The sequence below is a fragment of the Roseateles sp. NT4 genome (genome assembly GCF_051857475.1).
Lineage (GTDB): Bacteria > Pseudomonadota > Gammaproteobacteria > Burkholderiales > Burkholderiaceae_C > Pelomonas.
This window is the reverse complement of the sequence record NZ_JBPZGZ010000006.1, coordinates 57,672-173,014: the sequence shown is the minus strand read 5'-3', so window position 1 is coordinate 173,014 and position 115,343 is coordinate 57,672. Positions and strand designations below refer to the sequence as shown.

Sequence of the window (115,343 nt, the reverse complement as noted above, 5' to 3'; positions counted from 1 at the left end):
GGTGGATCCCTTGATCAACGGTGTCGGGCTTAACCTGCAAACGCGTTACGAGTACGACGGTCAGGGCCGCAAGCTCAAGATCACCGATCCACGCGGCACGGTCACGACCCAGGTTTTCAACGTCAGGGGTGAGATCACCGACGTCATCGTCGACGACTCGGTGACGGGGCTCAAGCTCAAGACCAGCTACGCCTATGACGCCCAGCGCCGCGTGCTCACCGTCACCGAAGGCGTCGGCACGCCATCGGCCCGCAAGACGGCCTACACCTACGACATCCTGGGCCGCCGCCTCTCCGAGACCGTCGACCCCGATGGCATCAAGCTCAAGACCGGCTACGAATACGACGCGGCTGGCCGCCTGCTGGTCAAACGTGACACGCTGAACAACGTTGCGGCTCGCTACAGCTACGACGGCGCGGACCGGATTCGCTATGCCGTGGATGCGCTGGGAATTGTCACGCGGTACGACTACGACGGCGAGGGCCGCGTCAACACGGCCTGGAACTACAGCACCCGACTTTCGTCGGGTTGGGAGACCAAGACGGACGACGAGCTCCGCGCGGCGCTGGATGCGCTGGGCTCGGCGGCTGCCGATCGGTTCATCGTCAATGCTTACGATAAAGACGGGCGTTTGATCTATGCCGTCGACGCCCTCGGTCAGGTGACGGAGCGCGCCTACGACGGTGCCGGCCGTGTCGCGCTGGTGCGGCAATATGACCAGAGGATGGCCGACGTCGCCGCCGGCATGTCCACCGTGGCCATCGATGTCAAGGTGGCATCGCTCAGGGCCGACGCCAAGAACCACGTCACGCGCTATGCCTACGACAAGGCCGGAAACCAGCGCTTCGTCGTCGACGCCGAAGGCTACGTGAAGGAGTCGCGCTACGACGCCACCGGCCGAATCGTCGCGAGGGTGGAGCACGAGCAGGCGTGGGGGGCAAGCGTCGGCACCGTCCCGACCGAAGCCGAGCTGATCGCAGCCTATTCGCCGACCAAGACCGAGTTCAACGTCGATCTCGAAGGGGTCGGCGGCGCTGTCGGCGTCTGGGAGGCGGGGCGGTTTAAGTTGATCAGCGAGCCCGTCGGGGGCGGTGGTTCGGTCTACACGGCCAGCAAACGGACCATGCCGATCGGCTCGGTGCTCAAGCTCGAGTACCAACCGATGCAGGTCCAGCAGCAGTCCCAAATCATCCTCAAGGATGGGGCCGGTGGGCTGGGGCGTGTGGCGCTCGTTTTCAAGAAAGACGGGCACGTCTACACCCAGCGCCCCCAGCCAGGGACCAGCTCGATAGCTGAGGCCGATCTCGGTGCCTACACACCAGGCAAGACCTACTGCATCGAGATGGACTCGACGGACACCGGCGCGCGCGTCTTCGTCTACGAGAAGGGCACGTCCATCACCGGCGCCTTGAGCGCCACCGTGACCGAGCCGACGATGAACTGGCAGTCCGTCCAGCTGGAGTTGGGGGTGCAGCGCGACTCGACTCTGCCGGTGGGTCAGACGATCAGCTACGTCGACAACATCGAAGAAATACCTCCCGTCAAAGGCCGCGTCACCCAGTTCGCCTATGACGCCGCGGGCCGCCCGCGCTTCGCCCTGGATGCCGAGGGTTACGTCACCGAGACGCGTTACGGCGACGCCAACGGGCGTACCACCGTCTTGCGCTATCCCAACCGTGTGAGTGGTGGCAACGCCTACACGCCTTCCACCTATGCGCCATCGCTGAACACGTTCGTCGCGGCGCTGCCGGGTCTGGGGACGGCGACCAGCGTGACCCGTGAGCTCGACCGCGCCGGGCGACTGGCGCTGCAGACCGACGGCAACGACATACAGACCCAGTTCACCTATGACGCGGTCGGTCGGCTGCAAACCGAAATCCAGGCTAGCAATGTCGCGGGCCAGTCCAGCACGACGCGCTACGTCTACAACACCGCCGGCCAACGTACCGCCGTGATCCGTGGCGATGGGACGGCGCTGGCTAGCACCACCCGCTACGAATACGACAGCCTCGGGCGGCTGTGGCACCAGATCGATCCGCGTGGTGTGGCCTTGGCGGAAGGCGCGGGCACGTGGGAACAGTACGAACGTGCCAGGCTCGGTTTCTACTCCTACCCGGTCCCCGACGGTGACAAGGCCGCCCTGCTCAAGGTCTACACGACCGAGTACGCCTACGACGCCGACAACCGCGTCGTCAAGGTCACCGATCCGATGGGTGGCGTCGTTCAGACCGAGTACGACACTTTCGGCAACGCCACCGTCGTCACCGATGCGCGTGGCTACAAGCGCTATCAGGTCTATGACAAGGCCGGGCGCCTGGTGCAGAGCGTCGACGCCGAGCGCTACCTCACCGTGTATGGCTATGACGCCTACGGCAACCTGACCGGCACCACCCGTGTGGACGCGAAAGTGCAGGGCACGCTCACCGCAGGCCAGGCGGTGATCCTCGCCAGCACGGCGCCAGGCAGCGGCAGCTATGTCTTGACCAATGCGGCGAACGACCACACGGTCGGGCGCCAGTTCGACCGCAACAACCGCCTGCTCAAGGAAACCGACGCCGAAAACTACACCGAAGGCGCGGATTCGCTGGACGCTTTCGGGCAGCAGCTGACCGTCAAAAACAAGCGCGGTGCCACCACCACCTACACCTACGACCGCCTGGGTCACGTGTTGACCGAGACGCTGCCAGTGCAGGTCAAGGTCGGCAACACGCTGCGCAACGTCGTCAACGAATACCAGTACGACAGCCGAGGCAACCGCGTTCTCAGCATCGAAGCCAAGGGACTCACTGAAGAGCGCCGCACCGCGATGAGCTATGACGGTGCCAACCGTCTGATCCGGCGCACCGGCATGAGCTACACGGCGGTCGCGGCCGATAACACGAGCAGTACCGTGACGCCCGCGGATACCTGGCGCTACGACGCCCGGGGCAACGTCGTCGAACAGATCGTGAGCGGCCAGCTGCAGGCAAACGGATCGGTCACCGGGGTCAAGCGCGCCGTGAGCTACTACGACGCCCTGGACCGCAAGATCCTGGAAGTCAATCCGGACCGGGTGGTGACGAGCTCCCAGTACGACCCAGCGGGCAACGTGCTCGTGCAGACCGTCTACGCCACGCGGCTCGCGACCAATGTGACGGTCGATCCCGCGACGGCGCCCACCCCGCCGACGCAGGACTATCTCAACGACCGTACGCGGCGATACCGCTACGACGCGATGGGGCGCGTCGTCCAGGTCGTGCTCGACTACCTGTACGTGTGGGACAGCGGCGACGGCACCAACCTCGTCATTAGCGATCTGCCGCTGCAGCAGACCACGCTGCAGCAGTACTTCTACGACGCCGCTGGGAACCTGACCGAGAGCAAGAACGCGAGAGGCTATTCCAGCTACAGCTACTACGACGCTGACGGCCGCAAGGTGATGACGATCGACGAGGAAGGCGCCGTCACCAGCTGGGAGTACGGCCGCGCCGGCGGCGTGGCCACCAAGGAAACGCGCTACAGCGGCATGCTCCCGGGGGGCTATGGCCGCCAGGCCAGCACGGCGGCCAATACGGCGCCTCACAACGACCCGGTGCAGCTACGGGCGTTCGCGGCGAGCGTGGCCAACCATGTGGCCGCCGACGATCGCGTCACCGAATACACGCTGGACCGGCTGAATCGCGTCACCGAGAAGCGGATTCTCGGCGTCACCCAGGATCTCATTGATGCCGACGGCACTCGCAGCGTGAGTGTCGACAGGGTCGCCAAGACGGCCTACAGCTACGACGGCCTGGGCCACGTCACGCAAGTGCGGGAGCTGGCGGCCGTGCAAGGGCAGGGACAAGGTCAAGTCGAGACGTGGGAAACCACCGACATCGGCTACGACGGCCTGGGCCGCGAAATCAAACGCCAAGGCGTGAGCTTCAAGGATTGGGAAGATGAAACTGTTCGACCCACCGACGAAACCGAGTACGACGGCCTTAGCAATGTCGCGCGGCGCATCCAGCGGGGCAAGAAGGACACGGTCGAGACCGACGACCGCTTCACCTCCTACGGCTACGACGTCAACGGCCTGCTCATCAAGATGACGGACGCGGTGGGTGCCGTCACCGAGTACGCTTACAACGGCGCCGGCGACCTGTCTCGGCGTACCGCCAAAGACGTGCATCGCTCCGACAGCACCACCGCCACGACCAAGCGCGACATCGTCGTCCGATACGAGCGCGACGCGATGGGCCGCGTAGTCGCGGAGACCAGCTACGAGAGCGACAAGGCCATTGCCGCTGAAACCCGCAAGACCCGCTACAACGCCTTCGGCGAGGTCAGTGGCAAGGGCATCGGTGACGGCTGGGAAGAGTTCTTCGAGTACTCGACCCTCGGCAAGATCATCAAGACCAACACCGGCACCGGTGCGATCAAGTACTACGTTTACGACGCGGCGGGCAACCAGACGCGTGAGATCAGCATCATCGGGAACAACTACAACGCAACGTGGACACTCCGCGATGCGGCGACCTACACACAGTACTTCTCGCGGGTGTCGGTCTACAACCGACGCAACCAGCTCGTCAAGACGATCGATCCGACGTTCTATTCGATTCGCTCGGGCGACGTGATCCAAGACCTGTACACGCAGTCGTGGACGACCAGTTGGTCACCGCCCAGTACCGGATTGATTTCCGGAGGGGTGCTTCCGACGGGGACGGTGGTGGTCAACGGGTCGCAGATCACCTTCACGATGCCGGGGGCGAAATACGCCAGATTCCTGCCTCTTAACTATGAGATTTACGGCCAATCCGGACCCCCTTCGGATGATGGCAAGTTCACATTCAGCCTGGCGACGCCAGAGCTCAAGGGCAAGGTGGCCGCGCAGTTCAGCATTCGCTTCTACAGCTCCCTCGAGGATATCGGGTACTCCTCTTATGGCTGGACGCTCGGGGCGAACGGAGGCGCGCTGAACGTGGATGCCGACGGTAAAGGCACGCTCGTTGCGGCTACCGCGCCTCCCTACCCGATGACCGCGCCCGCCGGCATCACGATGCCCGCGCAAAGCGGCTACGACTCCACCTACTACTCGTTCCAGGTTACCGACACCACCAACGGCCGCTCGTTCTCCGATGGTGCCGTCGCCTACGGTCCGACGTCACCGGGCGGCAGCAAACCCGCCCGCATTCATTTCCCCGCCAGTTTCCAGCATGGCGACGCGACGCCGCACATCCTCGAAGTGCGCTACGTCTGCTACCCCAGCGGCAATGTGGCGACGATGCGGCTCTCGTACAGCAGCTCGGGGGAACTGCAGTACCTCAGCACGCAGGCTCAGGGAGTGCCGAGCCCCATCAAACTCTATATCCGCGGCCGCAACGTCCCCAAGGCCGAGGTGACCATCGGCAACAAGAAGGTCCTCGTGGCGGGCACCTACACCGCGCCCGCGGGCGACGTGCCCGGCTACACGATGTTCCAGGTCGACCCGACCTCCGTCGGCTTCACGGAGGGAGAAAGGTTCTACACGCTCAGGGCCCTGGACGCCAACTCGTTCGACATGATCGATGAGGTGGGGACGGCCATCCGGCAGGAAGGCAAGGTCGTCATGACCAACTACAACCTGCCCGCGCAGGTGTTGAGGCAGCAGACGTTGATCCAGGTGGGCACCACCACGGTCAGCCGGGTCCAGGCCTTCAACGCCTTTGGCGAAGTGTCGGAAGAGCGGGACGAGCGTGTCGAGCAGCGCATGCTCGCGGCACTCAATGAGGACCGGGTGCAAAACAAGCTGCCGGCCCTCACGGCCCTCACGGCGGACCAGAAGGACGCGGCACGCACCACCCTCAAGTACAACACCCTCGGTCAACTGATCGCCAAGATCGACCCGGAGACCTTCGTCACCGCCGAGAACGGATATCGCTATCGCGCGCGTCCCGAAACCGACTACGGCTACGATCTGCTCGGACGGCACACCACCATGACGGATGCCAACGGCAACCTGAGCCGGGTGCGCTATCTCGCAGGCAGCCGTGGCGCCGACGCGCAGGTCCTCAAGGAGTTCGACGCGGCCGGCGGGAATGGCAGCGTCTTCAGTTCGGCTGCCGGCGGCATGCGTGAGAACAAGTACGACGTCTTCGGCAACGCCGTCGTGGCGATCGACGCTCTTGGCGCGATCACGGAGCGCCGCTTTGACGCCCGTGACCGACTGGTCCAGGCGACCCGCAAGAACGTCCAGCGCCTGGCCTCCGGTGGCTCGGACGCGCTGGGTGTGGCTGCGGATCTCAGCGATTTCTACACCTACGACGAGTTGGGCCAGCGTCTCACTGCGACCAATGCGCTGAACATCAAGACCCGGACTGACTATGACGCCCAGGGGCACGTCGTGCAGACGGTGTCCGGCAACGGCTTCGTCACCAGCTACACCTACGCCTTGCTCGTCGTGGGCCAGAGTGACCCCAGCCTTGGCGGTATCGATTCAGGTGGCTATTTCGTCACCACGGTGCAGTCGGATGGCCGCACGCTGAAAGACAAATACAACTACTTCAACCGCCTGACCTCGCACAGCAACATCCTGGGTCAATGGACCGCGTACAGCTACAACCGCGCAGGGCAGTTGATGTCTGCGGCCGGTCAAAGCTTGGTGGAGTACACCTACTACGCCAACGGATACGTGAGCTCAGTGGCAAACAGGACGGCGGGAATCGGTGCGCAGTATGTCTATGACGACGCCGGCAACCGCATCACCGAGTCCAACTACTTGCTCAACATCTCCGGCCAGATGGATACCACCCAGACGGCCGAGGACACGTACACCAGCCAGATCACTTACGACGAACTCAACCGCATCACGCGCGTGAAGGACCTGACCGCGTCCGGTGCGATGGGGCGCTTCAACATCAGCTACGAATTCGACGCCAACGGCAACCGCCGCTTGGTCGACGCCATCTATTCGGACGGCTTAGGCGGCTTCGTGGACCGGCAGACCTACTGGTACGCCTACGACAAGCTGAACCGCTTCACCTTCTCCAAGGGGCAGCTCAACAGCACCGAGGCAGTCCGACAGGGCGACGACGAATTCAACCGCAGCCGTGTGGCCAAAGCCAGGCGGGCGACCAGCATTCTCGACACGAGCATCTCGGTCGTCGCCGGCTCAGAAGGCATTGCCCTGGGCTACGACAAGAACAGCCAGCGCACCGTCGCCGACTACACGGACACCAGCGGTGGCAGCGCCCGACTCGTCCACGAGGTCTACGGCTACAGCAAGGACGGCTACTTGCAGACGACGACGCAGACGATCGACGGAACCGCTCGGCTGATCGCCACGCGTGTACTGGATGTGCTGGGACGCACGCAAGTGATGGCCGATCTGGTCAATCACACCGCCACGACCACCGTCTACGACAAAGACAACCGACTCTCGAGCCAGAGCGTGGACGGTGACACGCTCAGCACGGACACGAGCAAGGATTACAACCTTGCCTACTCCTACTACGCCGCCATCCCGGTTGGCGGCAACCCCGTCGTCGATGTCGACGGAGGCGCCAGTGGCGCGGGGGCGCTGTCCAGCGTGACGCAGACGCCCGCGGTAATGGCGGGCAGCGCGTCGGTGACCACCACCACCTACGCCTACAAGTACTTCGACGAGGCGAAGCAGTCCGTCATCACGAGGACTCAGGGGAATCAGGTCACGAAGGCAACCCTCAACTACTACGGTGACGGCAGCATCCTGTCGCATGCCGACGAGACCACCGGCATCACCAAGACTTACCGCATCGACGCCGACGGGCAAGTCATCAAGCGCTCCTACAGCAGCAACGGCAATACCAACAGCAACACCAACCACTATTACTACTACGCTGACGGCCACCGCATCGGGGACGTGGGCAACAGCCCGGAAGACAAGGTCCGGATCAGCTATGCCGAGCAGCTGGCTCGCAACGGCAAGGCGGAAAGTCCGGATGCTCGTCGCGAGCGCTACATGCGGCCTGGCGTGCGCACGGCAGACTTCGATCAGAACTACGAGCCGATCAACGACAGCTATCCCGGCTCCGCCGCCAGCAGCTACACCGTGCGGCGAGACGGCGAGACGCTGCGCTCCATCGCCCAGGCGCTGTGGGGTGACAGTTCCATGTGGTATCTCATCGCAGAGGCCAACGGCCTGCTGACCGACAGCGCCTTGAAGGCGGGTCGTGTGCTGCTGATCCCGAACAAGGTCAGCAACATCCACAACAACAGCACGACCTGGAGGCCGTACAGCGCCGGTGAGGCGATCGGGCGTACCGATCCGAACATGCCCAAGATCTTCGATCCCGGGGCCTACTCGAAGGAGGAAATCGCCAAGAGCGGACGCGATTTCCCCTTGAGCAGTTGGACCGACTGGCGAAAGCTCAATCCGACGTCGCCGTGGGCCAATGCGCCCTTATGGGTCCAGTATTCCAACTACATGTCCCAGACTCGTCCTGGCTACAACGCCTGGCAGGATCGGTATGGCTATGTGGCCGACATCTCCAGTCAGTACACCGCATACGACACCAGGTACGAGGATCTGTCTCCGCGGGCGCAAACGGAATACACCCTCAAGCAGGAGGCTCGTCAGGCGTGGCGGGATGTGATGAAAGTACTGCAGGCGCAGGTCGACGACGCCAGCATCGGTCTCGGTACGACAATTGGCATTCTCCAAAACCTGGACTGGCGTGGTGTTGGAGCGAGTGGGTTTGGCAATGCAATTGGGGAGAGCCTTTCGGAGCCGAGCTACAAGACGCTGCAGGACACCGGCCCTGGTGTCGAGCGCATGGAGCGCATCGACATTGGAAAGCTACCTGACTTGGCTCCAATTGATATCGACCGGAACCTGCCACGCCTAGACCTGAGCGCAGCAGGCGGCGGCTTATCGTCAGACTACGGCTATGCGGGAGATGATGGCCAGGTGCCAACTGGCCTAGCCAACAAGCCAGGCGTGAGATTCAAGGACGGGGTCTACCCTGGGGGATGGCAGCGAAGTGATGGCTATGGCTTGAGCACGCCGGTGTTGTGGCGAGACAAGCCGGGCGGGAAAAGCTGGGAAGAAATCCCGCTTGAGCAGCTTCCACGGGTAGTCGTCACGGGCAAGTCGGAGGCGACTCGTGCGCGGGAGGCGTGGGCTCAGCAATCGGAGCCTGTGTGGAGCTTCCGAGAAGCCAGCGAGGCGCGAGTTGCCCAAGACATGGCGGAGTACCAGGCTCGCATCGACAGTGGGCCGCAGATGTCTGCCATCACGCCTGAAATGGACGCAGCGGCTCGTGCCGAAGCGGCTCAGACGGAAGGGTTGCAGAATTTCCTGAAGGCTCAGGGAGAGGGGTCCATTAGTGGCCCTGTGTCAGCAGCCATGTACCTGGCGACGAGGGATGTTGTTGCGGCATCGAGCGCCGCCGACGCCATGGCGCCGATTGAGGGCTTCTGGGCACCAAGTGGGAGGGCTACAGCGAACCGGTTGGCATCTCGAACGCGGACGCCCGCTGGAGGGCCGGATTTTGTTCCCTATCGAAATCAAACGGCGCCGTTGAGTTTCAGCGTCGAGACAGGAATGGCTGGCAGTAGACCTACCTATCGCATATTCTCGAACGAATTTATTCTAAATGGTCGCATCACGGTCCCTAGTCGAGCCAATTCAAATGGTGCCTATCAATTCATCCACGGAACGTTCGATACAATGAGCGGCGACCTTTATATCTCTAAGGTCTATGCCGAAAATCGAAGGAGCGGAATAGGAACGGAGTTAATTTCGCGGGCCGTCGAACATTATGGGCCGGAAAATGTCAAATCCATTACTGGAGAGTTGGGCTCGAGTAATCTCGATATTTATAATAAACTTGTCGCCCAAGGAGTGTCGCCCATGGATGCGGCTTTGAGGACTCCCGCGGCTGCAATTCGTGTAAAGCTCGGATACAGCAACATTTCTTTTGACCCTGTCAACAAAGTTATTGTGGGGGCGCGACCATGAGTCAAAACCAATCTGCGAGTATTGATTTGATTCGAAGAATAATTTCCTCCGGTCGATATTCTGACTTGTATGAGCTTGTTGTCAGGGTTTCGGAATTCAATATCCCGATTGTGTCGCTTCCAGACATGTCAGCGGAGGATGAAGAGGCGTGGCGATATGCGCGCATGCACCTCGATTTTTTGTCCAAATATGGCGCTGAGCAGAGTTTTGTTCAGGAAGGAAAATATCTTCATTTTTCGTATCCCGCCGAGTTCGAGGCTTGGCTCGGGCGTGGCGCACCGGGGATATCTCAGGAAGAGTTGGAACACTACTTGATAGCGCGTCCGCTATAGCGTCAATTTGGCTGTTTGACACAGTCGGTAGGCGTATCCCACTTGAATGCCTTTGGCAATGCATTCGGCGAGAGCTTTGCAGGCCAGACGCAGGGCCAGGGACCGTGGTCGTCGGCCGATTCGCAACGGCTCCGATATCGAGAGCGACAACTTCAACCCGGCGAGTGCCTACGGCTACCGCAACGGGTCGGACGTCGAGAGCGACGCCTTCAGGCCTGCGATGGCATACGGCTATCGCAATGCCTCTGACGTGGAGAGCGACAACCTCATGGCCGCCCGTGAGCTTGCGAACAACCGCACGATGCTCAACGCTGCTGAACGTGCGGCGCGCCCGGAGGCGTACATGAGCATTGAGCAGTTGCCTCGGGTGACGGTGTCCGGCGTGTCGCAAGCCACGAAACCGGCGACATCACGAAATCCAGACTGTCCGACTGAGTAGGCGTCCAAAGGAATCCGGACGTCACTATTTGGCAATGCGGAAACGCTGGGCGCCGAAATTGACGGGGCTGGGGTGACTACCAGCAATCGCCCGCAATACGTCGCGATTGGTACTCGACCAAAGGGTGGTATCGAATGTCGGCGAGGTCTGCGGAGCGAGCTTGACGACCTCAAGGGGTCTTTTTAAAAGGACGGGTGGACCGTCGCAGATAAAGCACCGAGGCGCTACGACATCGCCTCGGGCATCCTGGAGTTGGCAATGCTGGCGGTGCCGCGGCTTCTCTAAAGGAAATCGGCGCCGGTGTAGTTGGGGACAAGTCTGGGTGTGGGCTCGCGCTTTGTGTTCAAACGCATCCAGCTTATATCTCTGGCCCGCAAAGGATGGCCGAGCTGCGGTCCGCGAGTCGATCGCTCCGGCCCCTAGAGTGCCTTGAGCTCGTGCAAGCGTTGACGCAGGCGTCGGAGCGCTGTGTGGTGGATTTGAGAGATCCGGCCCTTGGTCAGGCCCATGCCGAGCGCGATGTCTTCGAAGGCTTGCTGTTGAAAATAGTGCCTGTGGATCACGTTGCGCTCCGCTTCCGGCAGGCGCTCGGTCAGTTCGGCGAGTTGCCGGCGCATCTGCTTGAGTTCGATACGTGCGTAGGCGTTGTCCGGTGCCGCCGGCTCCTCCGCGGTGTCGTTTCCCGCTTCTTCGAGGATGAAGCCGAGGGATAGTCCGATCGCGAGGTCGGCCAGGCGATCAAGTGACGAACTCTCCGGCTCGGATTCCAGCGTGAGCGACTCCGCTCGTTCGCTCTCTTGGCTGCGGCGGAAAGCCAGCAGGCGCTGCAGCTCGCTGTAGCTCGGTAGGCCATTGAGGATGGCGCCTTCGATGCGGATTGCCGCGTAGGCCTCGAAGCGGACGCCGCGCGCCGGCGTGTAGCGGTCGATCGCCTCAAGCAGGCCTACCATGCCGAGCTGGACCAGGTCGGCGAACTCCAGTTCGGTACCGACCCTGCGCGAGTAGACGCGCGCGGCCAGGCGCCGCACGAGCGGCGCATAGCTGTCCACCAAGCTGGCCCGCACCGTAGGCGACTGGCGGTTCGCCCATCTCGAGTGCGGGTCAGTGGATGGTGCCGAGGAGAGATCGGGTGACGATGTTCCAGCCATCGATCAGCACGAACAGCAACAGCTTGAGCGGCACGGAGACCGTGGACGGCGGCACCATCATCATCCCGAGCGCCATCAGCACGCTGGCGACGATTAGGTCGATCAGCAGGAAGGGCAGGAAGATGATGAAGCCGACCTGGAAGGCCGTGCGCAGCTCCGACAGCATGAAGGCCGGGATGAGGTGGAGCATGCTGACGTCGGCCAGGCTTTGCGGGCGCGGGGCGTTGGCCAGCTCAATCATCAGCCCCAGATCCTGTTCCCGGGTCTGGCGGATCATGAACTCCTTCAGAGGCTCGATGCCTTTCTCGGCAGCCACCGCCATCTTGGTTCGGCCGCTCAGATAGGGCTGTATCGCGTCGTCGTTGAGCTTCTGCAGCACGGGCTGCATCGAGAACAGCGTCAGGAAGAGCGCCAGCGTCACGATGACCACGTTGGGCGGCGATTCCATCAGGCCGATGGCATGACGCAGCATGGACAGCACGACGACGATGCGCACGAAGCAGGTCATGCAGATCAATGCCGCCGGGATGAAGCTGAGGGCGGTGAGTCCAAGGAAAATCCGCAGTGCCGACGCCATTTCGGGCGACTGTGCGCTCTGCTCGACCAGGCTCATGGGCGTGGCTGGGGCGGACCAGGCCGAGACTCCCAGCAGCAAGGCCAGCAGCGTCAACCAGCGAAGCAGCTTCACGCCCGCTCTCCTTCGGCGTCGTCGCGTAGACATTGGGTACCCGCTGGCCCGACGCTGAGCAGCAAGCGCCGGCCGTCGTACCGCGCTACCACCAACTGAGTCTGGGCGGTGAGCGCCTTGCGCTCCAGCACTTCGACCATGCCGGCCTCCTTGCGCCAGGGCGGGTTGCCGCCACGTCGCTTCAACACCAGCACCAGCACGGCGAGCAAGGCGATGCACAGCATCAGCGTGACACCCCACTGGGCACCGCTGGGCATCGCTTCGTCATCGACCTGCTTGAAGGGCAGGGCCGCGGCGCTGGCAGTCGTGGCAGGCGGGTTCATCAGGCCTCCCCGCCGGGCGTGTCGGCCGCCGCCACCTGGGTGATGCGAATGCCGAACTGGTCACCGACCGCGACGAGCTCGCCGCGTGCGATCAGGGTATCGCCGAGCATCACGTCGAAGGGCGCGTTCAGTGCCGCATCCAGCGTGAGGACGGCACCTTCCTTGAGCGCCAGGATGTCGCCGACCTGGCTGACGGCGCGGCCGGCGATGACGGTCAGCTCGGTCTTGACGCCAGCCAGCGCGGCCAAGCGCTGGGCGGGTGCGGCAGATCGCGAGCCCGGCTGGTCGTTCAGGGGAGGAAGTTCGACGGATTGGACGGACATGGCAAATGAATCAAGAAGGAGTCGCCCAGCGCACGGCACGCTGGGTCGAGTCGCGCGAAGCACCGAGATGGGCAGTCAACGCTAGGGCGCTGCCGGGTGACACGAGGCGTAGCGGTGCGGCCAGTTCTTCGTTCAGAACCAGCACGTCCCCCGGCGCGAGTTGCAGGAGATCGTTGACGTTCAGGCTGGTGTGACCCAGCTCGGCCACCAGGTGGACCGGAAGCGATGCCGTGACGGCCTCGAGATTCATGGTGGACAGCGGGGGCGACGCGGGACGGCGCAGCCGGCCGGTCTGGATCAATTGGTCGTTCGACAGGAAGACGCCGCAGTGCTTGCCAAGCATCTCGACAGTCACCGCGATGCCTCGATGGCCGGGGCATGGCTGTGAAGCGCCGTCCGCAATGGTGCTCTGCGGCGCGAAGGAATTCCGCAGCGGTTCCTGCAGGCGCTCACTCATCCTGCGTACGACGCCCTCGACCACAGGCGAGTCGATGCGGTTATTGAATACGGCCTGGGCCAGCGCGCCTCGCCAGGCAGCCGAAGGCGGCGCGAGGAGGTCGATCGCATCCGGCGACAGTGCCGACTCTCCCGCCGACACACGTCGCGCTCGCACTGGACCGGTCGCCGGCAAGCCCCAGGCCTGGGTCCAGGCGGTGAACAGCTCCTGCAGCTCGGCCGCCAACTGTTCGCACAGTGACTCCGGCAGCCACAGGATGCCTTGCACGGTGCTCAACGGTGGCCCTTCATGTCGAAGAGGTCCTGCAGCAGCTCGTTGGCCGTCGAGACGATGCGCGATGAGGCCTGATAGCCGCGCTGCGCCACGATGAGGTCGGAGAACTCCGTCGCGAGGTCGACGTTCGAACCTTCGATCTGGTTGGAGCCAATGCTGCCGTAGCCACCCTGGTTCGCGACGCCGACGTGGATGCCTTGGCGCGAGGCGTAGGTGAAGCTACCTGCGCTCTCGGGATGCAACTGGCTGTTGGCGTCGAAGCGGGCGAGGGCCACCTTGGGGCCGGTGGTCTTCTGGCCGTTCGAGTAGGACAGCGTCATGGTGCCGTCCGCCTCGAAGCTGACGTTGTTGAGCGATCCGACGCCGTATCCGTCCACCTTGCCGACGGCGAGGCTCGAGGTGGAGCCCATGTTGAAGTCGGTCACGTTATTGGAGAAGTCGAGCTTGATGTTGCTGGTGGATGCGCCCCGGGGGCCGTAGCTGAAATTGACGAAGTCGAACCCCGGCATGATCTGACCGCCAGCGCTGAACTTGATTTCGCCGCTGCCGACTTCCGTCGTCCCATCCAGTACTTTGACGACGAAGGTGTCGTTCGTGGCGGTCTTGGGCGTGAAAGTCAGCTTCAGGGCATGCTCACCGCCGAGCGAATCAATCACCTTGACGCTGGCGATGTCGAATTTGTTGGTAGTGGTGTTGGTGAAGAGATCCGACGATAGATTGCCGGACAAGGTCACCGTGGTCGTGACCTTTGAGGGGTTGATGCGAAGACCGTTCAGTCCAATGGGTACTTGGGCACCGCCGGTATCCAGTCCGACAACCTGGTTTTCCGTGCCGCGCACCACTAGGTCGCCGTCCTTGTTGAACTCGAACTGTCCTGCCCGCGTGTAGTGGGGTTCGCCGGTGCCCTTGTCCCTGACGATGAAAAAGCCCTCGCCGGCGATGTTGAGATCGAGCGGGTTGCCGGTTTGACGCAGCTCGCCGACGTGGAAGTTCACCGCGGTCTGGCCCAAGCTCACACCGCCGCCGAAGTGGGTGTTGCCGTCGGCGTTCTGACCACTGCCGTCGCCGGGATCGGCGTAGTACAGGTTCGCGAACACGGAGCTGCTGGACTTGAAGCCGGGTGTGTTGAGGTTGGCGATGTTGTTGCTGATGACCTTCAGGCCTTCGGAGAACGTCTGCAGGCCGCTGGTACCGATGAAGATGGAGTCGAGCATGGTGGTCCCTGTGAAGTCGTTTATTTGACGGCCGTGACGTTGGCCAGCGAGATGTCGGTGACGAAAGCCCCGGTGCTGGGAATCTTGATGGTCAGGCGAGGTTCACCGGAGGTGAACGAAAGCGCAGTCACCGTGCCGCTGGAATTGCCCGTTTCCGCTGAAACGTCGACAGTCTTGCCGAGCAATCCCACGGAGTGCATGGACGCCTGCGCCGTCAGCAGTGAGCCGAGCTTGTCGTTCATTTCCTGCGTTTGCTGCAGCGACGTGAACTGGGCCAGTTGACTCACGAATTCCTGGTTGTCCATGGGCTTGAGCGGATCCTGATTGCCCAACTGGGCGACGAGGATCTTCAGGAAGTCCTGAATGCCGATCTGGGCGGCTGCGGTGGCGGCATCAACGGCCATGGGGGCGCTCCTGCGAAGGTGTAGGGGTGGATTGGGTCTGGCCGTTTGGCGTCGAATGGGAGGTCGTCGCCGTGCCAGCCTCATTGCGTGCGTTGCGATGCTTCTGGCCGTTGACCACGACCTGCACGCGGGCGTAGCCCGCTTCCATCAAGGCGCGGGCCAGGCCGTCTGCGGCGAGGCGCGACTGCGAACTGCTCAGTTCCGCGTCGCGCACCGAGGCGAGCACGGATTGGTCGTCGGTTTCGCGGAGCATCAACCGGCGAGGGCCAGTATTCGCATCCTCCTGCGGCGCCTTGGCGTTTTGGCGCGAAGTCGATGCGGCGTTCTTTCTGTGCGTTTCGGAACCCGGTGCCGTCTGCGGCATACCGGGCATCAGACCCAGGGTCGGCGACTTGGCGCCGGTCGGCGCGGAGGCTGTGGCGGTCTGCATCGCGGCGATTCGGTCGTCGGAATCTGCTACTGCTTCGGCCGCGCCAGCCACTGGCGATTGAGGGAGGAAGCCATTCGCCATCTGGACAAGGGCAGCGCCGGCGACCTGCTGATAGGCCGCCAAGTCGCTGCCCGCCGTTGCCGCCCCGACCTCACCTCGAGAGCCGGCGAGGCCAGCGGGAACTGCACCTTCCATGGGTCTTGGTGACCCGGAGGGTGCCGCGACCTTGCCTTCAGGAGCGCGGACGGCTGCCATTTCATGCCCTGCCATGAGTGCGGCATTCATCCTCGCGCTCGAATCGCTGCGAGATGTCTCGGCAGCGTTTAATCGAGCCGGTTGGGTCGTCGCGCGCGCGCTCTGCGGGCCTACGGAATTCCCTGTCTGGTCGAGAGGAAGACTCTTCGTCAGGTCATGGGAATCGGTCTGCGGCTGTTCTTCAGGTGTGGGAGCAGCCTGCGCCTGCAGTTGGTCGGCGACTGTCCAGTTGTCGAGCCACTGCCGCTCCAGGTCCTGCATCAAGCGGCGCTGGAGCGCCGCACCTTCATCGGGCCGGCTAACCGCTGAAGGTTTACTGCTTTGCACGAATGTCATGTCCGTTCATCCTTTGCAAGTTGTCCTAGCAACCAGGCCTCAGCCATGGCCTGGTGTTCGCGGCCACGGGCCTCGTGGGCGTGGCGCGAAGCCGCGCGCTCCGTCACTCGCTTGAGCATGTGATGGGTGGAGTGGCTGGTTTTGAGCTGAGCCGTAGCGGCGTCAAACGCGTTTTGCGCTTGCTGCTGTGCTTGCGCCGTTGAGGTGGCGCGCTGCTCCAGATGCCCATGAAAGCGCTGGTAGGCCGAGTCGAGGTCTGGGTCCAGTCGGGCTGTGCTGCGCTGTTTCACCCAGGCGGCTGACAGACTGCTCAATGCATGGCTCGCGTGTTCCTGGTGTTCGGAGGCTTCTTCAAGTGCCTCACGCGCACGCGCAGTCCCCTGCTGATGCGTCAACTTCTGCGCTTCATAGGCACGCACCGCGGTGTGGAGCCAGGTCTTGCGTGGCTTCATGAGGTCCCGTCTCCTTTGGCAAGAGCCCGTTCCAGCGAGCTTCGGGTCTGGGCTCGCACCGAACGGTCATCCGGCCGCTGGCGCAGGAAACCCGAGATGCGCTCCCAGTTGGCCAGGGCATGGTCCAGCTTGGCATTGCTGCCGGCCTTGTAGAGGCCCATGTCGACCATTTCGTGCTGGCGCTTGTGTACCGCGAGTAGGCCACGCAGTTGCTGGGCGAGCGTCAGATCCTGCGGCGCCAGCAGGTCGCTATCCAGACGGCTCACGCTCTGCAGCACATCGATGGCGGGGTAGTGCGATTCGTTGGCAAGGTCGCGGCTGAGCACGATGTGGCCGTCCAGCGTCGCGCGCAGGGCGTCGGCCACCGGTTCGTTGACGTCGTCGCCTTCCACGAGCACGGTGTAGAGCGCGGTGATGGATCCCGTTCCGTCCAGCCCGCCGCAGCGCTCGCAAAGCGCGGGAATGGCCGAGAAAACGGATGGCGTGTAGCCGCGAGCCGTCGGCGGCTGGCCCGCGGCCAAGTCGATTTCTCGCCTCGCCATGGCAAATCGAGTGACCGAGTCCATCATCAAGAGCACCTGACGACCTTCATCGCGGAAGTACTCGGCGATGCTGGTGGCGGCGTAGGCAGCGCGGGCTCGCACCACGGCCGGTTGTTCCGCGGTCGCGACCACGACGATGGTGCGGGCGCGGGCTTCCGCGCTGAGGCGCTTTTCCAGGAACTCCTGAACCTCGCGGCCCCGCTCGCCGATCAAGGCGATGACGGCGACATCGGCGGTCATGTTGCGCGCCAGCATGCCCAGCAGCGAACTCTTGCCGACGCCGCTGCCTGCAAAGATGCCGAGTCGCTGCCCCCGACCGAGAGGAAGTAGCGCATCGATGGTGCGGATGCCCGTCTCCAGCGACTCGCGAATGGGCGTGCGGCTCATGGGGTTGATCGGGTCGGGATGCAGCGGCATGTCGCGCTGCGCTCCACGCAGCGCCGTGCCATCAAGTGGCCGCGCGAATGCATCAACCACTTGCCCCAGAAGGCCAGTACCGACGGTGACGCTGGGCTGCACGTCCAGCGCCAGCACCTCGGCGCCGACGGTCAGCCCCTTGCAATGGCCATAGGGCATCAGCATCACCCGCTCGTCATGGATGGCGACCACTTCAGCCTCGATGTGTTCGCCCTCCGGTGTGCGCAACTCGCACACCTCACCCAGGGCGACGGCTGGGCCGACCGACTCCACGCCGAGATCGGTCACGCGCGTGACCCGGCCGATGCGCCTGTACAGGCGCAGCTGGCTGAGAGATTGAGGCCACGACGACATGGTCAGTTCGCCTGGCCTGCGAGGCGCGCGGTGTCGAGCAACTCGCGCAGCAATTCGAGTTGGACCTCGAGGCGGGCGTCGAGGGTCTGGTGAGCCGACTGCACGAGGCAGCCGCCGAGCTGGATGCGCTCGTCCGCCGCCAGTTTTACGTGCGCCGGCCAGACGTCGTCATGAACGTCCAAGGCGGCCAGATCCTTGGCGTGAAGCAGGACGGTCAGTGGCTCGTGCAGCTTGGCGTCGGCGAGCACCTGCAACACGGCAGCGGTCACCAACTCGCGCGACTGCTGGCCCAGCAGTCGGCAGACTGCCACGAAGGTCCATTCCGTGAGTTCGGCCTGCAACTGATCGCGCAGACTCTGGGCCTGCTGCGCCAGGGCGACGGCTAAGCCACGCCATTTCTCGGAGTTCTCCCGGGCCTGTTTTTGCCGGAAGGCCTCGAGCTCGGTCTCCAGCTGTGCTTTGGCCTGACGCTGAGCGTCTTCCCGCGCGGTGGCTTCGGCCTTCTTTCGCTCGAGCGCCGCACCTTCTTCCCGGCCTTGGGCAAGGCAGCGTTCTGCCAGGGCTTGCAGCTCGGCCTCGCTGATCCAACGTCCGGGCTCGCGCGGCGCTTCGGGCGCCATCTGCACAGGCGCGCCCCCGAGCAGCACGCGAGGCTGGTCGGCGTTGGCGACGTGGGTGGCTTTGAGGATGTTCATGCAGCGTTTCCTGCGGCGACTTCCCGCCAGCTTTCAAGCAGCGCCTGTCGCAACGTCGGCGTCCAATCGGGTGCGGCGACGGCGCTGGGCAACGCCTGCAGCTGCGCCTGCCTGTGCGTGAGCACGTTGGCGCGCTCGGTGGCTCCCAACGAGGCCAACAGCAGGCTTTGCAGGGCAGGGGGCTCGCGCTCCAGCGCCAGGCAGAGCCCCCGAGCCTCTTCCTCAGAGAAAACCGACGATGCGGCCGGTTGACTGAGCGCGGCGCGGATGACGCCTTGATCGGGCGGAATGCCGAGCTCCTTCAACTCCACGAGCAGCGCGTCCAGCGCCTCTCGCTGAGCCGGGGACAGGCGCTGCAGCAACCACGCGCGATCCTCTGCACTCAGTGCATGGAGGGCGAGGGCTGCGCGACGCAGTCCGCTCGATGTGTCCAGATCAGGGCTCACGCCTGTGGCTCCAACCACTGCTGGACCTTGGCCAGCAAGGCCTCTCGCTCGCGAGGCTCCAGCGGCGCCGGCGTGGGTGTTGGCGGCTGCCGGCGCGTCCACCACAGAACCCCGATCACCAGGGCGGTGAGTGCCAACAGCACGGCGAGCACCTTGGCGACGACCGCCGAGGAGTGCTCTTCGACGGGCAAGGCGGTCGCTGCCGGCCTGATTGCCGGCGGGGTGACCGAGGGCATTGGCACGGAAGCCGACGGCGTGGGTGTCATGGCTGAGCCCAGGTCGGCCATGGAATGCACGGTCACCACGTCACCGCGCGACGGCTGCAGGCCGACTGCGGTGGCCACGAGCTGTCGCACGCGAGCCAGTTCGGCTTCGCCCAGCGGTCGTTTCACGACCACGGCAACGTTCAGGTGAGCGATTTGACCGCCCTGCGACACCGTCTGAGCGACGCGCTTGCCGGTCTGGTAGTCGGTTTCCTGTGTCAGGACCTGGGCGGCGGTGCTGGCACCGTTTGCGTCGCTGGGCGGCTCCTTGGTGATGGTGCGCTCGCGGGTGATGGTGCCTGCCGGGTGGCTGCCACGCTCAGCTTGCGGGGTGCCCAGCACTTCTTCCGTCGTGACGCGCGACTGGTCGTGGTTCAGTACGACGTCGATGGCGACCATGGCTTCGCCGGGTTTGAACATCTGGTCCAGCAGGCGGGTGGCCTTGCGAGTCAGATGACCCTCCAGGTTTTGCCGGGCATCGAGCTGGCCGCCTGCCAGGGCTGCATCCTCGCCGCCGGCGCGCGACAGCACCACGCCGTGCTGGTCGAGCACGGTGACGTCCTCGGCCTTGATCTCAGGCACCGAGGCAGCGAGCAGTCGCTGGATGCCGGCCACCTGCTCGGCGTTCAGCGACTGGCCGCCCTTGAGCGATACGGTGACCGAAGCCTTGGCCTTGGGGCCATCCTTGCGGAACAGCGTTTGGTCCGGCAGCGCCAGATGGACGCGCGCGTCCTGCACTTGGTCGATGGCGAGAATGGTGCGCGTCAGTTCGCCCTGCAGAGCACGCTGGTAATTGACCTTCTGCACGAAGTCACTGACGCCGAAGTCCGCGTTGTTGAACAGCTCGAACCCTACGGCCCCGTGCAAGGGCAACTGCTTGCCCATCAGGGCCATGCGGGTGCGATGCACGTTGTCGGCGCCAACCAGAATGGCACGGCCGTCCTCGCTGATGCTGTAGGGCTGCTTGAGCTTGTCGAGCTCGGCGGTGATCACGGCCGCGTCCCGCTCGGCGAGATCGCTGAAAAGCACGGCCTTGGGCGTGCGTTGAGCCCACCAGGCGAGCAGCAGCACGGCGGCGAGGATGGCCACGAGACCGACACCGAAGCCCGCCTTCTTTTGCATCGACCAACCGTCGAAGAAACCTTGTTTGTCTTCCATCACTTAAACCTGCATGCGCATCACATCCTGATACGCCTCCAACACTTTGGATCTCACTTGTGACGCCACCTGCATCGCCAACCGCGCCTGCTCCAGCTGCAGCATGACCTCGTGAAGGTTTTCGGCGGTACCGGTTGCCAGCTTCTGGATGCCTTGCTCGGCCGTCACCAATTGGGTGTTGAGGCTGGACACCTCCTGTTCCACCCAATTGGCGAAGCCCGGTGCGGCATTGCTTGCGGTGGGAGTGGCGGCTTGCAAGGTCAGCGGTTGCGCGGCACCCACAGCGCCGATGGCGTCAATCGAGAACGGATTCATCACTGGCCTCCCAGATCGAGGGCCTTGGCCGCCATCGCGCGAGCCGTGCTTGCCACGGCCACGTTCGCTTCATAGGCACGCAGCGCAGTGCTGACGCTGACCATTTCGGTGGCCTGATCGACGGCGGCATACGCGACGAAGCCCTGGGCGTTGGCGTGGGGATGACCTGGGTCATGCACGAGCCTCGGCGCCAGGTCGGCGGCCACTAGCTTGACTTCGCGGGGCAGCAGGGCGGGTTCGGCCAAACCCATGGCACGGCTGAAGTTCACTTGCAGGGGCTGTGCCACCACCTTTTGGGCGGCGTAGGGCGCTTGGCCGGCGGGAACGCTGGAGTGCATGTTGGCGAGGTTGAGCGCGGCGACGTCCACGCGGCGCTTCTCGAGGTCCATGCCGGCAGCGGCAATCTGAAAGACGGCGCGGTAGTCCATCAGCGACGACCTTCCTGCACGGCAACGGAGAGGATGCTCAGCTGCCGCCCCATGGCCTTCAGCAGAGCCTGGTACTGCAAGCTGTTGCTGGAGAGTGCGGCCATTTCCTCGTCGAGTGCGATCGGATGACTCGCCGACTCGGTCATGAGCTGGGGCGTGGGCACGTCTTCAGCCTTGAAGCCCTGGCCGGATGCCACTTCGGCGGGCAGGTTGCCCATCAGCTCCTCGAATTGCACGCGCAGTGCCTGCGCTCCCGCCACATTGGCGTTGGCGATGTTCTGCGCAATGGCTTGATGGCGCATGGCGCCTGCGTCGAGTGCGCGGCTGACGAGTTGCAGCGTGGCGGGGTCGATGAAGTTCATTTGTCGCTCTCCCTGGATTACTGGACGATCAGCTCGGCGTGCAGGGCACCTGCAGCCTTGATCGCCTGGAGGATGGAAATCATGTCGCGCGGGGGCGTCTTGCCCTTGGCGAGCAACTGCACGAGGTCGGTCACGCGGGTCGGACCTGCCGGCACGAACTTGGGCGTGGCCGGCTCTTGAACGCGCAGCTGGCTGTTGGTGTAGACCTCGGTGCGAACGCCGGAGCCGGGTGAGCGAAGCAGCACTGGCTGAGACACGGCGGTCTCGGCGGTCACCGTCACCTTGGTCTCGCCGACGACGACGGCTACAGGCGAGATGCGGACGTCGCCGCCCGCCACGAGCGTGCCGGTGCGCTCGTTGATCACGACTCGCGCCCGGTGGTCGGGTTCCACCGACAGCCCCTCGACCTGGCGCACGAAGGCAGGGACCTTGGTGCGATAGGCCCGCGGTACCTGCACATCAATGGCGCCGGCATCGCGCACCTCGGCCACTTCGGCACCGAAGCTTTCGTTGATGCGGTCCGCCATGCGGCCGGCAGTGCCGAAATCCGCCTGGTTCAGGACCAGCGAAAGCACTGGCTGGGCGTCGGCGACTTCGTCGAGTGCGGCCTCGACCGTGCCCCCGCCACTGACCAAGCCGGCCGTCGGATGGTTCTTCTGAACCTGGTTGCCCTGGGCATCGTGGCGGAAACCTCCGACGGTGAGCGCACCTTGGGCCAGCACGTAGACGCGACCGTCGGCGCCCTTGAGAGGGGCCATCAACAATGTCCCGCCTTCCAGGCTGCGCGCGTCACCGACCGAGCCGACGTTGACGTCCACATGGTCGCCGGGGCGCGCGTAGGCCGGTAGGCTGGCCGTGATCATCACGACGGCGACGTTGCGGCTGGTGATGTCGTCCGAGGCGATTGCCAGGTCGAATCGGTTGAGCAGGTTTGAAAGCGTGACTCGCGTGGCCTTGCTTCGGGCGCTGTCACCCGAACCGGACAGGCCGGTGACCACGCCGTAGCCGACCAGGGCGTTCTCGCGCTGGGAGCTGACGCGGGCCAGATCCTTGAGGCGCACGGACTGGGCCTGGGTCAGCAGGCTGCAGGTCAGTAGAAAGACGGTAAGCAGGACTCGCATCTCAGATCCCGAACAAGCTAAGCAGGCGCTGCCACCAGCGCGGGCGTTGCAGGTCGCCCAGGACGCCATCGCCCACGAAAGCCAGCTTGGCTTCGGCCATGCGGCTGGACAGCACCGCGTTCTGTTCAGTCACGTCGCGTGGCCGCACACGCCCTTCGGCGCGGATGGTCTGCTTCTCGCCATTGATCTCGAGCAGTTGCTCACCGGCCACGCGCAGGTCGCCGTTGGGCAGCACCTCGCGGACCAGCACGGTGATCTGCGCGAGCACACGGCCGGCTCGCTGCGTGCGGCCGGCGCCGTTGTAGTCGTTGTTGACGGCAATGGCGGCGTTCTTGGTGCGACTGGGGAGACTGAGGCCGACGCCCACGTTGGAGTCGCGGTTGGAGCCGGTATCCGCCGAAGTGCTCGCGGAGGCTTCCTCATAGACCATCACTGTCAGCACCTCGCCCACTTGGAAGCGGCGCTTGTCGGCGGTCAGCGACTGGAACTGCGCATCGGAGTAGAGGCTGCCGTGAGCGCGGGGGCGCGGGGCCGGGCCGGCAGGCGCGACGGGGCTGACCGGCGCTGAGGCCGCTTCGTGGACGGCAGTGGCCGTCGGCTGCGTACCGAAATCGATGTCGTCGGCTGCCCAGGCGTGGGAGCAGAGGAGCACCGACAGGGGCAGCAGGTTCTTCAGTCTTTTCATTCGCTGTCCACCCTGAACGTCTGAGGATCCATCAGTCGGCCATCCAGCGCCGCCGTACGGCTGTTCGCCTGCACGCGTGCGCGCTCACCGATGCGTGCCGGTGCCAGCAACTGGGCCGGCAGGCGGATCTCAACGGCACCCTCGGTCAGAACCGCCGTGACGTGATCGCCCCGCTGCAACATGTCGTTGGGCACCAGGGCCGCGACGCTGAGGATGTCGCCAGACCGCAAAGATTGGCGAAGGCGGCCGGTGGGTGGGTGTTCGATATCGCCGGGTTGCACGGCCAGGCCTTCCGGCCAGCGGCGAGATTGCAATTCCATATCTCCAGGCTGCAACTGAGCGCCCGATTGCAGCGCATGCGTGCCCACCCAGGCTGGTGCCGTCCAGACGGTGGTCAGAGGCACTTGACGCACATAAGGCCGAGCGTTTCCCGACACGACGCGGACGGGCCAGGTCAAGGCGCCGCCGCGTGGAACCTGATCTCGGGGCCAGGGTGCGGCTTGGAGGGTGGCTGCTGCCGGAGGCTGGTAGCCGCCGGGTGCGCGGCAGCGGACTTCCACCTCCATCTCGTGGGCTTGCGCATACCGCTCCAGCTCCGCACGCGCCACTTCGCACAGCGGATCGGCGCTTGCGTATGCGTTGAACGCCGTGCTGAAGGCAGCCATAAAGGCGAGGCGTTTCATTTGCGCAGGTTGTTGGTCATGCCGGCGATCTCGTCCGCCGCCTGCATCACCTTGACGTTCATCTCGTAGGCACGCTGCGCCACCATCAGCTGCACCATCTCTTCCACCAGTTGGACGTTCGAGGCTTCCTGGAATCCTTGCTTCAAGCGACCTGCACCGGCTTCACCGGGAGGGGCCAGGACGGCGTCGCCGGATCCGGCGCTAGGTCGCCACAGGCCCTCGCCCACGGAGGTGAGCGCTGAAGGACTGGCGAAGACTGCGACGTCCAGGCGGCCGAGAGTTGTGGTGCGACCAGCGTCGTCGCGCCCGGTGACCTGGCCGTCCTCGGCAATGCTCACGCTGCGTACATCGGTGGGGACGTGGATGTGCTGACGGAGGACGAGACCATCGGAACTTGTCAGCAGCCTGTCGGCGTTGATCTGCAGACGCGCGCTGCGGGTGAAGGCCGGACTGCCGTCGGGCAGCTGCAATTCGATGAAGCCATCGCCTTGGATGGCGATGGACATCGTGTCGTCGACGCGGCGCAGTTCGCCCGCAGTGAAGGAGCGCTGAATCGAGCCGATCTTGACGCCAGCCGATGCGGTGGAGACGTCACCGGACTGCTGAGCGGCGGCGCCGGTACTGACCAGGTCGCCGAAGCGCAGGCTGCTTCGCTTGAAGCCCGGTGTGCTGGCGTTCGCGACGTTGTTGGCGATCGTGTCCAGCTGCGAGGTCTGGGCCTTCATGCCGGTCGCTGCGATGTAGAGGGCGTCATTCATTTCAGTTGTTCTCCCCCAGGCGACGGATGGCGGTCGCCTGCATGTCGTCGGCGGCTTGGAAAAGCTTCACCATGGTTTCGGCGTGCCGGGTGGTGGTCATCAGATTCACCATTTCCTGGCTTGGCACGACGTTGGATTGCTCCAGCTGGCCGCTACGCACGCCAACGACAGGCGTCTCGTTCTCCCACTGGCTGCTGTCCGCGGCGTAGAGCCCGTCGCCCAGCGACTGCAGGTTCTTGGCATTGATCAGGCGAAGTGCGTCGAGCACCTGGCCCTGCTGCTTGAGTTGCCCCTGGCCGTCGATTTCCAGCTCGCCGCGTTGGTCGGTGCGCAGGCTGATGGGACCACGGGAGCCGATCACCTTGTGGCCGCCGAGCGTGCGCAGCAGGCCCTGGGCGTCGATCTGCATGCTGCCCTGACGGCTCAACGCCTGGCTGCCGTCGTCCAGCTCGAGCAGCAGGTAGCGCCCTTCGGGCAGGGCGACATCCAATGTCTGGCCGGTCGCGTTGAGTTTGCCGGCCTTGCTGTCCGTCTGGACCTGCAGGTCTGCGGCCACGTCCATGAAGTCGGCGAAGGGCTTCTGCACCGCGATCTGGCGCTTGTAGCCGGTGGTGGAGAGGTTGGCGACGTTTTGGCTGGTCAGCTTGAGCCGATCCAGGTCTTGGCGCAGGCCGATAGCGGCGATGTCGAGGGTATTCATGCAGGTTTCTCCTGGGACGGCAGGCTGAGGCTGCCGAACGCCTTGAGGGGAATGAGGTTGGGCACCTCGGTGACCGCGAGGATGCGCATGTGAGGCACGGCGCGTTCGGTGAGCGCGCGCAAATGGCGGCGCAGGTCGGGAGCGCACAGCAGCACGGGCGGCAGGTTGCTGCGGACCATTTGTTCGGACAGTGCCACGGCCCGTGACAGCAATTGCTCCACGAAACGCGGATCCGTCGGCGTGGCGTCCTGCGTTCCCAGACGCAGGCGCTGCTCTACGCTCGGATCGAGCGTCAGCACTTGCAGGGATTGGGCTTCGCCCATCAGTTGCTGGCAGATCGAGGCGCCCAGCCGCTGGCGAACGGCCTCCGTCAGCAGCGATGCATCCTTGGTGCCGCGCCCCGCGTCTGCCAGTGTCTCGATGATGCTTTCGACGTGGAGGATGCTGACCTTCTCGCGCAGCAGGCTCTGCAGGACTTTCTGTACATCGACGACGCCGAGTACGGTCGGCACGAGCTCCTCGACCAAGCCGGGCTGCGCCTCACGCACACGGTTCAGCAACCGGTCCGTCTCAGCGCGTGTGACCAAGTTGGCGCAGTGCTGGCGCAGCGTCTCGCTGACGTGCGTGACAAAGACGGTGGGCGTATCGACCAGGGTGTAGCGCGCGGCACGAGCCTTCTCTCGTTCGGCCTCGTCAATCCAAACTGCCGGCAGGCCGTACGTAGGCTCGCGCGTTTCGATGCCCTTGATGTGCTTGGTGTCGCCGCTGGAATGAATGGCCAGGAGCTTGTCCTCATGCAACTCGCCGCGACCGTAGATGACGCCGTGGATCGCCAACTCGTACGCATTGGCTGCCAGGCGCGCTTCGTTGATGAAGCGCACTGTCGGCAACAACAGCCCGAATTCCTGGGCGAACTGCTTGCGCAGCGCTGCGATACGCTGCATGAAGATCGAATCCTCGCCTTGCGCAAGGCCCGTGAGCGCGCTGCCGATGCGCACCTCGACGGGGTACACGCGGGGCACCAGGTCATCGGTCTTGGGCTTGTCTTCGTCCTCGATCTCGGCTTCTGGCTCGTCCCCTTCGCGACGCCTCCATCCCGCTGCCAGCGCCAGTCCGGCCAGTACGGTGGCGACGGCGAGCACCGGCAATGCGGGAATGCCGGGCAGCGTCAGCAGCACGGCGAGGGCGCCGACGACCATCCAGATGGCTTTGGGAAAACTGGTCAGTTGCTTGACGACTTCGCCGCTGAGGTTGCTGTCGGAGGCCGAGCGCGTCACGATGATGCCGGTGCCGACCGAGATGACCAGCGCCGGAATCTGCGTGACGATGCCGTCGCCCACCGTGAGCAACGTGAAGGTCTGCAGCGCCTCGCTCCAGCCCATTCCGCGCTGCATGACGCCGATGACCAGACCGCCGACGATGTTGATGAGGAGGATGATGATGCCGGCAATGGCGTCACCCTTGACGAACTTGCTGGCGCCGTCCATGGCGCCGTAGAAGGCTGCCTGCCGTTCCAGTGTCTTGCGACGCCTTTGGGCTTCGGCCTGGTCGATGAAGCCCATGTTCAGGTCGGCATCGATGCTCATCTGCTGGCCGGGCATGCTGTCCAGCGTGAAGCGCGCGGCCACCTCGGACACCCGCTGCGCGCCGTTTGTCACGACGACGTACTGAACGACCACGAGGATCAGGAAGACGATCAGGCCGATGACGAAGTTGCCCGCGACTACGTAAGAGCCGACGGCCGCAATCACTTGACCCGCGCCAGCGTCCGTCAGGATCAGTCGGGTGGCCGCGACGTTCAGTGACAGCCGAAATAGCGTTGCGATCAGCAGCAGTGAAGGGAAGGTCGAGAACTCCACCGGCCGGTGCATGTAGAACGTCAGCATCAGCAGCGTGAGCGCGAAGCCGATGTTGGCGAGGATCAAGAAGTCCAATAGTGCGGCCGGGATGGGCGCAAACAGCACCGTCAGCACGCCGAGCACGAGGACGACAAGCAGTACGTCCGAGTGGCGACCAAAAACGTTGCGCAGGGTGTTCATGCGATGACCTTTGCTGCGTTGACTTCGCGCAAGCTGCGCATCCACACGAGGATTCGGGCCACCGGCGGATACCACTGCTCCGGCACGTAGCCGTCCTGTGGCACTTCCTTGTAGAGAGCCCGAGCAAGCCGCGGGCTATGAACGATGGGTACCCCTGCCTTGTTAGCGGCGCGACGGATCTGCAGAGCGAGCATGCCGGCGCCCTTGGCGATGACCAGCGGCGCCGGCGTTACGCCGTGCTCGTAACGCAGCGCTACTGCGACGTGGGTGGGATTGGTGACGACCACCTGCGCTTCGGGCACTTTGCGTACGGCTTTGGCCGACTTCAGGAACTGCATCCGGATCTCTCGCTGCCGGTTGCGGATGCGGGGATCGCCTTCGCGGTTCTTGTGCTCGTCTTCGACTTCGCGCTTGCTCATGCGCAGGTTGCGCAGGAACTCCCAGCGTACGAAGAGCAGGTCAAGCAGCACGAAGACGAGGAGCACAGCGCACAGCTTGGCCATCAGACCGCCTGTGGTCTCCGTCAGACGGAACAGAACCGCTTTGCCCGGCAGGCCCAGCAGCTTCAGCGCACCCGGCAGCAGGGTCTTGAGCGCGAGAAATGCCGTGCCCAGCAATGCGACGAGCTTCAAGGTGCTTTTGATCGCTTCGTAGATCACGCGCATCGAGAACAGCTTCTTGAAACCCTGGGCAGGATTCAGGCGCGTGAAGTCGGGCGTGATCGGAGCGGCGGAGAAAACCAACCCGCCGCTCTGCAGCAGACCCATCAGAACAGCGGCAATCACCACGGCAAAAAGCAGCGGTGCAAGCACGAGCAGACTCGCGTTGAGACCCTTCTCCATGAGCCGCGTTGCTTCTGCGGGATCGTTCAAGGCCGTGGGCGTTGCGTGCAGCCCGCGCGCCATCAAATGCGCCAGGCCCTTGATGGATGGCATGAGCAGCGCGTAGCTGGCCAGCATCGCCACGACGAGCACGGCGATGCTCGAGGCATCCACGCTGCGCGCGATCTGCCCACGCTTGCGCGCCTCGTCGAGCTTGTGCGGTGTGGCTTGCTCGTTGCGGTCGAGATCCTGGTCACGGCTCACGGAAGTACGCCTTGCCAGAAGTCGAAGATGCCGGCGTAGAGCCGCCTGAAGGTCGGAGCCAAGCCGGGTGCGGCAATGGCGAGTGTGGAAAGTCCAACCAGTGCCTTCACGGGCATGCCAATGAACAGCACATTCATCTGCGGTAGCACCCGAGACGTGAAATCAAGAACCACCTCGGTCAGCAGCAGCATGAAAAGCGCGGGTGCGACGATGACGACGGTCATGCCGAACATGGCGCCCATGGCACGGGCGAGGATGGTGGGATCTGGCAGGCGCCAGAGGCCGCCCGGCGGTACCCACTGCGTCACTTGGACGATGCCGCGCATCAGCGCGTGATGGCCATCGACACCAAAGAACACGGCCATGCCTACCATGGTCAGTGCGACGCCCATCACAGGCACGTTGGCGCGCGTCACGGGATCCAGCACGGTGGCCATGCCGAACCCCATTTGCAGGTCGAGCAGGCGTCCTGCCATCGCCAGCGTTGCGAAAGCCGCGTGTAGTGCCAAGCCGAGCAAAGTGCCCAAGACGACTTCGCTCAGCAGCAGCAGGCTGAGTCCTCCGAGGCTCGCAGGCACGCCAACGCGAAGTCCGAGCGCTGCGCACAGCGTTCCGGACAGCGCAAGCGTGAACAGCACCCAGAAGACAACAGGGGCCTTGATGGCCTGTGCGAGCGGGCTGAGCGTCAGCAGTGCGCCAAGACGTGCCCATAGCAGCAGCACGGCCACTGCCCATGCAGGGTCGATGAAGGGCATGAAATCAAACCAGCCGGGGAATGGCGCGGATCAAGGCGCTGCTGTATGCGACGAGCTGGCCCAGCATCCAAGGCCCAGCAATCACAAGCACTGCCACACTGGTGAGCAGCTTGGGGATAAAGGTGAGCGACATCTCTTGGATCTGCGTGACCACCTGGAAGATGCTCACGATCAGACCAACCAGCAGCACAGCCAATAGCAGCGGTGCCGAAATCGCCACTGCCTTCCACAGCAGTTCGGCGAAAAGATGCAGCGATACGTCTGGCGTCAAAGCGCCACCCTCCCTCAGTCAAGCCCCGGTTGCTCTTAATGTCGGCGTTGTTCGCCGATCAGAATGTAGGGATTGATTGTTCCGTCGATTTTGAAATTTTTTTAGTCGTGATTCCCCCGTGCATCAGGGGGCAAAGGCGAGAACTGAGCATCTTTTTTGTAACGCGCGCCCGGCTGGATTTAGCGAGATCCGCCCACCATCTTCGTGAGAATCGTTTTCATGGCGGGATTGCGCTTCGTTGCCAGGCGCATGACGAGGTCAAGTGCTTGGCTGAGCACTGGCTCATCAAGGGAGCCAGACCCGCGCTCCAGCACGGTCCGCGCGACCATGACATTCATGGACGAGCTGTCGAGCTTCAAAGCAGTGCGCAAGTAACGCTCACTGACCTGCTTGTCGCCTCGCAGGGCGGCAATCAGCCCCAAGCCACCATGGGTTTCCCCGAAGTTGGGATCACGGACCAGTGCAGCTTCAAAGCTTGCTGCTGCACCGTCAATGTCCTTCGCTAGGAGTTGCATCCAAGCCAGTGTGTGCCAACTGCCAAGGTGCTCTGGAGTGACGGACACGGCCGTCTTGAGTGCTTCAATCGCCTGCTGAACGTCACCTTTGGTGGCCAAGGCGAGGCCGCGCCCCAAATGGGCACGCCCAAGCTGAGGCTCCAGCTGTGTGCTCTTCGCGAAATGCTCGAGCGCTCCATCCAGTTGGCCCGAACCCAATTCCACGTACCCGTTGGCGGTCGCCAGTTCGGCATGACTGTTCACGACATCGGCATCAACGCTAGACAGCAGCTGTTCCGCTTCGTCCAGTAACTGTGCATCTAGCAGCAAGGTGGCGATCGCCGCTTGGCCCTGTAACGGCACGTCGAGTCCGCGCTCGGTCTGCCAAGCGCGAGCTTCAGCCACCGCGTCCTCGAGGTCTCCGAGGCGATGGTGAGCGCGCAAGCGCAGCAGCCTGACCGCGTCGCACTCTTGCGGCGGCAGTTCAGAGGCGTTCAGACTGATGAGCGTAGGAATCACCAAGCCCCAATCACCCAGCTGCGCATGGCTCCGAGCAAGCTCTTGCAGGATGGCGGGGTGTGAGTGGCCCTGGTCGACCAAGTCCTGCAGCAGTGACCGTGCCCGTGCTGCGTCGTTGCCATGGCGTTCAGCGACTGCCAGGCGATAGCGGGATAGCGGATCGCCGGGTTGGAGCTCCAGCAACTGGGTCAGAGTGGATTTTGCGGCGGCCCAATCGGCGAGCTGCAGTTGCTGATCTGCGATCTCGGCGAGTAGGGATGGGTTGCGCGGATCTTGGGACAGAAGATCCAACAGACGGCTCAAGCGGGCAACTGAAGTCATCGTCAGGCTCAGTGCGGTTTGCTACCGTGGGTGTATGCGGAAATGAAGAGGTGGCCCGGCTCGACGTCAGCTTCGGCGGAAGCTGCGGCATCGACTGTGGGCGCCTCAGTGCCTTGCTTGGCGGCATCTGCTGCGGCTGGGCTTGCTGCGGATCTGGAGCTCTCGTGGCCCGGCAGATGCTCGACCGCGTCAATGATCTTGCGCATGTCGCCGCTGAGGGGCAGGTTGTCTTGGTTCTGGGATATGCCCTCCTCCAGAGCTTGCACCGCCGCGTTGAATTCTTCAGCCACGAGGTGAAGCATGCCGCGACGGAAGGTGGCGAGATAAGCCTGGGGATGCTGCGGATCCAGGGCGCCGAGGGGCGCCCAGGCAGTCTTGGCGGCTTCAATCTCGCCAGAAGTGACGTGCAGCATGCCTAGTTGAAATCTCGCCAGCGGGAAGTTCGAGCCTGCCTCGACGGATTTGCTCATGGTTGCCTTGGCTTCAGGGAGCATCCCCAGTTGCGCGTACTCGCTTGCCAGCATGAACAAAGCCTGGGGCGAGACGTCTGTGCGACCCGAGGCCTCCTTCAGGTAGGCCAGCGCATGGCCCGCATCGTTGCGCCGGCTGGCATCCAAAGCCAGCGCCAGCAGTTCGGCTTGTGTCAGATTGGAAAGGACGTCAGACATGGGCGGAGATGGAGTTTGCGCACGACGGCGCAGTCGAAGGCCGCGGATTGTGGGGGCTGGCGCTGTAAAAGCGGGCGCCTGAACCGGGGGGAGTCGTACTTTTCCCTGCCTTCGCTGATTCAGCTAGGCCTCTCATTGCCGACTCCGCACGCAGCCAAGAGGCTATTGGGCCAGAGCTTGCAGATCCTTGAGAGCTTCGTCCAACAGGGTTGCGCTTCCCGAGTCTTGCTCAATCGCACGGCATGTGCGTTCGACGAGCTCGCTGAAGGCGGGATCGAGTTGCAGCTCGCTCCCCAACTCATCCAGAAGCGCGGCTTCGACGAAAAGGCGCAGGGCCTTTGCCTTGGAAAGGTTTCCATTGGCTTGCGCTCGCACCATCCTGAGCTTGGCTGGCAGGCCTTGCAGCGCGGTCGCCGCCTTGGTGGCGCCCGAGTCGGCTGCTTCCCCAGCGTTTTGAGTGCCGTGGACTTTTCCGCCCGAGCGAAGCGTGCGTGCTTGGTTGAGCTCGACCTTGAGCAAGCGCAATGCTTGGGCGAGGGGAGAAATGGATGACGGCATGGTGCTGCTGCTGGCGCCTCCATTGTGGCTTGCGAGGCCGGCCACGGTTCTGCCTGTCCTCTTCGGGCTTCATGGGCTCAGGAGGAGGCTTCCCCGGTTTGGACTCTTGTTGGTGCTGGCCGTGGTGCTTGAGCTAGTCCAGCGGCGCCGTGGTCAATTTGGCCCCACTAAAGCCGCTGGGGCGTCTGCTACAGATCGGGGTCGTCGTGATGACGCGTCCCGAATTAGAAGGGGAAGGCCTTTTATAGGCACCTCTAGCGACTGCGCGATTCGCATTCTTCCGCGACGTGCCCATTTGATCTGTTTCCAATGGTTACATATTGACTGGCGCCCTGGCTAAACCCGCGCGCCTTTTGCTGGATTACCTACCGGTAGTCATTGATGGAGCGCGAAGGCGTTCCGGACATCGATTCAGAAACCTTTAGGCCGTTGCCCACGAAGCCGGCCGCCAGCGAGGGAGTGCATTTATGGTTGCAGTTGTCAGCGGTAACAACCTGGGTCTGAGCCTGTCGTCTTGGGCGACGCTGGGCCAACAGCGAGGTGTGTACGGCGGTCTCGGCCAAGGGCGCGCGGGAGAGGCGGCGGTTGTCAACGTCTTCAATGGCAACCTGGTGCTCCAGGACCATGACGACAGTTGGTCCGGTCACGGCCTGAGCATCGACGCCCTGCGCACTTACAACAGCCAGGGGCTCTTCAACGACGACAACGGCGACAACTGGTCTGCGGGTTACTACCAAAGCCAGCTTCGTGTTCAAGGCAACACCGTCGTCCGCACGAACCGCGATGGGGCGCAGGCGCTGTTTCAGTACGACGGAGCGACAAACCAGTACATCAGCACTGATGGTGGGGGCGCCTACCAAACCATCAACTTCGATGGGGCAACAGGACAGTACGTCTGGACCGACAAGGCCTCCGGCCTCACCGAACGATATGACGGCGGTATTGGCCGGCTGCTTCGGACCGAGGATTCAGACGGCAACGCCCTCATTTACAACTACAGCGGCACGGGCCTGCTCACAAGCATCACCGACCCCAACGGGGAAGCGCACACCTATTTCGACTACAACGGACTTCAGCTCACGCAGATTCGCACCGTCGGCACCGACGGCAGCAACTTCGTTCGCGTGCGTTACGAGTACGACCCGAGCAGCCGCCTGACTGGTGTCACCGTCGACCTCACACCTGACGACGGGTCTATCGCCGATGGCAACGTCTACCGCACGACCTATACCTATGACGGCGCCAGCAACCGGGTCCAGACCGTCACGCAAAGCGACGGCACGTCGCTGACCTTTGACTACGTCTATGTGGGTTCGAACTGGCGCGTGCGTAGCGTGACAGACGCCCTGGGCCAGGCGACCACCTTTGACTATGACCTGGCCGCCATGACGACCACGGTTACTGATCCGCTGCTGAACAAGACCGTCTTCCAGTACGACGCAGCGGGACAGCTGCATAGCGTCACGGCCCCTGCCGTCGATGGCGTTAGCGCCATCACGCGCTACGACTACAACGCCAGGGGTGATGTGACCCTCATCACCGACGCGATGGGACGTTGGACCAGCATGGTCTATGACGCGGCTGGCAACCTCACCCATCAGGAGGACTCTGGCGGTGTCACGATCGATCGCACCTACAGCAGCCTGAACCGCCTGCTCACCGAGACCGTCTTGGGCGGTGGCGGCGAGACCCACACCAACGCCACTTCGCGTTACGTCTACGACGACATCAACCATACGCGGCTGCGCTTTGTGATCAGCGCCGAAGGGCGCGTGACGGAGTACCAGTACAACAGCCGCGGCGAAAAAAAATCGCAGCTGCAGTACCCGGACAGCCTGTATCCGGTGGGGACGCTCGCCTCGACGCAAGTCCCGTCTGAGGCGGAGATCCTGGCCTGGCTAGGTGGTACTGGCTTCACCTACGACGCCACCTCCGAGTTCACCACTGCCAGTAACCCCGCCAGTGCGTGGAGCTACGGCTACTCGCCGCAAGGCGGGGCCAACTATTCGATGGTGCCGTTCGACCACGTCCTCCCGGGGTGGGCTTGGCAAAAGGCCGATCACGAGTACCTGGGTGCTCCCGCCGTCTCCAGGAACGACACCAATGCGCCCGTGAACGGCGTCCTGCCGGGACAGCTCTCCCTGCACCCGGGCTGGGTCGCCGGCGGTGACTTCACGATCCTGCGGTTCACCGCGCCCGCCGACGGCGTGTACACGGTGAGCGGCCAGTTCTTCGCTGGCGACCGTGGCGCCATGAGCGGCAGTGTCGTGCTCAACGGCAACATGCAGCAGCCGCTGCAATATTGGAGTGACACCACCGATGCGTCGGTGTTCAACATCGCGCCACAGCAGTTGGCCAAGGGCGAGACGCTGGACTTCGTGGTGGGTAACAACGGGAGTTTCTACTACGGCAACACGACCATCTCGCTCTCCATCAAGAGCACGCCGCGCGTGCAGCGACAGGACTTTGACTACGACGCGCAAGGGCGCCTGAAGTCCAGCACGGTCTACGCGAATACCGACCTGGCCGGCAATGGCGTTGACGACGAAGGCAAAGCTCAGACCCACTACGTCTATGACCCGGTGGGCCGACTGGTCAGCAGCTTCAACGCTCGCAACTTCGAGACGCAGTACACCTACGACGGCATGGGCCGGCTGTTGACCTCTCGCAACGTCGCACTGGATGAGACCACGGTCACCAGCTACGACGACGCCACCAACGCCACCAGCGTCAAGCAGGTCAACGGGCTGGTCACGACGACCATCTACGATCAGGCTGGTCGCCTCATCCTGACCCAGCAGCACGGCCCGAACGCAGCGGACCTTGGCGAGGTCAGCGCCCATTACGACGCGAACGGCCGACTGCGCATGACCGAGGACCAGATCGGTACGCGCCACTGGTACTTCTATGACGCTGCGGGCCGCCGCACGGGCGAGGTCGATGCCGCCGGCGCGCTGACGGAATATCGCTACAACCTCGACAACCTGCTGACCTACAGCGTCAAGTACGCCACGCCGCTCGATACGGCGGCGCTGGTCGACGGCAATGACGAGCCGACGAACGTCAGCCTGGACGACATCCGCCCGGACAGCGCTGATTGCGACCTGCAGGTCTGGCAGGCCTGGGACCAAGAGAATCGCCTCGCCCGCGTGGCCACGGCGGCAAACCGCACAGACGGCGCCTCCATCGCCGCGTACACGTACGACGGCGCCTCCCGCGTCGTCGAGTCGCGCCGCTATGCGACCACTCTGGATTCCGACACGCTGGGCGATCAGCCGACGGTGGCCGACCTCACGCCGATCGTTGACACCAAAGACCGCGTCGAGCGCAGCTTCTACGACAGCGACGGACGACTGATCGGCACGCTCGATGCGGCTGGCGGCGTCAAGGAATTCCAGTACGACGGTGCCGGTCAACTGGTGGCTGGGATCCAGCATCTAAAAACCGCCGCAACGACGACGGGGGGACTTGCTGCAATCCGTCCCACGCCCGCGCCCGGCGACATCACCACACGCAATTTCTACAACGCCCGCGGTCAATTGGTCGCCCAGCTCGATGGCGACGGCAACTTCACCGAGACGCAGTACGACACGACGGGCAATGTCACGCGCACGCTGCGCTACGCCACCAAGGTCGCGAATCCCGTGGGCCCGACCGCCGAAGGCTCTCGCCCGGCGCTGCCCGAGGTGGTGTCTGAGTACACCTACGACGCGCTGAACCGTGTACTCACTCAGGTGATCGATCCTGAGGGATTGAACCTCGTCACGGTCTATAGCTACGACGACGAACGGAACTACCTGGAAATCGAGGATCCGGCGCACGTCACCACGCACAAGAACTTTGACGCCAAGGGCCAGGTTCTGAGTGTCATTGTCGAACCCGAAGGACTCAAACTCAAGACCTCTTGGACCTACGACGACGCCGGTCATGTGCTCACTAGCAAAGACGCGCGCGGAGTGCTCACCAAGTATGAGTACGACGATGCCGGGCGCCTGAGCGTCATGGAAGTCGACCCCAGCGGGGTTGACCTGAGCACGTACTACTACTACGACGCGTTCGGCAACCTGTCTGGGACGACAGACGCCAACGGCTACGACACCACATACCGCTACGACGGACTCGGGCGGCTGGTGTCGATGACGGATGCCGGCGGCGGCATCACAACCAACCACTACGACGCCTTCGGTCAGCTCACCTACAGCATCCGTAGCGAGCAGACGCCGGACATCACCGAGACGCCTGGTGGCTACGACGACCCCACCGCACAGATCACCTACTTCTGGTACGACGCCGAAGGCCGGCTCAGCGTGAGCATGAACGCGCTGGGCGAAGCGAGCCGCAACCGCTACGACGCCGCCGGCCGCCTGATCGAGACCATCAGCTATGCCAAGGCGGGCACGCCGCCGGAACTCCGCCCGAGCACGGCGCCCGAACACGTGGCACCGCAGCTTGTCACCGATCCCGAAGACCGCAGTACGCGCTTCGTCTACGACGCGCTGAATCGGCTGCGTTTCACCATCGACGGCACCGGCGCGGTCGCCGAGACGCGCTACGACTATGCCGGACGCGTCAGCTCCACGGTCCAGTACGCGCAGCGCATCGACCGCTCGCAGCTGAGCGACACCACGCAGCCCAGCGACATGCTGATCGGCACGCCCGGCCATGCAGCCCTGATTAGCGCGGGAAGCGATGACCGCACGACCCGTTTTGCTTATGACGTCGCGGGTCGACTGGTCTACACCAGCGACGCCTCGGGTGGTGTGGTGCGCAACCGCTACGACCTACAAGGCAATGTGATCGAGACCATCCGCTACGGCCATCGCTACAGCGGCAGCTTCGACCAGGTGAGCCTGGACGCCTTCTATGCGGACAACGCCAACCTCACCAACCTGGACCGCCACTCGCGCGCGGTCTATGACGGCGCAGGACGCGCTGTCTTCACCATCGATGCTCTGGGTGGTGTGACGCGCAACGTATACGTGGACGCGCGCCTTGCGCGCACGATCACTTACGCCGAGCCGATCGATCCCACTGCGGTCACCGATGAGATGACCCCGTACTACGTTGAGGACTTGCTGCCGGGCAGCACGCTGCAAGCTCGCGAAGTCCTCTACACCTACGACACTGCGGGGCGTTGCGTTTACACCGCCGTGTCGCAGGGCGTGGTCGGGACGCACAAGATGTTCACCGTCGTGGAGAACAACTACGACGGGTTTGGCAAGCTCACGGACACCACGGCATACGCGGCCACGTTTGCGCTGGAAAACCTGACGGGCCTGGTGAGCTACAACACCATGATCAATCGATTGGCCGCCCGCCCGGCGTCCACGATTGCTGACGATCGCACGACGTCCTATGAATACGACGGCGTCGGTCGTCTCACGCAGATCACGGACGCTGATGGCTACACCCAGATCTATGGCTACAACGCGCTGGGCGATCGCAAGAGCTACATCGACCAGAACAACCACCAATACGACTACGAGTACGACCAAGCGGGTCGCCTGATCTCCGAGAAGAGCCCCGAGGTAGAGGTCTTCACCCTCGACCAGAACCTGCAAGCCAGTTCGAGCACGGTTCGCATCGAAACGCGCTTTGGCTACAACGCGTTTGGCGAGTTGAGCGACAAGACCGAAGCGTTTGGTCGGCCTGAGCAACGTACCACCCGTTACGACTACGACGCGGTGGGCCGCCAGGTGCTGACCACCTTCGAGTCTGTGGGTGCCTATGACGCGGCCCTCGACGACCTGGGCAACAACGGTGCCGGCGCCGTGTTGCACAGCGCTGTTGGCGCTAGCGGTGCCGGTGTGGTGAACCGCACCGAGAGAAAGGAGCGAGCGCAAGCTCGAGTGGTTTACAACGTGTTCGGCGAGGCCATTGTCAACGAGGATGCGCTAGGGAATTTCAGCTACAAGACCTACGACAAGCTCGGCCGCCTGCTCAACGAGGTGGACGCCAATGGCAATGTCCTGAACCACTTTTACTCCGAGACCGTGGGGGAGTACAGCGGCTTCACTCAGTTGGACGGCAAGATCACCGTCACCGGCGGCTTGACCTCGACGGAAAGTGACGTCAACACAGCAGCTACGGCGATCAGCGGCGCGGGTACGCCGCGCAGTCTGGTCACCTATTTCGACAAGCTCGGCCGCGAGTCGGTCCAATACGACAAGTTCAGCCGCCCCGACTTCTCTGGTGCGGCCTACAGCTACGACGCCACGTCGGGTTCGAGTGGCAGCTACCGCGGCCAGATCAGCTACGACTACGACGTCTTTGGCAACGTGACCCAGCGCACTGAACTGGTGGATGGCGACAGCGGCCGCACGGCCAAGACCCGATACGGCTACGACCTCGCGGGCAACCTGCTGCGCCAGATCGATGCCGACGGATACGTCACCGACCATGTGCGCACCGCCTTCGGGCAGGATCGCTCGGTGACCCAGTACGCCACTGCCCTGGCAGCGACCGACGCGCTGTGGACCGCGCCTACCGCCGTCGCCGTCACCGCGGGCCTTAGCGCTGCTGGCGGGGCTGATCGCACCCTCACCTACAAGTACGACCATCGCGGTAACAAGACTGAGGAGACGCAGGACGTCGAGGTGGGCGACAACCACTACGACGGCAATTCGTTTGGTGCATTGACCGCTGGCGTCACGCACGTCGTGCGGACCTTCGTGACCGACGGCACTGGCAACCTGGTGCGCAGCACCGATGGCAACGGCCTGTCCATCATCGTCAGCGAATACGACGCTTTGGGGCGGCTGCTGGGCACCAACACCAACGGTCGCTCGGTTTACTACCACAACGATGCACTCGGCCAGCAGGTTCAGATCATCCAATCGGACATCGTCACCGACGGTGTGGATGACGTCGCGATGAGCAGCGGCGCGGACAGTCTCACGATCACGCAGGTCTTCGACCGCCTGGGTCGTGTGGTCCAGCGACGCGACCCCAACGGCGCCGATACCTTCATGTCCTACGATGCGCTCGGCCGCTTGGCCAAGCAGTGGACGCCGTTCACCGATGTCGACGGCTACGCGCGCAACGCCGTCAAGGTGTTCAGCTACGACAAGGTGGGGCGCCTCACCGACACCCAAACGCTGGTGCAGCGAACGGCAAGCGACGCGCTGACCTACAGCACCGATTCGGTCCAGTACAACAACTTCGGCGAAGCCGCGAACCGGTTGCGAGACGGCAGCGTCTACGAAACCAATGCCTACGATGTGGGTGGGCGGCTGTGGAAGTCTGACGCGGGTGACGGCGTCTTCCGCATCAACTGGTTCGACCTCCAAGGCAACGTCACCAGCAGCTTCGTAAGCAGGGGCGTGCAGGACCTCTCGGCCGTTCAGCTTGCAGACTTGGACGACGTGGCGACGCTCGCCGTCAACCGCACAACCAACGTCTATGACAACCTGGGCCACCTGCTCAAGCAGACGGGCCCCCTCGTGACCCACCTGGACGGCAGTACCACCAGCCTCGTGAGCGAACAGCGCTATGACGCTTGGGGCAATGTCATCAGCGTGAGCCGCAATGGAACTGAGCGCACCACCCTGCGCTACACCACGCTTAACAAGCTGGCTCGGGCGAACAACCTCGGTGTCACCACGATTGCCGAGGATGGCAGCACCAGCACTGCGTCGCTGGTCAGCAGCACCTACTACGACGCCGTAGGCCGCAAGACTGCCGATATTGATGCCCGCGCCAATGCCTCGCTCTACGGCTATCGCACGGAGACGGGTGAACTCGAAGCCGAACGGCAGACGGACGGCACGCAGGTCTACCACGGCTACGACAACTTTGGGCGCGAGAAGAGGCGTATCACCGGCGCTGGCATCGTGCACACCTACGAGCATGACCATCTCGGCCATCTCACCAAGGAGACCGTGACCGGCGGCGTGCTGCAGCACGACAACCCGATGAGCGCGGATTTTGCGAGTTTCAGCTACACCTATGGTGAATTCATCGTGGGCCGGTACAGCTACGACGAACTCGGCAACCGGATCACCCAGACCAGCGGCGAGGCTGACACCCGCAGCGGCATCGCGCGCCATTACAGCTACGACACGGCCTCACGGCTGGTGCGCTCCAGCATCGTGGGCACCTCAGCCACAGTGGACTACAGCTATGACGGCGCCGGGCGCAAGACGCTGGAAACCGACGCCCTCGGCCAGAAGACCTATTGGTTCTATCGCAACGACGGACGGCTCTCCACCAAGGTCGACATCGGCGGCGGCACCACCACGTTCGACTACAACCAAGCTGGCCAGCTCACGCGTCAAAGCAGCGATCGCGACCAGGATCTGCGCTACACCTACGACGCTGCAGGTCGCGTGGCCACGACGACCGACGTCTGGAACGACTCGCTCGCTCAGGCCGACTACGACGCCGACGGCAATCGCTCCATCGACCGCTTCAGTATTCGGAGCTCAACTGCAGCGCCGCTAGTGCTGCGCGACGTCACGATGGTGTACGACAGCCTGGGCCGCATGACCCATGTCGCCGACGGCACGACCTACGCCTTCGACATCAAGTACGACGCCAACGGCAACCGCAGGCAGGTCACCGGCACCTATAAGGACCAGGACAAGAAGCCTGAGGTCGTGCAGGGCAACATGGTGTTCCGCGACCCGGACGGCCTGTCCACCCGCCACGTCGACATCGGCTTCACCTACGACGCTTCGAACCGCGTGCTGACCGAGCACAGTCTCGTCGAGCTCGATGCGACGTCACCGGCGCTCTATACCGACACGTCCTTCGCATACGACGGCGAAGGTCACCGCACTCGCGAGGCACAGTTGATGGCTGCAGCCGCGGGGGCCACGACGCGTACAGGCAGGCAAGTCGACTATGTGTACGACGCAATGGGCAGGCTCACCGAGACCTTTGCCACGGACGAGGCGGTGAATTCGGGCGTCGTGACCCTCGGTGATCGCAACGCGCACCGCAAGGTCATCTATGACGCCGCGCAAGGCCTGGTCCAGGAATGGGAATGGGTTGCGGGTCTCCCCGCGGAAAGCCTGGCCTACAGCCCCGGTGCCAGCGGGCCTGATCGCATCGTCAAGAACGAAACCGAGTACGACGCGCGTGGTCTCGTAGGCCGCGTGACGCGTAGCGAAGCCAAGGTCTATTACGGCGGACCTGACCCGGATCCTGCTCCGGCACCCAGCCCGGCGCCTGCTCCCGCGCCGGCGCCCACACCCGCTCCTTCTCCCGGCCCAGCTCCCGCGCCTACTCCGGCGCCGGCGCCCGGCCCTCATTCGCCGCCGCCCCTGCCGCCGGGTGGTCTCGACCCGGGTCCGATCGAGTTCCCTGGTGACCCGGGAGATCCGGGAGACCCTGGCGACCCCAACGATCCTTACTACTATCCCGCCGATCCGCCGCCGCCCTCATACAAGAATCCGGGGGAGTTTGGTGATCCGTGGCTGCCCATCGATGGGGGATCCTCGTCACTGAAGGGAAACAGCCTCGCCGAAAGCTATTCGATGACCGGCGCTGCAGGCGCAGGGCCGTCTTCGTCCTCCTTGGTCACGGGCACCTGGTACGTCAGCTCCAACCAGTCGAATGTCTACGACAACCAGGGCAACCTGGCAGCCAGCAACGTCAGTAGTTATCAGAAGGATTCGAACACCCTGCAGAGCTTCATGAGCTATAGCTACGGCTATCTGCAGCTCGACGGCTACAAGCAAAATCGCGCCACCGTCACGGGCAACCAGTTCGATGGCAATGGCTACATCCCGCTAGGCGGGGCGACGACGACCAGCGACTACGACGTCAACGGCTTGCTCATCGGTACCTCGGACACCAACGACGACAACACCCGCAACGAGCGCATCCTCGTCAACGATGACCAGGGCCATATCGTGGTCAACATCACCGGTCGGACAGCCGTGCTGAGCGGACCGTTGAAGCACAGCGTCCAGTACGAACCGGACGGCGATGCCCACACCGATCTGAACGTGCAGACCACGCCCACGCGAGCGGCACTACCTGGGGCGCTGACCCACCTCGATGGCGCTTTCGTCGAGCGTCTTTTCTACGCTAACGGCCAGTCCCTGGGCTCCAGCACGGAGAACCAGCACAAGGTGCTTCTGCATACGGTGGATGGCAACTTCTTCTACCCCTGGTACGACATCAGCAGCGACTTCAGCGCAGGCTTTGGTGTCTCGCAGGTGCAGGGCATGGCGGGAGGACTGGACTCCGGTGGGCCCAGCCAGAACTACACCTGGAGCGCAAACGACACGTTGCGCGGCTTGGCGCAGACCGTCTACGGTGACGCCAACCTGTGGTGGGTGATCGCCGACGCCAACGGCGTGACACAGGACAGCCCACCGGAGGTCGGCAGCGTGATCCGACTGCCCTCGGTCACGCGCTCCACCAACGGTGCCAACACCTACGGCGTCTACAACCCCGCCAGCATCGTCGGCGACACCAACCCCGAAGCGATTGCTCCGCCCCCTTTCACCGGGGTGGACATCAGCAATTGCCAGATGCTCGGCCAATTCATCGTCATGGTGGTCGTGTTCGTGGTCGCCATTTACGTCTCAGAACAGGCCGCGGCAGCGCTCGCCCAATATGGCGGGGTCTTCGCTGAAACAGCAGGGACGGCTGCGGCTGAGAGCGGCACAGTGGGAGCTGTAGGCACTACAGCGAGCGCTGTAGGCGGAACTGCTGCCACTGCGGCGACTCCCAGCACCTTGGCGCTCGCCGTGGGCGGTGCAGTTGGCGGCGCAGCCGGCTCCATTGCCGGCCAGGCCGTGGGGAACGTACTGGGGGTGCAACACGGCTTCGATTGGCAGCAGGTGGGCTTAGCCGCCATCGGCGGCGCGGTCGGCGGAGCGATGAACGGGTTGAAAGTGCTGCCCGAATCTCCGGCGCTTCGAGCAGCCCTGGGCAACACGCTGACCCAAGGGCTCGCTGTGGCCACCGGGCTGCAAAAGCACTTCGACTGGCGCTCGGTGGCAGCGTCCGCCATCTCCGCACCGATTGGGAAGGCGCTCGCAGAAGGCCTCACCCCGCAGATTCAAGAATTGGTGGGCTCGCGCTTCGGCACGGAGGTAGGCCAGAACTTCGTGCGCGGCTTCGTAACCCAGGCCGTACGCGTAGCGGTGTACGGCAAAGGGAAGTTGGACTTTGCGCAGATCGCCGCTGATGCGTTTGGCAATGCCATCGGTGAGAGCTTGGCGCGTCACGAGCCCGATCAGAGTGCGGCGGAAACCGCTCGCCTCGCTCGGTATGAGAAGGCCGCCCAAGAGCAAGAAGTTGCGAACTTGCCGTCGGTGAACTTCGAAACGCGACCCGCATTGCCGGAAATAAATGAGCAGCCGCTTCCGGGCATCGGAGAAGTCCCGAGATTGAAAGCTTCGCAGCGGTACAGACCTCAGGCAGCAGGGGATGGGGCTGCGCAGGCAGGCGTTCCCTCCAATGGCGATGTGGTGGACGCACTGTTGAACATCGCGAATGCAGACATTCTTAAGCAGCCGGTGGACCCCCGCCTGCAGCAGGCATACGACCGCGCCGCAAAAGGCCAGTCAGGCATGACGACCGGTCCAAACGTGATGAGCAATGGGCAGCTCATGGCGTACATGCGCGCAAATCCTGGAAACGACAACGTCTTCCAGGCGGGCATGAAAGAGTCGAGTTTCTTTGGCGACACCCCCGGTGACGCATTGGTAAACATGATCGTCGACGCTGCTGGTGACGGTTGGGCCGGCTTAACTGGATACAATTTCGCGCGCAATCAGTACTATTTGCCCGACGAGCAATATGGTGCTCGCTGGCGGTTTTCTACCTTGGTTGTTGGCTCGGTGATGGGGCCGGGGCTAGTTGTTGAAAGCGGCGCTGCAGCGGAAATTAGCAATGCTGCGAATACGTCGTTTGGCGCCGGAAACCGTGCGCTTGGAGCTGAAGTTTCCACGATTTCAAGAAACGGTAGCCGAGTCGTCATCGACCAAAGCTACGTCTCGGAAATCGGGAATGTGGCCTGCGGTCCGACGTCTTGCGCAATGATCATGAATGACCGGGGTCAATTCGTGAACATCAGTCATCTTGCACAAGACGCTGGGTTGGTGCCGGGCATCGGTACTGATGTACTGGGTTTGTCCGAGGCGTTGCGACAAAATGGTGTAAGTGCTGCACGCGCTACCTTTGGAACTACGATTGATGATCTTGCAGCATCAACTGCAAACGGCAACGCTGCGATCGCGCATGTGAACCTTACCGCTGGAGGTAAGGAGGTCGGTCACTTTGTCGTCGTAGATGGCGTAACAACGAGGGCCGGGCGAACCGTGGTGGCGATTAGAGATCCCTTGGACGGGCAATTCTTTGTACCTGCCGATCAATTTAAGACCAAGTTCTCTGGTCAGGCTGTGCTAACTAACGGGCCTCACTGATATGCCGATGCAACTTAATGAATTTTTTGCGTCCCCTGCGATTGTCGGTTCGACCGACATTTCGCTGGAGGGAGTGTTTGTCGTTGCCCACGGACGGGCCTATCTCGTTCCGTCCATGGAGGCGAAGGATGACCTGTCGCGGTCCGTCGTCATGGACTATGAACTGCTCAAACCGCTACTCTTGTCAAAGGTGCCTGCGTTCGGCGGGGGACCGTATTTGTATTGTGATCAGGCTGTCGTGGAAGGCACCTTGTCGCTGAGTGAAGAGGGCGCTGAAGCGCAATTCGTTTTTCGAGACGTCTTGTCGTTCTCTTTGACTAGGCGAGGTCACGCGTTTCAGGTGGTTCCATAAGGGGGTCATGCTGGGATACCGTCTTCATCACTTTGAAGGCTATGGGGGAGTGGAATTTGCTGACCCGCCTGATGCTGGCGTTCTTTGCGCCAAGGCGGTCATAAGCGGCCAGCCTTCCCAAGGCGGGGGCTAGCGGTCACGGCGCGCTGTCCGCCGCGGGCTTCAAGCGCGCAGGTCGGGACACGGATGTTTTCCGGCGACGTATACAAGTTTGGACTCCTTGCTGCTGCGCTGACGCGTGACCTCTAGGCATGCGCTGCGACGTGCGATGACATATCGACCAATCAGGCGCAGGTTGTTAGAGCCGGTTTCGTCGTCGTGCCCTGAGTGCGTCTCTTCACTCAAAGGCGTCGACCGGGCGAAGCAACGCCGCAATCCGAGTGGCTGCGTCCCGGTCAGTGGTCGTATTGATCACCGGCTTGAGGAACTGCAGGAGCTTCAGCAGTATCTCCAGCGCGTTCTCCACTTCTTGAACCTCCAACGCCTTGGCTTCGAGCGTCTCGACGCTGATAACAGCGTGCCCGCGTAGTGACATCGGCGTTTCCATGAACTTGGATAGCCAAGCCAACAGAAGCCACGGTCGCTGGTCTTGCCCTGGCCAGCGTGCGGCCAATCGAGCGGAGGGACGAACGCGGGTCGAGGCTGAATCAGCGTCTTCAGACGGGCTCACGCCCTCGACGCAAAGCTTCAGGCGAGAGCTATTCAGCGACGGGCTGGCTTGCACTACGAGCTCTGTCGATTCCAGCAGTTCGGGTCGCAAATCCGGCGTGAAAAGCGGGAGCACCTTGTTCCCTATCCCCAGAAACTGCACGATCTCTGGGATGCGCGCGCCGCGCGGCCGTGCCGGCGCTTTGTAGCCGGATTGCACGCGTACGTGTTCGACCTCGCCGGCTGCGTCGCTTTCCTCGTTGACGATCTCCGCCACGAGGTTCCAGATGCCGTTAGACCGCTCCAGCGCGGCCTCGATGCTTCCAGCAAGGCGATTCATTTCCTCTTGAATGCAGGCATTTGGACTCTTGTTCTTGCTGGCCCTGAACTGCAGTGGCAACTGCCCGGAGTAGAACAACAGCAGGTCCAGAAAGATGCGGTCGACCTGTGCCCTCACGCGGGGCTCGACCCAAACCTTCAGGCCCTTCAGCGTCACGGGCAGGCGAACCGTCATCACGTAGTTCAAGACGGCGGCACAGCGCTTCGCCAAGAGGTCTGGATGCTCGCCGTCTGGTCTCAATGCAGCTTCGTCAGAAGCGAGGTCCTCTGGCGAACCGCATAGTTGTTCAAGATCGACCGTGATCACGCGAACGAAGTGCCTCATTGCTGCACCTCCGCCGCCGAAACCACCGCGAGCCAAGCTTCGGCCGCCGCCAGTAGCCCAAAGAGCCCCTTGACCGAGATCGCCGCGTCAATGGCGCCCGGGCTGTCTGCGTCAACGCTGCACACGTGCAGGCGGATCCGCGGCAGCCCGCGCCTGACATCCTCTTCGAACCGCAGATGCCACCCCAGACTGCGCACCTCCGGCCGCACAGCTGACGCGGGGCAGCGATGAGTGATCAGGATCCTGTTTCGCGGAATGCCCGCTGCGCGCAACATGGTGGTCAAAGCCAATGCATGATGGATTTCATCCAAATCGATGCAGAAGCCTCTGACCAGACTTTTCCATTGGGCAACGGCGGCTGTCAGCAGGTCGCGCGACTTTGCGGATAGCAGCGCGCCTTCCATCCATTGCCGAACAGGGTGGTACTTCGGCTGTCCTGATGCGGTGATCAAGGGCTTCAGATCGATCAACGTCAGGATGTGTGAAGTCAGATCGCCGCCACCAACGAAGCCGCGCTCCGCATCCGGTCTGATGGTGTTCAAGGCGCAAGCGGCGACCTGCGCAATCGACTGGACGTTTCTCGTCGAGACGCCCGTGCGGGTGGCAATCGCCGCTACCGAGAATCGCTGGGAGAGATCGATGAGGACGCTCCAGACGTCCGTGAAGCGCAGAGGGCGTACGGGTGCTGGTTGGTACGGCCGCAGCGCCCAGTTGCCTTCGCGATCTAGCGCGATGCCGGCCTCAACCGAAGGCACCCACTGCGGCAGAGTCGCTGCCGCGGCATCCGCGCCTGCCCCCCAAGCCTGCAATGCCAGCTGGTACAGCGGCAATTCGTACAGGTTGAGATAGGTCTCGCGCAGCGATTGCGTCAGCCCTTGTCCTGCGCCGGCGGATATCTGGTCAATGGGGTTGAAGTCAACATACGTCGAGCTCGGCAGGCAAGCCAGTTGACCTTCCTCCGAACCCCGTCGGTGGCGCAAGCCATGGCTTGTCGCATCCGATGAGCCGCTGCCGACCTTCAGTGATTCCTCGACGAGTGCATAGGTGGCGCCGTGCTCGTAGCGTTCGCGACGCGCACGAGGTGCGCCAAACAGAAAGTCCTCTGGCTCGCCCCCCTCCAGCTTGCGTCGGGCAATCCACACATGAAGACGCTTGATCAAATCCGGCGACTTCAAGTCAACTGCACGCCGAACCGCATCGGCCTTCATGCGCCCGTCTCGAATGCGCGGGTACAGGTACAGGGTGAGGCCCCGTTCCGTGGACTCGAAGTCGCCCAGCCGGATGCCGAGCACCTCCTCGATGCGGGCCATGAACTCATCAAGGAGCAGCAGCGCGAGGATGGACTGGCTGGCGAGGCGGTCGCCCGCTGAAGCTGCGGCGTCCAGCCATTGCACTGCGCGCGCGACGTCCTCTTGAAACACCGCTTCGGCTCGAGGCGGCCGAGTGGCGCCGTCGCTCCGGAGCTTTGTTGGCAATGGCGGGACGCCCAGCCAGGCCAAATAGTCGTGGAAGGCGGCCAGGGTCGCCGCGACCTTGTTCTGTTGCCTTTCGCCGAGGGTCTCATCTTCAAGGACCGACCGATAGATCGCATGGCATTCGGCGCCGTCCAGGGCCCGGAGGTCGACTGCCACCAGCGCCTTGAACAAGCGAACCAGGGTTTGCGACAGATAGCCCAACAAGGAGGACAGCGCCAGCTCGCCCCGCACCCCACCGTTGATAACCAGGTCGATGACAAAGCCCACGATGAGGACCTGCACGCGGCCGGCTTCCCGCGCCTCCAGCAGCAACTCATGCAGGTCCTTCAGCACGGCGTCTTTGAAGTGCTGCTTGGACTTGTGCCGGAGCCAGACGTCGCGAACGATGTAGACCGATCTGACGACGACGTCCGCGTCGCTCGACTGCCTGTTCGTCTGGAAGAAGGCCGTTTGGGCGGGCGTGATCTCGACGTGGGCGGATGGATCCCGCCGATACAACGGTAGCCCGGTGACGCATCGTGCCCAGGTGCTCCGGCTCCAGGGCTGAAGGATGCTCACGCCGGCGCAGTGACTCCACAGCAGCGTGGACAGCGAGTCCGACCACCAGGCCGATGCGCAGGCGCAGAACCGATGCCAGACCTTCTGAGAGTCCGCCTCCTGCATGGCGCGCTGGAGATGCTCACGCGCCAGCCGGCGGTCCTTGCCGGTGATGACGTACGGCCTGTCCAGGCGGGCGAGCAAATCCGAGCTCAACGGATCCAGGAATCTGCGGTCGCGCCAGCCGTGCGCCAGGCTCCACTCAAGCGCCAGATGGTCGCCGACGCGATTCACCGTGTGCATGGCCGCTGCTGCAGCGTTGAGGCTGGCCGGCGTGAGGACGGCGTTGCGCATGGGCAGCAGCAAGATAAGCGCCGCGCCGATCGGAATCTCGCGCAAGTCCCCGAGACGCTGCACGATCTGCTCGAACTCCTCCGCCCGATGCGATGTCGCAGCCGTCGGCTGAAACACGAACTTGCCTGATGCATCGACACCAAAGACATGCCCTGACGGCAGCGGGCGAGGCTCTGGAATGAGGTCGTCCCTACGGCTCATGCGGACCTCCCATCCATCCGCAGAATGGCCGGGACGTCCAGTTGCAGTTCGCCGATGACGGCGTTCAAGACACGAACGAGCTCTGAGCGCACGCGGCTACTGGGGACGGGGTCCACATTGGAGAGGTGCTCCCACGCATGCAGGCGATGTCGCAGCAGATAGTCCAGGTGGCGTTGACCGAGGCTGCGGTCGTGGCAGGCCTTCGGCCAGAAGTGCCGTCCAAAGTTTTCAACCAATCGCAGGCTTGTCGGCAGCAATCGAAGCCAGGCGTCGTCACCCACGTCGTGGCGATCGCCGTGGATGTCCACATTGAAGAGCAGTGCATGCGCACGCAGCTCCAAGGCTTGTGCGGCGTGCACGGCGATGCGCTCGCCAGCGACATCGCCGATCAGCAATTCATCGCGTTGCGCCGAACCCAGGTAGGCGCACCAGGCCTGGACCACCTGCATCAGCAGGTCAGGTTTGCCCGCCGCCGGGCCACCACCCAAGGGGTGAACCTTCTTGTCGTTGATGTGCGGCGCGCGGTGCCGGGAGGTCAGCTCTAGGCCATCGAAGACGTAGCAGTCGGCGTCGCGAAGACAAAGGCAGAACTCTGCGGTGACGGCTACAAATGCCACGATGGCCCGGTGTCGCGACACCCAGGTGGGGAGTGTGGGCGCTGAACGGTGAGCTGCGTCGGCCCACTCCACGGACTCGGCCAACGACCTGAAGACGTTACGGATCGCCGAGGGCGTGGCGACCACGCGCGCGCCCACAAGTTGCTCCTGCACCGGCAGTCGCTCGTCGCCGCAGAGCCAATCGAGATGACGGTAGTTGCGCTCGCAGGCTGTCACGATCTGCGCCCCGGTCGCGGCTCCATAGAACATGCGCCCCGGCGATACAAGCCCTGTCTGGCATAGCGACAGGGCAGCGTGCATCCGCGGTGTTCCGCTTTTCAAGGCCAATGCGGGAAGGCTCTGGCGCAGCCGGTGCACAGTCGGGCGATAGGCCGAGTTGGAGCCGAGGATGTCGGCTTTGGGGTGGTGCGTTGCATTGCCCAGCAATTGACCGACGCAGGTCACCGCCGTGGCGCCGAGGGCTGCCTTCTGCCGCTCAAGGGCAGCCTCCATCCACGGCGGCACTGGAATCCAGTAGAAGAATGTCGTCGGCTCGTACAGGTGCTCGGTGCCGACAGAAGGTTTCGCGCCCGAACTGATCAACCATGACACGTCGACTCGGAAGGCCTTCTTCTCCAAAGACAGGCTCAGCAGCGCTCGGGTGTCGACCTCCGTCGGCGCCATGACCGGGATCTCCGCCACGAGGTCCGGCGTAACGTTCAGTACGGCTTCGATTGCCATAACGACCTGCGTCAGATCGCCGGCCGCTGCGCCGGTACGCATCATCCGGCCGCTCGCCTGGACCAGGTCCTCGGACAGGGTGCCGTGCCCCAGGGTGCCCTGGCGCGCGCGCGGGGACAGGTAGTCAGAGCTGGCGGACCATCGCTTGCTGAGCCTGCGGTTGAAGTCGAGCACGGGGTCGACCGGCGGCGCCTCGCGCGGCAGCGCGCTCAGTTGACTCAAGCCGATGCGACAACTGGATTGATAGTGCGTCTTGCATGCGTCGAGCAACTGGCCGTACGCAGCAACGAGGGCGCCTTGTTGGGCCGGGCGCGACCATCTGCCCCGCGTTGCGGTCGCGGCCGATGAGCTGGTTTCATGGGCCAACTGCTCGCTGGCTCGCTTGACGAGTTTGCGATTCGGCTTCGTCCCGACCAGCCAGGATTGGAGCAACGAGGCCACGACGATGGCCCCCAACAACGGCGCGCCGGCGGAAGGAGCCGAGAACAGCCGGAGGAAGAAGTCGTAGATCAGGAACTGCTCGCGGCGTCCCGCCAGGGGCCGTTGAGACTGCAGGTCAACACTGCCGCCCAATATCTGTGACGCGCGCTGCCTGGCCAAGGCCTCGGAAAGACCCCGGCAGGCCACCAGGCTGTGAGCGAGTGCGGCCATGCCGACGCAAAAGCCTTGGAAGGCGGCCCGCCGGTTCGGCAGGTCCGGTGGGCCCGCGAGGAGTTCGAACACCCACTTGACCAAGTCGGCGTCCGTCATGGTCGGCGCGCCACTTTCCTTGGTTGCCGCAGCGTGCACGTCCTGCAGACCGGTGACCAAGTCGTCGATGGCTGCAGGGAGTGGTGCGCGTAGATAGTCGGAGTCGTTGGAAGCGCCGGTGGCGAACTCCGGTCTGACTATCGATAGCCTGCCAAATGGGTCATCGGCACTTTGTAGAAGTTCGGACATGGAAATCTCCATCTAAGTGATGGATTGACCATATCTGGGCCGCGGCCGCCGTTTGCTCCTTAAAGTGGTGCCGTTCTATCACTTTGGATGCCCGTCGCGTTTGAGTGAGGCGCCAATTGCTCTGCAGAGATGCGGGTATTTCGACGCCGACATATATGTCATTGGCATCAATATTTTGTGTGCTTCCCGGCCGTTTAAATAGAAGAGCGCAAACTGCTTGCTGTCAGTCGGCTACGCAAACCAGAGCCTATTCGGTAGCCGTGTAAGGCTTGCAAAGACGAGGGCGAAATGTCAGAGCATGTGCTCGCATACATCGTCTGACGTACCTGGAGGGGTCGTCAATGACGTACCATTACTTCATCCGCAAGGACGCGTATGGGCCGTGACACGAAGCACCCAATGGTCATGTTTTTTCTTTTTCGGCTGATCGTGCTGGTGGAAGAGCTTGCGCAAAAGAGGTCTGAAATGGCGTTGAACTCGCTAGCCATCTGCAGGATCGCATCAGTCAGAAATCTTTGTGGAACAACGACCTACACCGATTGCCGCGACAAAAACTCTGTACATGTACATAGTTTTTATACGGGCTCATAACCCCCCCCGCAACCAAATACAGAAAACCCGCTGAGTCGCAAGCTCAGCGGGTTTTTTCATGTGCGGCGCGCTTTGCGTGCGGGGCAGCGGCAGCCCGCTTCAGTCTTCGACGGCAGGCCGCCACCCGAGCGCCGCTTCGATGGCCGCTCGGTAGGGCGTGCGCAACTCCGCCGGGGCATTGCAGACGTACTCGCGGGCGCGGGCCGACGTTTCCTCGTCCAGCTCGCGCAGGTAGTCGATCACGCCTCGGCGTTGTCTGGAACGAGGCCGAAGACGCCGCGGAACTTGGGCCGGAGTGCCGTCCACACCACCGCATCAAAACCCTGGGCCGTGCCCCATTCGGCGATGGCCTCTGCCGCAACGGCGTACTTGGGCACCGGCCCTGGCCACAGCCCGATGGATTCGACGCCGCTGCCTTCACGCCCGGCCAGCGCTTCCTGGGCCTGCTCCGCGGTCGCGTACGACAACTCCACGAAGCGCGTCGGCACCGGCGGTGCGCCGTCCAGCAGCACCAGCGTCAGGCGTCCGTCCTGAGATGTCCGCGCAAACTCGATGGGCAGGCTCGGCCCGCCCGGCTGCCAGGGCCCGGCGCAGTGCAAGACCCCCGGTTTCCAGACGAGTGAGCCCCAGCCGATACACGCAATCCTCATGGGCGGAGCTTACCGGGCTCGGGGAGCGGCCTAGTGCGGCGGTATCTCTGCGGCGTCAGTCGCAGCGCCTCAAGGTTGTCCTCGCGTCTGTCCCCACGCGAAGTCACGTGATACAGCGCGCCAGAGAACTCGATGCGAAGAGGCCGGGACATGAATTCAAGCTAGTTGAATCAACGGCAAGAGTAAAGATTTGAGACCTGACCCCGACCCTACGCGTCCACCATGGCAAGGCCGAAGCCGCAGACTACAGCGGACACACTTGCAAAGTCCAAGTCGCGCCGTCTTTGCTGGTCAGGATGTGGTGTGCCCCGACGCTCCAAAGCGTGTCACCAAAGACCTTCAATTCGCCGCTGGTGACGCCATCGCCAACGTGTGGGTTTATCTCTACCAGGTCACGACCGTCAAGCTTGAATATCTGAGTTTGGCTTGCCAAATAGAGCGATCCTTTGAACCAGGTAAGCCCGTACAGATTGGCCTTGGTGCTGCCTTCAGCCGGCAAATCAATTGCATCGCCGGAGACGCGCAACACGGTGCCAGCTTGTCCACAGATCCATGCTGTGCCATCCGGCAAACATTGCACAGCATTGAGTGTGACGTTGGTGGGAGTGTCCAACTGCGTCCATTGCCCAGCCAAGCAACGCCAGATTTCGCCGCGTGCCCTACAGCCAAAAGATGATCGTGCGAAAAGCCGTCAATGGCATGGAAACCTTTGACTCGCTTGGTGCCCTTGGACTCAGGCCTAAGGGTGTGGCCCAACGACGTCCAGCGGCCATCGACTTCGCGCCGATAGACCTGCGGGCCCATGCCGACGACGTGAGGCAGGCCGTCGATGTAGCGCGCACCGCGCAACATACCCACCCTGGATGGATCGGATTGGGGCGTTTGGATCTTCTCGTTTGCCATGCCTGCGGGCGATATGTGTAGCACCTCGCCGTCCACGCCGAAGATGAGTAGTTGCAAGGCAGGCAAGAGCGTTCCGCAGAGTGCGACGGCGTCCCAAGGCAGTGCGCGCTGAATCCACTTTTCGTCCTTCAGCTGAATCATGCGGAAGGTGTCGCCGTCCTGCGCAATGAACCAGGCGCGATTCTCTTCTGGACAACCGCTGGCGAACAGAAAGCGGGGATGTGACCATTGCGCGTCGCTCATGAAATCTCTCTCGGTGATGTTGCGTCAAATTGTTTTTCGGAGGCAGGTCCGTCAACTGATGAACTCGATCATGTCGGCGTCCTCAAGAATCTGCTTACCCATTTCGCGCTGCTCCTCTTTGAGCGGCGAGCGATCCGCGCGCAAAGGTGTGTCATCGTTCTTGACCCCAACGCCTTTGTGATAAGCGTCGAGTTGCTTCTCCAAGCAGCCACTGCTGCATCCCGCGTCAGGAAAAGCAGCCTCGTGCGCGGCGAGAGCACCTGCCTTGGCCTCCCCATAGGTCCACGCGCGCGAATTCGGGGTCAGGTCTCAAATCTTTACCCCTCACCCGTCTTTGACCGCTTTTTTCTCGGCGCGAGCAATCAACTGGCTGACCCGTCCCACCGTGAGCCCCAACTCAGCCGCGATAGCGGTCATGCTCAGGCCGCTTTGGCTGCACGCGCGAAACAGGGCTTCCTCGCGGCTATCGCAGCGACGAAGCCAGTCGCTCAAGGTGCGGGTGCTGCTGCGCTGCACTTTGGGTACTGGGGCGCTGCGTTTTGCGCTGGGTAGCGCGGCTTCCAGCATTCGATCGACGAACTGGTCGTCGCCCAGATAGATTTGCCGGTTCAGACTGGTGTCCCAAAGCGTCACTCCGCGGCCGGCCACGACTAGCTCCGCATAGGCTCGCTGGGCTTGGTCTTGGTCTGCGTCGGATTGGACTTCTCTGCCCAGCAGATAGCTCCATAACTCGTTGCTGCCCAGCCAGGCAGGCACATCCGCTAGCCCTACGTGGGTCCGGTAGCTGGACCACGGCCAGTGGCCCGCCTCTGCCACCATGGCTGCGCGCACTGGGTTGAGTTCTACATAGCGGCATACCTCCAGCAGGTAGGCGTCGCGATCCACCAGAACGGCTTTGAAGCGCCCTTGAAACAGGTGCCCCACCTTGCCGTGTCGGCGATTGAAGGCCTGGGTGTAGACGCCATTGACGTGGCGCATCAGCGCCGACAAGTTGCCCTGTCGGGTATGCAGCACGAAGTGGTAATGATTGCTCATCAGGCAGTACGCCAGCACCTGCGCGTCAAACCTTGCCATCCCCTGCGCCACCACCGCCAGCAAACGAGCCCTGTCCATGTCGTCGACGAAGATGTCCTCGCGCCTGTCCCGGCGCGACGTCACGTGATACAGAGCGCCAGGGAACTCGATGCGAAGAGGCCGGGACATGAATTCAACCTGGTTGAATCAACGCCAGGAGCAGACGCGGCCAGTGCTGGGATAGGGCGGGGCGCCCAGCCGCTATCTGACGAAGATCGAGACGGTCAAAAACACCAACACCACCAGCAAGCGACCTTTGCTGGCGGGAGTGAACTTGCGATGACTGACCCAGTCTTTCGCTGCCAGCGCGGCCATCAGGATGCCGACGGCGAGCAATATGGAGGCTGCGTTGAGGTCCAGCATGCCGTCACACCGTGGAGGTGCCCCGCGCAGCCAGCAGCTTCTGTTGGCGCCATGCCGGTGCCGCCGTGTTGAAGAGCGGGGTGCCCGGCGCCAGCAGACAGCGGTATTGCGCCGCGGCGACACGCCGTCTCTGAAAGCCGTCGCTCAACTCCGAAGTCACGCTCGCGAGGGTGGGAGCCTGCCCCCCAAAATATCGAACGCTTGGCTGGAAGCGGCTGCCGTTGACCTGCCACCAGGCCTCGATCCTTTCGGCATCAGGCCAGGGCAGGTTCAAGTCCTCTTCGAGCGCAGCGGCGGCTTCGTCGCCCTCGGCCGGCGTGGAATCAGCCTCAGGAGGTTTGCGATCCAGGTCGAGTAGCGCCAGGTCCAGTCCAGCCAGCATCGCCAACGATTCGCCGGCGCGGCGCGCGAGTGCGGGCTGGCTCATCTGCTGGATCAGCCACGGCACATAGTGCACATCGCCTGCCGCGCCCACGGCGTCAATCAGCAGCCGCGGATCGCAGGCTTCCCGGGCCAGGTTGCGCAGCAGCTCTCGCGCTGGGTCACTCGGCAACACCCGGAGCAGCAAGGTCATCGCATCTGCGCGCCATGGGCCCGGAGCCGCCGCCGTTTGCGTCAGGGCAGTCACGGCCTGGCCCCGATCGCCGAGCAGCACCGCCGCACGAGCCGCGGCAAAAGCGCAGGCAGCGGAGTCGTCCGCGAGGCGAGCCAGGCAGGCATTGAGTTGATCCACCAAGCCCAACTCGCCCACCAGGCGCAGCGCACGCTGGCGTACGCCGGCATCGCTGTCGGTCAACGCGGCTTGAAGTGCTGCGCCCGGGTTGACGCCATGCATGGCACAGGCCGCCAGCGCCACCTCGCGGTGGAAAGGCTCGGGCGCATCGAACAGCGGTTGGATCAGCCCTTGGAGCTTGCCGGCCTCGACCCAACCGAAAGCCGACAGCACGCCCTTGCGCACCTCGGGCAGGCTTTGCGCGATGGCGAACACCTGCCCCAGCAGTTGCGTATGGCGCGACTCGATGGCCAACGTGGTGGCGCAGAACACGGAACCCACGCTGGGGCGCTCCTGCGCCCGCATCACGAGCGAGGCGCCGTGGGCGCCCGCCTCGATCAAACCGTCCAGGTGCGCGGCGAGCCGCTCATCCAGGCGTGCGAGCTGGAGCAGCTTGACGTGACCAGAAACCAAGGACGAGCGAGTGCCACGCAGGATGGTGGCGTCTTCGCAATGCTGTTGGATGACAAGGGGAATGGGAGCGCGGGAATGCATGGCTTGGTCGGTCGAACAGTCGATGAGACATACGTCAAAGGCGCGCTACCGCTTCGACGAGCTCTCCTGAAGTGGCGGGATCAGTCAATGTGCGGGCCGCCGGGAGAGTTATTCACAGCGCATCCACGCTCCATCCTTGCGAAGGTAGAGGTCCTTTGCGCCCACCAGCCCAAGCGTGCTGGCGTCCACCGACTGGACGGTATGTGCTGTCGCAGGAGGTTGGATCGGGCCATAGGACACGTCATGCAGGCGCTCTTCCCGGATCTCGTACAAGCCGTACATGGATGCGACGTAAACACTGCCGCTGTGTTCAGCGACGCTGTACAGGTTGAGGTCAAAGGGCCTTTGGTCGAGGGAGTGCCAATGATCGTCACGGCCGGTCAGAACGAGGCCGTTCAGTCCGCAAGCGAAGTAGTTGCCTTCGCCGGTTCGGGTGATGTCGGTGACTAGCAGGTTGGTGGGGCTGTCGAGCTTCGTCCAAGCACCTTGTCGATACCGCCACATCTCGCCTCTCCAGCCGACGCAGATGAAATCGTCAAGACTGAGGCCCGCAGCGCCCTCAAATCCGCCGAGAGGCGCGGGCTCGACGGGAGGCGAAAGATCCCGCCATTGGCCATCGGATTCGACGGCGTAGACCTGTCGGTTCATTCCAACGACGATGGGCTGTCCGGCAAAGCTACGGACCTTGCGCAATGGGCCGCGTCGCTTTGGAGCGCCAACATGGCTTGTCAAGGACAGGTCACGCACGCCGGCTTGGGAGATCTCCAGCAACTGGCCGTCTTCACCCAAGGCCAAGCAACGCTTGGTGCCCCCCTGCTGCATCACGGTCAAAGACACCACACGCCATGGACAGGTGGCCATTTCTCGTACGGCGCCGTTGGCGACCGAATACATAACGACTTGGGAATGCACGACTTCGTCTCGGCTCAGGGAGTCGGTGCTGATGGACAGCATGGCAACCCCCGGATTGAGGAAGCAGCCGGCATCGATGGTGTGGTCGGTCCAGAGACTGGTCATGTTTCAATGGTGAAAGAGGATTCCGGTTATGCCAGAAACGCAGCATCGGTATCGAAGGCCTTCGTCATGCGGTCCAACAGCACGCTGGATTTGCGTGACGCGATCTGCGCTTGGGCTTGTGCCGGGCTCAAATCTGGGTTGATGCCCTCGGTTGCTGCCTTGATCTTCGTGTCGTCCGTGATTCCACACTGCTTGTGATATGCATCGAGCTGGTTTTCGATGCATTCGCGACTGCAGCCCGCTGTTGGAAAAACCTGCGCATGGGCGTCCGAAGCCGTCTTCTTGGCTTCTCCGTAAGTCGTGACGTGCGGATAGTTGGCCTTCGCCCCGTTCAAAACGAGTTCGCCCGCTGGCGCTGCTTCGGCAGAAGCCTTCTGAAACACGTGCAGTAGTTCGTGGGTGCCGCCTCGGTTGTGGCTGGTACCTTCGGCACACACGCAGGGGGCCATGTTTTCGTCGTACGGCTCGAATTTGGTGGCGCCGGCAGGCAGCGTTGCGGTCGGAGACGGGATGCCGCCAATGATTTCCTTGCCGTGAAGGAAGGAAGATTTCTCGATCAGGTGGTGGCCTGTCTGGGGCTTGCAGCAACCCAGGGCCTTGCCCCCCTTACCGTCTGTTTTGCGTGAATAGGGCTGAAGCAGACATTTGCGCGCCGAGAGGCAATCGTTAAGCGCCGACTCGTCGGCGAGACGATCGGCCACGGGCTTCGCGTCAACGCCCGGGGTGTTGATCGGTGGCACGGTGGCGCGATGGAACGCGGCGCACGGATCCTTGCCTGGCTTCGCATGCGGGGCGCAGTCTTTGCACTTTTCCTTTTCACGGTTGACGTCGTCGTGGCAGGCACCCCCTGGGGCCATGGCCATCGCGTCGACGTAGGGCCAAGCCGGACTGTTGCCCGGAAACGATCCGTGGTTGTGTGTCGTCAGGTCCAAATGCCTGACCACGTTCTCCCCCTCCACCATCACATTCATCGACCACGCGTTGAAGTACACCTTGCCGGTGTTCTTGTGCGTCACGATGCCCTTCAGCGGGGCAGAGCCGGCTTCGTCGCCGGTGCTCTTCTTGAAGTAGCTCTTGTTCTTGAGCATGACCTCCTGGCCGGAGATCTTCACCGTGGTGGAGCCGCTGGAGGTGTCCGACGACAGGCCCGTGTTTGGGTAGGGGATGGGCACACCCGGCGGCGTGGCGGGTGTCTGCGGCGGCGTGAAGCAGACGTCAGGGAAGGCGCAGATGGACTTGCCCGCCGCAGCCTTGCACGACACCTCCATGTTGTTGGCGTAGACCTGATTGCTCATGCGTTTCCTTGATAGCGCAATGTCAGCGCTGCCCGTTCGCCGGCGTCGTTGGCCATGTGGACGAGGATGTGGGGGCCCTTGGCGTAGCGCTTGTCGCAGGCCGCCTTGGCCAGTGCCAGCAGGGTGGTGCCGGCCGCGGCGCCGACCTCACCGGTGCACTCGGCCGGGTGCCACAGGTCGAACTCCTCCTTCAGCGTGCGCATCGTGCGCGACAGCGACAACGCGGCCTCCTTGAAGTAGTACTGCTCGCCCGACACATCGGCGATGCGAAAGTCCATCTCGTGGAGCTGGGCGCCGGCATCCGCCAGCACGGCCTTGATGGCCTGCGACAGGCCTTCGGCCCGCAGCGGCTCGCCGCTGTCCATGGGGGCGGGCTCGCGGGCGAAGCCAACGCCGGTGCAGAGCAATTCGCCGGCCTGCCCGGCAGGCTTGCCGAGCAGCAGGGCGCCCGCAGCCTCACCGGGCATGAAGCCGTCGGAATTGGTCTCGGACAGCAGACGGCCACGCTGGTCGTAGTGCTGCAGCGTCTGCCAGGTCAGCAGGCTGTCGACGGCAACCACCAGCACGCGTGCGGCGGGCTCTTTCGCGACAAAGGCGCGCGCCTGCGACAGCGCGACCGCGACCGCGACGCGGCCCCGCGCCACGATGGCCGAGTTCTCGGCAAAGCGCGCACCGAGTTCGGCCTCGATGAGGGAGAACAGCTTGTCGTCCAGCCCCGCCATGCGGCCGGGGCGTTCGGGCTCGGCCACGCACAACAGCAACGTCAGCTGCCTCCACTCGGTGAGCGGAATGCCGTCGAGCGCTTCCTCGATGGCCATGGCCGCCATGCGGGCGAGCTTGGGCAGGCCGCGCAGGGGCTGCCCCAAAGGCACTTGATGGCCCGAGATCCATTGGCCGCCGCTGTTCATGAAGCCCGTATCGCTGGGGTTCTGCACCTTGGCGCGGATGGCCGCGCAGGCCGCCCCGGCACTCAGGCCGACGCTGGTGACCAGACCGGCGCGCTGGATGGCGATGGCGGGAGCACTCATGCCGAGACTCCCGGCTCTGCAGCTTCATCGTCCCGCTCCATGGGCACCATCACAACCGGGATGGGGAAGCTGGCGGTGTCACGCTGCTGCCACCACTCGCGGCCCTTGCGGCCGATCAAGACCTGGGCGATCTCGTGCATGTTCTTGCGCAGGGGCCGGCTGACGCGCCAGGTCATGGTGAAGCGGTCGAGGTCGGGTTCGAATTGAATCGTGTCCAGCCGGGCGATGAAGTCTTCACGCGGGCCTTGCTTGGGGAAGACGTGCACCGGCGCCTCGAAATACGGCAGCGTGAACTGGCGCAGGCCGTCGGGCGTCAGGTTGACGAGTTGCACCTCGAGGGCCTGGCTGGGGATGTCGATCTGCTGGTCGGCCGGCGCCGCCTGGTAGTAGCGCTCGTCGAAGTCCTGGGGCAGGAAGGGGAACTCGTTGTCCAGCCACTGCTGGTCGTAGGTGCCGCCAAAGCAGGCTCGCTGCGCCCAGCCCCGCCCCAGGGGGCCGAAGGCCATGGGTTGGTAGGCCTGGTCCGGGGCCGTCACGGGCTTGCCGGGCTCTTCGGTCAGCGGCAGGGGCAGGCCGTCGACCCACTCGCGCTTGAGCTGTTTGCGAAAGCCCCGGCCGGCCGGATTGATGCGGCAGGCCTCGTGTTCGGCTGGGTCGGGCGAAGCCTGGTCGACGCCGCCGAAGGCCACGTCGTAGGACACGGGCTGGCGCTCGAAGGGCTGGGGGCTGGACGCCTGCACGCCGCCCCGCCCGGCCTGCCACACGCGGGGGCCGACCACCTCGATGGTCTTGCGCATGGTGCCCACGCTGAGGCTGACCTGGGTGCGGGTGACGGTGTGGCCCGCTGGCGCATAGGCGCTGCCGTTGAGCAGCACGTCGCAGCGGGGCTTGTGCGGCGCGAAATCGATCTCGTGCAGCGGTGCGCTCACGCCGGGTTCGCCGCTGAAGGTGTCGGCCATCACGAGCGGCAGTTGCTCGTCGAGCAGGCGCACCTGCTCGCCCGGCTTGGGCAGGGCGAAGCTGCCCTTGATGACGATGACCAGCGATTCACGGCCACTGGGCGCCAGGCCCATGTTGTAGCCCGCGACCATGCGCGTGGCGTTGACGAAATCCATGGTGTTTGGCCGCTCTCAGTTCAGTTGCACCGCACCGCCCTTGACGCGGTTGACGCCACTGGAGCGGCTGGCGACGTAGGTGCCGTCGATCAGCACCTGGCCGGAGCGGGTCAGGGTGATGCTGGCCTTGCCGCAGCGCAGCACGAGCTTGTCCTTGGCGCTGACGAGCATGCGCTGGCCGTCGGCGTCGACGTCGACCGTGTCCGGCGCTTCCTGCTCGGGCCAGCCGGCCTGGCCGCGCACCACGCCCATCACGATGGGGCGGTTCATGTCGCCCTGTTCGAACATCAGCACCACCTGGCAGCCCATGTGGGGGCCGTGCAGGTCCACCACGCTGCGGGCGCGGATGGCGGCCGAACCCGGTTGGCCCGCAAAGCTCACGAGCGGCGTCTGGCCGTCGTCGGCCAGGGCCAGCAAGGTGCCGATGACGACGCCTTGGGCGGCCGGTGCGGCCGCCAGCGAAGGGGCTGCGATGGGCAGCGCCGGGCCTTGCAGCAGTTGGGAGAGAGGATTCAGCTCGTCGGCTGCGGCGGTGCTGTCTTGCGGCAGGTCGATGGGTTTCATGGGCGGGAATCTCTCAGTTCTGCAGGACCTTGGAGCCCTTGATGATGACGTCGCTGCTGGCCTTCACGTTGATCTTGCCGCTGCCGTCCAGCGTGATGTCCTTGCCCTTGATGACGATGGTGCCGTCCTTCTTCATCGTGATGCTGGCGCTGCCCGTCTTGATCGTCACGGAGTCGCCGGCGTCGATGACCAGGTCCTTGCCGACCTTCAGCGCATCGTCCTTGCCAATGCTGGTGCTGCGGTTGCTGCCAACCGTGCGGCTTTCGTTGGCGCCGACGTTGGTCGACAGATTGGCACCGGCCGTGATGGAGCGGCTGGCACCGACGGTGACCGTCTGCATGGCGCCCACGGCAACGACCTGAGCTGCGCCGACGGCAATTTCCTGAGCGGCGCCGATGGCGATGGTTTCGTTGATGCCAACGGTGTGGGTGCGTTGCAGCGCAACGGTGGCGGTCTCGCTGGCGCCCACGGTGATGGTGCGGTTGGCGCCGATGGTGATGCTTTCATTGGCGCCCACGCTTTCCGTGCGGTTCACGCCAATGGTGATGGTCTCGTTCAGGTCGACCGTCTCGGCGCGGTTCTTGTGGACGGTGATGGTCTCGTCGAGGTTGACCGTCTCGGTGCGGTTGCCCTTGACGAGGGTGGTCTCGTGGCGGTCGATGGTCTTGCGACGATCGTTGCCCACCCACTTGTCTTCGTCGTGCTCGACCTCGGTGAGCTGGTCCTTCTCCGCGTGCAGCCAGAGCTGCTCCTCGCCCTTCTTGTCTTCGAAGCGCAGCGCGTTGGCATTGCTGTACACGCCGCCCTTGCTGGAGCGCGACAGCACGCCGCTCTGGGTGGCGTTGGCGGGCAGCTCCCAGGGCGGCATGTTGGCGGCGTTGTAGACGCGGCCGGTGACGAGGGGCTGGTCCGGGTCGCCTTCGAGGAAGTTGACGACGACTTCCTGGCCGATGCGGGGGATCTGCACGAAGCCGAAGCTGTTGCCGGCCCAGGGGCTGGCCACGCGCACCCAGCAGGAGCTCTTGTCGTCGCTCTTGCCGTAGCGGTCCCAGTGGAACTGGACCTTCACGCGGCCGTATTTGTCGGTGTGGATCTCGTCGCCGGAGGGGCCGACGACGATGGCGGTCTGCGAGCCGTAGATGGCCGGCCGGCTGGTGCGGCGCGGCGGGCGGTAGCTGTGAGCGCTGGGCACGGCGGCAAAGCGGCAGTGGTAGTCGACCGCTGCGCCACCGCCACCGGCGCCTTCGGCCTCGTAGCTGGCGATGCCGATGACCGATTCGGTGCTCAGGCAGATGAACTTGCCGTTCTGGGTGCTGTGCGGGTGGTGCTGCAGCTCGAAGAGGTGGCCGCTGGCCAGGCCGATGGCATTGGTCTCGCCCTGGGCCTGCTGGAAGTCGCTCTGGACTTCGTCCATGCGGTTGTCGCGCAGCTGCTGGCCGTCGCCGAGCTGGGTGTAGCGGCCGTCGTAGTCGAACTGCTCGAGGCTGTTCTGGGCGTGCGAGCGGCTCAGCGACTGCTGGGTCAGCAGGGACACGGCGGGGCGCTCGAAGTCGAAGCTGGCGGCAGCGGTCTGGCCGCTCTGCAGCTCCGACCGGGCGGCCCATTGGCTCACGATGTCGACATTGGGCGGCATCTGGCCGGTGTTGGGGAAGTAGCGCAGCGGCGGGCAGCCCGGCGCTGCGTCGAGCATGGCGACGGCATCGGTCAGCACCAGGGTGTGCTTGCCTTCGGTGTGCTCGAAGAACCAGTAGATGCCTTCTTCCTCGAGCAGGCGGGCGATGAAGTTGTAGTCGGTCTCGCGGTACTGCACGCAGTAGGTGCGGGGCGCGTAGCTGCGCGTGAGCTTGAACTGGAACTGCGCGACGGCCGCGTGGTCGGCGAAGACGGCCTCGACGATCTGCTGGACGTTCTGGTTCTGGAAGATGCGGCAGTCGCTGGTGCGCGTCAGCAGCCACAGCCAGGGGTGCAGCACGGCCTGGTAGCCGTAGTTGCGGCCCTGGGCCGTGCCGATGGAGAAGCGCGTGACGAGGCCGTTGAAGTGGCGGGGCTTGCCATCGCGCATCAGCACGCTGACACCGGCCGCCTGGCCGAGCAGCTTGTCCGCCGAGAGGTCGGGCTTGTCGCTGACCAGCGTGACTGTCATGACACCGAGCTGGCTGACGCCTTGCACCGCCCGGAGGTGCTGGAAGCGCAGCACTTCAGCGCCGAGAGGGCTGTTGAAGAGGATGGGTGGAGCCATGGGATTGAGTCTGAGGTTGAGCCTGGGCGGTCAATGGGCGGGCGACTTCTCGGCGGTCAGCGGTTCACCGAGCTTTTCGGGGCTCACGAGAAGCCACACCTGCTCGAGATGGTCGCGAAAACTCCGGTACTGCGGCTGCGCCAGCGCGGCGTCCTGCTGGTGTTCGCCGCCGAGGGGCGGCTGCCCTGGGATCAGCAGCGTCGACTGGCCGCGCAGGGCGAACTTGAGCGGCCCGGACCTCAGCACGACCTTGAGGTCCTTGGTGTCGACGCCACCGCCGCAGAATTTGCGGTAGGGCACGGTGACTTCGGCCAGCTGGTCGTCGTCGAGGTCGGTGACCGTGAGGCCGGCGAGCAGGAAGACGGCCTCCGAATCCAGGTCGGGGCAGACCACGCCGTCGCGGATCAGCCATTCGCGCTTCCAGCTGCTGCCTTCCAGCCGGTACAGGCCGGCGGTGAGCTGATGGCTGTCGATGCGGTTGCGGTCGCTGCCCTTGCGGGAGGAGGAGTCCTTGGCCGTCAGCACGAGCAGGTGCTCGCCGGCCTTGTCGGTGAAGCGCAGGCCCGACTGGAAGCTGCCGTCCTGGCGGATGTTGGACTTGGCGACGAGCTCGGCGCCGATGCTTTCGTGCACGATCGGGCCGGCCCCGGCTGCCTGAAAGCAGCCGGCCAGGGCCAGCAGGGCGACCCACGGGCTAGCGCGTCGAGGCAGGCTTCTTGGCATCCGTCTTGATCCCGAATTCGGTGTTCAGCTCCTCGGCGGTCGACACCAGCTGCTTTTCCTCCGCGATTTGCTTCTTGGCCGTTTCCAGATAGGGCGTGGGCACGAAGTAGCGGACCTTTTCCTTGAAGACCGTGAAGTTGATCTGGTCGGACTGGTTGCCGCCCAGGCAGATGGGCTTGGAGCTCTTCTTCTCGTGGGCGTAGAAGAAGCAGGCGTGGTGGGTGCCCACCAGCGTGATGGCGCCGTAGACGGGCGACTTGATCTCCGTGAAGTTGCCGTCCTCGGCCACGGCCCGCGCCCGGAAGGAATTCTTCCACTTGGTGAGCCCCGCCGACTGCAGGCACCAGTTGACGAAGGAGGCGCACCAAGCGTTCTGGGTGCCGGACATTTCCTTCAGGAAGGTGGCGCCGGTTTCCTGGTGGTAGTTGATGATCTTGGCGATCTCGCCTTCGGTGATGCCCTTGTGCCGCTTGGCCTCGGCAATCGCATAGGTCATCCAGGGGGCCTTCTGCAGCGTCGACGCCTGGGTCAGGCGCAGGTCGGCGGGCAGGCGGCCGGCAAAGAAGTCGAAGCCGGTGTTCATCGGCGCCAGCGGGTGCAGGCCGAGGTCGGCCATGAAGAGGTCTTGCGAGGCACCCACGGGACAGGTACTGACGAAGTCGCCCGGGCCGCCACCGCCCAGCGGCGCCCTCGGGTCGATCAAGATGTCGCTTTGCAGCGTGAACGGGAAGAAACAATCCCGGGCGAATGGGTCGTTAGCCATGGGCAACCTCGGTAAGCAGCTCGCGCCACGGGGCTCGCGGGCTGCCGCGGTCGGTGGCACGCCTCAGAAGCTTGGCTCCGCCAGACCATTCGTACATCATGGCGCCTCCCGCGCCCACGTGGCGCAGACGAAAGTCACTCGCAGCCGTCATCGTCCCAAAAATTGGGGGTCTCTCCTATGAGAACGGCCTGTTTTTGCTGCCTCGTATCTGAAGGGACGGCGGCGCCGGAATCTGTATGCCCCCAAAGTTAGGGGCATGGGTGGGGGTATCGTGGCGCGTGCCACCGCACAGTTGTCCAACAATCTGGGCGCCGAGGGTTCGCTCCGGCACAAAAGGCTCCCAGAACCACAGATCGCCGTCGATGTCCCTACCGCCCTCGCCCCTGCCGAAGCCGCCGCAGTCCTCCCCCGCCGTGCCTGGCGAGGAGGATGAGGGAGCTACCCAGATCCGCAACCCGGAGCTGACATTCGACGCCGCCGCCAAGCTCGATCAGGAGCCACCGGCGACTGCAACCGCACCTGCCGTGCCGGAGGACGTGGGCTCGGAAACCATGATCATGCCGGGCTACGAGGCGACGCTGGTGCTGAAGCGGTCCGTCCTGCCGGCGGCGGCAGCAGCCGGCGAGCCTGTCGCCCCGGCAGCGGCTGCCGCAGAGGTCGACGAGAAGACCCAGGTCATGTCGAACGAACAGGTCAGCCCGGCGCTGGCCGCCGCGGTGGCCGCGGCCCAGCAGGCCGTGAACAAGCCGGCCGAGCCGGCGGAGGCCGGGGCCAGCCAGGAAACCCAGGTGCGTCAGGTGGGGCGCTACCGCCTGCTGGAGCGCCTCGGGCGAGGCGGCATGGCCTCGGTGTTCCGCGCCCACGACCCCAGCATCGGCCGCGACGTGGCCATCAAGTTCCTGCACCGCTCGCTGTGCGCGGACGAGGACTGCCGCACGCGCTTTCTGCGCGAGGCCAAGGCCGCGGGCGGGCTGTCCCACCCCAACATCGTCGTGGTGCACGACGTGGGCGAGATCGACGACCAGCCCTATATGGCCATGGAGCTGCTGGAGGGCGAGTCGCTGGCCGACCGCCTGGACGGCAAGAATCCGCTGTCCATCCGCCAGGTGCTGGCGCTGGGCATCCAGCTGGCGCGGGCGCTGGACTATGCGCATGCCAGTGGCATCGTGCACCGCGACATAAAGCCCGGCAACATCATGCTGCAGGGCAAGGACCGGCGCGTGAAGGTCACGGACTTCGGCATCGCCCATGTGGAAGGCCTGGGCGCGCAGCAGCAGACCGTGGTGGGCTCGGTGCTGGGCACGCCGCAATACATGTCGCCCGAGCAGGCCCGCGGCGAGAAGCTCGACGGCCGCTCGGACCTCTTTTCCACCGGCGTGGTGCTGTACCAGTCCTTGACCGGCAAGCGCCCGTTCCGCGGCGAGAACCTGGTCGTGGTGGCGCAGCAGATCGCCACCCAGGAGCCGGCGCCGGTGACCAGCCTGCGCCCGGACTGCCCGCCGGCGCTGCGCCGCATCGTGGAGCGCTGCCTGGCCAAGGCGCCGGCCCAGCGCTTCCAGACCGGTGCCGAGCTGGAGCGCGCGTTGCGCAAGGTGCTGAGCGAGGTCAGCGAGCAGGAGGAGGCCAAGCGGCGCCCGCGCCTGCTGTCGCTGCGCGTCAAGTGGGCCTTGATGATGGCCATGATCGTGGCCGTCGTGATGGGCGTGACGACCGCCATCATTGCGCAGCGCCAGTACGACGCGCTGGCTACCCAGGCCAGCGACTACGGCGCCTCGCTGGCCCGCTTCATGGCGGCGCAGAACGCCGCGGCCGTGCTGGGCGAGGACTGGGACCTGGTCGAGATCGCTGTGCAGGAGACCATGCGCACCCGCAACTTCGAGCGCATCAACGTGATCGATTCGCAGGGCATGGTGCGGGCGTCGTCGATCACGGGGCTGGCGGGCATTCCCTACGAGGCCCCCGCCGGCCAGCAGCTGGCGGCCCTGCCGGGCGGCGTGCTGAGCAGCCGCTACGCCACGCCGTCGGGCACGGTGCTGGGTTTCGAGGCGCCGGTGAGCTTCGGCGGCCGGCAGGTGGGGCGGCTGGCGCTGAGCATCGCCGAGAAGCCGCTCACCGAGGTGGCGCGGCTGTCCGTGACGCTGATGGCCATCCTTGCGCTGGTCACCGTGCTGGCCGTCGGTATCGCCATGTTCTTCGTCGCGAACTGGTTCTCGAGGCCGATCAAGCTGGTTGTCGATTCCCTGGGCGAACTGGCCCGGGGCAATCTCACCCACCGCATCGCCGAGACGCGCAACGACGAATTCGGCCAGCTCTATGCCGCCTTCGATGCGCTGTCCGTTGCCCTGCAGCGCCGCGATTCGGGTGAGCCGCCGACCTCGCCGTCGCTGGCCCTGACGCTGGGCCCCAACGGCCAGGCAGCCGCGCCGGACGAGGGCCCGGACGCACCGTCTTCCGTGCAGTCATGAGGTCGCTGTGGATGGCGGCCTGGGTCGTGGCCGGGCTGTCGGGATGCGCCTCGGCGCCACCGCCACCGCCGGTGCTGCCGCCCATCAGCGCCGATGCCCCGCAGCTCGGACCGGCGGGCCTGCCGCCGGCCGGCCCGCAGGCGCAGGGACGCGTGGGCGGCGCCAACAAGGACTGGCTGGTCTATCTGCCCGCCGCCGGCGACAGCGTCGAAGGGGTGGCCCAGCGCTTTCTGGGCAGTCCGCTGAAGGCCTGGCAGCTGACGCAGGCCAATGCCGGCCTGACCACGCTGGAGGCCGGGCGGGCGGTGCGGGTGCCGATCTCGCCGCCGCCGCCTTGGGGTGTGAGTCTGGATGGCCTGCAGACCGTGCCGGTCCTCTGCTACCACCGCTTCACGCCGGGCAAGGGCCCGACGCGCAGCAAGATGATCCTGGCGGCCGATGACTTCGAGGCGCAGCTGAAATGGCTGCAGCGCGAAGGCTATCGCGCGCTGCGCACCGGCGAGTTCCAGGCCTTCATCGAGGGCCGCGAGGCGCTGCCGCCGCGCAGCGTGCTGCTGACGGTCGACGATGGCTTCGCCTCGTTCTTCGAGCACGCCTTCCCGCTGCTGAAGAAATACCAGATGCCGGCCACGCTGTTCATCTACACCGATGTCATCGGCATCGCCAGCGGCCTGTCCTGGTCGCAGCTGCGCGAGCTGGCCAAGTCGGGCTTGGTGGACATCCAGGCGCATTCGCGCACCCACCGCAACCTCAGCGAGATGCAGCCTGGCGAGGGCGATGCCCAGTACCGCCGCAACCTGGCGCAGGAGCTGCGCCACCCGCGCGCGGAGCTGGAGCGGCAGCTGGGCATGCTGGGCGTGAAGGTGCAGCACTTCGCCTATCCCTACGGCGCCAGCAACGACAAGGTGCTGGAGGCCCTCAATGCCGAAGGCTATGCGCTGGGTTTCACGGTGCGTGCGGGCGGCAATGCGTTTTATGAACAGCCGCAACTGATACACCGCACCATGATCTATGGGGACCAGACCCTCGACGACTTTGCCGGGCGGGTTCAGTCCCAGCGCCCGCTGAACCGGCCGTGATGCGCGCCCGTTGCCAACGCTGGACGGGGCGGGCCTTGTGGCTCGCCTGCGGCCTCGTGCTCGCGGGTTGCGGCGTCACCATCGAGAAGCCGCAGATGCCGACGCTGGCCACAGCGCCGCCGCCCAATCCGCTGGCCCTCGGCGCCCAGGACATCATCAACCTGAACCGCTATGTGCAGTCGGAGCGCGAGGCGGCGCAGGCGGCCATGGCGAGCGGCCAGCACCGCGCCGCGGCCGGGCATTGGTCCACGGTGCTGGCGCTGCGGCCCGAGGACGCCGAAGCGCTGGCCGGGCGCCAGGTAGCGGTGGCGGCGGCTCAAGTCGCGGCGCAGCAGTATTTCCAGCGTGCGCAGATGGCGCGCAACCGGGGCGATGTGGAGGGCGCGCAGCGTCTGGCGCTGGAAGCCCTGGCGCGTGATCCCGAATCGACCGAGGCCGTGCAGGCGCTGCGGCAGTGGCAGCGTGATCGCAACCGGGCCTCGGGGCGCGTCGAGCCCAAGCCGGCGTCGCGGGCGGGCGCCAAGCCGGCGGGTTTTTCCGGTGAGGACTGGGAGTACGCCAGCCTGCTGAGCGAGGCCGGCGATATCGAAGGCGCGCTGCAGCTGCTGCTGCCGGCTGCGTCGCGCCCCGGCGCCGATTCCCGGTTGCGCAGCCGCGCCTGCGAGCTGCTGCTGGATCTGGCGCGCAGCCGTCAGGCGCTGAACGACAACGCCACGGCCATCGCCAGCCTGGAGCGCTGCCTGCGCATCGAGCCCAAGCATGCCGAGGCGACCCGCCTGCTGCAGTCGCTGAAGGCGGCCAAGCGCTAGGCAGTCACCGCCGGGGCCGCAGCCCGGCGGTGGGTTGTCAGCAGGCCAGTTGTCCGCCCTGCTGGCGCAGCCGGTCCATCAGCTCCAGGCACTTCTGGCGCTCGGCCTTCGCGACGGCGTGGTTGGGGTCCAGGGCCAGCACTTCGTCCCAGCGGCGCATCGCATTGCACAGATCCTGCCGCGCAAATGCGGTGCGGGCCTGCTTGGTCAGCGCGGCGATGCGGTTGGCGGTCTGGCGCTCCGGGCTGACTGCCGCCGACGCCGGCGCGGCGGGGGTGGGCGCCGCTGCGGGGGCCGGTGCGGGGGCTGCGACGGGCGCGGGTGCCGGCGCCGTGGCGCTGGCCGCGGGGGCGCGGCCCGGGATGCGGATCACCTGGCCGGCGGACAGCTGCTTGGGCACCTTGATGCCGTTGTAGCGGGCCAGGCCGTAGAACTGGTTGGTGTCCTTCATGCGGTCGCGCGCGATGGTGGACAGCGATTCGCCGGCCCGCACCGTGTAGGCGTAGGACTCACGCGGGTACAGGGACTGCGGATCGTTTTCGATCTGACGCAGATAGCTCAGGGCCAGCGGCTGGGCCGGGTCGGTGGCCAGCACGCGGCGCAGCAGGGCTCCGGCGGATTCGGTGTCGCCCTCCTGCAACTGGTTGGCGACCGTGCGCAGGGCGGGCTGCACTTCGTTGGCGGGCAGGGGCTGCGGGGCGGGCGGCTCCGCCGGGGCGGGCGCCGGCTCGGGCGCCGGTGCAGGCGCGGGCGCGACGGCGGCAGGCTCAGGCGGCGGCTTGGGCGCAGGAGGGGCGGCGCAACCGGCAAGGCCGAGACAAAGCAACAAGGCGGCCTGGGCCGTTGTGCGGGCGTGTGAGGGGAAGAGGCTTTTCACAGCGTGGATTGTGCCGGCTTGATCGTTAAAGTGAGCGGGCCACATGGTGCTTGCTTACCGTGCATTCTTCTCGTGACTTTGGTCGATTGCAGGTGCACCGCCTGAACCGCAGGATGCGAGGGCCCAGAAATGCCTTCCGCCGGTGCCGCGAGTCTTTTGCCAACGCCCATGAATCTCAAGTTGAGTGCGGTCACGCACAACGACCAACGTTTGACCAGTCCGATCACCGCGTTCTTCGATGACGCGGGCGGCACGGTGGGGCGGGCCGACCACTGCACCTTGGCCCTTCCCGACCCCGAGCGCTTCATTTCGCGCAAGCAGGCCGAGGTGGTGGCCGTCACCGGCGGGCTGTTCCTGATCCGCAACGTCGGCAGCGCCAATCCCATCGTGATCGGCCAGCGCAGCCTGGGGCTGAACGAGAGCGCGGTGCTGCAGGACGGCGATCTGGTGAGGATTGCCGGCTACGAGTTGCAGGTCAGCTACACCACCCAGGGGCCGGCTCCGCGGCCGACGGTGCTGCAGCGCAACCAGCCGGCGGTTTCGCCGGTTGTCCAGCAGGCCGCCCCGCCGGTCGCCGCGCCTGTCGTGGTGGAAGCGCCGGCCGCGACGGCGGTCACCGCCAATCCGTTTGCCGACCTGCTGGCGCCGGGCGCCCAGGCGGCCAGCCCGCCGTCGGCTTCGGCGGCGGCGAATCCATTCGGCGATCTGCTGGCGCCCGGCCCCCAGCCCGCGCAGGCCCCCGTCGCCGCCCGGGCCGATGCCTGGGTGCCGAGCCCGCCGGCCGCGCCACAGGCCGTTCAACCGGCCGTTCCACAGGCGCCCGCCGCCAACCCCTTTGCCGACCTGCTGGCGCCCGGCCCGCAGATGGCCCCGGCATCCGTCGGCCTGGGCGCGGTGCCGGGGCCTGGCGGCGGCAATCCGTTTTCAGGTCTGCTCGACAGCGCGCCGCAACGGGTCAACGGTTCGGCGCCGCTGGATGTGTTCCAGGCACCGCCGGCGCCACGTGAGCCGGACCTGATGCCGGCGGCTGCCGGCATCCCGGCCATGGCCTGGCAGGCGCCCGCGCCGGGTGCAGGGACGCTGCCGGACGATTTCGACCCCTTCGATCTGCCGCCGGTGAAGGGCCTGGCGCCCGCCGCGCCCATGGCGGACCCCTTCGGCCTGGTGCAGAACAGCAAGCCGCAGAGCATCGACCGGCAGTTCGGCCTGCCCACGGCGACCGAGGGGCGCGACCCGCTGGCCGACTTCATGCGGCCCACCACCGTCGACCTGTTGCCGGGCGACAAGCGCGTGGAGCCGGTCATCGACATCCTGGGAACGCTGGCGCCGCCACCCATGGCGACGCAGATGACCGTCAGCGACGCCGACCGGCTGGCGCCCATCCATGACGCTTTCGAGCTGCCACGCCCGGTGTCCCCAGCCCCGGCCCCCAGGGGCGCGCCGGCGCCGGCTGCCGCATCCTCCGCGGATATCGCCGGCCTCTGGATGGCGTTCTGCAAGGGTGCCGGCATCCAGGTGGCGGCTCCGGTGGATGAAGCCCAGCTGGCCCAGCGCCTGGAGCGCGTGGGGCGCATCGTGAAGGCCGCCGTTTCGGGCACCCAGGAGCTGATGGCCGTGCGCGCCAGCACCAAGTACGAGATGCGGGCCCAGGTGACGCAGATCCAGGCGCGCAGCAACAACCCGCTGAAATTCGCGCCCGATGTGCGCACCGGCGTCGAGCAGCTGGTGGAGCCGGCGGCGCGCGGCTTCCTGGAAGGGCCGGCCGCCATGGAAGACGCCATGAAGGACCTGATCGGCCACATGATCGGTTCGGTGGCCGGCATGCGGGCCGCGCTGGAGGGGTCGCTGGACAACTTCACGCCCGAGATGCTGGAGAAGACCCTGGGCCAGGGCTCCATGCTCGACAGCCTGGTGCCCATGGGGCGCAAGGCCCGGCTGTGGGAGCTGTACCTGCTGCGCTACCAGACCCTGCGCGAGTCGGCTCAGGACGACTTTCATACCGTGTTCGGCAAGGCCTTCCTCGCTGCCTATGAGCAGCAGGTGGAGAGGCTGAAGAAAAAGGAAGCCCAGTCGTGAGTCGCATACGGATTGCGGGTTGTTCCGACATCGGTGCCCGCCAGGGCAACGAAGACGATCTGCGCCACGGTCACGGCCCGAACGGCAGCTATGCGGTGCTGGCCGACGGCGCCGGCGGCCATGTGCGCGGCCGCGAAGCCTCGCACCGCGCGGTGGACTGCATGGAGCGCGTGCTGCTGGACCCCGGTGTGGCCTTCTCGCCGGCCAACCTGTCGCAGATCGTGCGCCTGGCTCATTTCGAGCTGCTGCACCACCAAGGCGGCGACAGCCCCGAAGCGCGCATGCACACCACCGTGGTGGCGCTGTGGGTGTCGCCCGACATGGACCATGTGCTGTGGACGCATGTGGGCGATTCGCGCCTGTACCGCATGCGCGCGGGTCATACCGAGCTGATGACGCAGGACGACAGCGTGGTGCACCAGCTGCTGCGCTCGGGCGTGCTGACGCCCGAACATGCCCGCGACCATCCGCAGAAGAATCAGCTGCTGGCGGCGCTGGGCATGGAAGGTGACGTCGACCCGCACACCGTGGTGCGGCCCGTCGAGCTGCAGGAGGGCGATGCCTTCCTGCTGTGCACCGACGGCTGGTGGGGCGAGGTGGAAGAGTCCTTCATCAGCACGTCGCTGGCCAAGGCCCTCGCGCCCGAGGACTGGCTCAAGGACATGCAGCGCAGCATCAAGGCCCGGGCGCGGCCGCGCCAGGACAATTTCTCGGCCATCGCCGTGTGGGTGGGCGACCCGTCGGAGACCACCCAGGGCCGCAGCGACGACACGGTGCCACGGCTGCCGGCCCAGCGGCGCTGAGCCTTCAGTCCAGCGGTGCCGCCGTCATCGCGGCCAGCTGGGCGGGCTGCGGCAGGCCCGGTACCAAGAGGCTCTGCGTGAAGGGCTGGGCCGTCGGCAGCGGCCACCAGAAGCTGTGACCCACCAGGCGGCGCTGCAGCGTCTCGGCCGCGAGCTGCTGTGACAGGTCGATCAGGCCGGTGTCGGCCGGCATGCGCCATTGCTGGCCCCAGCTGGCGGGGCGGGGCTTGACCCAGGCGGGCGCCGGTGATGGCCAGGGCGGCAGGTCGGTCAACTGGGCCTCGAAGCTGTCGACATCGGTGCCGGGCTGGCGGGCCGCCAGGGCGGCCTGGCCCAGCTGTTCCCACCACAGCTCCAGATGGTTGAGCCCGAACCTGTCGGTCGGCGGCTGCGGGCGCGGCGTTGCCACCAGCAACGGGAAATGGCGGCCGACGCTGTCGCAGCTGGGCACCAGCACGCCGAACCACCAGGAGGCGTCGATGACTTCGGGGCCCCAGACGAAGCGCCAGGCCGGCGAGGCCAGGTAGGCATGGGGCCAGTTGCCGCCCATGGCATTGCGCGTCTCATCCAGGCAGGCCGACAGCCAGAGATCGCAACCCTGCAGCCAGGACTGCGGCAGGCGGCGCGAGGCGAAATCGCCCAGCCCGCCCAGCTTGCCGTACCAACCCGGAATCGCGGTCGCAGACATGGTCACAGTCCGTTCGGGCACTGGAAGGCCCGCAGCTCGGCCAAGCGTAGCGGGTTGCGCACGCTGCTGGTGGTCACGTCGAAGACGGCGCGCCGGCCGTCCAGCTCGAAGGTGGCGCTGAACTTCTCGGGCACGGCGCCGGGCTTGATGGCGACGCGCTCGAACATGCGGAACAGGGCCCAGGGACCGTCGTTGACCAGGCCGCTGCCGCCCACCGGCTGCACGCTGACCCGCACCACGCCGCTGCCCTTGGGGCCGGGCCAGCGCACCTCGACGGGGATCTGCGGGCCGTGGTCGTAGCGCACCATCTGGCCGTCGACGTCGAGCAGGAATTCGCGCAGGCGCTCGTCCATCTCGATGGGCTTGATGGTCATGCGCACGCCGGGGGCGGGGCCGTTGGCGAAGAAGGCCTCGCGGATCACCTGGGCGCGGTGGAACTGCGGCAGCGTGCCGGTGTCGTTGCCCAGCGGCGTGCCCTCGATGGGGCGGAACTTCCAGGGCAGGGTGCCGGTGTCGATGTAGGGCGCCAGTTCGGCCTGCAGCTTGTCGAAGCGGCCGCCGGGCCCGAACAGCGCGGCGAAGTCGCCCGGCGTGACTTCACGCGGCGAGCTGGGGTCGAAGGGGTAGCGGCCATTGACGGCCTGGGCGCAGTACTCGCCGATCTCGGCGCGCACCCGCTCGGACAGCGTGGCGCGCAGCTGGATGATGGCGACGTGGGCGCTGGTCGTGCCCAGCGCATTCAGCAGGGAGCGCACCGGCTCGGGCGAGTTCGAGGCCTCGACCTTGAGCTGGTTGGGCAGGGGCGAGGAGGGCGGCGGCGACTTGCTCTTGAGGGCGGTGTCGATGCTGGTCAGCAGCGACTGCAGCTCCTGCAGCCGTGCCACCACGCCCTCGATGGGCGGCTTGCCGCCGTCCGGCGCGGTGACCAGGGAGCGCAGCCGGATGAACTCGTCGTCCACGATGCTCTCGATGCGCTCGCCCGGCGCGCCCGTGGTGACGGGGGCCACGCCGATGGCGTTGCGCACGGCCTTCTCGCCGCTGCGCAGCACCTCGTTGACCTTGCCGAGCTTGGAGTCCACCAGGGAGGACGTCGCCAGCAGCGTCGTGTGCCGGGAGAAGGTGCGCAGCATGGGCGGCAGCGGCGAATCGGGGGCGGCGAGGAAGCGCGTCTTCTCGATGGCGCCGGCCATGTTCTGCAGGGGCTGCAGCCGGACGTCGTCGATGAAGGCCTTCCAGGTGTCGCGGTACTCCCGCAGGTAGATGCGCCGCACGTCGTCGGTCAGCTGGGTGGGCAGGGCCGAGCCGAGCTTGCCCGACTCCAGCTGGGCGCTGCTGCCCAGCACCCAGCTCTGCTCCTTGGCCAGCGTGACGGCCACCTTGTCGACCGAGGGCTGGAAGGCGCGGTGATAGCCCTCGTAGGTGAACAGGCCCGGCACGCCGTCGGTGATGACGGATTTGCCGCTGTTCAGCATGAAAACGTTCTGCGCATTCGGCCCGCCCGCCGAGGCCAGGGTCACGGCCGGGAATTCGGCGCCCAGCGGCTGGCGGCGCAGGCGGTTGTAGATGCGCTGCGACAGCGGCAGGCCGGCCAGCTGGCGCTGTGCGGCCTCGACCAGCGCCTTGTCCTGCTCCAGTGGCGACACCGCGGCGCCCTGCTCCAGCAGGGCCTGCAGATGGTTGCTGAGGGCCTGGCGCTGCTGCGGCGTGATGTCGCGGCCCAGGCGCTGGCCCCAGTCGGCCTCGATGTGGGCGCGCAGCGCCTCGCCGTCGAAATGCTCGACGTCGAGCATCATCAGATAGGCCTTGAGGGCTTCGTACTGGGATTCGGGCTGGTCGACGCTGCGCAGCTGCTCGGCGATGCGCAGCGCCAGGCGGGGGAGCATGCCTTCCACCAGCATGCGGTCGTAGGCCTGGTGGGCGGCGCTGTCCAGCTTCTCGCCCTGGTAGAGGCCGAAGCCCATGCCCCAGGGCGCGTCTTCGCCCTTCTCGACATGGCCGACGCGGGCCAGGGAGGCGGTGGCTTCCAGGGCCGGCAGCAGGGGCAGCAGGTCGGCATTGGGCTGGTTGGGCGTCTCGCGGACCTGCCGCTTGACGTCTTCCAGGTGCTTGGCCACCTCGGCGACGTAGTCGCGGTTGTTGCGCCAGCTGATGGTCCACGCCACCAGCAGGCCGATGCTGACCGTGGCCAGCAGGCCGTAGGCGGCCAGGCTGGCGGCGCTGCGTTTCCAGTCCAGGCGCCGGTCGGTGCCCGCCAGGCCCTGCTCGGCGAACACCACGTCGGTCAGCAGCTTCTGCAGGAAGAAGCTGCGGCCGCTGCCGGGCCGGCTGCCACTCAACGGGGTCTCGATCTGGAAGCGCCGCGACACGGCGCCCAGCACGCGGTCGATGGGCGTGCCTTCCTGCGTGCCGCTGATGAAATAGACGCCGCGCAGCATGGGCGTCGCGGTCTCGTAGCGCGAGTCGCCGAAGACCTGCTGCAGGAAATCGTTCAGGCTGGCCTGCAGGTTGGCGAACTGGTTGGGGAAGCCATAGATCATGGCCCGGCGCTGCGCATCGGGCTCGGCCTGCAGGCGGTCGATCAGGCCCTGGTCCAACCGCGCCAGCAGCGCGCGGAATTCGGGGTCGAAGCGCTCCTGCCAGGCCGTGGCCGGCGCCACCGGGAAGGTGAAGCCCCAGGGCTGGCCGCGCTGCTCCTTGCTGAGGGCATCGAAGGTCTCGGTGAAGCCGGCCATCAGGTCGCATTTGCTGACCATCAGGTAGACGGGGATGCGCATGCGCAGCTGCGAATGCAGCTCCTGCAGCCGCTTGCGCACGTTCAGGGCATGGGCTTCACGCGACTCTGCGCTGCCGCCGATCAGCTCGGGCACCGACACGGCCACCAGCACGCCATTCAGCGGCTGGCGCTGCCGTGCGCGCTTGAGCTGGCCCAGGAAGCCTTCCCAGGTGGCCTTGTCCGTCTCGGCATGGCTGTCTTGCGTGGTGAAGCGGCCGGCGGTGTCGATCAGCACGGCCTGGCTGGTGAACCACCAGTCGCACAGCCGGGTGCCGCCCACGCCGCGCAGGCCGCGAGCGCCTTGCGTACCGCCGACCGAGAACTGCAGCCCGGCGTTCTGAAGGGCTGTGGTCTTGCCGGAACCGGGCGCACCGACGATGAGGTACCAGGGCAGTTCGTAGAGATAGCGGCCGGCCAGCCGGCGCTTCAGGCGGGCCCAGAGCCCATCGCTGCCTACATCGGGCTGGGCGGGATCGAAGCGTGCATCGCGCAGGGTCTGCAGCGCTTCGCTGAAACGTTCCCGCACGGCCTTCAGCTCGGGGCTTTCCACCACCGCGGTCTGGGGTGCCTGGGCGAGCTGGTCGACGGCCTTGTGGTTGCCGCGCCGCGCCTGCCACAGCCGCAGCACGATCCACAGGACGACGATGGCCAGCAGGACGCCGCTGGCGATCCAGCGCGCCGTGTCGCTTTCGAGCGGCCGGTAGTTGCCGATGGCGACCAGGGGGCCGACGTACCAGATCAGCAGCAGCAGGCATAGCAGCAGCAGGCCCATCAGCGTCCAGGCACTGAACAGGGCTCGCAGGATGGGCTTGAACATGGCGAGTCGAGGGCGTCAGGGCGTGGCCGCGCTGGCGGCGGGCACGCGCGGCACGGGGGCGCCGTTGGCGGTGAGCAGCGTGATCACGACGCGGCGGTTGAGGGCCTGGTTGGCCGGCGAGTCGTTGGGCGCGATGGGGTCTTCCTCGCCGCGGCCTTCGGACTTGATGCGCTCGCGCGGCAGGCCGGCACGCACCAGCAGGTCGGCCACGGTCTTGGCGCGGGCGTTGGACAGGTGCCAGTTGGACGGGAAGCGCAGCGACTGGATCTTGGTGTTGTCGGTGTAGCCCACCACCAGCACATTGCCGCCGACGTTCAGCATGGCTTCGCCGATGCGGCGCATCAGGGCCTCGCGGTCGGCGGCCAGCGCGTCGCTGGCGGGCGCGAACAGGCCGTTGCCCTTGACGGTGACGACGCTGCGGTCCACCTCGTCCTGCACGCTGACGAGGTTGGCCTTGATCTCGGGCTCGAGGAAGTGCGCCAGGCGGGGCTGGGGCGCCATGTGCACGACGGTGGGCACGGGGCGGGTCAGCCGCAGGCTCTGGATGCTGCTGAAGACGGGGTTGGAGTTCTGGGCCAGGGAATAGGCCATCATGAAATACACGGCGGTCAGCGCCAGGCCGATCAGGGCGGCCGTCACGGCGAGCGGCAGCCAGGTCGGCAGCCGCCGGGGCGGCGCGGGCGCCGCATGCCAGTTGCTCGCCAGCTCCTGGGTGTAGGCGCCGCGCACGGGGCCCAGCACCTGCGCCAGGCGGGCGCGGATGGCGTCCAGCTGGCCGGGCATGCCGCTGACGCCGTAGCGGCCTTCAAAGCCCAGGGCCAGCGCGGCGTAGATCAGTTCGAGCAGGTCGCGGTTGGCCTCGGGCTGTTCGGCCAGCGTGGCCATCAGCTGGAAGACTTTTTCACCGCCGGCCACTTCGCCGTGGAACTCGGCCAGCAGCGAGTGGCGCCCCCAGACGCCGGAGCCGCCCCAGGGGGTGGCCGCGGCGGCTTCGTCGACGACGGTGCAGAGGATGTAGCGGGCGGCGTTGATGCGCTCCGGCGCGATGCCCTGCTGCTGCGCCTGCACGGCGAAGTCGCGCACGGCCTGCGCCAGCGTCGCGCGCAGCTGGGCCGGGTTGGCCACGGCGCGGGTGTTGCGCAGGGGCGGCACCAGCAGCAGCAGCCGGTTGGCCGCCGCCATCAGCGGGCTCAGGCCATGGTCCAGCGCCGGCGGCTCGGTTCCGAGGGCCGCCGGCGGGACGGTGCTGGGGCCCAGGGCGGCCGCAAACCCACCGGCCGCCGGGCGCGGCGCGCCGCCGGAAGGCGGTAGCGCGAAAGGATCGTCCATCAGCCCGGCTCTGTCTTTGCGTCAGCTGTTACGGATGGCCCAGAGTTCCAGCTCCAGACCCGGGAATTCGCCCCCCACATGCAGGGCCAGGCTGCCGTCGCGCTCGAGCTGCTTCCACAGTTCGCCCTCGCGCGTCAGCCGGAAATAGTGGTTGTCGGCCAGGTTGGGCAACTGGCGCGGCGCCGACGGCAGCAGCTTCAGCGTGACGCCGGGCAACTGGTGGTTGACGAGGTCGCGCAGCCGGTCCCGCGGGCCGAGCTTGGACTGCAGCGGGAAGCGCTCGCGCAGGTGCTCGCTGGGCATCTGGGCGCGCACGGCCAGCACGAAGTCGGCGCCGAGCATGAGTTCCTTGTCGGCCACCACGGCGGTGCGCACGCCATGGGTGCGCTCCGTCAGTTCGATCTGCACCGCGCGGCGCTCGATGGCGATGGACAGATAGGTGCGGATGTCCTGCTTCAGCGGATGGAAGCTGGCCTGCAGGTCGTCGTGCCGGTACAGGGGGTAGTCGGGCGGATGGCGGCTGTCGCGCATGAAGGTGGCCAGCTCACCGGCGAACTGGGCCAGCAGCTGGTGGAACATCCACGGCGTCAGCGTGGGGGCGCCGGCGGCCTGGCGCAGCAGGGGTTCGTAGCGGTTGAACAGCTGCAGCATCAGGAAGTCCAGGACTTCCGAGACGCCCTGCTTGGGCTGGGACACGGTGCTGGCCAGGTCGCGCGCGCGCTGCTGGACCAGGCCATGGATCAGCGACGCGGTGATGGACAGCTGGCAGCTGGCGTCGATGCGGGTCTGGGGCGCGATGTAGTCCCGGTCCAGCATCAGCTGGCCGTCGGCGCGCCGCTCGATGACGCGGGCCACGCCGAGGGCGACGAAGTTGTCGGTCAGGTCGCGCTGGCGAACCCAGCGCAGCGCCGGTGCCGCCAGCTGCAGGGGTTCGGGGTCGTCCGAGGCATTCACCTGGTCGCGCACATCCCGCTCCGTGGCGGTGAAGCGGGCGGCCGCTGCGCTCTCGCCCGGGCTGTCCAGGTCGATCTCGGTGACATCGACGCGGGAGCGTGGCAGGGCGAGGTAGATGACTTCCGACTGCAGGTCCGCCGGCACCACGAAGGGCGGGGGCAGGGCGTCCTCGCCGGGCATGGAAAAGGGCGTGCCGTCGGGCATCACGCCGCGCGCGCGCGACACGGTGAGGCTGCCCGCGCCGAGCAGGCCTTCGTCCAGCACGATTTCCGCAAAGCCCCAGGCATAGGGCGTGGCCGACGACACGCGCGCATCCAGCAGGGCTTCGACGAAGCGCGCCTGCTGCTGGAAATGCTGGGGCTGCATCAGCATGCCCTGCGACCAGACCACGCGGTGTTGGCTGCCCATGATCAGTTGGTCTTCTGCAGGGACAGGGTGTTGGCGGCGGCGCCCAGCTTGAGCTGCATCGACGGGCCGCTGACGGGCACGATGACGCGCCAGACGGCGCGCTCGAAAGAGCGGTAGACGCCGAACACGGCCACGAAGCGCGTCTTTTCGTTCAGCGGCTTTTGCAGCTTGCGCGTCTCGCCCGGCTGCAGCACGAACTCCTCGCGGGCGACCAGATCGCCGCCGAGGGTGGCGGATTCGTTCTGGTAGACGCTGAGGAAGTCGGCGCGGTTGAAGGAAGCGTCGGCGCTCAGCTCGTACATCCGCACCGTCAGCGGCGAGGGGCGGCCGCTGGCGCTCGGGTTGAGGTCGTCCGCGGCGGTCGCATTCACCTGCAGCTGAACCGGCTTGGACCCAAAGCTGATGCAGGCCGTCAGGCCGCTGGCCATCAACGGCAGCAGGCTGGCGCGCAGCGCAAGTCGACGTGACACGGGGAGATTCATGTTGGCAGGCCTGACGGTATCGAGCGGTCGGCAGTATGACCGGACGAACAGCATAGACAGCGGTGCGGTGGGCGCCGAGATGACTTTGGTAACCCCGGAATAAGATGGACTGCCAGGGAGGCAAACGATGTTGGAGCGCTGCAAGGTTTTGCTCGTCGACGACCACGAGTTGGTTCGGGTCGGCGTGCGTGCGACTTATGGAGAACTGCTGGGCCTGGACATCGAGTGGCTGGAGACCGGAACGCTGGCCGAGGCCATGAGCATCTATGGCCGGGAGCAGGGGGTGGACGCCGTGCTGCTGGACCTGAACCTGGCCGACTGCAAAGGGCTGCAGGGCCTGCGGACCTTCCTGGAGGCGTTTCCCGACGCCCGCATCGGCGTGTTCAGCGGCACCCAGGATGAATTCGTGATTCGCCAGGCCCGCCTGCTCGGCGCCGCCGCCTATGTGCCCAAGGGCGCCATGACGCGCGACACGCGCCAGGCCCTGCTGGCCCTGCTGTCGCCGTCCCGGCATGGCCAGCCTCCGGCGGCCCTGTTTCCCGCAGCCGGCAATTCGGCCATCTACGACCGGGTGGCGCAACTCAGCGTGCGCCACCTGGAGATCCTGGAGCTGGTGTTGTCGGGTTGCACCAACCAGGAAATCAGCCAGAGCACCCAGCTCTCCCTGGGGACGGTGAAGAATTACGTGTCGTCGCTGCTGCTGGCCCTGGATGTGAGATCCCGCTCCCATCTCATCGCCCTGTTCCGTTGATGGCATCGCATCCAGGCCCGTCCGGGCAGGTCCCGCACCGCCTGCTGGTGAGCGATGAAAGCGAAGACGCCAAGACCCGCGGCGCCGGCAATGTGCCGGGGCGCAGCATGGCGCAGGTGCTGGGCGTCGCCGCCCGGGGCGTGGCGTTGCAGCAGGCCCGCTGGGCCGGCGCCCTGCTGGCCGTGCTGGTGGCCAGCACGTTTGCGCTGACCCCGGCCGCCGATTCGACGGCCCAGCTGGTGTGGGCGTTGCTGACGCTGATCTGGGCCGGCTTGCTGGGCGGGCTGCCGCGCTCCTGGGTGCGCAAGCGCTCCAGCACGCAGTTGGCCGCCGGGCTGCTGCTGACGCTTGCGCTGGCCATGGGGCCGGCGGCCCTGAGCGACGGCAGCCAGCGCATGACGCTGCTCTGGCTACATGGCCTGTTTTCCCTGGCGCTGGCTGCCGCCATGGCGGCGCACCAGGTTTCGGTGGGCATGATCACCGCCGGCGCGCTGGCGGCGTCGCTGTGGGGCGGGCTCGAGGCGGCCCCTTATGGCCTGGCCTTTGCGCTGGCCTGCGCGGCCACGGCGCAGCGGGTGCGGCGCAACTGGGGCAGCACGCTGGCGCGGTCGATGGCGCTGTCGGACCGCCTGCGGCAGATGGAGCGCAAGCGCGACGCGGCCTTGAAGCGCGACCGCGACAAGAGCCGCTTCCTGGCCATCGCCAGCCATGACCTGCGCCAGCCGGTGCATGCCCTGGGGCTGTTTGCCGCCACGCTGCACAAGCGCCTGTCCGCCACCGCGGACGGCGCCATCACCGGCAACCTGGTGCGCTCCATCGAAGGGCTGGAGCGTTCCTTCACCGCCCTGCTGGACCTGTCGCGCCTGGACGAAGGCGTCATTCCCACCCATGTGCAGGCCTTCATGGTGGGCGATCTATTCCGGCGCCTGCAGATGCAGTACGGCGGGCAGGCCGAGCTGGCCGGGCTGGGCCTGCGCTTCAGCCCGGGCGGCAAGGCCGTCATCAGCGATGCGCAGCTGCTGGAGCGCATCCTCGCCAACCTGATCCAGAACGCGGTGCGCTACACCGTCAAGGGCGGCGTGGTCGTGGTCGCCCGCACGACGCGCAGCCACCTGAACCTGGAGGTCTGGGACACCGGCTGCGGCATCAGCGAGGAGGAGCTGCCCCACATCTTCGACGAGTTCTACCAGGTCGGGCGGGGCGAGCGCGACCGCACCCAAGGCCTGGGCATGGGCCTGGCCATCGTCAAGCGGCTCACCCTGCTGCTGGGTCACCGCCTGGAGGTGGTGTCGGTGCCGGGACGGGGCTCGATGTTCCGGGTCGGCGTGCCGCGGGGCAGCCTGGTCGGTGTCGGCGAGGAGTCGGGTGCGGCGGACACCTTGCCGATGGTGTCCGAACTGGCCGCCGCGGAGATGGTGCTCGTCATCGACGACGAGGAGAGCATCCGCGAGGGCCTGGTCATGCTGCTTCAGGAGTGGGGTTATCAGGTGATCGCCGCGGCCAACGGGGACGAGGCCGAGCGGGCCCTGGCGGCGCTGGAAGGACGGGTCGACCTGGTGCTGAGCGACCTCCACCTCGGGCCCGGCCCGGGTGGCAACGAGGTGGTCGCCTCGCTGCGCCGCCTCAGCGGCCGGCACATTCCGGCCATCCTGGTCACCGGCGACACGGCCGGCGCCCAGCTCAAGACCGTCACCGGGGGGACGGACCCCGTGCTGTTCAAGCCCGTGCAGGCCAAGGAGCTGCGCAACGCCCTGCGCATGGCCTTCACCCGGCTCGACAAGCAGCCCCTCCCCTCAAAGTTTGGGAGGAGATGACTTTCGTCCAAGCGCAGGGCTCCGCTCGCTTCTAGAGTCAGGCTCTCATCGTTGAGCCCCCGCGTTGTCGATCCTCATGTCTGTGCCATCGCTTGATCTGGATGCCCTCTCGGCAGATGTCGAGCCGGGCCTGCCATGCGGGCCGGACCTGGAGTTCGACCCCGATTTCCTGGCGCTTGAAACCGCTGGTGCCGGCACGCCGGAGCGCCAGTACGGCGACAACATCTACGCCGCCGAACCGCCCGACTGGACGCGTGTCCACAAGCTGGCCCTGGCATTGGCTGAGCGCAGCCGGGATGTGCGGCTGGTCGTCTGGCTGATCCGCAGCGGCGCGCGCCTGCAGGGATTCGGCGCGGCCGTGCAGGGGCTGCGCCTGCTGCAGCGCCTGCTGGAGCAGCGTTGGGACGGTGTCTATCCGCCGCTGGACGCCAGCGACGGCAACGACCCCACCATGCGGCTCAATGCCCTGTTGCCCCTGGCCAGCGATGAAGCCGTGCTGGCGGACCTGCGCGTTGCCACCCTGGCGCCCGTGCGTGGCAGCCTGTCGTTTCGCCAGCTGGAACTGGCCTTCGGCAAGGTAGAGCCTCTGAAGGGCGAGTCGGTGCCGAACGAGCAGGCCCTGATTGCCGGCCTGACCGATCTCTGCGCCCAGCATCCCGATCTTGCCGGCGACCTGGCTGAGGCTCAGCAGACGGTCTCGGCCATCATCGCCAGCGTGGAATCCAACGTCGGCAACCGCGGCCCCGATCTGCGGCCGCTGCAGCGACTGCTGGGCGTGGCCACCCTGGTCGCCGGGCGTCTGGCGGGCAGTGACGACAGCGCCACCACCGAAGTCGGCGAGACGGCGCCCGGCGTTGCCGCCTCCGACGGTGCGGCTGCTCCGGCAAGCAGCGGCTCGATTCGCGGCCGTGACGACGTGGTGCGCCAACTGGACCGCCTGAGCCAGTGGCTGGAACAGAACGAGCCCGGCCATCCCGCGCCGCTGCTGTTGCGCCGCGCGCAGCGATTGCTGCAGATGAGCTTCATGGAGATCATTCGCGAGATGGCGCCCAACGGTCTCGATCAAGTCCAGGCCGTCGTCGGTCCCCAGCCTGAATAGTCCCGAGTCAATCCATGCCCAGCAGTAGCCAGAAATTCATCGCCCGCAACCGGGCCCCGCGCGTGCAGATCGAGTACGACGTGGAGCTTTATGGCGCCCAGAAGAAGGTCCAGCTGCCCTTCGTGATGGGCGTGATGGCCGACCTGTCGGGCAAGCCCGAGGATCCGCTGCCGCCGGTGTCGGACCGCAAGTTCCTCGAGATCGACGTCGACAACTTCGACTCGCGCATGAAGTCCATGAAGCCGCGCGTGGCCTTCAACGTGGAGAACACGCTGACGGGTGAAGGCAGCCTGCCGGTGGACATCACCTTCGAGAGCATGGACGACTTCTCGCCGGCCGCCGTGGCGCGCAAGGTCGAAGGCCTGAACAAGCTGCTCGAGGCCCGCCAGCAGCTGTCCAACCTGATCACCTACATGGATGGCAAGTCCAGCGCCAGCGACCTGATCGCCAAGGTGCTCGCCGACCCGACGCTGTTGAAGACGCTGACCGACAAGCCGGCGGAATGAACACCGAGACGTCCACGATGAGTACCACCCAGGAAAGCAATTCGGCCCTCGCCGGCGTGAGGCTGGGCGGGCACGACTTTGCCGATCTGCTGAAGAAGGAATTCAGGCCAAAGAGCCCGGATGCCAAGAGCGCCATCGAGGCCGCGGTGCACACCCTGGCCCAGCAGGCCTTGCAGGACACCCGGCTGATCGGCAGCGAAGCCATCCATTCCATCGAGGCCATGATCGCGGCCATCGATGCCAAGCTGACGGCGCAGATCAACAAGATCCTCCACCATGAGGACTTCAAGAAGCTGGAATCCGCCTGGCGCGGCCTGCACTACCTGGTCAGCAATACCGAGACCGACGAGCAGCTCAAGATCCGGGTGCTGAACATCTCCAAGGACGACCTGGCCAAGACGCTGAAGCGCTACAAGGGCACGGCCTGGGACCAGTCGCCCATCTTCAAGCAGATCTACGAAGAGGAATACGGCCAGTTCGGCGGCCAGCCCTATGGCTGCCTGGTCGGTGACTACCACTTCGACCACACGGCCCCCGACCTGGGCCTGCTGGGCGAGATGGCCAAGATCGCCGCCGCCGCCCATGCGCCCTTCATTGCCGGCGCGTCGCCGGCCGTGATGCAGATGGACTCCTGGCAGGAGCTGGCCAATCCGCGCGACCTGACCAAGATCTTCTCCACGCCCGAATATGCGGCCTGGCGCTCGCTGCGCGAAAGCGACGACGCCCGCTACCTTGCCCTGTGCATGCCGCGCGTGCTGGCCCGCCTGCCCTACGGGGCCAAGACCCTGCCGGTCGGCGAGTTCAATTTTGAAGAGGACACCGGCAATCGTCCCGGCGATGCGGCCAGGATGGCCGACGAGAAGGCTGACAAGCACAGCAAATACCTCTGGTCCAACGCCGCCTATGCGATGGCGGTCAACATCAACAGCTCGTTCAAGCAGTACGGCTGGTGCTCGCGCATCCGTGGCGTCGAGTCGGGGGGCGCCGTGCAGGGCCTGCCGACCCACCTGTTCCCGACCGACGACGGTGGTGTGGACATGAAGTGCCCGACCGAGATCGCCATCTCGGACCGCCGCGAGGCCGAGCTGTCCAAGAACGGCTTCCTGTCGCTGGTGCACCGCAAGAACAGCGACTTCGCGGCCTTCATCAGCGGCCAGTCGCTGCAAAAGCCGTTCGAGTACGACGACCCCGATGCCACCGCCAACGCCAACCTGTCGGCGCGGCTGCCCTATCTGTTCGCGACCTGCCGTTTCGCCCACTACCTGAAGTGCATCGTGCGCGACAAGGTGGGTTCCTTCCGTTCACGCGAAGCCCTGGAGAGCTGGCTGAACGAGTGGATCACGAACTACGTCGATGGCGATCCCGCCAATTCCTCCGAAGAAACCAAGGCGCAGAAGCCTCTGGCCAAGGCGCAGGTCGACGTTGAGGATGTGCCGGGCAATCCCGGTTACTACCAGTCCAAATTCCATCTGCAACCTCACTACCAGCTCGAAGGGCTGACGGTGTCGTTGCGACTGGTGTCCAAGCTTCCGGTGGAGAAGAAGCAGTAACAGAGGCCAGTTCGGCTGCCTCGAAGAGTCCCGCAGTTGTCATCAACGCTTTAACTTTCAGTCCAGGAGTCCACGAACATGAACATCGATTCGCACATCAAATTTGACGGCGTCGAAGGCGAGTCCCCCCATCAAGACCACAAAGGTGAGATCGACGTGCTGTCGTGGTCTTGGGGCGTGAGCAATGGCAGCAGTGCCATGGCCGGCGGCGGCAGCGGCCAGGGCAAGGCCCAGGGCGCGGCGCTGACCTTCGTCCACAACTACGACAAGGCCTCGCCCATCCTGGCCAAGAAGTGCGCCCAGGGCGTGCACTTCCCCTCGGTCGTGCTGACCTCGCGCAAGTCCGGCGAAGGCCAGAAGGATTTCCTGAAGGTCACCCTGAAAGAAGTCTTCATCACCTCGGTGTCGCCGGCCGCCGCATCTGGTGGTGACATCCTGGAAACCGTTGCGATGAGCTACGGCAGCGTCGAATTCGGCTACAAGCCGCAGGACGAGAAGGGCGCCATGGGCGGCGAAGTCAAGTTCGCCTGGGACGTCAAGACGACCAAGATCACCTGAGCTTCGGGAGTAGCTGCCCATGTCCGGTCCAAATCAGGCATCGGCGGCTCAAGGCGCCGCCGACTTCTTCCTGCACGTGCAAACGAAGCGGGCGGGCAAGCTCAAGGGCGAGGCGACAGCTCCCGACCACGAGGGGGACATCCTCCTCATCGGTTGGAGCTGGGGCCTGGTTTCGGGGGCCGCGGTCGGCGACGTCCAGGCCACCGCACGCCGCTCCTACTCGGCGCTGTCGGTGACCAAGTACATCGACTCGGCTTCCACCGCCCTGATGTCCGCGTTGGCGACCAACGACGAAGTCAAGGAGGCCAAGCTCTGCCTGCGCAAGGCGGGAGGCGGTCAGAATGACTACTTCACCATCACGTTGCAGGGGGCTCGCATCACGTCGCTGCAGCACAGCGCCGACGCGCAGGGCATGACGCACGAGGTGGTGACGCTGTCGTTCACCGACATCGAGGTGCAGTACACGCCTCAGAAGTCCAGTGGTCAGCGCAGCGGTGCCACCACCTTCAAGGACAGCCTGCCCAAGATGTAGCCCGGCGCGCCCCGCGCGTTGGCTCATCCGGCGCCACCCATGACCCAGCCTCCCTCGTCCCGCGACCGCCTTCAGCCGGCTCTGCTCGACCGCCTGCTGGCGCCCAAGGACGGCGCCACGCCGGCGCTGTCCAAGCGGCAGCTTCGCGAGGGGGTGCTGCGGGACCTGCGCTGGCTGCTCAATGCCGTGCAGCCGCATCCCGACTGGGCCAGGGAGAAGCCCGAGCTGGCGGGTACCGTGCTCAATTTCGGCATCCCCGTGCTGACGGGCAAGCAGGCGTCGAGTGTCACGCTGGCTCAGCTGGAACTCGACATCGGCAATGCCATCAAGCGCTTCGAGCCCCGCATCCTGCCCCACTCCCTGGAGGTGAAGGCCTTCGAGCCGGAGGACGTGCTGGGCACGCACAACGTCATCGAATTCGAGATCAAGGGGTTGCTCTGGGCCCTGCCGGTGCCGCTGGAGGTGCTCTACCGGACGCGCCTCGACCTGGAGGCGGGCCTGGTCAACGTCAAGGACGTCCACCTCGGCGACGCGCAGCTCGCGCCCGAACCCGGTCTCGCCCCCTGATGGACGCCCGCTTTGTCCGCCTCTACGAGGACGAGCTGGCGCATCTGCGCGAGCTGGGAAGGGAGTTCGCCAAGGAGCACTCCAAGGCCAAATACCTGGATCTGGACAGCCTCGAGGTCGCCGACCCCTATGTCGAGCGGCTGCTCGAGGGTTTTGCCTTCATGGCCGCCCGCGTGCGCCTCAAGCTGGAGGCCGAGCAGCCGCGCCTGATCGAGCAGATGATCCAGGCCCTGCACCCCGACTTCCTGGCGCCCATGCCCGCCGCGATGGTGGCGCAGTTGCATGTGGACGTGAACGATCCCAAGCTGGCGGGCGGACCGGTGGTGGAGCGGGACAGTGCCCTGCGTTCGGCGCTGCGCCGCGGCAACGACACGCAATGCGAGTTCCGCACGGCCATGGACGTGCGCGTCTGGCCGATGGAGCTGGTCGATGTGCGCTACTTCAGCCAGGCACCCGACTTGCACCTGGCGCGCCTGCCGCAGACCCGCGCTGCCAAGGGCGGCCTGCGCCTGCGCCTGCGCACCGGCGGCGGCCTGCGCTGGAAAGAGCTGACGGAATGCGACAGCCTGCGCTTCTATATCGCGGCGGAGGACGAGGTCGCCTACCGCCTGCATGAACTGGTGTTGGGCCATGCGCTCGGCACCCTGGTCCCCATGCCGGACCAGGCGCCGCGCCTGGAGCACTGGTCGGATGCCGGCAGTGTCCAGCCCATCGGCCTGGCGTCTCAGCAGGAGATGCTGCCGGAGCGGGCGCGCGAATATTCGACGCTGCGGCTGATCCAGGAGGCCGCCGCGCTGCCGCAGCGGATGATGTTCTTCGAGATCGGCGACCTGTCGCGCCGCTTCGGCCAGCAAGACCGCGACGAAATCGAGATCGTCATCCTGCTGTCCCAGGATTTCTCCGACCTGGTGCCGGTGGTCGACGCCAGCAGCCTGGCCCTGCACTGCACACCCGCGCTGAACCTGTTTCCCAAGCGGCTGGACCTGGTGACCCTGGGCCTGGAATCGTCCGAGTTCCACCTCGTGCCGGACCGGGTGCGGTCCATGGACTACGAGGTGCACAGTGTGTCGCGTGTCGTGGCCCATGGCAGCGACGGCACGCAGCGCCTGCGCGAGTTCCGGCCGCTGTACGAGCAGAACCACCTGAGCACCAACGGCGGCCATGGCTATTTCACGCTGCGTCGCGAGCAGCGCCGGCTCAACGAGCAGGAGCGCCGGCAGGGCGCGCGCGTGCCGAGCTATCTTGGCGACGAGGTCTTCCTCAGCCTCGTCGACGGGCGCCACGCCGCCTATCGCGAAGGCCTGAGGCAGATGTCGGTGGAGGCCCTGGTCACCAACCGCGACCTGTCGCTGCTGCTGCCGCGTGACGGGCGCTGGCATCTGGACGCCGCCGTGGCCCTGACCGGCGTCAGCTGCGTGCGCGGTCCTTCGCGACCCTACAGCCGCCGTGCCGAGGGTGATCTCGGCTGGCAGTTGCTGGCCCAGCTGACCCAGAACCATCTGGTGCCCGGCGATGCGCCGGAGCGCGCCGCTGCGGCGCTGCGCGCTTCGCTGCGCCTGTATGGCCCCCAGCACGAGCAATGGCTGCGCCAGGTGGACGGTGTGCGGCTGCTGCATGTGGAGAGCGTCGTGCGCCGCCTGCCCGGCAAGGGGCCGATCTGCTTCGGGACCGGCATTGCCTTCTCGCTGGAGGTCGACGAGTCGGCCTTCCAGGGCAGCAGTGCCTTCCTGCTGGGCTGCCTGCTCGAAAACCATTTCGCCAACCACGCGGCGATCAACAGCTTTTCGCAGTTCAGCCTGCACAGCGTGCAGCGGGGCCTGATCAAGGCCTGGCCGGCGCGCACGGGCCGGGGCCTGATCGCATGAGCGCCGGCAGCGCCGCCACCGACGAGCAACGGCTGGCTCAGCTGCTTGCAGACGTCGAAGCCGACCCCAGCGCTTTTGACTTTTTCGCGCTGACGCGGCTCATCGATTCGCTGCGCCCGGGTCAGCCCCGCACCGGCGAAGCCCTGCGGCCGCGTCACGAGCCGCTGAGGCTGGGGCAGGCAGCCGAGCTGGACTTTGCGGTCTCGCCGCTACACGGCCTGGTGAGGCGCGACGACTTGGTGCCGCGCCTGCGGGTCCGGTTCTTCGGCTTGCTGGGGCCGCATGGCGCCCTGCCTTTGCATCTGACCGAGCTGGTGCGCGAACAGAGCCGCCACGAGGGCGACAGCTCGCTGGCGGACTTCCTGGACCTGTTCCACCACCGCATGCTGGCCTTCTTCTACCGGGCCTGGGCGCAAAGCCAGCCGGTGGTGCAGCGGGACCGGCCCGGCGCGGATCGTTTCCAGGCCTGGCTCATGGCCATGGCGGGTGGCGCCTCGACCGGTGAGGCCTTGCCGCCGGAGCTCCTGACCTTCAATGCGGGCTGGCTTGCCGGGGCCAGCGCGTCGCCCGAGCGCCTGGTGAAGGTGCTGCAGAGCTACCTCAAGGTGCCCGTCGCCCTCGAGGAGAAGGTGGGCCACTGGCTGCAGCTGGACGCACAGGACACCGCCTCCCTGGGCTATGCCGCCAACCGCGCCGAGCGCGTCCGGCGCCCGGCGGCGACCCTGGGCCAGGGTTCGGTCGCCGGTAGCAAGGTCTGGGACCGGCAATCCGTCTTCCGCCTGCGCCTGGGCCCGCTGACCAAGGCGCGCTATGCGGCGCTGCTGCCGGGCGGTAGCGACTGGCCCCAGCTCAACCAGCTGGTGGGCCTGCTGGCCGGGCGCGACAAGCGCTGGGAGGTGCAGTTGAGCTTTCTTCCCCTGGAGCGGCCGGAGTGCCGTCTCGGCGGACGGGCCCATCTGGGCGTCAGTTCCTGGCTGGGTCGCCCCACCGTGGCGCCACAACGCGAGCTGCGGGTGCGTCCCCGCACCTGCTTTCTGTCACGGCATCCGGACTGGGCCGAAAAGGCCGGCCTCTCCACAGCCACCGCTGCGTGAGCGCGGGCCATCCGGCGCCGCAACGGCGTCAGTTGGCCAGAGGCTGAAGACTGGTGCTGGCGGCGGCGTGCAGGCGGCCGGCCAGCCATTCGCGCACATGGAAGCGGCTGACCAGCAGGCGGTTGCGCATCACGCGGTGCGGGATGCGGTCGGCCTTGAGGGCATCCAGCTGGCCGCTCAGCGAGCGCCGGCCCGTCAGTTCGCGCAGCTCTTCGGGCGTCATGAACTCCTGCCAGCCCAGCATGGATGTCGGGGCCTTGCGGCGTTCCAGCGCCGGCTCGGCGACGGCTGCCGATGCGGGCGCCGGCGCGGTGGCGGGGCGACCAGCCAGAGGCCGCTTGGCGATCTCGATGATGGTGTGACTCCAGCCGCCCTTCGCCTCCTCGCCGCAGAGAGCCTCGTAGCGCTTGGCCAGCACCTCGCGGCGGCGGCGCGCCTTTTCTTCGGTGACCCGGGCATGTTCCACGAACCAACCAGGGAGGCGGCTCATCAGTTCGGCGGTGCGGCTGGCGGTCATGGCGATCTCCTGTTGATGGGATCAGTTTCGGCGCCGGCCGCCATCAGGGGTATCGCTCCGAGGTGGGAGCCGCGGGGGATGGGGGAGGGGGTCTTCACCCCCGCTTCCCCCGAAAGAGGGATGGAACTTCAGGACCGCCGCGGCCGGCCCTGGTCGCAGAGCCGGGACGGGTCCGAGCGCGTGAACTCGGCGGTCCAGTTCGTTTCCCAGGTCTTGTCGTCATAGGAAAAAGCCTGGGCCCAGCGGGCATGGTTGGCGTCCAGGTTCTCCCAGATGAAGCGCACCTTGACGGGTTGGTCGCCGTCCTTGTCCTCGCCATAGAACTCGCCACGGCCGCCCTGGAAACCGCCGACGACCGGGATCGGGTCCAGCCGGCCCAGCGGCGTGGCCACCCAGTAGATGGACCACTGGCGCTTCTCGGTGTCGAAGGTGCGCAGCGTCAGGCCGCGGCGGCCCAGGGTGGGCATGTGGAGCTCGTCCACATTGGCGATGCCGTCCAGGTAGTGGGTCAGGCAGAGGTTGGCCGGGAAGGCCGTCCATTCCTGGCTGCCGACATTGCGGGCCTTGAGGCGGCGCTGCACCGTCGTCCAGGCGCCGCCGAGGAAGTCGAAGTCATGGCTGTCGCCCTGGCGAGCCAGGGTGTAGCCGGGCGGATCGGCGGCCACCGCGGTTTGGCAGCAGAGAACGGCCAGCAGCGCCAGGGCAGCGCAGCGGAAGGAGTTTTGAACTGATGATGCGGGCATGTGAGGGTTCCGGTGCTGGTTGGAAAACCAGTCTAGGAAGCCGCCCTTGGCCGTCAAAACGATGATTGCTGCGCTTCATTTGAAGCAGAACTTCAGATCGCGATGACCTCGTCCGCGCTGCCACTCGAGTCCTTGCGTGTGCTCGCCGCCTGCGTGCGCCACGCCAATTTCTCGCGCGCCGCCGACGAGTTGGCCATCACGCCGACGGCCGTCAGCCAGCGCATGCGCGCGCTGGAGGCCCAGCTCGGCGTCCAGCTGTTCGGTCGCCATGGCCCCAGGCTCATCGTGACCGAGCGCGCGGCGGCCCTGGCCGCCGGCGTCGAGCAGGCCCTGACCCTGATGCGCGCGGCGGTGGACGACTGCCGGCGCGCGCGGCCGCCGCTGCGCGTGACCTGCGCGCCCACCTTTGCCGCCTGCTGGCTGGTGCCCCGCCTGGCGGCCTATCAGACGCTGGCGGGCGCGGATGCGATTGCGTTGGACGCCGGTCAGGGCCTGTCGCCGCCGGGCAGCTTCGACGTCGCCATCCGCAGCGGCAGCGGGCCCTGGCCGGGCTGTCGCGCGACCCGGCTGCTGGCCGAGCAGGGCACGCCGATGCTCAGCCCGAGGCTGTCGGCGGGGCGGTCAACCTGGACGGTGGACGCGCTGCTGGAGCTGCCCTTCATCCCCGACCCGCGCTGGCCGGACTGGCTGGCCCTGGCCGGCCGGCCCGCAGCCCAGCCTGGCTTCGTGGCCGCGCGCTTTCCCAACTACGAGCTGGAAGCGCGCGCGGCGGTGCAGGGCCTGGGTGTGGCCCTGCTGTCGCCGCGGATGTTTGCCGAGGCCTGCGAGCGCGGTGAATTGGTGGCGCCTTTCGACAGCCTTGTCGAGGGGCCGCACAGCTACTGGCTGCTCGCGCCAGTCGATGCACCGGCCTCGCATTTCGAAACCTGGCTGCAAGCCCAGTTCGAGACCTAGACCGCGTTGGTCAGCACCTCCACGCGATGCCCGTCGAGGTCATGGAACATGGCGCCGAAGTAGGTCTCGCTGATGTCGGGCCTTGTGCGCGGCGTGAAGATGTCGCGGCCCGCTGAAGCCAGAGCGACTTCGTGGGTGGCGGCCACGGCGGTGCGGTCGGGCGCGCCGAAGGCGACATGGGCGCCGCGTGCGATGACGGGCTCTTCGTCGGGCACGGGATAGAGGAAGAAGCACCAGCGCTCCGGCGTGCCGAAGGCGGCTTCGCTGCCGGTGTCGCGCAGCAACTGCATGCCCAGTGGCCCCAGCACGCGGCTGTAGAACGCGACGGCGTCGGCATAGTGGCGGGTGCCCAGGGACAGGTGATCGATCATTGGCGGGAACTCCTTGTTGGATGGCCGTCATGCTAGGAACTGGCCCCCGCCGAAATCCGGCAAGATGCATTGAGCTTTCGCCGTTTGCCCGCAATTTGCCGACATGCCCGACCTGGACCTCGACCGTTTCGACCGCCAGCTGCTGACCCTGGTGCAACAGGACGCCGCGCTGACGGCCGAGCAGCTCGCCGAGCATGTCAGCCTGTCGGCTTCGGCCATCCAGCGCCGCCTCAAGCGGCTGCGCGAGCAGGGCGTCATCCAGCGCCAGATCGCCGTGCTGGACGCCGCCGCCGTCGGTCGCCCGACGACCTTCATCGCCGGCCTGCAGGTCGAGAGCGAGCGGCCCGAGCTGATGACCCGGCTGCGCGCCTGGCTGGACGCCGAAGCCGCCGTGCAGCAGGCCTTCTATGTGACCGGCGAGGCCGACTTCGTCCTCGTCGTGACGGCCTGGGATGCGGTTGCCTACGAGGCCTTGATGGCTCGATTGCTGGCGGACAACCCCGTGGTGCGGCGCTACACGACCCAGGTCGCCATGGGCGTGCTCAAACGAGGCCTGGCGCTGCCGGTGCCGGAATGAGCAGCGGCAGCTTGTAAAACACGACATGCGTTGACAGGTATGGCGGCGCAGACTGCACGGACCTTGAACTCCGTGGGCTCTGCGCCATGCCTCTCTTCCCCGCCACCACCCCGCCCGCCGTGCCGGACTGCCAGGTCGTCGAACTGCGCCAGTACACCCTGCACCCCGGCAAACGTGACACGCTGATCGAACTCTTCGACCGCGAATTCGTCGAGTCGCAGGAAGCCCTGGGCATCCGCGTCATCGGCCAGTTCCGCGATCTCGACGGCCCGGATCGCTTTGTCTGGCTGCGCGGCTTTGCCGACATGGCCGCTCGTGGCGACAGCCTGCCGGCGTTCTACTTCGGGCCGGTCTGGGCCCAGCACCGCAACACAGCCAACCCGACCATGATCGATTCCGACAACGTGTTGCTGCTGCGCCCGGCCTGGGCGGCTGCTGCGTTGCCGTCGCCGGCCAAGCCGCGTGCCGAACGCGGCAGCACGGCGCTTCCGCCCGGGCTGGTGGTGGCGACGGTCTTCCACCTGAAGGCGCCCGCCGGCCCCGAGCAACTCGCCCTGGCCCGCGGCCCGCTCAGCGAAGCGCTGCGCGCGGCCGGTGCAAAGCAGTTGGCTTGGTATGTCACCGAGGCCACGGCCAACAACTTCCCGCGCCTGCCGGTCCGTGAAGGCGAACACGTGCTGGTCTCGCTGGCCTTGTTCGATGACGCCAAGGCCGCTTTGTCGCGCGACTTCGGCGCCTCGCTGCAGCCCTGGCTGGCCAAGCCGACGCAGGCCCTGCGCCTGGTGCCCACGGCCCGTTCTGCACTTCACGCCTGAGCTTCATCATGACCATGACATCCACCCCGCAAGACTTCGACTTCTTCATCGGCCACTGGAAGGTCAGCCACCGCCGCCTCAAGGAACGCCTGCTCGGCTGCGAGGCCTGGGAACACTTCGACGGCCGCTGCCGCATGTGGCCCCTGCTCGACGGCCGCGGCAATATCGACGACAACGTGCTGGAACTGCCCGGCGGCAGCTACCGCGCGCTGTCCATGCGCACCTTCGACCCGGCCAAGCAGCAATGGGCCATCTGGTGGGTGGACGGCCGCAACCCGCACAGCCTGGAGCCACCCGTCGTCGGTGGCTTTGCCGATGGCGTCGGCGAGTTCTACTGTGACGACGTCCTGCGCGGCCAGGCCATCCGCGTGCGCTACCGCTGGACCCGCACCACGACCGCCAGCCCGCGCTGGGACCAGGCCTTCTCCACCGATGGTGGCCAGACCTGGGAAGTGAACTGGGAGATGGACTTCGAGCGGCTCGACGACTAACGACCGCGCGCGCTCTGGCGCGCGAAGGGCGAGACCCAGGCCAGCAGGGTGCGCACCAGCTGGCGCGGGTCGATGGGCTTGCTGACGTGGGCGTTCATGCCCGCGGCCAGGCAGTCCTGCACATCGCGCTCCATGGCGCCGGCCGTCATCGCGATGATGGGCAGGCGGGCATGCTGGGGCATGGCGCGGATCAGCCGCGTGGCGGTCAGCCCGTCCATCTCGGGCATCTGCATGTCCATCAGCACGGCGTCGAAACCCTCATGCTTGAGGCGTTCCACCGCTTCCAGGCCGTTCTCGGCCACCTCGGCCTCCAGCTTGACCAGGGCCAGGAAGGCCAGGGCGACCTGCTGGTTGACGGGGTTGTCTTCGACCAGCAGCACGCGGGCGCCGTGCAGGGGCCGCAGGGCTTCGGCCAGGTCGGCCATGTTGCTGCCCGTTGGCGCCGCTGCGGCGGGCTGGGCGCCTTGCTGCAATTGCATCAATGCGTCGAACAGCCGCGACGGCGTGACCGGCTTGACCAGGATCTGGGTGGCGGGGCGGTCCTGCAGCTCCTCGGCCACACGTTCGCTGGCGTGCAGGCTGCCCAGGGCGATGACGGCCGGCGGTGGCGCGCCTCGTTCGACGGCGATGCGCCGCGCCGTGTCGACGAAGTCGGCCCCGGCCGTCTTCCAGTCCAGCAGCAGCAGCTCGTAGGGGTGGGCGGGGTCGGCCTGGCGCAGGCGGTACAGGGCCTCGTCGCCGAAGGACGCCACGCCGACCTGGAAGCGCCAGCTCTGCAGCATCTGCTGCAGGATCAGCCTCTCGGTGGGCTGGGCGTCGATGACCAGGGTGCGCATGCCGCGGATGCGGTGCAGGTCGATGCGCTCGGCACCCGGCTTGGCCTTGCCGAAGCTGCAGGTGAAGGCGAACGTGCTGCCCTGGCCGGGCAGGCTGCTGACCTCGAAGCTGCCCTCCATCAGCTCCACCAGGCGCTTGCAGATGACCAGGCCCAGGCCGGTGCCGCCGTAGCGGCGCGCGATGGAGGCATCCGTCTGGCCGAAGACCTGGAAGAGCTTGCCGACCTGCTCGGGCGTCATGCCGATGCCGGTGTCGCGCACGCTGATGCGCAGCTTCATGCGGCCCTCGTGCTCGTCCACGAGGTCGGCCCGCACGACGATCTCGCCCTTGGACGTGAACTTGATGGCGTTGCCGACCAGGTTGTTCAGCACCTGGGTCAGGCGCAGGCTGTCGCCCACCAGGCGGTCGGGGAGCTTGTCGTCGAACTCGAACAGCAGGTCCAGGCCGGCCTCTTCCAGGCGCGCCGAGAACAGATGGCCGACGTTCTCGATCAGCTCCTCGGGGCTGAACTCCTCGGCCTCCAGCGTGATCTTGCCGGCCTCGATCTTGGAATAGTCCAGGATGTCGTTGAGCAGGGTCAGCAGGGCCTTGGACGAGGTTTGCACCTTGGCCAGGTAGTCGCGCTGGCGCGGGTCCAGTCGCGTTTCCAGCACCAGGTTGGTCAGGCCGATGATGGCGTTCATCGGCGTGCGGATCTCGTGGCTCATGCTGGCCAGGAAGAGGCTCTTGGCCGCATTGGCCGCCTCGGCCTGGTCGCGCGCCACCGCCAGGGCCTCGCTCTGGCGGTGGCCGGCCTCGTAGCTGCGGAACAGCTGCGCATACAGCGTGCTGTTTTCGAACAACAGCTCCAGCAGCACGACGGAGCAGGCCACCAGGCCGTAGATGCGGCCGGCATAGAAACCCAGGTCGAAGCGGGCGGCATTCAGCATGGCCGACAGTGCGATGTCCAGCAGCCAGGCCAGGCAGACCACCATCAGCCACAGGTCCAGCACCGTGCGCGGCTTCTGTCGCCACAGCGCCGCGAGGGCCACGAGGCTGAGCGCCCAGACCATGCCCACGGCGGCCTGGAAGCTCGGCGAGTAGCGGCCGCCCACCAGCAGATCGGGCAGCCAGCCATGGCCCAGCGTCGCGGCCGCGATGGCGGCTGCGGCGGCCACGGCGGTTGCAACCGGCCAGGCCAGCGAGGGCAGGGCCAAGCCGGGCCGCGACTTCAGCGTCAGATAGCCGAGCACGAACAGCGGGAAGCCGCCATGCCAGAGCATGTAGAGCCAGACCGTCGTCTGCGTCGTTGCGCCGAGCAGACCGGTGGTGCTGAACAGGCCGGGGAAGGTCAGGGTATGGGCCGTCGTCAGCGCGGCCGTGAACAGATAGCCGCAACCCAGCACCATCAGGGCCTGGGAGCGCAGGATGCGGTACTGGCCGAACAGCAGCACGGCGGTGATGAGGTCGGTCAGCACCAGGGCCGACTGGTAGATGGGAATGAAGGCCGGGATCGGGGCCAGCTTGGTCTTGGCGAAGGGCAGCAGGGCCGCGAACACGGCCAGCGACACCAGCGCGACGATCAGCGCATGGCGGCGTTCGCGTGGACCGGCAGGCTGGTCCAGCAGGAAGGCGGGGCTGCTTCGCGCCATCGCCGTCTCGAAAGGCATACCGCCCAGGTCGGGCCGGCTGCTGACTTGCACATCGGCTCCCTGCCGCGCCGGACTCGGGGCGCTCGCTAACAGGATAGTCGAAGTGCGTTCCCCGCCTCAGCGAACCGGTTTTCAATCGTTACGCGGCGGGTTATTTCGCGGCGTCAACGAGGGCGGCGACGATGTCGGGATAAACCTGCGCGCCGGTGTTGCGATTGAAGAGCCCCATGCTGTGGTTCTCGGTGGCCGCGCCGGCATCCCAGTAGATCGGCACCAGGCCATGCGTCCCGGCCGAGCGCGCGATGTATCGGTCCCAGGCCAGCCGATAGCTCTCGGCGCCGGCGTATTCGCTGCGGCGGATGGCGCCGAACTCCCCCAGGATGACGGGGATGCCTTGGTCGACGAACTTCGTCTTCATCTTCTGGAACTGGGCGTCGGCGTAGGCCTCGTTGGCCCAGGCCTCGGTGGCCTTGGCGTCGGTCGCGCCGGCCCCCCATTGCCAGATCGTGCTCTTGTCGTTGAGCGTGAAGTTGTAGGGGTCGTAGTAGTGCACCTCCATCATCAGCCGGCTGCTGGCCGTGTCGGTGGGCATGACGGCGAAGTTGACGGTGTGGTCGATGTTGGTGTTGAAGCCCTGCACGATGAGGTGGCGCACCGCGTTGTTGCCGCCGGTGGCGCGCACCGCCGTCACGAACTGCTGGTTGAAGCCGTTCTGCACGCTGACGTACTCGGCCTTGGGCGTGCCGTAGTCGCCTTCGACCATGACCTCGTTGGTGCCGGCGAACAGCAGGGTGTCGTCGTAGGCCTTGAAGTTGTTGGCGATCTGCGTCCAGAACTTGGTGATGCGGGCGTTGGCCGTCGCCTGGACGGCGTAGGTCGGCTGCATCCAGCCGCCGTCCCAGTGGATGTTGATGAGGGCGTACAGGCCGGCCGTCTTCGCGTAGTCGACCACCTGGGTCACGCGGGCCATCCAGGTCGTGCTGATGACGCCGTTGGCGTCGGCGTATTGCTTCCAGGATACGGGGATGCGCACGGTCTTGAAGCCGGCGGCCTTGACGGCGTTCATCAAGGCCTGCGTCGTCGCCGGGTTGCCCCAGGCCGTCTCGCCGCCGATGGCCTCCAGCGAGTTGCCGAGGTTCCAGCCGGCGCCCATCAGCTGGCTCAGTTGAAGACTGGTCAGATCGCGCATGCCTGAGGGCGCAGGTGTAGGTGCAGGTGCAGGTGCAGGTGCAGGTGCAGGTGCAGGTGACGGAGCTGCAGCTGCGCCACCGCCGCCACAACCGGCCAGGGGAAGCAATGCGGCGAGGGCGTGGCGGCGCTTCATGCGTTCACCTTCTGCAGGCTCAGCTGCACGACGTCATGGCTGCGAAGCTTCAGTGTGACGGTGGCCGTGCCGCTGGCGCCGATGCGCAGTTCGCGCTGCATTTCGGGCTTGTCGGTCGTCAACGCCTGCAGTTCTGCGAGCTGCTTCGCATCAAGGTTCTTGGGTGAACCCATCTTCAGATAGGCGGTGTGCGCGTCGTTGAGCTCATAGCCGGTGCGCCGTTGCGTGAGTTGGTAGCGGCCCGGCGGCAGATGCCGCAGCTCGATGGTCGCCGTGCCCACGTCGTGTGAAGGCCGCGGCTTGCCGAAATAGCTGCGATTGCTGACCTGCTGGTCGGGGTTGCGCCAGTCCCAGACCAGGGCCTGGACCTGCTGGCCGTCGGTGGCGGCCCAGGTGAAGCCATCTTTCGCGGGAATCTCCTTGCCTTGGAGGGCCGCGAGATAGCGATAGGCAAACCACACCGGCTTGCGCACGCCCTCGCGCGTCATCAGGCCGAAGCCGCCATGGAAGGGCGCGTCCGGCGGTCCCGGTTCTTCGAAGAGATCGCTGTAGACCCAGTAGCTCATGTGCTGGGCCAGCCCCTGCGACGCCTTCAGCTTGGTCAGCACATAGGCCGCGCTCATGTACGAGTCATGCACGAGGTCGCGCGGGTTGTAGCTGGTGCTCCATTCGGTGAAGAAGAGGGGCAGGCCGGGCAGATGCGAGGCTTCGATTTCCTTGCGAACGCGCTTCACGTCGCCCACGATGGCATCGGGGTTGGGCGACAGCATGCGGTCTTCCTTGCCGAACTCGTCGAGGAAGCCTGCATCCACGCCATAGGTGTGCGTCGTGATGAAGTCCACCGGCGAGTTCGTCGCCTTGGCGTGGGCCAGGAACTCCGGCACCCAGGCCGCGCCAGCGGTGGACGGGCCGCCGACGCGCAGCTGCGGATCGATCGCCTTGATCGCCTTCGCCGTGCGTGTGTAGAGGTCGAAGTAGGCCTTTTGATCCGCCTTTTCCCAGAAGCCGTCGAGGTTGGGCTCATTCCAGACCTCGAAGTACCAGCTGCGCACCTCGGTCGCGCCATAGCGCTGCAGCAAGTGGCGGGTGAAGGCCTCGATCAGTGCGACCCAGCCGTTGGGCTCGGGGTGGGAGGTGTTGCCCTCCCAGTAGAAGATCTTGTTGTCCGAAGTCTTCAGCGCCAGCGGCGTGAAGCCCAGCTCGACAAAGGGCTTGATGCGCCGGGCCAGCATCGCGTCGTAGAGCTTGTCGATGTTGGTGAAGTCGAACACCAGCTGACCACTCGCATCGCGGGTGACGGTCTTGAACACGTCATGAAAGATGGCGTGGAAGCGCAGATAGCGAAAGCCCAGCTCGTCGACGGTCGTCTTCAGCTGGGCCAGCGCGTCCTCGCGGTAGGTGGTGCCGGGATAGTCGGCGCCGACACAGTGGTCGAAGAAGCGGTCCAGCGGCTGCCTGGCCTGGGCCAGATCGAGCACGATGCGGCGCTGGGCCGGCCTGGCGTGAACCGCCAGCGGCAATGCAGCGGCGGCAGCGATGAGTTGGCGGCGAGAAGTCATGCGGTCAGGCCTCGGTAGATGAAGTTGCGGGCGGTCACCTCGCCTGCGCCGGCGCTGAACAGCGCGATGCGCAGGGACACGAAGCCGCCGAAGACGTTGTGGTGCAGGCCCGAGACTTCCATCTGCCAGGGGTGCTGGACCCAGGTTCTGCCGTCGTCCCGCGAGTAGCGGAAGGTGATGACGTTCTCGCGGTTGCTCAGGTGGGTGCGAACCCGGCGCGTGGCCATGGATTCGCGCATCCACGCGTGCTCCTGGCCGTAGCCATAGGTCAGCAGCTGCGTCGTGCTGAAGCCGATGCCGACATGGCCGCGCTCGTCGTAGAACAGGCCCAGGCCGCCATGGCCTTCGCCATTGATCTCCAGCTCGACGCTGCACTCATAGCTGCGATCGCCGGTGATGCAGACCAGCGGCGAGCAATCGGCCAGCGACTTGCCCTTGCCGCGCATCGAGAGGCTGTTGTTGTCCCAGCGCAGGCGCGAGAGTTCATCAGGGCCGGGCGCGTGAAAGGTCCACTGCACGCCCAGGCGGTTGCGCGAGAAGTCGTCTGACAGTGCGGCGCCATTCGAGCTCACCTTCCCACCGCGCGGCTTGGGCAGCGGTCGGTCCAGCGTGCCGCCCTTGGCGCGCGGCCAGCCATCCTTCGTCCACTCGACCGGCTCCAGCAAGGCCTGGCGGCCCAGCGTGCGAAAGCCGTTTTCGTAGCCGTGATAGACCATCCACCAATCCCCCGCCGGCCCTTCGACGAGGCTGGCATGGCCGCGCGACCACCAGGGTTCGCTGGCGCTTTTCGTCCTCACGATGGGGTTGTGCGGGCAATGCGCCCAAGGCCCGTGAACCGAACGCGAGCGGGCGACGGTGACCATATGGCTGGTGGGAGGCCCGGCGGTGCCACCGACGGCCGAGACCAGATAGAACCACTCCCCGCGCTTCAGCAGCTTGGGGCCTTCGGGCGCGAACATCTCGACGACCCAGTCCTTGGGGTACTGCCAGGGCGTCCAGGCCTTGTCTTCCAGCGGGCCGTCGGTGGCCAGGCCATCGTCCATGAGCCGCACGCGGCGGCCGCCGTTGACGAAGAGATAGCGCTTCCCGTCCTCGCCCACCGCATGGCCGGGGTCGATGCAGCCGGGGATCTTCAGGTCGATGGGCGCGCTCCACGGGCCGCGGATGTCGTCGGCATAAATGACGTAGATGCCGGTGCCGGCGTCCTGCAGCACCGGGATGTAGATGAAATATCGGCCCTGATGCTTGATCAGGTCCATGGCCCAGACCGTGCCGATGGGCTGCGTGAGTGCGGCCGTGACAGGCGCCCAGTTCACCAGGTCCGTCGAGTGCCAGAGGACGGCACCGGGGTAGGACTGGAAGGACGAGAACGTCATCCAGTAGTCGGCACCGTCCTTGAGGATGGTGGGATCGGCGTGATCGCCGGGGACGATGGGATTCAGATAGGTCCCGTCGCCGCGATCGGCCCGGCGCTGGCCTTCGATGCCAAGGCCAGCACGCGGCGCTGCGAGCGCCGGCAAGGACGCGCCGGCGAGCGCGGCCTGCACGGCCATGCGACGCGACAACGTCATACCGTGCCCCGCGTGGCTTCCAGCCTGCCGCGGATCTCGAGCATGCGACCTTCCGTCAGCGGGAAGCGCAGGATGGCGATCAGGGCCAGCACCAGGCCGATGACGGGGATGCCCGACAGCAGGATGCGTATCCAGAAGATGGCGTTGGGATCTTGCACGGCCTGCTTGGCGTCGAAGCCGGTGAACTGCAGGATCCAGCCCGAGGCGCCCACGCCCAGGGCGATGCCGACCTTGGAGATCCAGGACTGGCAGGCCGAGAACGAGCCCTCGCGGCGCTGCCCGGTCTGGGACTCGTCGTAGTCGACAACGTCGCCGATGGTGGCGGCATACAGCGTCCAGAAGCCCGCACCCGTGAAAGCCACGAAGCCGCAGGCGAAGAGCTGCAGCACCGGCAGTTCAGGGTCGTAGAGCCACCAGTCGCCGATGAAGGCGCAGATGGCCAGGGCCAGCACGCAGGCCAGGCCGGTGCGCTTGCCCCAGCGGCGAGCGATCCACGAGAAGAAGGGGATGCCGGCGAAGCCGAAGCCCATGCCTGCCAGGCCCATGGCGGTGTTCCATTTCGTCGCCAGCACGACGTCGCCCTTGCAGACGTAGTAGACGGTGGCGTAGTAGCCCAGGGCCCCGACCATGGCCGTGCCGATGCTGTAGGCCAGTGACATGGTCAACACGGCGCGGAAGGGCTGGCAGCGCAGCGTGCGCCACAGCGTGTCGGCCAGCGGGATGCGGGCCTGCGACTGCGACACCAGCTTCTCGTAGTAGCGCTCGCGCACCAGCAGGAAGATGGCGATGGAGACGGCCACCATGATGGCGCCGAGGATGCCGGTGTAGACCTGCGCGCCGCGCAGGATGTCGGGCTTGCCGTCGGCGCCGTTGAAGAGGGACAGGGTCGTGAACTGCGCGGCGAAGAACATCGCCAGCTCGGGCCCCTTCTGGATGGCGTTGCGCACCGCCATCAGGCTGGTGCGCTCGTGATAGTCCGGCGTCATCTCCGCGCCCAGGCTGACCCAGGGCATGTTGAAGCAGCTCATGACCGGCACATAGATCACCATGCTGATCAGCATGAAGACGAAGTACTGCGTGTCGGTCCAGCCCTTGCCGACGGCGAACATCAGCGGCAGGCCGATGCCCGCCAGCACGCCGCCGACGAGGATGAAGGGCCGGCGCCGGCCGTAGCGGCTGCGTGTGTTGTCGGACAGCCATCCGAACACCGCGTCGGAGCCGGCGTCGATGAAGATCTTGATGGCCTGCACCGTCGAGATCAGCCCGGGTGCCACGCCCAGGAAGATGTTGAAGACCTGGAAGGCCAGCGAGGCATAGAGCCAGTGCCCCCACATGTCGAGGACGGAGCCGAGGCCGAAGCCGATCTTCTGCTTCAGCGGCAGGCGGTCGGTGGCAGGCGGCGCGGCCTGCGCCATGTGGAGGGTGCTGGTGTTCACAAGACTTTTCGTTCCCGGATGACGTCGGAGTAATAGCGGGCGGAGAGCTTGGGCGTGCGCACCTGCGTCTCGTAGTCGCAATGCACGATGCCGAAGCGGCGCTGGTAGCCGTCTTCCCACTCGTAGTTGTCGATGAAGGACCACAGGAAGTAGCCCTTCAGCGGCACGCCGTCGGCAATGGCGCGGTGGGCCTCGCGCAGGTGGTTGCGCACGTAGTCGCGGCGGTGCAGGTCCAGCACCTCGCCGTTGACGACGGGCTCCGTGTCATAGCCGCAGCCGTTCTCGGTGATGTAGAGGGCCTGGTGGCCGTAGCACTCGGCGGAGAAGCGCGTGGCCCAGTAGATGGACTGGGGCACCAGGCGCAGCCAGGGGCTGTCGGCGCGCGGGTAGTTGACCGGGTGGGGCAGGGCCTCGTAGGCGGCGCCGTTCCTGCCGGCGCGCACGAAGGTGGCGCTGTAGATGTTGAGGCCCAGGAAGTCGGTCGGCAGGCTGATGAGGGCGAAGTCGCCGGGCTGCACATCGGGCGCGTCGGCACCCACGCGGGCCAGGAAGTTGGCGGTGTATTTGCCGGCATGGATGGCACCCAGCACCTGGGCGTTCCTGTCGATGAACCAGGCCTTGGCGGCGGCGATGTCGGCCGGCGTCTCCGTCACGGGCACTGATACACCGCAGTTGTCGGTCAGGCCCACGACGGCACCCTTGCCGCCGAAGGCCCGCACGGCACGCACGCCGTGTCCGTGGCACAGCAGCGCGTGGTGATAGGTCTGGTTGACGACCTTGGCGCTTTCCTTGCGGCCCGGCGCCTTGCTGCCGGTGCCGTAGCCCAGCAGGGTGAAGCAGAGGATCTCGTTCAAGGTGATCCAGTGCTTGACCTCACCGGCGAAGGCCTGGACGACGGTGTCGGCGTAGCGGGCGAAGGCGTCGACGGTCACGCGCGAGGTCCAGCCGCCGCGCTCTTCCAGGGCCTGGGGCAGGTCCCAGTGGAAGAGGGTCACCCAGGGCTCGATGCCATGCTTCTTCATGCTGGCGAAGAGGCGGCGGTAGAAGTCCAGCCCCTTGGGGTTCAGCGCGCCGTCGCCATTCGGGTAGATGCGCGGCCAGGCGATGGACAGGCGGTACTTCTTGATGCCGAGCGAGGCCATCAGCGCGAAGTCCTCGCCGAAGCGGTGGTAGTGGTCGCAGGCCACGTCCGGCGTGTGGCCCTGGTAGACCTTGCCGGGGATGCGCGCGAAGCGGTCCCAGACGGATTCGCCCTTGCCGTCCTCGAAGGCCGCGCCTTCGATCTGCGCGGAGGCCGCGGCGACGCCGAAGGCGAAGTCGGCCGGGAAGGGGCTGGAGTAAGTCAGCGCTGTCATCGCCGGCGCGGCAGCGCGCTGCCGGGGTGCGGCCCATGCGGCAGGCGCGAGCGCCGGCAGTGTGGCGGTGGCAAGCAGTTGGCGGCGGCGCAGGGGGCGGGTCAGGGTCATGGGGAGTCCTCGTTAGGCCGCGAGGCGGGCGGAAATCCGCTGCGGCGCGAGGAATATAGGCGTCACGGTTTCAGCCCGGTTTCAGGTCAGAGGATGCGGTGCTCGCGGATGACATCGGCGTAGTAATGCGCCGAGAGCTTGGGCGTGCGCAGCTGCGTGGCGTAGTCGCAGTGCACGATGCCGAACCGGCGCTGGTAGCCGTCTTCCCACTCGTAGTTGTCGATGAAGCTCCACAGGAAGTAGCCGTGCAGCGGCACGCCGTCGCCAATCGCGCGGTGGGCTTCGCGCAGGTGGTTGCGCAGGAAGTCGCGGCGGTGCAGGTCCAGCACCTCGCCGTTCACGACCGGCTCGTCGTTGTAGCCGCAGCCGTTCTCGGTGATGTAGAGGCTCTGGTGGCCGTAGCACTCGGCCGCCAGGCGCGTGGCCCAGTAGATGGACTGGGGCACCAGGCGCAGCCAGGGGCTGTCGGCACGCGGGTAGTTCACCGGGTTGGCCAGCGCTTCGAAGGCCGCGCCGTTCCTGCCGGCGCGCACATAGGTGCCGGTGTAGATGTTGAGGCCGAGGTGGTCGGTCGGCAGGCTGATGAGGTCGAAGTCGCCTGGCTGGACCTGAGGCGCATCGGCACCGGCGCGGTCCAGGTAGTCGGCCGGGTAGTGGCCGGCATGCATGGCGCCCAGCACATGGGCGTTCTTCTCCAGGAACCAGGCCTTGGCGGCGGCGATGTCGGCGGGCGTCTCGGTGACGGGGATGCAGACGTCGAGGTTGTCCGTCAGGCCGACCTGGGCACCGGCGCCGCCGAACTCGCGCACCGCGCGCACGCCATGGCCGTGGCAGAGCAGGGCGTGGTGGAAGGTCTGGTTGACGACGGCCGCGCTCTCGGTGCGGCCCGGCGCCTTGGTGCCATAGCCATAGGCCAGCTGCGTGAAGCAGCGGATCTCGTTCATCGTGATCCAGTGCTGGACCTCGCCGGCGAAGGCCTTCACGACGGTGTCGGCATAGCGGGCGAAGGCGTCCACCGTCACGCGCGAGGTCCAGCCGCCGCGGTCCTCCAGGGCCTGGGGCAGGTCCCAGTGGAACAGTGTCACCCAGGGCGTGATGCCATGCTTCTTCATGCTGGCGAAGAGGCGGTGATAGAAGTCCAGGCCGGCGGGGTTCAGCTCGCCATCACCGTTCGGGTAGATACGCGGCCAGGCCAGGGACAGGCGGTAGGCCTTGAGGCCGAGTGAGGCCATCAGCGCGAAGTCTTCGTCGAAGCGGTTGTAGTGGTCGCAGGCCACGTCGAGCGTGTCGCCGTCATGCACCTTGCCGGGCTGGCGGCTGAAGCGGTCCCAGATGGATTCGCCCTTGCCGTCGGTGAAGGCGGCGCCTTCGATCTGTGGGGCGGCGGCGGCGACGCCGAACAGGAAGTCGGCGGGGAAGGGGCTGGAGTAGGTCAGGGAAGTCATGGAGAGGCCGTTGCCGTCAGGGCGCCAGCAGGGGAGTCAAAGTGGTGTCCAGGCTGCGGGCCCAGATCTCGTAGCCGGCCGGGCTGAGGTGCAGCCAGTCCGGCAGGATGTCCTTGGACAGCGTGCCGTCCGGGTTGGTCAGCGCGCGGCCGATGTCGAGGAAGACGACCTGCTTGCCGTCGGCCAGTTGCGGCAGCAGCGCATTGATGCGGGCGTTGTGGCGGCGCATGAGGTCGTCGGGCTTCTCGCCGCGCGGGAACAGGGCCAGCAGCAGCACCTTGGCCTGAGGCTGCCGGCGGCGGATCTCGTCGAGGTTCTTCTGGATGCCGGCGAGGGTCAGCGCCGGGTCCTCGAGGCGGTCGCCGGTGTTGTTGGTGCCGATCATCATGACGACGGCCTTCGGGCTCATGCCGTCCAGCTCGCCGTGCTGCAGTCGCCACAGCAGGTTCTCGGTGCGGTCGCCGCCAAAGCCGAGAGCGACGGCGTTGTACTTGGCGAACGACTGGGCCCAGGCCGCCTTGCCTTCGTTCTCCCAGCCTTGCGTGATGGAGTCGCCGAGGAAGACGAGGTCGACACGCCGGCCGGCCTCGCGGTGGGCCTGGATCTCGGCGAGCTTCTGCTCATGCCGCGGCAGCCACCAGTCCACGGCCCAGGACTCCTGCAGACGCTCGGGCGTGACGGATTGCTTGCGGTAGTCGGGGCAGGCCGTGGTGGCCTTGCCTTGTTTGTTGATGCGCAGCTTGCTGATCTGCAGCTCGCCGCTGCCCGTGCCTTCCAGCGTGAAGGGAATGTCGACGTTGGAGAAGTCGTCGCCCTCGCGCCAGAAGCATTTCAGGGCGAAGGCCATGTGCTGGCGGCCCTTGCCGATCAACTCCCGGCCGGCGAAGAGATAGGGGATCTTGCGCTCGCAGTCCTTGCCGCAGCCGAGCTTGAACTTCATGCCGCCGTGGGCGAGGTCGATGACGTTCAGGTCGAACTCGACGGTGCCTTGGGCGAGATAGGGATTCAGGTCCAGCGGCTTGCCATCCTGCCAGCGCAGCTGGGCGATCCAGCTGTTGCTGAACTGCAGTGTCAGTGTGCCGTCGGCACTACGGCGGGCAGCGACATGGCTGTCCGGCACGCGCGGGTTGGTGGGCTTGGGCACCGTGACGCGGTCGCCAGCGAGCTTGGCTTTGCCTTCGAAATCGGTGACGGCGATGGACCAGCCCTTGTCGAGGTCGAGTGACTGCGCTGTCAGCGGCAGGGCGACGAGGAGGGCGAGAGGGAGGCGATTCATCATCAGTGCAAGGTCCTGGCTTGGCCGGGCTTGAGATTCAGGTCGACGATGCGATCGCCGATGCGCACACGCCCGCCGCCGGCACCGGCCACCGAGCGCACGGTGGCGCTCGTGACGCGACCGCGGGCCCAGGCGATGTCGACCTCGAAGCCGCCGCGGGCGCGCAGACCCTTGACCGAGCCCTCGGGCCACGCGGCAGGCAGGGCGGGCAGCAGGTCGATGACGCCGCCGTCCTGCGACTGCAGCAGCATCTCGGCGATGGCCGCTGTGGCGCCGAAATTGCCATCGATCTGGAAGGGGGGATGGGTGTCGAAGAGATTGGGATAGGTGCCGCCCTGGTGCACCTCGGCGCCCGGTACTGCGGGCTTGGCACCCGGCGTGGCGAGCAGGCCGCGCAGCAGCCGGTGGGCATGGTCGCCATCGCGCAGCCGCGCCCAGTAGGCCATCTTCCAGGCCATGGACCAGCCGGTGCTGACGTCGCCGCGGGCCTCCAGCGTCCTGCGTGCGGCGGCGGCCAGTTCGGGCGTGCGCGCTGGCGAGATCTGGCGGCCGGGGAAGAGGGCGAACAGATGCGAGACGTGGCGGTGGGTGTCGCGTGGTGTGTCCAGCAGCGGGTCCTTCAGTTCGCCCTGCCACTCCAGCAGCTGGCCCCAGCTGCCGATACGCGGGCCGGCCAGGCGGTCGCGGATGCCGGTGGCCTTGGCTTGCGCGTCCTTGTCACCCAGCACCGCCGCGGCCTGGGCCAGGTTGTCGAAGTGGTCCCACAGGATCTGCTGGTCATAGGCCACGCCATCCTGGATGGGCCCATGCTCGGGCGACCAGCCATTGGGCGCATCCAGCCTGCCGTCGGGCGTCTCCTTGAGCCGGTCTTCCCAGAACTCGCCCACTTCCTTCAGCACCGGCCAAGCGGTGTCGCGCAGCCAGGCCTTGTCCTGGGTGTAGGCGTAGTGCTCCCAGAAGTGGCGCGCATACCAGGCATTGCCCGTCATGTTCCACAGATAGCCCATGGCGCCAAAGGGATTGGTCTCGGTGCGCAGCGTCCAGCCGCGCACAGGTTGGCCGTCCCGGGTCAGGAAGGTCTCGATGGGCGGCTGGACGGAGTTGTCCCAGGGTGGGGTCTCGGGTGGCAGCGACTTCGGGTCCTTCAAGGCCTGGGCCGCGCGTTCGGCGATGGGCTTGCGCCACTCGGGAATCAGGCGCTGCACAAAGCGGTGCAGGGGCCGCGCGGCCTCGGCGAGGTGGGTCACCTCGGCCGGCCAATAGTTCATCTGCAGATTGATGTTGGAGTGGTAGTCGCTGTTCCACGGCGGGGTCAGGCTGTCGTTCCACAGGCCCTGCAGATTGGCGGGCAGGGAGTCGCGCGAGCTGCTGACGAGCAGGTAGCGGCCGAACTGGAAGTAGAGGGCCTCCAGCTCGGGGTCGCCGCCGTCCGTGGTGTAGGCGACCAAGCGTGCATCGGTCGTCAACGCGCGGCGCTGGGGCGGCGTGCTGCCGAGGTTGAGCTGCACGCGACCAAGCAGCCGGGCGACATCGCGTTCGTGATCCTCGCGAAGCTTCGACCAAGGCTTGGCGGCAGTAACCTGAGTCTGGACGCGTGGCAGCGGTGGCTGGCCATCGGCAAAGCTGGTGCCGGCGCCGAGGATGAGGGTCAGGGCATGGCAGCCGCGAAAGACCAGGGTGTTGCCGTCGATGGCGACGCTGCCGCCTTCGTTGACCACGCGCAACTGGCTGGCGTAGGTGAGACCGTTGGACAGCGAGCCCACGGCGGTCAGTGTCTGGTTGGCGGCGGAGAGGGCCGCGCCATGCCTGTCGGTCAGCGCAATGCGACCGTTGTAGCGGCCGGGCTGGTCGGCCGTCAGCCGCCAGGCGACGACCTGAGCCGGATGGCTGGCAAGGGCTTCGCGGGCGAAGCGCACGCCGGCCTGTGTGTAGCTGAGACGGTTGATGGCATGCGCGATGTCCAGCTCGCGGCGGTAGTCGCTCACCGGCGCGTCGTCATCCAGTTCCAGCACCACATCACCAAAAGGCTGGTAGGCGCCCATGGCCTGGGTGTCGCCCGTCCACAGCGTGATGTCGTTGAACTGCAGCCGGTCACGCGTGACCTGGCCAAACAGCATGGCACCCAGCCGGCCGTTGCCGATGGGCAGGGCCTGCTGCTCCCAACCCTGGGCCGTGTCCGGCGCGGGTTGGGCATAGCGCAGCACCAGCTCGGCCGCCTGCAGCGGCAGGGCCAAGCCCAGCGCCAATGACAGCAGGACGCGACGCAGCATGGGCTTAACGGGGGCGGCCCATCTTGACCTTGAGCATGACGGGCTCGGCCGGCAGGTTCAGGCCGTAGTCGACCTGGTCGCCGTTCCAGACGCGCTCCATGACCCAGCGGCCCTGGGCGTCGAACCTGCCCTGCTCGGCGCGCAGCATCATGCCTTTCGTGCCCTCCGCCGCCTCCATGCGCACGCGCACCCGTTGGCCGACGAGCAGGAACTCATCCGGCGCGATCTGAGCCATGGCAACGCCGCCATTGGGGTTCTCGGTGCCAGGTGTCGGCTTGGCGAACTCGCCACCCCAGGCGGCTTCGCCGAAGCGGCCGAGGCGGTAGGTCAGCTTGGCCGTCCAACCAGGGAAGTCCAGCTGCTGGGGCTTGCGGTCGTCGGCCTCGCCGATGCCCTGCGTCTTGCCATCGAAGGCCCATTGCGCCCATTGGCGCTGGATGGGCGCGAACATGCGGTAGACCGGCTCGAAGGGCTCGACCAGGGTCTTGTCCGTGGCCGTTGTGCCCAGGGGATGGTTGGTGTAGTTGAAGTAGTCGATGCCGAAGGGCGAGACGCCGATGGCGCCGCGGCCCAGCATGGCGTACAGGAAGCGACCATAGGCCGGCTTGGTGCCGATCTCCGGAATCCACAGCGGGTTGTCGCGGCGGCCGAACAGGCGCAGGTTGGCGTTCACCTGCTCGGAGTCGGGCGTGTAGATATCCGGGCTCGCAATGTCGATGGCCGGTGCGGCGGCCTTGTAGATGTCGATGACGTCCCAGGTCGGGCCACCACTGGCGAAGTCCTTGTTCCAGGGCTTGGGCGGCTGGTCCAGCGGGTTGCGCAGTGCGTTGTTGACATACATGGGCAGGTCGTAGACGGCGCGGCCGGCCTTGGCGATCTCGCCGATATAGCGGGCGATGGCCCACGCATGGAAGTACTCGTCGGCATAAGGGCCGTAGACCTCGCGCCAGTTGCCGGTGGCTGCGGCGACGGGCTTCTTGTGCGCCAGCACGGCGGCCGGCACGGGCTGCTCGAAAGCGGTCTGCGCGGCCGGCGCAAAGTCGCGCACAAGGCCATAGGTACCGACCTCGTTCTCGACCTGCACCATCAGCACGGTGCGGTCCGTCGAGTCGATCTGCTTCAGATGGCCCATCAGCGCGACGAAGGCCTTCTTGTCGGCCTTCAGCGTCTCGCTGCCGAAAGGGCTGAGGCAGTAGCTGGGCTTGCCGTCCTGGTCCTTCATGGCCGGGAAGCGCTCGGGGTTGAGCTTGACCCATTCGGGCGCGTACTGGGCGCTGGTGTTCTTCCACGTGGCGAACCACAGGATGACCAGCCGCTTCTTCTGCTGGCGCGCCTGCTTGACCAGGGTGTCGACGAAGCTGAAGTCGAACTTCCCTTCCACGGGCTCCACCTGTTCCCAGGCCACCGGCATCAGCACGGTGTTGGCCTTGAGGTCATTGGCCGCATCCCAGACCGGCTTCAGCGCGCCGGGGTAGTTGCTGGAGTTGTGGGCCTGGGCGCCGAGGATGAGGAAGGGCTTGCCGTCGACGAGCAGGGCGTGGCGGCCGTCCTGGGAGACGAGGCGGGGCAGTTCGGCGGCCTGGGCCGTGCTCAACAGGCAGGCCAGGACCGCCGCCAAGACCGGGGGAAGGGATGTTGTCTTCATCGGGTTTCCGGAGAAGCCCGACGGCCTGGGCGGCCGCCGGGCGTTGCCAACGCTCAGAAAGAGTAGCTGGCCTGCACCGAGTAGCGGCGGCCGGTGTAGTTCACGCCGCGGGTCATGAAGCCGATGTGCTGCTGCATCAGCTGCCGTGCCAGCGCGTTGTTCAGGTTCTGCCCTTCCAGGCTCATGCTGAAGTTGTCGCTGAAGCGGTAGGTGACGCCGGCGTCGAGCTGGCCATAGGCATCGCTCCAGGTCGGCAAGGCCCAGGCCACGCCGCCACCCGCGTTGGGCAGCTGGCCGTCGCCGCCGTTGGTGCCGTTGACATTGACGCCCTGCAGGTACTTGGATCGCCAGCTGTAGGCCACGCGCGCCGAGACCGGGCCGTAGTCGTACAGCAGGGCCAGGTTGTAGGCGTTCTTGGACAGGTTGATCAGTGGCAGGTTGCCGAAGGTGCGGCCGTCGGTGTCGCAACCGTTGATGTTGAGGTTGAAGTTCTCCGGGCCGGTGCTGGTGCCGCTGCAATAGGCTGACATGACCGGGTTGTAGGGCTTGGTCTTGCTGTCGACATAGGTGTAGTTGGCCTGCACGCCGATGCCCGACAGCCAGCCCGGCAGCATGTCCAGGTAGCGCTGGAAGGCGATCTCCAGGCCGCGGGCGTGGCCCTTGGCGCCATTGACCGGTGAGGTGATGGTGAAGTTGACCGGGTTGCCGGCGCCGTCGCGCAGCGTGGTGGTGGCCGACTGCTTGACGATGACGTCCTTGAGCTCCTTGTCGAACAGCGCGACGGTCAGCGAGCCGGTCTTGGAGAAGTACCACTCGCCGGTCAGGTCCAGCTGGTTGGACTTGACGGGCTTGAGCAGCGGGTTGCCGTTGGCCTTGCCGGTGAGGCTCACGCTGTCGATGACGACGGTGTTGCCTACGGTGTGCTTCTGGGTGTCCAGCGACAGGGCCGTGTAGGCCTGCATGTCGGAGAAGTCCGGTCGCGAGATGGCCTGGGCCGCAGCAAAGCGGAACTGCAGCTGGTCGCTCGCCTTGAGGCGCAGGTTCAGGCTGGGCAGCACATTGGTGTAGGTCTGGCCCGCGTCCAGCGACTTGGCGAAGGCACTGACGGCCGGGATTGGCACGCCACCGACTGCCTGGCCGGGCTGTAGCGTCGGCGCGTTGTTCGTGAAGACCATGTAGCCGGCGGCCTTCATGTCGGTGCGCACGACGCGCAGGCCGACGTTGCCGTCCACCGGCATGGGCTGGTTGTCCCAGCCGAAGCGCAGCTGGCTGTAGACGGCCTGGGTCTTCTCGTGCTGCTCGTTGGTGCCCAGCGGGTCGGTGCCGAAGGTGGCGGGCGCCCAGGTCGCGCAGCCGCTGCTCCAGCCCTGCGCCGCGGCCTGTTCGGCGCAGAGGATGTCGTGGTACTTATGCAGGTCGGCGTAGGTGCCCGGGTAGCCCTGGGCCAGCGACACGGCCGGCACATAGATGCTGGGCACGCTCTGGCCGCCGAAGAAGTTCTTGAACTCGTGCAGCGTGACGGGGGCGTTGAAGCGCGGGTCGTTCAGGCGCGCCACGTGGCTGATGTCCCAACCCTGTTGCCAGGTCTGGGTGATGGCCTGCCAGTTGTAGCTCGGCGTCGAGTTGATGGTCGTCGCGTTGCGGTCGGACAGGCGGATGCCGAAGCGCAGGTCCTGCAGCACGGCGCTGTCGAAGTTGAACCTGGCATCCGCGCGCCAGACCTTGGAGTCGGCCTTGCTGCGGTCCAGGTGTTCCATCGTGAACGCCCAGTAGTAATTGCCCAGGTCTTTCAGGCCGGCCAGGTCGGCCGCGTCGAAGACGACGCGCGGCGTCGAGCCCGACAGGTCCAGCGTTTCCTTGGGCATCTGCAGGCCGGTGGCGACGGTGGAGTCGAAGGCGTTGGTCTTGGACTTGACGATCTGCAGGTCGGTGCTGAAGCTCCAGCGGTCGCTGGCCTTCCACTTCAGGTTCCAACCCAGGTCGCGGGTCTTGGAGTCCCGCGTCATGTAGCGCGTGTCGGCGCCGAAGTTGATGCCGCCGTCGGCCGGGTCGGTCAGCGTGCCGGTCAGCAAGGCGCCGTTGGGGCCGTAAGTGGCGCCGGAGGAGAGTTTCAGGTTGCCCGGGGTGGACTGGGCGAACAGCGCGTTCTCGTCCCAGTGCATGCGGTACTTGGACTCGAAGTAGGTCAGCGAGCTGCTGATGTCGTCCTTCTTCCACTGCAGGGCACCGTAGCTGCCTTCGCGGGTGCGGTCGAAAGTCGAATCGCGCCACTGTGCACCCTTGGGTGCCCAGTGCGTGCCGTCGATGTTGTAGTAGGGCTCGGCCTGCCAGAGATCGGTGCGGGTCGTGGTCTTGCTGCGCGCCAGGCTCAGCAGGGCGCCGAACTCGCCGGCATCGGTCTTCCAGCGGTTGGAGATCAGGCCCGAGGCGGCGGGGCTCCACTTGCCTTGCAGGTCGTTGTAGTTGCCGCCCAGCGTGATGGCACCCTTCAGGCCCTGGTAGTCGAAGGGCATGGCCGTGCGCAGGTTGACCAGGCCGCCGACGGCGCCTTCGACCTGCTCTGCCGACGGGTTCTTGTAGACGTCCACGCCGGCCATCAGCTCGGGCGGCACGTCCTCGAAGTTCAGCGCGCGGCCGCCGTTGGCCGAGAAGGTGTCGCGGCCGTTCACTTCGGACCGCACATAGGACAGGCCGCGGATGTTGACGCTGGAGCCTTCCACCGAGTAGTGCTCGGGGTCGCCCTTGGCCATGGTGCGGTCGATGGTCACGCCGACGATGCGCTGCAGCACCTCGGTGACGGACTTGTCGGGCAGCTTGCCGATGTCGTCGGCATTGACGGAGTCGACGATCTCGTCGGCGTCCTGCTTGATCTTCTGGGCTGACTGGATGGCGGCGCGGCGGCCGCTGACGGTGACGGTCTCGATCTTCTGCGCCTTGGCTTCAGGCGCGGAAGCGGCGGCGGCCGGGGCGGGGGCTGTCTGGGCCCAGGCCATGCCGCTGCAGAGCAGGGCGGCCTGTGCCGCGGCCAGGGATATGGCGGTGCGTTGAAGTGTCTTCACGGGTGTCTCCTCGTTGTGATCTGTCTCTGTGGACTAGGGCTGGTTCGGCGGGAAATCAGTCATCAGCAACATCGCCCGCGCGGA

90 protein-coding genes (1 of these 90 only partly in view) are annotated in these 115,343 nt (G+C 65.8%); 24 read left to right on the top strand and 66 right to left on the bottom strand.

Going from position 1 to position 115,343, the window contains the following annotated elements; all coding sequences use genetic code 11:
• The 3 genes from ACS5PN_RS28035 to ACS5PN_RS28025 all read left to right on the top strand — a co-directional run.
• Positions 1–9,937, top strand: the 3' portion of a protein-coding gene (locus ACS5PN_RS28035; protein WP_439467334.1) for a hypothetical protein. Its footprint begins 4,148 nt before the window's first position; 9,937 of the gene's 14,085 nt are visible here — the last part of the coding sequence; the start codon falls outside the window, past its left edge; it ends in the stop codon at positions 9,935–9,937.
• On the top strand, positions 9,934–10,269 hold the full coding sequence (locus ACS5PN_RS28030) for a hypothetical protein (RefSeq protein WP_439467333.1): 336 nt from the start codon (positions 9,934–9,936) through the stop codon (positions 10,267–10,269). Before ACS5PN_RS28035 ends, ACS5PN_RS28030 begins: the two co-directional genes overlap by 4 nt.
• Positions 10,270–10,345: 76 nt before the next feature.
• Complete coding sequence (locus ACS5PN_RS28025; protein ID WP_439467332.1) at positions 10,346–10,708, top strand: hypothetical protein; 363 nt, start codon at positions 10,346–10,348, stop codon at positions 10,706–10,708.
• A 419-nt stretch (positions 10,709–11,127) separates the two neighbouring features.
• On the opposite strand, the gene ACS5PN_RS28020 is transcribed toward ACS5PN_RS28025, so the two are convergent.
• The 28 genes from ACS5PN_RS28020 to ACS5PN_RS27885 form a co-directional block, all read right to left on the bottom strand.
• Entirely contained in the window at positions 11,128–11,757 is a 630-nt protein-coding gene (locus ACS5PN_RS28020) for a sigma-70 family RNA polymerase sigma factor (RefSeq protein ID WP_439467331.1), read from the bottom strand.
• 52 nt (positions 11,758–11,809) lie between these two features.
• Positions 11,810–12,544 (bottom strand): flagellar type III secretion system pore protein FliP, encoded by a 735-nt coding sequence (gene fliP / locus ACS5PN_RS28015; RefSeq protein WP_439467330.1) that lies wholly within the window; start codon positions 12,542–12,544, stop codon positions 11,810–11,812.
• A complete protein-coding gene (locus tag ACS5PN_RS28010) occupies positions 12,541–12,867 on the bottom strand; it encodes a hypothetical protein (protein ID WP_439467329.1) in 327 nt (108 codons plus the stop codon). The genes fliP and ACS5PN_RS28010 overlap by 4 nt, the downstream gene beginning before the upstream one ends.
• Entirely contained in the window at positions 12,867–13,190 is a 324-nt protein-coding gene (locus ACS5PN_RS28005; protein ID WP_439467328.1) for a FliM/FliN family flagellar motor switch protein, read from the bottom strand. Before ACS5PN_RS28005 ends, ACS5PN_RS28010 begins: the two co-directional genes overlap by 1 nt.
• 10 nt (positions 13,191–13,200) lie before the next feature.
• Positions 13,201–13,914, bottom strand: a complete 714-nt coding sequence (locus tag ACS5PN_RS28000) for a FliM/FliN family flagellar motor C-terminal domain-containing protein (RefSeq protein WP_439467429.1) — start codon at positions 13,912–13,914, stop codon at positions 13,201–13,203.
• 5 nt (positions 13,915–13,919) lie between these two features.
• Positions 13,920–15,134 (bottom strand): flagellar basal-body rod protein FlgF, encoded by a 1,215-nt coding sequence (gene flgF, locus ACS5PN_RS27995; RefSeq protein ID WP_439467327.1) that lies wholly within the window; start codon positions 15,132–15,134, stop codon positions 13,920–13,922.
• Positions 15,135–15,154: 20 nt separating this feature from the next.
• Positions 15,155–15,538 carry a flagellar hook assembly protein FlgD gene (locus tag ACS5PN_RS27990; RefSeq protein WP_439467326.1) on the bottom strand — a complete coding sequence of 128 codons (384 nt, stop codon included), beginning with the start codon at positions 15,536–15,538 and terminating at the stop codon, positions 15,155–15,157.
• Positions 15,528–16,559 (bottom strand): hypothetical protein, encoded by a 1,032-nt coding sequence (locus ACS5PN_RS27985; protein WP_439467325.1) that lies wholly within the window; start codon positions 16,557–16,559, stop codon positions 15,528–15,530. The genes ACS5PN_RS27990 and ACS5PN_RS27985 overlap by 11 nt, the downstream gene beginning before the upstream one ends.
• On the bottom strand, positions 16,556–17,011 hold the full coding sequence (locus tag ACS5PN_RS27980) for a hypothetical protein (RefSeq protein ID WP_439467324.1): 456 nt from the start codon (positions 17,009–17,011) through the stop codon (positions 16,556–16,558). The genes ACS5PN_RS27985 and ACS5PN_RS27980 overlap by 4 nt, the downstream gene beginning before the upstream one ends.
• A complete protein-coding gene (locus ACS5PN_RS27975) occupies positions 17,008–18,324 on the bottom strand; it encodes a FliI/YscN family ATPase (RefSeq protein ID WP_439467323.1) in 1,317 nt (438 codons plus the stop codon). Before ACS5PN_RS27975 ends, ACS5PN_RS27980 begins: the two co-directional genes overlap by 4 nt.
• 2 nt (positions 18,325–18,326) lie before the next feature.
• Positions 18,327–19,019, bottom strand: coding sequence for a FliH/SctL family protein (locus ACS5PN_RS27970; RefSeq protein WP_439467322.1), 693 nt, complete (start codon positions 19,017–19,019; stop codon positions 18,327–18,329).
• Positions 19,016–19,465 carry a hypothetical protein gene (locus ACS5PN_RS27965; RefSeq protein ID WP_439467321.1) on the bottom strand — a complete coding sequence of 150 codons (450 nt, stop codon included), beginning with the start codon at positions 19,463–19,465 and terminating at the stop codon, positions 19,016–19,018. Before ACS5PN_RS27965 ends, ACS5PN_RS27970 begins: the two co-directional genes overlap by 4 nt.
• Positions 19,462–20,886, bottom strand: coding sequence for a flagellar basal-body MS-ring/collar protein FliF (gene fliF, locus ACS5PN_RS27960; protein WP_439467320.1), 1,425 nt, complete (start codon positions 20,884–20,886; stop codon positions 19,462–19,464). Before fliF ends, ACS5PN_RS27965 begins: the two co-directional genes overlap by 4 nt.
• A 3-nt stretch (positions 20,887–20,889) precedes the next feature.
• Positions 20,890–21,201, bottom strand: a complete 312-nt coding sequence (gene fliE / locus ACS5PN_RS27955) for a flagellar hook-basal body complex protein FliE (protein ID WP_439467319.1) — start codon at positions 21,199–21,201, stop codon at positions 20,890–20,892.
• Positions 21,201–21,629, bottom strand: a complete 429-nt coding sequence (locus tag ACS5PN_RS27950; protein WP_439467318.1) for a flagellar basal body rod protein FlgC — start codon at positions 21,627–21,629, stop codon at positions 21,201–21,203. The genes fliE and ACS5PN_RS27950 overlap by 1 nt, the downstream gene beginning before the upstream one ends.
• A complete protein-coding gene (locus ACS5PN_RS27945; RefSeq protein WP_439467317.1) occupies positions 21,629–21,991 on the bottom strand; it encodes a flagellar basal body rod protein FlgB in 363 nt (120 codons plus the stop codon). Before ACS5PN_RS27945 ends, ACS5PN_RS27950 begins: the two co-directional genes overlap by 1 nt.
• Before the next feature lie 17 nt (positions 21,992–22,008).
• Entirely contained in the window at positions 22,009–23,112 is a 1,104-nt protein-coding gene (locus ACS5PN_RS27940; RefSeq protein ID WP_439467316.1) for a flagellar basal body P-ring protein FlgI, read from the bottom strand.
• Between the two features lies 1 nt (position 23,113).
• Entirely contained in the window at positions 23,114–23,797 is a 684-nt protein-coding gene (locus tag ACS5PN_RS27935; RefSeq protein WP_439467315.1) for a flagellar basal body L-ring protein FlgH, read from the bottom strand.
• A complete protein-coding gene (locus ACS5PN_RS27930) occupies positions 23,794–24,480 on the bottom strand; it encodes a flagella basal body P-ring formation protein FlgA (protein WP_439467314.1) in 687 nt (228 codons plus the stop codon). Before ACS5PN_RS27930 ends, ACS5PN_RS27935 begins: the two co-directional genes overlap by 4 nt.
• Positions 24,477–25,238, bottom strand: coding sequence for a flagellar hook-basal body protein (locus ACS5PN_RS27925; RefSeq protein ID WP_439467313.1), 762 nt, complete (start codon positions 25,236–25,238; stop codon positions 24,477–24,479). Before ACS5PN_RS27925 ends, ACS5PN_RS27930 begins: the two co-directional genes overlap by 4 nt.
• A gap of 1 nt (position 25,239) precedes the next feature.
• The gene (locus ACS5PN_RS27920) at positions 25,240–25,938 is read right to left on the bottom strand and encodes a flagellar hook-basal body complex protein (protein ID WP_439467312.1); all 699 of its coding nucleotides are present in this window, start codon (positions 25,936–25,938) and stop codon (positions 25,240–25,242) included.
• Complete coding sequence (locus tag ACS5PN_RS27915) at positions 25,935–27,977, bottom strand: flagellar biosynthesis protein FlhA (protein WP_439467311.1); 2,043 nt, start codon at positions 27,975–27,977, stop codon at positions 25,935–25,937. Before ACS5PN_RS27915 ends, ACS5PN_RS27920 begins: the two co-directional genes overlap by 4 nt.
• A complete protein-coding gene (locus ACS5PN_RS27910; protein ID WP_439467310.1) occupies positions 27,974–29,062 on the bottom strand; it encodes an EscU/YscU/HrcU family type III secretion system export apparatus switch protein in 1,089 nt (362 codons plus the stop codon). Before ACS5PN_RS27910 ends, ACS5PN_RS27915 begins: the two co-directional genes overlap by 4 nt.
• Positions 29,059–29,817, bottom strand: a complete 759-nt coding sequence (locus tag ACS5PN_RS27905) for a flagellar biosynthetic protein FliR (protein WP_439467309.1) — start codon at positions 29,815–29,817, stop codon at positions 29,059–29,061. The genes ACS5PN_RS27910 and ACS5PN_RS27905 overlap by 4 nt, the downstream gene beginning before the upstream one ends.
• Positions 29,818–29,821: 4 nt before the next feature.
• A complete protein-coding gene (gene fliQ, locus ACS5PN_RS27900; protein ID WP_439467308.1) occupies positions 29,822–30,088 on the bottom strand; it encodes a flagellar biosynthesis protein FliQ in 267 nt (88 codons plus the stop codon).
• A gap of 179 nt (positions 30,089–30,267) precedes the next feature.
• Complete coding sequence (locus ACS5PN_RS27895; protein WP_439467307.1) at positions 30,268–31,422, bottom strand: tetratricopeptide repeat protein; 1,155 nt, start codon at positions 31,420–31,422, stop codon at positions 30,268–30,270.
• A gap of 8 nt (positions 31,423–31,430) precedes the next feature.
• A complete protein-coding gene (locus tag ACS5PN_RS27890) occupies positions 31,431–32,090 on the bottom strand; it encodes a tetratricopeptide repeat protein (RefSeq protein WP_439467306.1) in 660 nt (219 codons plus the stop codon).
• A gap of 162 nt (positions 32,091–32,252) precedes the next feature.
• Positions 32,253–32,648 (bottom strand): hypothetical protein, encoded by a 396-nt coding sequence (locus tag ACS5PN_RS27885; protein WP_439467305.1) that lies wholly within the window; start codon positions 32,646–32,648, stop codon positions 32,253–32,255.
• Positions 32,649–33,115: 467 nt separating this feature from the next.
• On the opposite strand from ACS5PN_RS27885, the gene ACS5PN_RS27880 reads away from it, so the two are divergent.
• Both ACS5PN_RS27880 and ACS5PN_RS27875 read left to right on the top strand, forming a co-directional pair.
• Entirely contained in the window at positions 33,116–45,034 is an 11,919-nt protein-coding gene (locus tag ACS5PN_RS27880; RefSeq protein WP_439467304.1) for a cysteine peptidase family C39 domain-containing protein, read from the top strand.
• A 1-nt stretch (position 45,035) separates the two neighbouring features.
• Positions 45,036–45,386 carry a hypothetical protein gene (locus tag ACS5PN_RS27875; RefSeq protein WP_439467303.1) on the top strand — a complete coding sequence of 117 codons (351 nt, stop codon included), beginning with the start codon at positions 45,036–45,038 and terminating at the stop codon, positions 45,384–45,386.
• Positions 45,387–45,723: 337 nt separating this feature from the next.
• Here the strand turns inward: ACS5PN_RS27875 and ACS5PN_RS27870 are convergent, their stop codons facing one another.
• The 18 genes from ACS5PN_RS27870 to ACS5PN_RS27785 form a co-directional block, all read right to left on the bottom strand.
• Positions 45,724–46,698 (bottom strand): hypothetical protein, encoded by a 975-nt coding sequence (locus ACS5PN_RS27870; protein WP_439467302.1) that lies wholly within the window; start codon positions 46,696–46,698, stop codon positions 45,724–45,726.
• Entirely contained in the window at positions 46,695–49,265 is a 2,571-nt protein-coding gene (locus ACS5PN_RS27865; RefSeq protein ID WP_439467301.1) for a hypothetical protein, read from the bottom strand. The genes ACS5PN_RS27870 and ACS5PN_RS27865 overlap by 4 nt, the downstream gene beginning before the upstream one ends.
• Positions 49,262–51,541 carry a hypothetical protein gene (locus ACS5PN_RS27860; RefSeq protein WP_439467300.1) on the bottom strand — a complete coding sequence of 760 codons (2,280 nt, stop codon included), beginning with the start codon at positions 51,539–51,541 and terminating at the stop codon, positions 49,262–49,264. The genes ACS5PN_RS27865 and ACS5PN_RS27860 overlap by 4 nt, the downstream gene beginning before the upstream one ends.
• A 690-nt stretch (positions 51,542–52,231) precedes the next feature.
• Positions 52,232–52,375, bottom strand: coding sequence for a hypothetical protein (locus ACS5PN_RS27855; protein WP_439467299.1), 144 nt, complete (start codon positions 52,373–52,375; stop codon positions 52,232–52,234).
• Complete coding sequence (locus tag ACS5PN_RS27850) at positions 52,372–52,782, bottom strand: hypothetical protein (RefSeq protein WP_439467298.1); 411 nt, start codon at positions 52,780–52,782, stop codon at positions 52,372–52,374. Before ACS5PN_RS27850 ends, ACS5PN_RS27855 begins: the two co-directional genes overlap by 4 nt.
• A gap of 384 nt (positions 52,783–53,166) precedes the next feature.
• A complete protein-coding gene (locus tag ACS5PN_RS27845) occupies positions 53,167–53,928 on the bottom strand; it encodes a hypothetical protein (RefSeq protein ID WP_439467297.1) in 762 nt (253 codons plus the stop codon).
• 51 nt (positions 53,929–53,979) lie between these two features.
• A complete protein-coding gene (locus ACS5PN_RS27840; protein ID WP_439467296.1) occupies positions 53,980–54,132 on the bottom strand; it encodes a hypothetical protein in 153 nt (50 codons plus the stop codon).
• A gap of 120 nt (positions 54,133–54,252) precedes the next feature.
• Positions 54,253–55,131 carry an REP-associated tyrosine transposase gene (locus ACS5PN_RS27835; RefSeq protein WP_439467295.1) on the bottom strand — a complete coding sequence of 293 codons (879 nt, stop codon included), beginning with the start codon at positions 55,129–55,131 and terminating at the stop codon, positions 54,253–54,255.
• A gap of 72 nt (positions 55,132–55,203) precedes the next feature.
• Positions 55,204–55,365 carry a hypothetical protein gene (locus tag ACS5PN_RS27830; RefSeq protein WP_439467294.1) on the bottom strand — a complete coding sequence of 54 codons (162 nt, stop codon included), beginning with the start codon at positions 55,363–55,365 and terminating at the stop codon, positions 55,204–55,206.
• A gap of 4 nt (positions 55,366–55,369) precedes the next feature.
• On the bottom strand, positions 55,370–56,632 hold the full coding sequence (locus tag ACS5PN_RS27825) for a TIGR02270 family protein (protein WP_439467293.1): 1,263 nt from the start codon (positions 56,630–56,632) through the stop codon (positions 55,370–55,372).
• Between the two features lie 108 nt (positions 56,633–56,740).
• Entirely contained in the window at positions 56,741–57,649 is a 909-nt protein-coding gene (locus ACS5PN_RS27820) for a hypothetical protein (protein WP_439467292.1), read from the bottom strand.
• Positions 57,650–57,675: 26 nt separating this feature from the next.
• The gene (locus tag ACS5PN_RS27815) at positions 57,676–58,944 is read right to left on the bottom strand and encodes a PAAR-like domain-containing protein (RefSeq protein WP_439467291.1); all 1,269 of its coding nucleotides are present in this window, start codon (positions 58,942–58,944) and stop codon (positions 57,676–57,678) included.
• The gene (locus ACS5PN_RS27810; RefSeq protein WP_439467290.1) at positions 58,941–59,972 is read right to left on the bottom strand and encodes a hypothetical protein; all 1,032 of its coding nucleotides are present in this window, start codon (positions 59,970–59,972) and stop codon (positions 58,941–58,943) included. The genes ACS5PN_RS27815 and ACS5PN_RS27810 overlap by 4 nt, the downstream gene beginning before the upstream one ends.
• Positions 59,969–61,087 (bottom strand): DUF2169 family type VI secretion system accessory protein, encoded by a 1,119-nt coding sequence (locus tag ACS5PN_RS27805; RefSeq protein ID WP_439467289.1) that lies wholly within the window; start codon positions 61,085–61,087, stop codon positions 59,969–59,971. Before ACS5PN_RS27805 ends, ACS5PN_RS27810 begins: the two co-directional genes overlap by 4 nt.
• A 15-nt stretch (positions 61,088–61,102) precedes the next feature.
• Positions 61,103–61,651 (bottom strand): DUF6484 domain-containing protein, encoded by a 549-nt coding sequence (locus ACS5PN_RS27800; protein ID WP_439467288.1) that lies wholly within the window; start codon positions 61,649–61,651, stop codon positions 61,103–61,105.
• A gap of 13 nt (positions 61,652–61,664) precedes the next feature.
• A complete protein-coding gene (locus ACS5PN_RS27795) occupies positions 61,665–63,890 on the bottom strand; it encodes a type VI secretion system Vgr family protein (RefSeq protein WP_439467287.1) in 2,226 nt (741 codons plus the stop codon).
• A gap of 30 nt (positions 63,891–63,920) precedes the next feature.
• Positions 63,921–64,523 carry a M949_RS01915 family surface polysaccharide biosynthesis protein gene (locus ACS5PN_RS27790; RefSeq protein ID WP_439467286.1) on the bottom strand — a complete coding sequence of 201 codons (603 nt, stop codon included), beginning with the start codon at positions 64,521–64,523 and terminating at the stop codon, positions 63,921–63,923.
• Positions 64,524–64,584: 61 nt separating this feature from the next.
• Complete coding sequence (locus tag ACS5PN_RS27785; RefSeq protein WP_439467285.1) at positions 64,585–65,376, bottom strand: TIGR02594 family protein; 792 nt, start codon at positions 65,374–65,376, stop codon at positions 64,585–64,587.
• A gap of 362 nt (positions 65,377–65,738) precedes the next feature.
• Between ACS5PN_RS27785 and ACS5PN_RS27780 the strand changes: the two genes are divergently transcribed.
• The 3 genes from ACS5PN_RS27780 to ACS5PN_RS27770 are packed head-to-tail and all read left to right on the top strand — an operon-like array spanning position 65,739 to position 69,729.
• Positions 65,739–67,841 carry a protein kinase domain-containing protein gene (locus ACS5PN_RS27780; RefSeq protein ID WP_439467284.1) on the top strand — a complete coding sequence of 701 codons (2,103 nt, stop codon included), beginning with the start codon at positions 65,739–65,741 and terminating at the stop codon, positions 67,839–67,841.
• Positions 67,838–68,920: a polysaccharide deacetylase family protein gene (locus tag ACS5PN_RS27775; RefSeq protein ID WP_439467283.1), complete on the top strand. Its 1,083-nt coding sequence runs from the start codon at positions 67,838–67,840 to the stop codon at positions 68,918–68,920. The genes ACS5PN_RS27780 and ACS5PN_RS27775 overlap by 4 nt, the downstream gene beginning before the upstream one ends.
• A complete protein-coding gene (locus ACS5PN_RS27770; RefSeq protein ID WP_439467282.1) occupies positions 68,920–69,729 on the top strand; it encodes a hypothetical protein in 810 nt (269 codons plus the stop codon). The genes ACS5PN_RS27775 and ACS5PN_RS27770 overlap by 1 nt, the downstream gene beginning before the upstream one ends.
• A gap of 37 nt (positions 69,730–69,766) precedes the next feature.
• Here the strand turns inward: ACS5PN_RS27770 and ACS5PN_RS27765 are convergent, their stop codons facing one another.
• On the bottom strand, positions 69,767–70,606 hold the full coding sequence (locus ACS5PN_RS27765) for a LysM peptidoglycan-binding domain-containing protein (RefSeq protein ID WP_439467281.1): 840 nt from the start codon (positions 70,604–70,606) through the stop codon (positions 69,767–69,769).
• 168 nt (positions 70,607–70,774) lie between these two features.
• Here ACS5PN_RS27765 and tagH point away from each other — a divergent pair, with 168 nt between their 5' ends.
• Together tagH and ACS5PN_RS27755 are read left to right on the top strand one after the other, a co-directional pair.
• Positions 70,775–72,682 (top strand): type VI secretion system-associated FHA domain protein TagH, encoded by a 1,908-nt coding sequence (tagH, locus tag ACS5PN_RS27760; protein ID WP_439467280.1) that lies wholly within the window; start codon positions 70,775–70,777, stop codon positions 72,680–72,682.
• Positions 72,679–73,485, top strand: coding sequence for a PP2C family protein-serine/threonine phosphatase (locus tag ACS5PN_RS27755; RefSeq protein WP_439467279.1), 807 nt, complete (start codon positions 72,679–72,681; stop codon positions 73,483–73,485). The genes tagH and ACS5PN_RS27755 overlap by 4 nt, the downstream gene beginning before the upstream one ends.
• 4 nt (positions 73,486–73,489) lie before the next feature.
• On the opposite strand, the gene tagF is transcribed toward ACS5PN_RS27755, so the two are convergent.
• From tagF to tssJ, 5 genes are read right to left on the bottom strand one after another with little or no spacing between them, the layout of a single operon-like run.
• Positions 73,490–74,173, bottom strand: coding sequence for a type VI secretion system-associated protein TagF (gene tagF, locus ACS5PN_RS27750; RefSeq protein ID WP_439467278.1), 684 nt, complete (start codon positions 74,171–74,173; stop codon positions 73,490–73,492).
• Positions 74,174–74,175: 2 nt separating this feature from the next.
• Entirely contained in the window at positions 74,176–77,763 is a 3,588-nt protein-coding gene (gene tssM / locus ACS5PN_RS27745) for a type VI secretion system membrane subunit TssM (protein ID WP_439467277.1), read from the bottom strand.
• Between the two features lie 15 nt (positions 77,764–77,778).
• On the bottom strand, positions 77,779–79,092 hold the full coding sequence (tssL, locus tag ACS5PN_RS27740) for a type VI secretion system protein TssL, long form (RefSeq protein WP_439467276.1): 1,314 nt from the start codon (positions 79,090–79,092) through the stop codon (positions 77,779–77,781).
• A 21-nt stretch (positions 79,093–79,113) separates the two neighbouring features.
• Positions 79,114–80,454 (bottom strand): type VI secretion system baseplate subunit TssK, encoded by a 1,341-nt coding sequence (gene tssK / locus ACS5PN_RS27735; protein ID WP_439467275.1) that lies wholly within the window; start codon positions 80,452–80,454, stop codon positions 79,114–79,116.
• A 2-nt stretch (positions 80,455–80,456) separates the two neighbouring features.
• A complete protein-coding gene (gene tssJ, locus ACS5PN_RS27730) occupies positions 80,457–80,924 on the bottom strand; it encodes a type VI secretion system lipoprotein TssJ (protein ID WP_439467274.1) in 468 nt (155 codons plus the stop codon).
• Between the two features lie 139 nt (positions 80,925–81,063).
• Here tssJ and ACS5PN_RS27725 point away from each other — a divergent pair, with 139 nt between their 5' ends.
• From ACS5PN_RS27725 to tssG, 10 genes are all read left to right on the top strand, one after another.
• Positions 81,064–81,687: a response regulator transcription factor gene (locus ACS5PN_RS27725; RefSeq protein WP_439467273.1), complete on the top strand. Its 624-nt coding sequence runs from the start codon at positions 81,064–81,066 to the stop codon at positions 81,685–81,687.
• Positions 81,687–83,501, top strand: a complete 1,815-nt coding sequence (locus ACS5PN_RS27720; protein ID WP_439467272.1) for an ATP-binding response regulator — start codon at positions 81,687–81,689, stop codon at positions 83,499–83,501. Before ACS5PN_RS27725 ends, ACS5PN_RS27720 begins: the two co-directional genes overlap by 1 nt.
• A gap of 76 nt (positions 83,502–83,577) precedes the next feature.
• A complete protein-coding gene (gene tssA / locus ACS5PN_RS27715) occupies positions 83,578–84,600 on the top strand; it encodes a type VI secretion system protein TssA (RefSeq protein ID WP_439467271.1) in 1,023 nt (340 codons plus the stop codon).
• A gap of 14 nt (positions 84,601–84,614) precedes the next feature.
• Positions 84,615–85,106, top strand: coding sequence for a type VI secretion system contractile sheath small subunit (gene tssB, locus ACS5PN_RS27710; protein WP_439467270.1), 492 nt, complete (start codon positions 84,615–84,617; stop codon positions 85,104–85,106).
• Between the two features lie 17 nt (positions 85,107–85,123).
• Complete coding sequence (gene tssC / locus ACS5PN_RS27705) at positions 85,124–86,656, top strand: type VI secretion system contractile sheath large subunit (RefSeq protein WP_439467269.1); 1,533 nt, start codon at positions 85,124–85,126, stop codon at positions 86,654–86,656.
• A 78-nt stretch (positions 86,657–86,734) separates the two neighbouring features.
• Complete coding sequence (locus tag ACS5PN_RS27700; RefSeq protein ID WP_439467268.1) at positions 86,735–87,214, top strand: Hcp family type VI secretion system effector; 480 nt, start codon at positions 86,735–86,737, stop codon at positions 87,212–87,214.
• Between the two features lie 19 nt (positions 87,215–87,233).
• Complete coding sequence (locus ACS5PN_RS27695; protein WP_439467267.1) at positions 87,234–87,746, top strand: Hcp family type VI secretion system effector; 513 nt, start codon at positions 87,234–87,236, stop codon at positions 87,744–87,746.
• A 39-nt stretch (positions 87,747–87,785) separates the two neighbouring features.
• Positions 87,786–88,313, top strand: coding sequence for a type VI secretion system baseplate subunit TssE (gene tssE / locus ACS5PN_RS27690; RefSeq protein ID WP_439467266.1), 528 nt, complete (start codon positions 87,786–87,788; stop codon positions 88,311–88,313).
• Complete coding sequence (tssF, locus tag ACS5PN_RS27685; RefSeq protein WP_439467265.1) at positions 88,313–90,178, top strand: type VI secretion system baseplate subunit TssF; 1,866 nt, start codon at positions 88,313–88,315, stop codon at positions 90,176–90,178. Before tssE ends, tssF begins: the two co-directional genes overlap by 1 nt.
• A complete protein-coding gene (gene tssG, locus ACS5PN_RS27680) occupies positions 90,175–91,272 on the top strand; it encodes a type VI secretion system baseplate subunit TssG (RefSeq protein ID WP_439467264.1) in 1,098 nt (365 codons plus the stop codon). The genes tssF and tssG overlap by 4 nt, the downstream gene beginning before the upstream one ends.
• A 28-nt stretch (positions 91,273–91,300) precedes the next feature.
• On the opposite strand, the gene ACS5PN_RS27675 is transcribed toward tssG, so the two are convergent.
• On the bottom strand, positions 91,301–91,789 hold the full coding sequence (locus ACS5PN_RS27675; protein ID WP_439467263.1) for a DUF4224 domain-containing protein: 489 nt from the start codon (positions 91,787–91,789) through the stop codon (positions 91,301–91,303).
• Between the two features lie 128 nt (positions 91,790–91,917).
• Positions 91,918–92,532 carry a DUF1579 domain-containing protein gene (locus ACS5PN_RS27670; protein WP_439467262.1) on the bottom strand — a complete coding sequence of 205 codons (615 nt, stop codon included), beginning with the start codon at positions 92,530–92,532 and terminating at the stop codon, positions 91,918–91,920.
• Between the two features lie 102 nt (positions 92,533–92,634).
• On the opposite strand from ACS5PN_RS27670, the gene ACS5PN_RS27665 reads away from it, so the two are divergent.
• Positions 92,635–93,486 (top strand): LysR substrate-binding domain-containing protein, encoded by an 852-nt coding sequence (locus ACS5PN_RS27665; protein ID WP_439467261.1) that lies wholly within the window; start codon positions 92,635–92,637, stop codon positions 93,484–93,486.
• Here the strand turns inward: ACS5PN_RS27665 and ACS5PN_RS27660 are convergent.
• Entirely contained in the window at positions 93,483–93,857 is a 375-nt protein-coding gene (locus tag ACS5PN_RS27660) for a VOC family protein (RefSeq protein WP_439467260.1), read from the bottom strand. The two genes, ACS5PN_RS27665 and ACS5PN_RS27660, sit on opposite strands and share 4 nt — an antisense overlap.
• Before the next feature lie 103 nt (positions 93,858–93,960).
• On the opposite strand from ACS5PN_RS27660, the gene ACS5PN_RS27655 reads away from it, so the two are divergent.
• The 3 genes from ACS5PN_RS27655 (at position 93,961) to ACS5PN_RS27645 (ending at position 95,740) form a co-directional block, all read left to right on the top strand.
• The gene (locus ACS5PN_RS27655) at positions 93,961–94,434 is read left to right on the top strand and encodes an Lrp/AsnC family transcriptional regulator (RefSeq protein ID WP_439467259.1); all 474 of its coding nucleotides are present in this window, start codon (positions 93,961–93,963) and stop codon (positions 94,432–94,434) included.
• A gap of 86 nt (positions 94,435–94,520) precedes the next feature.
• Positions 94,521–95,249: an NIPSNAP family protein gene (locus ACS5PN_RS27650; protein WP_439467258.1), complete on the top strand. Its 729-nt coding sequence runs from the start codon at positions 94,521–94,523 to the stop codon at positions 95,247–95,249.
• 8 nt (positions 95,250–95,257) lie between these two features.
• The gene (locus ACS5PN_RS27645; RefSeq protein ID WP_439467257.1) at positions 95,258–95,740 is read left to right on the top strand and encodes a DUF1579 domain-containing protein; all 483 of its coding nucleotides are present in this window, start codon (positions 95,258–95,260) and stop codon (positions 95,738–95,740) included.
• Here ACS5PN_RS27645 and ACS5PN_RS27640 read toward each other — a convergent pair.
• The 11 genes from ACS5PN_RS27640 to ACS5PN_RS27590 form a co-directional block, all read right to left on the bottom strand.
• On the bottom strand, positions 95,737–98,259 hold the full coding sequence (locus ACS5PN_RS27640) for a response regulator (RefSeq protein WP_439467256.1): 2,523 nt from the start codon (positions 98,257–98,259) through the stop codon (positions 95,737–95,739). The genes ACS5PN_RS27645 and ACS5PN_RS27640 overlap by 4 nt on opposite strands.
• A 100-nt stretch (positions 98,260–98,359) precedes the next feature.
• Positions 98,360–99,397 (bottom strand): glycoside hydrolase family 5 protein, encoded by a 1,038-nt coding sequence (locus tag ACS5PN_RS27635; RefSeq protein ID WP_439467255.1) that lies wholly within the window; start codon positions 99,395–99,397, stop codon positions 98,360–98,362.
• Positions 99,398–99,528: 131 nt separating this feature from the next.
• Positions 99,529–101,091: a GH39 family glycosyl hydrolase gene (locus ACS5PN_RS27630; RefSeq protein ID WP_439467254.1), complete on the bottom strand. Its 1,563-nt coding sequence runs from the start codon at positions 101,089–101,091 to the stop codon at positions 99,529–99,531.
• A complete protein-coding gene (locus ACS5PN_RS27625) occupies positions 101,088–102,662 on the bottom strand; it encodes a family 43 glycosylhydrolase (protein ID WP_439467253.1) in 1,575 nt (524 codons plus the stop codon). Before ACS5PN_RS27625 ends, ACS5PN_RS27630 begins: the two co-directional genes overlap by 4 nt.
• On the bottom strand, positions 102,659–104,098 hold the full coding sequence (locus ACS5PN_RS27620; RefSeq protein WP_439467252.1) for an MFS transporter: 1,440 nt from the start codon (positions 104,096–104,098) through the stop codon (positions 102,659–102,661). The genes ACS5PN_RS27625 and ACS5PN_RS27620 overlap by 4 nt, the downstream gene beginning before the upstream one ends.
• Positions 104,095–105,564 (bottom strand): GH1 family beta-glucosidase, encoded by a 1,470-nt coding sequence (locus ACS5PN_RS27615; RefSeq protein ID WP_439467251.1) that lies wholly within the window; start codon positions 105,562–105,564, stop codon positions 104,095–104,097. The genes ACS5PN_RS27620 and ACS5PN_RS27615 overlap by 4 nt, the downstream gene beginning before the upstream one ends.
• 86 nt (positions 105,565–105,650) lie before the next feature.
• Positions 105,651–107,009 carry a GH1 family beta-glucosidase gene (locus tag ACS5PN_RS27610; protein WP_439467250.1) on the bottom strand — a complete coding sequence of 453 codons (1,359 nt, stop codon included), beginning with the start codon at positions 107,007–107,009 and terminating at the stop codon, positions 105,651–105,653.
• 16 nt (positions 107,010–107,025) lie between these two features.
• On the bottom strand, positions 107,026–108,285 hold the full coding sequence (locus tag ACS5PN_RS27605; protein WP_439467249.1) for a GDSL-type esterase/lipase family protein: 1,260 nt from the start codon (positions 108,283–108,285) through the stop codon (positions 107,026–107,028).
• Positions 108,286–108,287: 2 nt separating this feature from the next.
• Positions 108,288–110,555: a glycoside hydrolase family 95 protein gene (locus ACS5PN_RS27600; RefSeq protein WP_439467248.1), complete on the bottom strand. Its 2,268-nt coding sequence runs from the start codon at positions 110,553–110,555 to the stop codon at positions 108,288–108,290.
• A gap of 4 nt (positions 110,556–110,559) precedes the next feature.
• Positions 110,560–112,200: a DUF5597 domain-containing protein gene (locus ACS5PN_RS27595; RefSeq protein WP_439467247.1), complete on the bottom strand. Its 1,641-nt coding sequence runs from the start codon at positions 112,198–112,200 to the stop codon at positions 110,560–110,562.
• Positions 112,201–112,253: 53 nt separating this feature from the next.
• A complete protein-coding gene (locus ACS5PN_RS27590) occupies positions 112,254–115,259 on the bottom strand; it encodes a TonB-dependent receptor (protein WP_439467246.1) in 3,006 nt (1,001 codons plus the stop codon).
• Positions 115,260–115,343: the final 84 nt, after the last annotated feature.

Excerpts from the sequence above, each read along its gene's own strand:
- ACS5PN_RS28030 (WP_439467333.1), top strand. The coding sequence starts at position 9,934 with ATGAGTCAAAACCAATCTGCGAGTATTGATTTGATTCGAAGAATAATT.
- ACS5PN_RS28010 (WP_439467329.1), bottom strand. The coding sequence starts at position 12,867 with ATGAACCCGCCTGCCACGACTGCCAGCGCCGCGGCCCTGCCCTTCAAG.
- ACS5PN_RS28005 (WP_439467328.1), bottom strand. The coding sequence starts at position 13,190 with ATGTCCGTCCAATCCGTCGAACTTCCTCCCCTGAACGACCAGCCGGGC.
- flgF (WP_439467327.1), bottom strand. The coding sequence starts at position 15,134 with ATGCTCGACTCCATCTTCATCGGTACCAGCGGCCTGCAGACGTTCTCC.
- ACS5PN_RS27990 (WP_439467326.1), bottom strand. The coding sequence starts at position 15,538 with ATGGCCGTTGATGCCGCCACCGCAGCCGCCCAGATCGGCATTCAGGAC.
- ACS5PN_RS27985 (WP_439467325.1), bottom strand. The coding sequence starts at position 16,559 with ATGACATTCGTGCAAAGCAGTAAACCTTCAGCGGTTAGCCGGCCCGAT.
- ACS5PN_RS27980 (WP_439467324.1), bottom strand. The coding sequence starts at position 17,011 with ATGAAGCCACGCAAGACCTGGCTCCACACCGCGGTGCGTGCCTATGAA.
- ACS5PN_RS27975 (WP_439467323.1), bottom strand. The coding sequence starts at position 18,324 with ATGTCGTCGTGGCCTCAATCTCTCAGCCAGCTGCGCCTGTACAGGCGC.
- ACS5PN_RS27970 (WP_439467322.1), bottom strand. The coding sequence starts at position 19,019 with ATGAACATCCTCAAAGCCACCCACGTCGCCAACGCCGACCAGCCTCGC.
- fliF (WP_439467320.1), bottom strand. The coding sequence starts at position 20,886 with ATGGAAGACAAACAAGGTTTCTTCGACGGTTGGTCGATGCAAAAGAAG.
- fliE (WP_439467319.1), bottom strand. The coding sequence starts at position 21,201 with ATGAATCCGTTCTCGATTGACGCCATCGGCGCTGTGGGTGCCGCGCAA.
- ACS5PN_RS27950 (WP_439467318.1), bottom strand. The coding sequence starts at position 21,629 with ATGGACTACCGCGCCGTCTTTCAGATTGCCGCTGCCGGCATGGACCTC.
- ACS5PN_RS27945 (WP_439467317.1), bottom strand. The coding sequence starts at position 21,991 with ATGAACTTCATCGACCCCGCCACGCTGCAACTCGTCAGCCGCGCACTC.
- ACS5PN_RS27940 (WP_439467316.1), bottom strand. The coding sequence starts at position 23,112 with ATGCGAGTCCTGCTTACCGTCTTTCTACTGACCTGCAGCCTGCTGACC.
- ACS5PN_RS27935 (WP_439467315.1), bottom strand. The coding sequence starts at position 23,797 with ATGAAAAGACTGAAGAACCTGCTGCCCCTGTCGGTGCTCCTCTGCTCC.
- ACS5PN_RS27930 (WP_439467314.1), bottom strand. The coding sequence starts at position 24,480 with ATGAAACGCCTCGCCTTTATGGCTGCCTTCAGCACGGCGTTCAACGCA.
- ACS5PN_RS27925 (WP_439467313.1), bottom strand. The coding sequence starts at position 25,238 with ATGAATGACGCCCTCTACATCGCAGCGACCGGCATGAAGGCCCAGACC.
- ACS5PN_RS27920 (WP_439467312.1), bottom strand. The coding sequence starts at position 25,938 with ATGAATACCCTCGACATCGCCGCTATCGGCCTGCGCCAAGACCTGGAT.
- ACS5PN_RS27915 (WP_439467311.1), bottom strand. The coding sequence starts at position 27,977 with ATGAACACCCTGCGCAACGTTTTTGGTCGCCACTCGGACGTACTGCTT.
- ACS5PN_RS27905 (WP_439467309.1), bottom strand. The coding sequence starts at position 29,817 with ATGCCCTTCATCGACCCTGCATGGGCAGTGGCCGTGCTGCTGCTATGG.
- ACS5PN_RS27895 (WP_439467307.1), bottom strand. The coding sequence starts at position 31,422 with ATGACTTCAGTTGCCCGCTTGAGCCGTCTGTTGGATCTTCTGTCCCAA.
- ACS5PN_RS27890 (WP_439467306.1), bottom strand. The coding sequence starts at position 32,090 with ATGTCTGACGTCCTTTCCAATCTGACACAAGCCGAACTGCTGGCGCTG.
- ACS5PN_RS27885 (WP_439467305.1), bottom strand. The coding sequence starts at position 32,648 with ATGCCGTCATCCATTTCTCCCCTCGCCCAAGCATTGCGCTTGCTCAAG.
- ACS5PN_RS27880 (WP_439467304.1), top strand. The coding sequence starts at position 33,116 with ATGGTTGCAGTTGTCAGCGGTAACAACCTGGGTCTGAGCCTGTCGTCT.
- ACS5PN_RS27875 (WP_439467303.1), top strand. The coding sequence starts at position 45,036 with ATGCCGATGCAACTTAATGAATTTTTTGCGTCCCCTGCGATTGTCGGT.
- ACS5PN_RS27870 (WP_439467302.1), bottom strand. The coding sequence starts at position 46,698 with ATGAGGCACTTCGTTCGCGTGATCACGGTCGATCTTGAACAACTATGC.
- ACS5PN_RS27865 (WP_439467301.1), bottom strand. The coding sequence starts at position 49,265 with ATGAGCCGTAGGGACGACCTCATTCCAGAGCCTCGCCCGCTGCCGTCA.
- ACS5PN_RS27860 (WP_439467300.1), bottom strand. The coding sequence starts at position 51,541 with ATGTCCGAACTTCTACAAAGTGCCGATGACCCATTTGGCAGGCTATCG.
- ACS5PN_RS27850 (WP_439467298.1), bottom strand. The coding sequence starts at position 52,782 with ATGAGGATTGCGTGTATCGGCTGGGGCTCACTCGTCTGGAAACCGGGG.
- ACS5PN_RS27845 (WP_439467297.1), bottom strand. The coding sequence starts at position 53,928 with ATGAGCGACGCGCAATGGTCACATCCCCGCTTTCTGTTCGCCAGCGGT.
- ACS5PN_RS27835 (WP_439467295.1), bottom strand. The coding sequence starts at position 55,131 with ATGTCCCGGCCTCTTCGCATCGAGTTCCCTGGCGCTCTGTATCACGTG.
- ACS5PN_RS27830 (WP_439467294.1), bottom strand. The coding sequence starts at position 55,365 with ATGCTGGACCTCAACGCAGCCTCCATATTGCTCGCCGTCGGCATCCTG.
- ACS5PN_RS27825 (WP_439467293.1), bottom strand. The coding sequence starts at position 56,632 with ATGCATTCCCGCGCTCCCATTCCCCTTGTCATCCAACAGCATTGCGAA.
- ACS5PN_RS27820 (WP_439467292.1), bottom strand. The coding sequence starts at position 57,649 with ATGACCAGTCTCTGGACCGACCACACCATCGATGCCGGCTGCTTCCTC.
- ACS5PN_RS27815 (WP_439467291.1), bottom strand. The coding sequence starts at position 58,944 with ATGAGCAATCAGGTCTACGCCAACAACATGGAGGTGTCGTGCAAGGCT.
- ACS5PN_RS27810 (WP_439467290.1), bottom strand. The coding sequence starts at position 59,972 with ATGAGTGCTCCCGCCATCGCCATCCAGCGCGCCGGTCTGGTCACCAGC.
- ACS5PN_RS27805 (WP_439467289.1), bottom strand. The coding sequence starts at position 61,087 with ATGGATTTCGTCAACGCCACGCGCATGGTCGCGGGCTACAACATGGGC.
- ACS5PN_RS27800 (WP_439467288.1), bottom strand. The coding sequence starts at position 61,651 with ATGAAACCCATCGACCTGCCGCAAGACAGCACCGCCGCAGCCGACGAG.
- ACS5PN_RS27795 (WP_439467287.1), bottom strand. The coding sequence starts at position 63,890 with ATGGCTCCACCCATCCTCTTCAACAGCCCTCTCGGCGCTGAAGTGCTG.
- ACS5PN_RS27785 (WP_439467285.1), bottom strand. The coding sequence starts at position 65,376 with ATGGCTAACGACCCATTCGCCCGGGATTGTTTCTTCCCGTTCACGCTG.
- ACS5PN_RS27780 (WP_439467284.1), top strand. The coding sequence starts at position 65,739 with ATGTCCCTACCGCCCTCGCCCCTGCCGAAGCCGCCGCAGTCCTCCCCC.
- ACS5PN_RS27775 (WP_439467283.1), top strand. The coding sequence starts at position 67,838 with ATGAGGTCGCTGTGGATGGCGGCCTGGGTCGTGGCCGGGCTGTCGGGA.
- ACS5PN_RS27770 (WP_439467282.1), top strand. The coding sequence starts at position 68,920 with ATGCGCGCCCGTTGCCAACGCTGGACGGGGCGGGCCTTGTGGCTCGCC.
- tagH (WP_439467280.1), top strand. The coding sequence starts at position 70,775 with ATGAATCTCAAGTTGAGTGCGGTCACGCACAACGACCAACGTTTGACC.
- tagF (WP_439467278.1), bottom strand. The coding sequence starts at position 74,173 with ATGTCTGCGACCGCGATTCCGGGTTGGTACGGCAAGCTGGGCGGGCTG.
- tssM (WP_439467277.1), bottom strand. The coding sequence starts at position 77,763 with ATGTTCAAGCCCATCCTGCGAGCCCTGTTCAGTGCCTGGACGCTGATG.
- tssL (WP_439467276.1), bottom strand. The coding sequence starts at position 79,092 with ATGGACGATCCTTTCGCGCTACCGCCTTCCGGCGGCGCGCCGCGCCCG.
- tssK (WP_439467275.1), bottom strand. The coding sequence starts at position 80,454 with ATGGGCAGCCAACACCGCGTGGTCTGGTCGCAGGGCATGCTGATGCAG.
- ACS5PN_RS27725 (WP_439467273.1), top strand. The coding sequence starts at position 81,064 with ATGTTGGAGCGCTGCAAGGTTTTGCTCGTCGACGACCACGAGTTGGTT.
- ACS5PN_RS27720 (WP_439467272.1), top strand. The coding sequence starts at position 81,687 with ATGGCATCGCATCCAGGCCCGTCCGGGCAGGTCCCGCACCGCCTGCTG.
- tssA (WP_439467271.1), top strand. The coding sequence starts at position 83,578 with ATGTCTGTGCCATCGCTTGATCTGGATGCCCTCTCGGCAGATGTCGAG.
- tssB (WP_439467270.1), top strand. The coding sequence starts at position 84,615 with ATGCCCAGCAGTAGCCAGAAATTCATCGCCCGCAACCGGGCCCCGCGC.
- tssC (WP_439467269.1), top strand. The coding sequence starts at position 85,124 with ATGAGTACCACCCAGGAAAGCAATTCGGCCCTCGCCGGCGTGAGGCTG.
- ACS5PN_RS27700 (WP_439467268.1), top strand. The coding sequence starts at position 86,735 with ATGAACATCGATTCGCACATCAAATTTGACGGCGTCGAAGGCGAGTCC.
- ACS5PN_RS27695 (WP_439467267.1), top strand. The coding sequence starts at position 87,234 with ATGTCCGGTCCAAATCAGGCATCGGCGGCTCAAGGCGCCGCCGACTTC.
- tssE (WP_439467266.1), top strand. The coding sequence starts at position 87,786 with ATGACCCAGCCTCCCTCGTCCCGCGACCGCCTTCAGCCGGCTCTGCTC.
- tssF (WP_439467265.1), top strand. The coding sequence starts at position 88,313 with ATGGACGCCCGCTTTGTCCGCCTCTACGAGGACGAGCTGGCGCATCTG.
- tssG (WP_439467264.1), top strand. The coding sequence starts at position 90,175 with ATGAGCGCCGGCAGCGCCGCCACCGACGAGCAACGGCTGGCTCAGCTG.
- ACS5PN_RS27675 (WP_439467263.1), bottom strand. The coding sequence starts at position 91,789 with ATGACCGCCAGCCGCACCGCCGAACTGATGAGCCGCCTCCCTGGTTGG.
- ACS5PN_RS27670 (WP_439467262.1), bottom strand. The coding sequence starts at position 92,532 with ATGCCCGCATCATCAGTTCAAAACTCCTTCCGCTGCGCTGCCCTGGCG.
- ACS5PN_RS27665 (WP_439467261.1), top strand. The coding sequence starts at position 92,635 with ATGACCTCGTCCGCGCTGCCACTCGAGTCCTTGCGTGTGCTCGCCGCC.
- ACS5PN_RS27660 (WP_439467260.1), bottom strand. The coding sequence starts at position 93,857 with ATGATCGATCACCTGTCCCTGGGCACCCGCCACTATGCCGACGCCGTC.
- ACS5PN_RS27655 (WP_439467259.1), top strand. The coding sequence starts at position 93,961 with ATGCCCGACCTGGACCTCGACCGTTTCGACCGCCAGCTGCTGACCCTG.
- ACS5PN_RS27650 (WP_439467258.1), top strand. The coding sequence starts at position 94,521 with ATGCCTCTCTTCCCCGCCACCACCCCGCCCGCCGTGCCGGACTGCCAG.
- ACS5PN_RS27645 (WP_439467257.1), top strand. The coding sequence starts at position 95,258 with ATGACCATGACATCCACCCCGCAAGACTTCGACTTCTTCATCGGCCAC.
- ACS5PN_RS27635 (WP_439467255.1), bottom strand. The coding sequence starts at position 99,397 with ATGCGCGATCTGACCAGTCTTCAACTGAGCCAGCTGATGGGCGCCGGC.
- ACS5PN_RS27630 (WP_439467254.1), bottom strand. The coding sequence starts at position 101,091 with ATGACTTCTCGCCGCCAACTCATCGCTGCCGCCGCTGCATTGCCGCTG.
- ACS5PN_RS27625 (WP_439467253.1), bottom strand. The coding sequence starts at position 102,662 with ATGACGTTGTCGCGTCGCATGGCCGTGCAGGCCGCGCTCGCCGGCGCG.
- ACS5PN_RS27615 (WP_439467251.1), bottom strand. The coding sequence starts at position 105,564 with ATGACCCTGACCCGCCCCCTGCGCCGCCGCCAACTGCTTGCCACCGCC.
- ACS5PN_RS27610 (WP_439467250.1), bottom strand. The coding sequence starts at position 107,009 with ATGACTTCCCTGACCTACTCCAGCCCCTTCCCCGCCGACTTCCTGTTC.
- ACS5PN_RS27605 (WP_439467249.1), bottom strand. The coding sequence starts at position 108,285 with ATGAATCGCCTCCCTCTCGCCCTCCTCGTCGCCCTGCCGCTGACAGCG.
- ACS5PN_RS27600 (WP_439467248.1), bottom strand. The coding sequence starts at position 110,555 with ATGCTGCGTCGCGTCCTGCTGTCATTGGCGCTGGGCTTGGCCCTGCCG.
- ACS5PN_RS27595 (WP_439467247.1), bottom strand. The coding sequence starts at position 112,200 with ATGAAGACAACATCCCTTCCCCCGGTCTTGGCGGCGGTCCTGGCCTGC.